The following is a 115,343-nucleotide window of genomic DNA, read 5'->3' as shown; positions in this document are numbered from 1 at the left end:
TCTATTGTCTTGATTTACGGTTACTTGTGCAGTTTGCGCTTTCGCGAAAGCGAAAAAAGTAAGGGTAACTGCTATGGCAATTACGATATGTTGAAACGGTTGTGCGCTCATAATTTGCTGATTTTGAACAAAGGTAAAAGATAAAAACTTAAACAAATTAATATTATTATTTAGAACTATTATAAATTAGTAAGAACCCCTGTAAGGTGCCCCAAAAAATGCAGTTTGTGTAGTATTTTTGCATACCATTTTGTGCGCGGGTTTAACAGGTTCTTAACGAGCTTAACAGTATAAAAACCGTGCCATCTTTTTGAAGCTAATTCAATATTAATATGATACAGGTTAAACGCCAAAATTCATTCTCGAGAATACTTACCCTAGCTGCGGTAGTGCTTCTCACTTTATCTAGTTCTCTTTTTGCACAAGATGCACCTGCGGCAGATGCTAAGGCTGGTGAGGCTTTATTTAAAGCAAATTGTGCAGCTTGTCACAAATTATATAAGCCTATGACTGGGCCGTTACTTCATCAGGTTTCTGAGAAGTACGACCGTGAGTGGTTATATAAATGGATCAAGAATAGTCAAGGACTTATTAAGTCTGGAGACCCTCTTGCTGTAAAAGTATATGAGGAGAATGGTAATAAAGTGATGAACTCTTTTCCTGCATTGTCTAATGCGGATATAGATAATATTCTTGCCTACACGGATACGCCAAAACCAGAAGCGCCAGCAGTAACAGCTGTTGTTGGAGGTGCAGATGGAAATCAAGGAGGTGGAGTTTCAAATAACCTTATCCTTGCTATTCTTGGATTTGTGTTGTTGCTTCTTGTTGCTGTATTGTTTTTGGTAAATAACACGCTTAATAAGTTTGCTTCTGCTCAAGGAATTGAAATGCCGGTAGCGGAGAAGCGTAAGCCTATCTGGAAAGCATTTGTTGAAAATCAATTCTTAGTATTAGTTTCAGTAATCTTTTTATTATTAGGAAGTGCATACTTTGCTTACGGGTGGATGTCACAAGTAGGGGTTGATCAAGGGTATATGCCTGTACAGCCTATACACTACTCGCACAGAATTCACGCGGGAGAGAATGCAATAGAGTGTAAATACTGTCACTCTTCTGCAAGAGTGTCTAAGCATTCTGGTATTCCATCTCTTAATGTGTGTATGAACTGTCACAAGTCTATCGCAGAAGTTGCTGGACCTGAGTCTGAGTTTAGCTCTGTTACTGAAGATTACTCTAAAGAGTTTTATGATAAAGAAATCCAAAAGCTTTACAAAGCTGTAGGTTGGGATGAGGCAACACAATCATATACTGGGGAAACGCAGGCTGTAGAGTGGGTGCGTATTCATAATCTTCCGGACTTTGCATACTTTAATCACTCACAACACGTAAGTGTAGCTGGTATAGAGTGTCAGAAATGTCACGGTCCTGTAGAGGAGATGGAGATTATGTATCAACACGCGCCTCTTACTATGGGATGGTGTATAAACTGTCACCGTGAGACTAATGTGAAGATTGAAGGTAATGCATATTACGAAGAGATTCACGAGCAACTTGCAAAGAAGTATGGTGTTGAGAAAGTGACAGCTGCTCAAATGGGCGGTCTAGAATGTGGTAAATGTCACTACTAATAAAGAGAATTTAAGTTTCGAAAGAAACTCTTAATAAAGGTTGCTGAGCGTAGTCGAGGCACAAATTAATAAATCAATTATATGTCATCAAACAAGAAATACTGGAAAAGTGTCGATGAGCTCCACGGAGATGCATCTATCGAGGCACTAAGACAGAATGAGTTTGTACAAGAAATTCCGACAGATGAATTTTTAGGTGATAAGGAAACACTTGAAAATACAGAAACTACACGTCGTGACTTCTTGAAGTACGTAGGTTTCTCTACAGCGGCAGCATCGCTAGCAGCTTGTGAAGGTCCTGTTGTAAAGTCTGTGCCTTATGTGGTGCAGCCAGAGCAAATAATACCGGGAGTTGCAGATTATTATGCGACTACTATTGCAGATGGTTTTGACTTTGCAAGTGTACTTGTAAAGACTCGTGAGGGTCGCCCTATTAAAATAGAAAACAATGACCTTGCAAAAGCAGGTTTTGGGGCAAACGCTCGTGTACACGCATCTGTTCTTGGAATGTACGATACAAAGCGTGCGCAATTTCCAACGGCAGGAGGAGAAGAAGTTTCTTGGACAGATATAGATAAGGGTGTTGTTGCTGCGCTTGAGAGTGGTAAGAAAGCAGTATTGCTTACTCAGACATTTGCGAGTCCATCTACAGATAAACTTATAGGAGAATTTATAGCAAAATATCCAAATGTTTCTCACGTAGCTTATGACGCTGCTGGAGAGCAATTTGCTTTAGATGCTTTTGAAATAAAATATGGTTTCCGTGCATTACCAGATTATAATTTTGGTGACGCAGAAGTGATTGTCTCTGTAGGGGCAGACTTTTTAGGAGATTGGAATGGTGGTGGATACGACTCTGCTTATGGTAAGTCTCGTGTACCTAAAAATGGAAAGATGTCTAAGCACTTCCAGTTTGAGGCAAATATGTCACTTTCTGGTGCAAATGCAGATGTACGTGTTCCAGCTACACCATCACAACAAAAATTAATAGTGCAAGCACTAGCAGGTGGATCTGCTTCTGGTCTTCCAGAAGGGGTTAAGGCTAAAGTTGCTCAAGCACGTAAGGCACTTCTTGCTGCTGGTAGTAAAGGATTACTTGTAACAGGTGTGCAAGATGTTTCTACGCAGAGAATCGCGCTTGACTTTAACGAAGGTAAAGTGGTAATGGATACTGCTAAGCCTAAGCTTACAAGATCTGGAGATGCTCGTAAAGTGATGCAGCTTGTAGAAGAGATGAACGCTGGTCAAGTTGGAACACTTATTATGGCTGGAGTAAATCCTGCTTATAGTCTTCCTAATGCAGATGAGTTTGTTGCTGGTCTTGCAAAGGTTGATGTTTCTGTAGCTTGTTCATTAAGAGCAGATGAGACAGCAGCACTTTCTACTCATATTGCACCAGTACCACACTACCTTGAGTCTTGGGGGGATGTGCAGATTAAAATGGGTGAAGTAAGTTTACAGCAGCCTACAATAAAAGAGATATTTAATACACGTCAGTTCCAGCAAAGTTTACTTAACTGGATGGGTGTAGATAAAACATATTACAGCTACCTTAAAGAGACTATGTCTTCGGCAGGTATCGCATTTAACAAGTCTGTTCAGGCAGGAGTTATTGAGACTAGCGCTTTCGCGAAAGCGGTAACTGCATCAAACACTTCTATAGCATCTGACGCTGGTCTTGCGAGTACATTGCAAGAGGGTAATGGAGGCTTTGAGCTTACGTTGTATACAAAAACATCAATGGGTGATGGTACTCAGGCAAACAATCCTTGGTTACAAGAGATGCCTGATCCATTAACACGTTGTACTTGGGATAACTACTTGACAATGTCTGAGGCAGATGCCAAAGAACTTGGTTTATGGTTTGATAGAAGTTCATTCTTTACAGAAGCACGTCACGATGCAAATGGAGGTCTTAATGGTCACTATGCTAATGTTACTGTAAACGGTGTAACTATCGAGAAAGTGCCAGTAATGATACAGCCAGGTCAAGCTAAAGGATCTGTAGGTCTTGCGCTAGGGTATGGTCGTAAAGAAAGTATTCAAGAAGAGATGCAAACGGGTGTTAACGCATTCCCTTTAATGCAAAACTTCCAGACTACTCAAAGTGTTACTATTGAAAAAGTAGGTGGTGTACACGAGTTTGCTTCTGTACAGCAGCACAACACGCTTATGGGTCGTGGTGATATCGTAAAGGAGACAACTCTTGAGATATTTAACACAAAAGATAAGCACTTCTGGAACGCGGTTCCTGAGGTAAGTAAAGCGCACATAGAGTATGAAGTGACTTCACCAGAAGTTGATCTTTGGGAAGAGTTTGATCGCTCAGTAGGGCATCACTTTAACCTTGCTATTGATCTTAATGCTTGTACTGGGTGTGGAGCTTGTGTAATTGCTTGTCACGCTGAGAATAATGTTCCTGTAGTAGGAAAGTCTGAAATACGTCGTAGCCGTGATATGCACTGGTTACGTATAGATAGATATTATTCATCTGAGGATACATTTGCTCAAGATGATACTAAGAAGGAAGAGTTTGATGGATTAGGTGGTGATAAAGGTTCTCTTGGAGGATTTGGTGAGCTAGAAGATCCAGCTGCAAATCCACAAGTTGCTTTCCAGCCTATAATGTGCCAGCACTGTAATCACGCTCCTTGTGAGACTGTGTGTCCAGTAGCAGCAACATCACACGGTCGTCAAGGTCAAAACCATATGGCTTACAACCGTTGTGTAGGTACTCGTTACTGTGCAAACAACTGTCCTTATAAAGTACGTCGTTTCAACTGGTTCCTTTATAATGGTAATGACGAGTTTGATTATCATATGAACAATGATCTTGGGCGTATGGTTATCAACCCAGATGTAACTGTTCGTTCTCGTGGGGTTATGGAGAAGTGTTCTATGTGTATCCAAATGACACAAAAGACTATTCTTGATGCTAAGCGCGATGGGCGTAAGGTTAAAGACGGAGAGTTTGCAACGGCTTGTTCTAATGCTTGTACAACAGGAGCGCTTGCCTTCGGAGATATAAACGACAAGGATAGTAAGATTGCAGAGCTTAAAGAAGATGATCGTATGTATCACTTACTTGAGCACGTAGGAACAAAACCAAATGTATTCTACCAGACAATGGTACGTAATACAGAAGAAGTATAAAACAACTAATCTAAAGACTAATTATATAGGATTATGGCGCATTACGAAGCACCTATACGAAGACCACTAGTTACCGGAGATAAGACCTATCACGATGTAACATTAGATATCGTTGCTCCAGTGGAGGGACGTGCAAATAAATCTTGGTGGCTCGTATTCTCTATCGCACTAGTAGCTTTCTTATGGGGAATAGGCTGTATTATCTATACTGTAACAAACGGTATCGGTAGTTGGGGTCTTAATAAAACCGTAGGTTGGGCTTGGGATATTACCAACTTTGTATGGTGGGTAGGTATTGGACACGCAGGAACACTAATTTCTGCAGTACTATTATTATTCCGTCAGAAGTGGCGTATGGCAATTAACCGTTCTGCAGAGGCAATGACTATTTTCTCTGTAGTTCAAGCAGGATTGTTCCCTATTATACATATGGGTCGTCCTTGGTTAGCTTACTGGGTATTACCTATACCTAACCAGTTTGGTTCTTTATGGGTAAACTTTAACTCTCCACTACTTTGGGATGTATTTGCAATATCAACGTACCTTTCTGTATCATTAGTTTTCTGGTGGACTGGATTATTACCTGACTTTGCAATGATACGTGATAGAGCTGTTAAGCCATTCCAGAAGAAAATTTATAGTTTACTTTCATTTGGTTGGTCTGGTAGAGCAAAAGATTGGCAGCGTTTTGAAGAGGTGTCACTTGTTCTTGCAGGACTAGCAACGCCACTTGTACTTTCTGTACACACAATTGTATCTTTTGACTTTGCTACGTCGGTTATACCAGGATGGCACACCACGATTTTCCCTCCTTACTTTGTTGCTGGAGCGGTATTCTCAGGGTTTGCAATGGTAAACACGCTTCTTATTATAATGCGTAAAGTTGTAAGTCTTGAAGCTTACATCACAATACAGCACATTGAACTTATGAATATTGTAATTATGATTACAGGTTCTATAGTAGGTGTAGCTTATATTACGGAGTTATTTATGGCTTGGTATTCTGGAGTGGAATATGAGCAGTATGCATTCTTAAACAGAGCAACAGGACCTTATGCTTGGTCTTATTGGGCAATGATGACGTGTAACGTTTTCTCTCCGCAGTTTATGTGGTTCCCAAAATTAAGAAGATCTATAATGTTCTCTTTTATCATATCAATTGTTGTAAACATCGGGATGTGGTTTGAGCGTTTTGTAATTATCGTGACTTCACTTCACCGTGATTACCTTCCATCTTCTTGGACGATGTTCTCACCTACATTTGTAGATATAGGTATTTTCATAGGTACTATTGGTTTCTTCTTTGTATTGTTCTTATTATATGCACGTACATTCCCAGTGATTGCACAAGCAGAGGTAAAGACTATTATGAAATCATCTGGTGAGCGTTACAAAAAATTACGTGAGTCTGGACAATCATTAGTAGGTACAGGAGCAGATCCTCGTACATCTGGTGGGCCAGTAAAGATTAACCTTGATGGTGCATACATTGCAAAACCTCAAGAGGTTGCCGAAGGTGAAACAGTTATTCCAGAAGATAACCACGGTAGTGATTCATTAGTGAGCCGTTTAGGAATCTTTGATGCTGCTACTCAAAAAGCAGATGACCTTAAGGTAATTAATGGTATAGGACCAAAAATGGAAGAGAAGCTTAATGAGCTAGGAATTTATACGTACGAGCAAGTAGGTAAAATGACTTCTGTTGAGTACAACTTATTAGATAATCTAACTGGATCATTTCCTGGTCGCGCAGAGCGTGATGATTGGGCGGGTCAAGCTAACAATCTTAAATAATTAAGTATGGCATCTACAGTTATACACGCAATATACTCTGATGACGACGTTCTAATGAACGCTGTTAAGGAGGTTAGAAAAAAACATCTTCATATTAATGAAGTGTATACACCATTCCCTGTACACGGGCTTGATAAGGCTATGGGGCTTGCACCTACTCGTCTTGCTATTACTGCCTTTTTATATGGATGTGTGGGAATTACAGTAGCAACATTAATGATGAATTTCATTATGATCGAAGACTGGCCACAAAACATTGGTGGTAAGCCATCTTTCAGCTATATTGAGAATATGCCAGCTTTTGTGCCTATTATGTTTGAGCTTACGGTATTTTTTGCAGCTCACTTAATGGTTATTACTTTCTATATGAGAAGTAAATTATGGCCTTTTAAGAAAGCTGAAAATCCAGATCTACGCACGACAGATGATCACTTCCTTATGGAGATTGATGCAACTGGAAAAGATGGAAAGGAACTTGCAGACTTTTTAGTAACAACTGGAGCTGTAGAGATTAATTTAATTGCAAACGAAGCATAAGTCAACGCAATGAAGAATATATTTAAAATAGCTGTTTTGTTTATCGCTTTTGGCAGTATGATTTCTTGTCAAGATGATAATAAACCTAACTATCAGTATATGCCTAATATGTACGAATCTGTAGGTTATGAAACTTACGGTAAGTATGAGGTATTTCCTGAAGGGTATGAAGCTTTAAAACCGGCAGAAGGTTCGGTGATGAGAGGGTGGTTACCATATGATTATGAAAATACTATTGAAGGAAAAGCTTCCGCGAAAGCGAACCTGAAAAACCCATTACCTTATACAGAGGAGAATTATGTCAAGGGTAATGAGTTGTATAATATTTACTGCGGTATCTGTCACGGTGTAAAAGGTGACGGAAAAGGAACATTAGCAAAAAGAGAGAAAATACTAGGTGTCCCTGCATATAATGATGCTGGTAGAGCTATTACAGAAGGTAGTGTATACCACGTGATGTATTACGGTATTAACTCTATGGGATCTTATGCATCGCAGATGACAGAAGACGAACTTTGGATGGTTGATCATTACGTAATGGGTCTTAAAGATGCATTAGATGGAAAACCTGAGAGAGCGTTTACAGCAGCAGAAATTATTGAGGAAATGACAGAGGGTAAGATTGATACAGATCTTAACGAAGGTGCAGTAGATGCTATACCAGGTCCTGAGTCTGAGCCAATGAATGCAGCAGGTAACGAACACTAATAACTAACGGAACAACCGATATTTAAGATATGTACACATTATCTAAAAACTTAAAATTATCAGCGATTATCTTTATGGTAGTAGGATTTGTCCTATTTGCTGTAGATTACGTTTTCTTACCAAAGACAATAGCAGATATTGAAGCTTTGCACGCAGGTGATGCCCACGGAGGTGGTCACGGAGATGCAACAGTTGCAGATGCTCACGAAGCAGATACACACCACGTAGCAACCGATGATGCACACGCAGAAGACGGTCACGTAATGACCGAAGAAGAGCATAATGAGCACTTACTAGCAGGTTACCAAAATAAACCTTGGTCTGCTGTTTATATCGCTGCTTTTTTCTTCTTTATGATTTCTCTAGGGTGTCTTGCATTCTACGCAGTACAATATGCTGCTCAGGCTGGATGGTCGCCTTTATTACTTAGAGTAATGGAGGGTATAACAGGATATCTTTTACCTGGAAGTATTATAATGTTTGTTTTGCTAGCATTATCTGGATTCCATTTTAACCATATGTTCCACTGGATGGCAGATGGAATTACTGATCCAGCAAGTGATAACTATGATAAGCTTATTGCTGGTAAATCAGGATGGTTAAATGTGCCTTGGTTACTGATTAGAGCTGCAATTTTTATTGCTGGATGGAACATCTACAGATTCTTTGCCGTAAAGTTCTCAAAAGAGCAGGATGAAGCATCTGATAACAAATCACACAAAAAGTCATTTAAAATCGCAGCTGCATTTTTAGTGTTCTTCTTGTATACGGAATCTATGATGTCTTGGGACTGGATTATGTCTATTGACCCACACTGGTTTAGTACCCTATTTGGTTGGTATGTACTCGCAGGTATGATGGTTTGTGGTATTACAACCATCGCTCTTATAACTATGATACTTAAGGGTGCAGGTTACTTACAGAGTGTAAATGATAGCCACATACACGATCTTGCTAAATTTATGTTTGGTTTCAGTATTTTCTGGACGTACTTATGGTTCTCACAGTTTATGCTTATATGGTACTCAAACATACCAGAAGAGGTAACGTATTACATACAACGTATAGAAGATTATAACTTACCATTCTTTGGTATGTTAGTAATGAATTTCCTTTTCCCATTATTAATATTAATGAATAGCGATTTCAAACGAGTTAACTGGTTTGTAGTAATGGCTGGTATAGTAATCTTATTAGGTCACTATGTAGACATCTTCAATATGGTTATGCCAGGTACAGTAGGACGGGCTTGGTCGTTTGGATTTGTAGAAATAGGATCACTTATGTTCTTCTTCGGATTGTTTGTACTGATTGTTTTCAGTTCACTTACAAAACGTCCATTAGAGCCTAAGCGTAATCCGCTTATTGAAGAAAGTAAACACTTTCACTATTAGAATATAGATTAAAGAAGTTAGAAAGCAATGACAGGTTTATTAGCACTCATCGTAGTAATTCTATTTGTAGTCACACTTTGGCAAATGTCAAAGATTTTTAAACTATCTCAGTTTAATAAGAAGACCAATAGTGAAAATACTCAAGTAGCAGACGATAAAGACAACAGAATCAATGGTAAATTGATGTTGATGTTTATCACATTTTTATATGCCATAACTATTTACTGTTTCTGGAATTACAGTAAGTTTTATTTGCCAGAACCATCTTCTGAGCACGGAGCAGATTATGACACCTTGTTATTTATCTCTCTTGCACTTATAATGTTCGTACAAGTAATCACACAGGCATTACTTCATTACTTTGCATATAAGTACTCAGGAAAGAAAGGTCAAAAAGCATTATTCTATGCAGATAATGATAAGCTAGAGTTTATCTGGACTATTATTCCAGTAATAGTTCTTGCAGGTCTTATTATCTATGGTCTCTTTACTTGGTCAGATATAATGAACTTTGAAGAGGACGAGGATGCTATAGTTGTAGAGTTATATGCAAAGCGTTTCGGTTGGCAAGCACGTTATGCCGGAGAGGATAATATCTTAGGTAACGCAAATGTTCGTTTCATTGAAGGAGCAAACACAGTGGGTGTTGATGAAAGTGATGCTGATGCAATGGATGATAAAATTACAACAGAGCTTCACCTTCCAGTAGGACGCCAGGTAATCTTTAAGTTACGTTCTCAAGATGTATTACACTCTGCTTATATGCCTCATTTTAGAGCGCAAATGAACGTTGTGCCAGGTATGATTACCCAATTCTCTTTTACTCCATCTAAAACTACTGCAGAGATTCGTGATACGGATTATATGAAAGATAAGATGGCGACTATCAAAGAGATTAGAAAAGAAAAAAATAAAGCTTCTATAGCGGCAGGAGATGGTCCAATAGACGCTTATGATGAATTTGACTATTACTTGCTATGTAATAAGATTTGTGGAGCATCGCACTATAATATGCAGATGAAGATTGTTGTTGAAACTCAAGAAGAATATGACGCTTGGATTGCAACTCAAAAAACATTTGGCAGCTCTATAGCAGCAGCTCAAGAATAAAAAAAGAAAAAGAAAAATTAACTAAAGAATCTAGGTATGGCAGCACACGCAGCAACAGCAGATCACGGTCACGATGATCACGAGCACCACCACGAGCAAACGTTTATAACGAAATATATCTTTAGTACTGATCACAAGATGATCTCAAAGCAGTATTTAATTACTGGTTTGATAATGGGTATTATAGGTATTGGGATGTCATTGATATTCCGTTTACAGCTGGCTTGGCCAGATCACCAATTTACTATCTATGAAGTGCTCTTAGGAGACTGGGGTAAAGACGGTGTGATGGATCCAAACATTTATCTTGCACTTATTACCATACACGGTACCATAATGGTATTTTTTGTGCTTACAGCAGGTCTGAGTGGTACTTTTAGTAACTTATTGATTCCACTTCAGATTGGAGCGAGAGATATGGCTTCTGGATTCCTTAATATGGTATCTTATTGGCTGTTCTTCCTTTCTTCTGTAATAATGGTATTATCATTATTTGTCGAGTCGGGACCAGCAGCAGCAGGTTGGACTATCTATCCACCACTATCTGCTCTACCTAGCAGTATACCTGCTTCAGGAATGGGTATGACATTGTGGTTAGTAGCGATGGCAATATTCATTGCATCATCACTATTAGGTTCACTTAACTATGTAGTTACAGTACTTAACCTTCGTACAAAGGGGATGACTATGACAAGATTACCACTTACAATATGGGCTTTCTTTGTGACTGCTATTATCGGTGTGGTTTCTTTCCCAGTTCTTTTATCTGCAGCTTTAATGCTTATTATGGATAGAAGCTTTGGTACATCATTCTTCTTATCGGATATTTATATTGGAGGAGAGGTATTACATAACTCTGGTGGTTCGCCAGTATTATTTGAGCACCTTTTCTGGTTCTTAGGTCACCCTGAGGTATACATTGTATTATTACCAGCACTAGGTATCTCATCAGAGATAATATCTACAAACGCACGTAAACCTATATTTGGTTACCGAGCGATGATTGCTTCTATTTTAGCAATAGCGTTCTTATCAACTATTGTATGGGGTCACCATATGTTTATTTCAGGTATGAACCCATTCTTGGGATCTGTATTTACATTTACAACCCTATTAATTGCAATACCATCTGCAGTAAAAGCTTTTAACTATATCACAACCTTGTGGAAGGGTAACCTTCAGTTCAACCCTGGTATGCTTTTCTCAGTAGGATTAGTTTCTACCTTTATTTCTGGTGGACTTACGGGCATCATACTTGGAGATTCAACGTTAGATATAAACGTACACGATACGTATTTTGTAGTAGCTCACTTCCACTTAGTAATGGGTATCTCTGCATTATATGGACTTTTTGCAGGTGTGTATCACTGGTTCCCAAAAATGTTTGAAGGTAAAATGATGAACAAGAACCTAGGTTACGTTCACTTCTGGATTACAGTTATTGGAGCTTATGGTATTTTCTTCCCAATGCACTTTATCGGTATGGCGGGATTACCTAGACGTTACTATACAAACTCAGCGTTCCCATATTTTGATGATCTTGTAGATGTAAACAAAGCGATATCTATTTTTGCTTTCATTACAGCAGCAGCGCAGTTAGTATTCTTATACAACTTCATACACTCAATGTTCTATGGAAAAGTAGGTTCTAAAAACCCTTGGAAATCCAACACTTTAGAGTGGACAACAGATCACAAGCATATACACGGTAACTGGGCAGGTGCAATTCCTGAAGTACACCGCTGGCCATATGATTATTCTAAGCTGAATAAAGATGAGTCAGATTATGTAATTGCTGGTCAAGATTATGTACCGCAAACAGTTCCGCTTCAAGACAATGAAGAAGAAATGCATCACTAGAGATGTCATAACATAAATCATACTTTTATGATTACTTAAAACCCATTCTTAACGAGTGGGTTTTTTAGTTTTACGCTTTCGCGAAAGCGTAACATTATCCTTTATTAGTCTTAAATGGAAGGGTGCTGTAAAGTTTCAAACAAGACAATTTCTTATCTTTGATAGAAATCACCTAGACGTATGAATGAGCACTTGGATCCTACAAACGAAGGTTACTCAAGAGAAGAAGTAGATATTGAGAAAGCGTTAAGACCTTTGTCGTTTGACGACTTTGCAGGACAAGATCAAGTGCTTGAAAATCTCAAGGTTTTTGTACAAGCAGCAAACCTTAGAGGAGAGGCATTAGATCACACCCTCTTTCACGGTCCTCCAGGTCTTGGTAAAACTACCCTTGCAAATATTCTAGCAAATGAACTTGGGGTAAATATTAAGATAACCTCTGGCCCTGTTCTAGACAAGCCTGGTGATCTCGCTGGATTACTTACTAATCTAGATGAGCGTGATGTGTTATTTATAGATGAGATACATAGACTTAGTCCTATAGTAGAAGAGTATTTATACTCGGCTATGGAGGATTATCGTATAGATATAATGATTGAGACGGGCCCAAATGCACGTACCGTTCAGATAGATCTAGCACCTTTTACACTTGTAGGAGCAACTACCCGTTCTGGACTTCTTACGGCGCCTATGCGCGCACGTTTTGGTATATCTAGTAGATTGCAATATTATACAACAGAACTTCTTACAACCATCGTACAGCGTAGCTCTAGTATACTTAGTGTACCTATCTCTATGGAAGCTGCTATAGAGATAGCTGGTAGAAGTCGTGGTACACCTCGTATAGCAAATGCCTTATTGCGTAGAGTGCGTGACTTTGCACAAATAAAAGGAAATGGTAGTATCGATATTAAGATTGCTAAGTATAGCCTTGAAGCACTTCACGTAGATGCTCACGGGTTGGATGAGATGGACAATAAAATACTAGCTACGATTATAGATAAGTTTAAAGGCGGGCCTGTGGGGCTCACTACACTGGCGACTGCCGTTTCTGAAAGCGCCGAAACTATTGAGGAGGTTTACGAACCTTTTTTAATACAGCAAGGTTTTATTATGCGCACTCCAAGAGGACGTGAAGTTACAGAGGATGCATACAAGCATCTAGGTAGAGTAAAAGGCCCTGTGCAGGGGGGTCTGTTTTAGAAACATTCTATTTAAAATATTATATAAAAGCACCCTATGTCTAATGATATTCCAGCAGTTTCGGTTTTAAAGTTTCTGGCAAACGCTGGGAGTATTTTAAAGAATCCGCTTCCTTTTCATCACGATAATTTTGAGAGTAAAGGTGATACTTTCAAGCTGCAATTGGGCTTTGGTAATGAAGTAGTCTTCTCTAGAGATCCGGGCTTTGCAAAGTATGCTTTGCAAAAAAACCAGCGCAACTATACAAAGTCACCCATTCAGACTAAAGATCTTGCAAAGTATGTAGGCGAGGGACTTTTAACCTCAGAAGGTTCTCTATGGAAAAAACAACGAAAACTCATACAGCCAGCCTTTCATAAAAAGCAGCTTGCACAGCTTATAGAAGCTATGCATACAGTAATAAAGGAGGAGCTACAAAACATAAAGACAGGAGAGGCGTTTGATGTATTTGAGATATTTAATGACCTTGCTTTTAATACGGTTGCAAAGTCACTCTTTCAGACCGAGGTAGATCGTAAAAAGATAAACCGCCTGCAATACATTACAGAGCAAGCTCAAAAGATGCTCGTAAAAGAGTTGAGACAACCTTATAAAACTTGGTATTTTAAGTATGCTGGACCTATAGACAAGCACCTGGCTCTTACTCAAGAGGCGCGTGATATACTTATGGAACTCGTAGAAGAACGTCGAGCATCACAACAAAAGGTAGGAGATTTACTAGATATGCTTCTGGAGTCTACTTATGAGGATGGCACAGGTATGGATGATGAGCAGCTCATAGATGAGATTCTCATACTCTTTACAGCGGGTCACGAGACAACTTCAAATGCGCTTACATTTGCCGCCTCATTACTTGCAAGACATCCAGAGTGGCAAGATAAAATTTATGAGGAATACGCTTTCGCGAAAGCGAACTCAACATCATTAAACGAGTTTTTAAGACATTGTACAGTCACTAAGCAAGTGCTAGAGGAAACAATGCGACTTTACCCACCAGCTTACTTCATAGACAGAGTAAATATCGAAGAAGACGAATATAATGGGATGAAGATACCTGCAGGTTCTAATTTATTGTTTTCGTGTATTGAGATTCACAAGCACAACGATTTTTGGGAAGATCCATTACAATTTAATCCTACTCGATTTGATGAAAATGCGGGGATGTACCACGATGCCTATTTCCCATTTGGCGCGGGACCTAGAATGTGTATAGGTAATAACTTTGCAATGTATGAGATGATTCTTGCGGTTACCGAAATGGTATCCCGTTTTAAAATCACTCCTATAAACACACCTATAGAAATATTACCGCTCATTACCCTCAAGCCAAAAAATGCAGTCTTAGAGTTTACTACAAGATAGGGTGATAGAGAATAAATCAAAACATACAGCATTTATTAAAGCAGAAGCACAACGCTTAGGTTTTATGTCTTGCGGTATAAGTAAAGCTGGTTTTCTTGAAGAAGAAGCGCCTCGTCTTGAGTCTTGGCTCAATAAAAATATGCACGGCGAGATGCAGTATATGGAAAACTACTTTGACAAGCGCCTTGACCCTACAAAACTTGTAGAAGGGTCTAAGAGTGTAATATCACTCCTACTTAATTATTACCCTCAAGAGTTGCAGAATGAGGAGTCTTATAAAATCTCTAAGTATGCTTATGGGCGTGATTATCATTTTGTAATAAAAGATAAACTCAAAGAGTTTATGCACGTTATACAAGAACAGATAGGAGAGGTGAACGGCCGTGCTTTTGTAGATAGCGCTCCTATACTTGATAAAGCTTGGGCAGCAAAGAGTGGTCTGGGGTGGATAGGTAAGCACAGTAATCTACTTTCAAAAAAGACAGGGTCATTTTATTTCATTGCAGAGCTTGTAGTAGATCTAGACCTTGAGTATGATACACCTGTTACAGATCACTGTGGGAGCTGCACTGCTTGTATAGATGCTTGTCCCACACAGGCTATTGTGGAGCCGTATAAGGTAGACGGGAGTAAATGTATAAGCTACTTTACGATAGAGCTTAAAAATGAAATACCTGAGTATGCAAAGAGTCAACTAGATGACTGGATGTTTGGTTGTGATGTATGTCAAGATGTATGCCCTTGGAATCGATTTTCAAAAGCACATAGTGAGCCGTTATTTAACCCAAATCCTAAGCTGCTCAATTATGATAAAAAACAATGGGATGAAATAACCCAAGAGGTGTTCTCAGAAATATTTAGAAAATCTGCTGTAAAGCGAACCAAATTTTCTGGCTTGAAGCGAAATATCGATGCGTTAAAAAAACAACCGTAATTGACGCCTCAATTGCGAAATCCTTAAAATTACAGACACTTAACGTTATCTTAATATTTTTACGGATATTACTGTCTTGAATCATAATTAAAATCCAGCATATTTATGAATAAAATACTCAGTAGTATCAAAAAGCCCAACCTGTCCTTCTGGCAAATATTTAATATGAATGTTGGCTTTTTAGGAATTCAATTTTCTTTTGGGCTACAACAAACAGCCATCAACCCTATCTTTTTATACCTAGGCGCAGCCGAAGATTTGCTACCTATTTTAAATATAGCAGGACCTATTACAGGTCTTATTGTACAGCCTATAATTGGGGCTATAAGTGATAAAACGTGGTCTCCTAAATTTGGTAGAAGAAAACCATTCTTTCTTATAGGAGCTCTACTGGGTAGTCTTTGCTTGTTTGCATTTCCTTTTAGCCCAGCCCTGTGGGTTGCGGTTTCTTTATTGTGGATACTCGATATAGGGAATAATATGGCAATGGAGCCATATAGAGCACTTGTAGGAGACAAACTTCCAAAGACTCAATTAAGTCTTGGGTACCAGATGCAAAGCTTATTTGTAGGTGCAGGGACAGTAATAGCAATGATCTCAATTATTTATTTTCAAGATATACTAGGTCTCGCAGAAGAAGTTGCGGGAAGTATTCCACTATGGTTGTATTACTCTTTCTTTATAGGGGCTGTGCTTTCTATCACTACTATATTATGGTCTGTGTCTAAGACTAGAGAGATACCGCCTTCGCCAGAAGAAATGGAAGAAATAGAGGGCTTTAGAAAGCTCACTTTTGCAGAAAAATTTAAAGAGCCATTTATAGAGATTGCTAGTACGGTAAAAACTATGCCTAAGTTTATGTGGAAGGTTGCTGGAGTATACCTTTTTCAATGGTATGCATTATTTGTATACTGGCAGTTTAATGTGCCTATGTTTAGAGATACTCTTAACTTTAGTATAGGTGAGGCTGCTTCACAATCTGCTAAGATGAGTTTGACATATAACTCTGCAACCATACTAGTTGCACTTGTATTAGTGCCACTAACGTTGAAATATGGAGGAAGAAAGATATATGCAGCTAGTCTCTTTGGGACTGCGCTGGCTATGTTTTTAATACCGTATATAGCAGATGCAAATCTCGTACTGGCACCTATGATTTTATTTGGAATAGGGTGGGCAGCTATGATGGGAATCCCATATACAATGGTTTCAAAAATAGTACCGCAGCGTAAACGTGGTATCTATATGGGTATTCTTAATATGATGATTGTAATACCTATGGCAATAGAGACGGTAACATTTGGTCCTATCTATAAATATTTGTTAGGTGATAACGCCATTAATGCCATTCTTTTTGCAGGTGTATTCTTTTTAATCTCAGCATTTTTGGCTTTACGATTAACACCAAAACAAGCACAAGAAGTGTATGATGTAGAAAATGAGGGTGTTGTTGAATAAGCACTTTGTTTTCATTAAACCGTCTAGTACTAATAACTTATTAGTATATTAGTAGAACAATAGAAGTTCTTTTTTCTTAAGCCACTATAAAAGAACTACCTGACAGCTATAAACTGTCTCAATTATTGCTAAAATTTACAGCATCTTGTTCATAAGATTAAATCCAATAATCATATGACGTTTGAGGCTGATAAGTGGTTAATACCCAACTGAAAGCACTGGCTCACGCTGGTGCTTTCATACTTTACAATGTAAATGAAAATACAGATTATTTTTTTAGAATTTAAAGACTACTTAAGTGAAAAGAGACTTAGATATTTTATGTGTAGGTGAGGTGCTTATAGATTTTATAGGCCATCAAAAAGAAGTGCGTATAGATAAAACACGTGATTACCACAGGTACTTAGGTGGTAGTCCTACTAATGTAGCGATGAATCTCGCGCGACTAGGTATGAAAGTAAAACTTGCTGCCACCATAGGAGATGATGGGCTAGGCGTTTACATTAAAGATAAACTTACCGAAAATGGCGTGCAGACAGATCTCATTGCGACAGATCCTGAAAACCCTACAAGTGTGATTTTTGTGTCAAAAACTACGGGCACACCAGATTTTATACCTTATCGATATGCAGACACTAAGATCTCAGAAACCCAAGTGTCTGATGCTTTATTAGCACAAACTACTATTTTTCATACCACAGCATTTGCCCTCAGTAAGAAGCCTGCAAGAACTACAATTTTAGCCAAAGCAAAAAAAGCTTATGAAGCTGGTTGTACACTTAGTATAGATCTTAATTACTCGCCTCGTATTTATCCTAATAGGGAGAAGGCGATAAAAACTTTTAGAGAGTATTGCTCATATAACCCGCTAGTGAAGATAAGTGAGGATGATATGGAGCGCCTTTTTGGTGAGAAAAGAAGCCACGAGGCTATTTTTGATTTCTTTCACAATGATTTCGGGGTAGAGCTTGTTTGCCTCACCTTGGGATCAGAAGGGGTTAAGCTTTCGCGAAAGCGTAAAAATCACCCTCCAGAAATGATTGTTGAGCCAGCGGCAAGAGTAGAGCAAATACTTGATGCTACGGGTGCAGGAGATGCTTTTTGGAGTGGATTCTTATTTGCTTACATAAGAGAGTATGACATCAAAAAATGTCTCAAAGTGGCGCTGTCACTGGCTGCTATAAAATTACAGCACGTGGGTAGATTACCTCAAAATGTTGACATACTCACCCAGTTGCTAGATTTTAAATAATAACCTCCATTAGGTAGATGTTAACAAGACTGAGTTTATAACCGAGAGGGAATTCAGTACTTTTGCAAGTCAATAGATAACCAACTTTATGAGTCAGCAGAACAAAAGACGGAGGGAAGCCCTCGTATATCACGCAAAGCCAAAACCTGGTAAAATTGCGGTAGTTCCTACAAAAAAGTACTCAAGCCAGCGTGATCTTGCGCTCGCTTATTCTCCAGGTGTGGCAGAGCCGTGTCTAGAGATAGAAAAAGATATAAATAACGTTTATAAATATACAGCAAAGGGTAACCTTGTGGCTGTAATCTCAAATGGTACTGCAGTGCTGGGTCTGGGAGATATAGGTCCAGAGGCATCAAAACCTGTTATGGAGGGTAAAGGTTTGCTCTTTAAAATTTTTGCAGGGATCGATGTTTTTGATATAGAAGTAGGTACAAAAGATGTAGATGCTTTTATAGAAACTGTAAAAAATATCGCTCCTACCTTTGGAGGGATTAACCTTGAAGATATTAAGGCGCCAGAAGCTTTTGAAATTGAGCGTAGGCTCAAAGAAGAGCTAGATATACCAGTAATGCACGATGACCAGCACGGTACGGCAATCATATCTGCCGCAGCGATGCTCAATGCATTAGAAATAGCAGGTAAGTGCATAGAAGATGTGCGTATCGTAGTGTCTGGCGCAGGTAGTGCAGCTATCTCGTGTATGAACTTATATCATTTACTTGGTGCTAAGCTAGAAAATATTGCAATGTTTGATATAAATGGTCTTCTTAAAGAAGATCGTACAGACTTATCTCCAGAGCAGTTTAAGTTTAAGAGTAAAGAGAGTTTTAACACACTAGCGGAAGCAATGGTTAATGCAGATGTGTTTTTAGGTCTTTCAGTGGGTAACATTGTAACACCTACAATGGTACAGTCTATGGCAAATGATCCTATTGTATTTGCAATGGCAAACCCAACTCCAGAGATAGATTATGATGTTGCGATAGCATCAAGACCAGACTTAATAATGGCAACGGGAAGGTCTGACCATCCTAACCAAGTAAATAATGTGCTAGGTTTTCCATTTATTTTTAGAGGTGCGCTAGATGTGCGTGCAACTGCTATAAATGAAGCGATGAAGATGGCAGCGGTAAAAGCACTAGCTCAACTAGCAAAGGAGCCCGTTCCAGAACAGGTAAATATCGCATATGGAGAGACTAGATTTACCTTTGGCCGTGATTATATTATCCCAAAACCATTTGACCCAAGATTAATAACTACAATACCGCCGGCGGTTGCAAAAGCAGCGATGGAGTCTGGAGTAGCAAAAGAACCTATAAAAGATTGGGCAGTTTATCAGGATGAGTTGTTAGAGCGACTGGGTGAAGATAACAAGATTGTAAGATTACTAATGGATCGCGCACGCCGCAACCCAAAACGTATAGTCTTTGCAGAGTCAGATCAACTAGATGTGCTTAAAGCTGCGCAAATCGCTCACGAAGAGGGTATCGCAATACCCGTTTTATTAGGGAACCGTGATGTGATATTAGAACTTAAAGAAGAGATAGGTTTTGATGCAGATGTAGAAATTATAGATCCAAAATCTGACGAAGAGAAAGCTCACGTGGCAAAGTATGGTGAGATATACTGGGAGTCAAGAAAGCGCAAGGGTATCACGCTCTATGCAGCACAAAAACTACTTAGACAGCGAGATTACTTCGCCTCTATGATGGTGAGTCAAGGTGATGCAGATGGGATGCTCTCTGGTTTTAGCCGTAGTTATCCATCTGTGATAAAACCGGTTCTTGAAGTAATAGGTACTGCGCCAGGTGTACAAAAAGTAGCCGCGTGTAACCTGATGGTTACCTCAAAAGGACCACTCTTTCTTGCAGATACCTCTATAAACATAGATCCTAATGCAAAGGAACTGGCAAAAATTGCCCAGATGACTTCGACGGCTGTAAGGATGTTTGGACTAGAGCCAGTGGTGGCGATGATGTCTTACTCAAACTTTGGGTCATCTACACACGAGAAGGCAAAAACGGTAAGCGACGCTGTATCTTACTTACACCGCAACTTCCCAGAGCTCATTGTAGATGGAGAGGTGCAGGCAGATTTTGCACTTAACAGAGATATGTTGCAAAGTAAGTTTCCGTTCTCAAAACTTGCCGGTAAAAAAGTAAACACGCTCGTGTTTTCAAACATAGACAGTGCAAACATCACCTATAAGATGATAAAAGAGCTAGAAAATGCAGATAATATAGGTCCTATAATGCTTGGTATGCGCAAACCTGTGCATATTTTGCAACTGGGAGCAAGCGTAGATGAGATGGTGCATATGACTGCTATCACAGTGATTGATGCTCAAAAGAAGGAAAATTTTTTTAACAAGCAGCAGGAGTAAGCGGTTTTACGCTTTCGCGAAAGCGTAATAATACCTCATAATTTAAAGGTTCAGAATTATTTCTGAACCTTTTTTTGTTTTGAAAATAGAATAGAAATGACGGTGTAAGTGCCTAATTTTTCGGTGTGGTGGGGTTGTGCGCTTTCGCGAAAGCGTAAGGATATAAATAACATTTCTCCTAGACATATATTTCTTACATTTACGCACCTTAAAATACTGTTAAATGATTACGCACCTAAGCGGTAGACTTATTGAGAAGAATCCTACACACGTTGTATTAGACTGTAATGGAGTGGGATATTTTATAAACATCTCCTTGCACACTTTTGGGCAACTAGGTGATGGTGAGGCGCTCAAGCTGTATACCCATCTCCAGGTTAAGGAAGATAGTCATACACTATATGGTTTTATGGAGGTGATGGAGCGTGAGATATTTAGATTATTACTCTCTGTTTCTGGAATAGGAGCGAGTACCGCAAGAACAATGTTATCTTCACTTGAGCCTAATCAAATAAAGCAGGCTATCGCTTCAAATGATGTGGCGACCATACAAAGCATAAAGGGAATAGGGGCAAAAACGGCGCAGCGTGTGATTTTAGATCTTAAGGATAAAATACTTAAAGTATACGATATCAGTACCGAAAGTGCTGTGCAAAGCAATACTAATAAAGAAGAGGCGTTATCTGCTTTAGAGACTTTAGGATTTGCGCGTAAGCAGGCAGAGAAAGTATGTCTAGCTATCACAAAAGAAAAGCCAGACGCGAGCGTAGAGACTATTATTAAAGAGGCATTAAAAAAACTGTAGGTCTATTTTGAAGCGAAATTATTACTTGAATTTACGTGTAGCGATATTGTTTATTGCGGTTATTTTTATAGGTAACCTAAGTGCTATAGCACAAGAAGAGGAGCCTAGTGAAAGTGAAGAGAGCACCGCACCTGCGACTTTTTCTTTAGGAAGCCTTGTGTTACCTAATCCAAATAGCATTGTAGCAAAGTACACCTATGACCCTGTACTAGATAGATACATTTATACCGAAGAACTAGGTGCTTTTAATGTAACCTACCCACTTATACTTACTCCAGAAGAGTATGAAAAACGCGTGCGTGATGAACAAATGCGTCAATATTTTAGAGAAAAAATCACAGCAATAGATGGCCGTGCAGATGAGGATGACTCTAGAAATAGTCTTGTAAAATCTCTGTATGTAAAAAATGATCTTTTTGAATCTATTTTTGGAGGAGATGAGATTACGTTTACACCACAAGGTTCTGTAGAGATGGATCTCGGACTGTTATTTACAAAGCAAGATAACCCTGCTTTTTCTCCTCGTAATAGAAGAAATTTTACATTTGACTTTGACCAGCGTATAAGTCTTAGTTTATTAGGGCAAGTAGGTGAACGCCTCCAGATCACAGCAAACTATGATACGGAGTCTACCTTTAATTTTCAGAATCAAATAAAACTAGAATACACGCCTACTGAGGATGACATCATCCAGAAGATAGAAGTGGGTAACGTGTCTATGCCTCTTAATAGTGCATTGATACAGGGGTCGCAAAGCCTTTTTGGTGTTAAGACTGAGTTGCAGTTTGGTAAAACTAGGGTGACCGCAGTATTCTCAGAAAATCAGTCACAACCCAAAACTGTTACTGCAGAGGGTGGTGCGACGGTGCAAGAGTTTGAAGTTCCAGCGCTTAACTATGATGAGAATCGTCACTTCTTCTTAGCACATTATTTTAGAGACAGTTATAACGACGCGCTTAAAAATTATCCCTTTATAGATAACAGTGGGGTGCAAGTAACTCGAGTAGAAGTATGGATTACAAATAGACAAAATCAAACTACAAATGCACGTAACATTGTTGCAATTCAAGATATAGGTGAGTCTAACCCAGATAATATAGGTATTAACGCTGGAGCAAACCCTGGTTTTATAAACAGTAGTTTTAATGCTTTTCCAGATAACGCAAATAATGATTTCAACCCGAGAGGTATTAATGATGCTTCTGTGCAGTCGCAGTTATCTCCAGCTATACGAGATGTTGCAACAGTAGGGCAAGGTTTTGGGAATATAACTGTACAAGATGGGACAGATTATGTGCTTTTAGAAAATGCTCGTAAACTAGATAACTCACAATTTACTTTGTATCCAGGTCTTGGTTATATCTCATTAAACCAGCGCCTTAATAATGATGAGGTGCTGGGAGTCGCTTTCCAGTATACCGTAGGAGGACAAGTGTATCAAGTAGGAGAATTTGCAAATGATGGTGTAAATGCTACCGAGGGTAATAGACCAGATGCAGATATGGACGGAATACCAGATATCGCAGATGCTGATAGCCCGGTAACCCGCCCAGATGATGATAACGACGGCATTGCAAATGATGCAGATGCAGATAGTAATGGGGATGGTATTTTAAACGGACAAGATGCAGATGGTGACGGTATACTAGATACTGTTATACCTGCAGGTCAAGCAGGAAGCCCTGTAAATCTTGTCGTAAAAATGCTTAAGAGTAACCTCACAAATGTTGAGGAGCCTATTTGGGACTTGATGATGAAGAATATTTACCCACTAGGTGCTTTTCAATTAGAGCAAGATGGGTTTAGACTTAATATAGTTTATGCAGATCCTTCGCCTATTAACTTTATCTCACCAGTCGCGGGTGAGCCATTACCTACACTCTTTGATGGTGTAAATAATGACAATACGATGGATGAAGGTCAAGATCGTGGTGCACTTGAGAGTAATACGTTATTGCGACTTTTTAATCTTGATAGACTCACCACTTTTGGTGATCCACAAGTAGGAGGAGATGGGTTTTTTGATTTTGTGCCCGGAGTAACCGTACACGTACAAAATGGGAGTATTATATTTACTACTGTAGAGCCTTTTGGAGAAAATCTATTTGAGTTACTTAGTGTTAACGATGGTGTGGAAAATTATGAAAATGAAGACACCTATAATGCACACCAAGATAAGTATGTTTATAGCTCACTCTATCAGTCTACAAAAACAATAGCACGTGATAATGCAGAAAAAAATAAGTTCTTACTAAAGGGGCGTTATAAATCTGCACAAGAGCAAGGTATTCCATTAGGGGCTTTTAATATTCCTCAGGGTTCTGTTAGGGTAACGGCTGGTGGTCGTGTACTTGTAGAAGGTCTTGATTATACTGTAAATTATCAATTAGGGCGTGTTATTATTTTAGACAAATCACTTGAGGCATCTGGAATTCCTATTTCTGCATCTGTTGAGAATAACACCATTTTTGGACAGCAAAATAAGCGCTTTACAGGAATTAATGTAGAACACCAGTTTAGTGAAAACTTCATAGTAGGAGGTACTTTTTTAAATTTAAATGAAAGACCGCTTACGCAAAAAGCCACATATAACTTTGAGCCTATAAATAATACTATTGTAGGTCTTAATGCAAGCTACTCAACTGAGCTCCCTTTCTTAACGAGATGGGTGAATAAGTTGCCTAACATTGATACAGATGTACCTTCTAACTTATCTGTGCGAGGAGAAGTTGCTTACTTGCTCCCAGGTCAACCTAAAGGAACAGATTTTAATGGTGAGGCTACTTCTTACATAGATGACTTTGAAGGAGCGCAGACATCAATAGACGTAGGAGGCCCATTGCAGTGGAGTTTGTCATCACCTCCAGTAGGTTTTGGTGGTGAATTTGCAAATGGTGACCTTGCAACAGGATATCGTCGTGCAAAATTTGCTTGGTATACTATTGATCCTATTTTCTATAATAACCAGAGACCTGATGGAATCTCTGATGATGACTTGTCGTTACCAGAAACACGTCGTGTGTTCAGAGATGAAATTTTCCCACAACAAGATATCATATCTGGTCAAACGCAAGCTCTTTTCACACTTGATTTAGCTTATTTTCCAGATCAAAGGGGGCCTTATAACTTTAGTCCAGATGCTGTAGACGGAACATTATCTAACCCTCAAGAGAATTTTGGGGGTATAACAAGACAATTAACCTCTACAGATTTTGAACAAGCAAATGTTGAGTTTGTTGAGTTCTGGTTATTAGATCCATTTTATGCAGATGGAGATACCACAAGCCCAGGAGGAAATCTAACTTTAAACCTAGGTAGTATTTCTGAAGATATCCTTAAGGACGGTCGTAAGCAATATGAAAATGGATTACCTAATGATGGTGGAGAGGTAGGAACCTCAGAAACGGTATGGGGAAAAGTGCCAACTAACCAGTCATTAGTATATGCTTTTGATACAGAAGGTCAGGAGCGTACCAATCAAGATATAGGGTATGATGGTCTTAGTGATGCAGAAGAAATGGTAGAGTTTCCAAACTTTGCAAACTTACCTGACCCAGCTGGTGATAACTATAATTACTTCCTCAATACAGAGGGGGGAGTTGTAGAGCGTTATAGAGATTATAATAATAATCAAGGGAACTCACCTGTAGAGGTGACACAAACCAATCGTGGTTCTACAACCTTTCCAGATGTAGAAGATGTAAACCGCGATAATACAATGAACACGGTAGATGCATATTTTGAGTATGAATTACCTATTAATCCTTCCTCACTTAGTGTAGAAAACAATCCCTTTGTTACAGATGTAAGAGAGCTTACAGTAACAACTCAAAATGGATCACAATTACCTACGAGATGGGTGCAGTTTAGAGTGCCAATTAATCAGGCGACTAATGTGGTAGGAGGTATTAATGACTTTAGAGCAATCCGTTTTATGCGTATGTATATGAGTGGGTGGCAAGAAGACGTTGTGCTTCGTTTTGGAACACTAGATTTAGTGCGTGGAGATTTTAGAAGATATTTACTTTCTTTAGATCCTAATGAAAATACAGAGATAAATGATGGTGACAACACACTTTTTGAAGTTGCTGCCGTAAATATTGAGGCAAACGAAACTAGAGAGCCTGTTCCTTATGCATTACCTCCAGGTGTAATAAGAGAGCGCCTTAACAACAACAATAATAATATAAGACAAAACGAGCAGTCTCTTTCTTTAAGAGTTGAAAACCTTGAAGAGCAAGATGCGCGAGGAGTATATAAGTATTATTCGCTTGATATGCGACAGTATAAAAATCTTAAGATGTTTATGCACGCAGAGCCTATTATTGAAAATGGGCTAGATAATCAAAATGTTGTAGGGTTTATTAGAATGGGAACCGACCTTAATTCTAATTTCTATCAAATAGAGCTACCACTTGCACCTACACCATTTAATGTTTCAAATCAAGATAGAGAGGCGATTTGGCCAGCGGCAAATGAATTAGATCTGTCCTTAGAATTACTGCAAACCATAAAATCTAAAGTAATTGCAGGAGATGTAGAATCAGACCCAGATGATATAACTTATTTTGATCAAAATGGAGATCGTATTCTTAATCCAGAAGAAACTTGTTATGAGGAAGGACAACTTCGTATAGGTATACAGGGTCTTCCTAGTTTTGGAGATGTAAGAACATTAATGCTAGGGGTTAAAAATGGTAACCCTACCAGTAATCAGGCAATGGGATGCTCGCCTGGAGAAATTGGCGCCGAGGTTTGGTTTAATGAACTTCGTTTGTCTGACCTTACTAATGATGGAGGATATGCAGGTATTGTAAGTCTTGATGGTAACATTGCAGACTTTGCAAATGTATCTGCTACCGGTAGAGTAAGCACAGTTGGTTTTGGAAGTGTTGAGCAAAATGCTGGAGAACGTAGTCTTGAAGATGTAATGCAGTATGATGTAGTTACAAACCTAAACGCTGGACAGCTATTACCTAAAAAATGGGGTGTACAATTACCACTTAACTATTCTATAGGAGAGCAGAGTATCACACCTAAGTTTGATCCCCTTTATGAAGATGTTGAGCTAGATACCTCGCTTGATAATGCGGCAGATCAAGAGCAGAGAGATCAGATAGAAGACTATGCTGTAGACTATACAAAGCGTCAAAGCTTTAATGCAATAGGTGTGCGTAAGGAGCGCACAAATACAGACCGTAAACCTATGCCATATGATATAGAAAACCTTACTTTCTCATATTCATATAGCCAGACAGATCATAAGGATTTTGAGATTGAAGAATCTTTAGATCAAAATGTGAGATTGGGAGGGACGTACAATTTTAATTTTAACTCAAAGCCTATCGAACCATTTGCAAAGAACGATAGCCTTTTTACAGGGAAGTACTATAAATTCTTAAAGGATTTTAATTTCAACTACCTACCTTCTAGTGTGGCAGTGCAATCTAACATTGTGCGCCAGCGTAACGAGCAAAAATTTAGAGATGTATTTGCAAATGATGGTGATATAGCTTTACCACGTTTATTTCAACGTAATTATTTATTTGACTGGGGGTATGCCATTGACTTTCCTATCACAAAAAGTCTAAGATTTAACTACAATATGAATCATAATCGTGTGGTGAGAAACTATCTCGATAGTGATGGTTCTCCATCATTTCTAGATGATGAAGGTCAAGAGGTAGCTGGTTTTGGTATATATGATGGATTCTTAGATGTAGGTACGCCAGACACACATTTTGGAGTTTTACAGCTTAACTATGATTTACCATTTGATAAGTTTCCGTTCACAGAGTGGATAACTGCTACATATGCATATACAGCAAACTATAGATGGCAACGTGGCTCACAGCAATTTCAAGTTTTAGATAATATACCAGAGATTGGGAATAGTGTAGAAAACACAAATACCCACGCCATAAATGGTACATTAGATATGGAAAAGCTCTATAAATATGTAGGACTTAATAAGAAGAAAAAGAAGCGAGCAACAGCCTCTAGGCCTAGAGGGCTACCATCACCAGAAGATACCCGCAAAACATCAGATAGAGAACGTAAAATCGCCGAGGACCAAGGTTCGAATAGTAGCGGTTTGAGCGGTTCAGATAAGGCCCTCAACACAGGTGTAAGTTTACTTACAGCAATAAAGCGAGTGCAATTCAACTACGAAGAAAATAATGGAATTTACTTGCCAGGGTATTTACCATCTGTAGGATTTACAGGAAGTTTAAAGCCTACACCAGGATTTATTTTTGGTAGCCAGGCAGAGGTGCGAGAACTAGCAGCTAGTAATGGATGGCTTACATTATTTCAAGATTTTAATGAGCAGTATCGTGAGGTCGAGAGTAGAAACTTAGGTATCCAGGCAAGAATAGGACTCTTAAAAGATCTTGATATTGATCTTAATATGAATAGAGTGTATCAAGAAAATTATCAAGAAAATTACCGTGTAGATCCAGAGACATTGCAGTATGAGTCTCTTACGGGTAATAGCTTCGGTAGATTTAATATTTCAACGTTACTCATTGCAACAGCCTTTAATGAGAGCACATCAGATTTTTCTGAAACATTTAATACGTTTAGAGAAAACAGGTTAGCAGTTGCAGACAGGCTCGCCACAGATTTTTATGGAGGAGCAGGTTTTGAAAGAGATGAAAACGGTTTTCCAGAAGGTTTTGGAAGAACAAACCAGCGTGTATTATTACCAGCATTTTTATCTGCTTATACAGGTAAAGATGTAAACAAGACAGATTCTGGTTTCTTAAGAAATGTGCCACTTCCTAACTGGAATATTAAGTACACGGGACTAATGAACTTAGACTGGTTTAGAAGCAAGTTTAAAAGGTTCTCAATACAACACGGTTATACAGCAGGGTATTCTGTAAATAATTTCCAGACTAACCTAGCTTATGATAGAAGTACAGATGGAGATCCAGAAACAGCCCAGAGAGATCAAGCGGGTAACTTCTTAAATCAAACACTACTAGGCAACGTTACACTCACAGAGCAATTTACACCACTAGTACGTATAGACTTTGAAATGAAAAACTCAGTCAAAATACTTGCAGAGGTTAAGCGCGATAGAGCACTTGGCTTAAGCTTTGATAATAACCTGCTCACAGAGATTAAAGGTAATGAGTACATACTAGGACTAGGGTATCGTATCAAAGACCTTCGTTTTGTGACAAACTTTGGAGGTTCACGTAGAGTGCTTAAAAGTGATTTAAACTTTAAGGCAGATTTATCCCTTAGGCAAAACGAGACTATTATAAGATACCTTGATATAGATAATAGTCAGACTACGCAGGGCCAAGACATATACGGCTTGCGTTTTTCAGCAGACTACGCACTCACTAAAAACTTAACAGCACTTTTCTATTACGATCATACATTTTCGACATTTGCCATATCAACGGCATTTCCGCAAACAACGATTCGTTCAGGATTTACCTTGAGATATAACTTTGGAAACTAAAATAATTACGCTTTCGCGAAAGCTAGATGCTATATAATTTATATTTAATAAAAGATTATAATTATTTTCGCGTAAGCATACTTTAAACACATAATTAATACCACCAAGAAATGAATATACCAGCAGAGTTGAAATATACAAAGGACCACGAGTGGGTACGTATAGAAGGAGATGTAGCCGTAGTAGGAATCACAGATTTTGCTCAAGGAGAGTTAGGTGACATCGTATACGTTGAGGTAGAAACTCTTGACGAGACCTTAGATAAAGATGAAGTTTTTGGAACAGTAGAAGCTGTAAAAACAGTTTCTGACCTTTTCTTGCCACTTTCTGGAGAGATAGTCGCTTTTAATGAAGGTCTTGAAGATGAACCAGAGACAGTAAACAGTGATGCATATGGAGCTGGCTGGATGATAAAAATTAAGTTTTCTGATGCTTCTGAAATAGAAGAGCTTTTAAGTGCAGAAGCTTATGGAGAGCTCATCGGTGGGTAAAATTATAGGAGTTGTTGCTACTCTTTATACAATACTATTAACTATAGGCTCACTTATTAAGCCTGTTGACGTAGTTCCTAAAGTAACTAACTTTGATAAGCTCCTGCACGCAGGAGCTTATTTTGGTCTTGCCGTACTCTGGTTGTTGTTTTACTTTATGTATAAGAAAATAACAGTAAAAAAGAGTACACAGCTTAAGACCTATCTCATTATCGCTTTAATTTTAATAGGTTACGGCATAGTGATTGAGGTGATGCAAGGGAGCTTAACCATTTATAGACAACCAGATGGCTGGGATGTGCTTGCAAATACCATAGGTGTCCTTTCTGGATGTTTGTGCTTTGCTTTGTTTTTTAAGAAATTTAAAGCGTTAAATACGCGATATTAATTTCTATAGTGATAATAATTTTGCTATTTTAGCTATCTACTTAATACATTAATTATGGAACCCAAGAAAAATCCAAAAGCAGATCTTCGTAAAAGGAGTGTGCTCTTTTTTCAGTTAGGACTCATCGCAGTTCTAGCACTTACGTATATCACTATAGAGTGGAAAACGTATGACAACGCTGCTGTTGATATAGGGCAGTTAGATCTTGATGATCTTGATGACGAAGAAATTCCAATCACGGAGTTAAATACGCCTCCACCACCACCTCCACCACCGCCGCCACCAGCGCCGGAAATTATCGAGGTTGTAGAAGATGAAGAAGAAATAGAGGAAACCGTAATTGAGTCTACAGAGACAGATGCCGAAGAGGAAATCGTTGAAGTAGAAGAAGTAGAGGTAGTAGAAGAAGAAGAAGAAATTGCAGATGTACCATTTGCAGTTATTGAAAACGTGCCTATCTTCCCTGGTTGTGAGTCTATGAAGAACAACGACCAGCGTAAAAAGTGTATGTCTGAAAAGGTAAGTAAACTTGTAAATAAGAAGTTTAATACTGAGTTAGGAAGTGACCTTGGTCTTTCTGGAATAAACAGAATCTTTGTGAGTTTCAAGATTGATAAAAAAGGAAACATTACAAACATACGTTCACGTGCACCGCACCCTAGACTTCAAACAGAAGCAGAGCGTGTAATTAGATTGTTGCCTAAAATGACACCAGGTAAGCAACGTGGTAAGCCAGTAGGAGTATTATACTCTCTACCTATTACATTTAAAGTAGAAGACTAGTCCATACGACTTAATTTATATAAAAACTGCCTCAGCAATGAGGCAGTTTTTTTTGTGTCAAAAAAAAGAGACCACCGCTAGGTGATCTCTTAGTTTGGCTTACTTCTTGATTCGTTTTAAGAATTGTTCAACATTTTTAAAACCATATCTTATGGAAAATTCCAAAGAAGGTACGACTGTTCGCCAAAACAGCACGTACACATCAAGCCGTAAACACGAGGCAAATTTACGAAGAAATCCCACGCTTCATTTTCAAATTGGGTTAATCTTAGCACTTCTCGCATCCATCTTCTTTATAGAAATGCGCACTGTAGAAAAGGATTTTGCAGTAGTTGAGCCTACCGAAAGTTATGACGAAGTCTATACGATAGGTGAAGTCCGGGTAGAGAAGAAGGAGGTAAAAGTCAAGAAAAAGGTACAGCCTAAAAAGCAGCAAGAACCGAAAGTGCTTGACAATATCAAAAAGCAAGAAGATGATGTAAATGACTTAGTAGAAGATCTTACATCAGACTCAGAGCCAGACGATACAGAAATGGTAGAACCGGGTAGTGTTAAAGAGGTAGAGGAGCCTGTTGAGCCGGAGACGGTTCCCTTTGTTGCTATTGAGACCGTTCCGCTTTTTCCAGGTTGTGAAGGTCTTAGTGATAATGACGAGCGCCGTGACTGTATGAGTGCAAACATCTCAAAATTTGTCACTAAAAAGTTTAGAGCCGAAAGAGGAGAGGGCTTAGGTCTAGAGGGTGTAAACCGTATTTACGTAAACTTTAAGATAGATAAGTTTGGTAAAGTGGTAGATGTAATGGCAAAGGCCCCGCACCCTAAACTAGAGAAGGAAGCGTTGCGAGTAGCAAGATTATTACCAGATATGACTCCTGGTAAGCAGGGAGGGAAAGATGTAGCTGTCTTATTCTCATTACCTATAATCTTTGAAATCAGAGACTAAATGAATTAATTTACGTTAAGAATCCCGTTACCTAAGGTGACGGGATTTTTTGTGCAATAAACCCTATCTTTCGGCTGCAAACATCACGGCTTATTATGCATAAATACCTCCTTCTTTTTGTCTCTTTTATAGCAACTACTATAACAGCTCAAGTTACGACTAGTGATTTTGAAAAATATCCTGTTTTTCCAGGCTGTAAGACCGTAGGTGTTGCACAACTGCAAGATTGTTTCAATGAGAAGTTTATACAGCATATACTTGACAATTTTGAGGTGCCAGCTGTGGTGAGTCAAGATAACTTTCAAGGTAAAATGGTAATCCTTTTTGAGGTTACTAAAACTGGTGATTTTAAGTTGCTCTATACAGATGCGATGTATCCAGAGCTTAAAACCGCTGCTCAGGATGTTTTTGAGACGCTGCCTCAAGTTGCTCCGGCTACCTATAATGGAGAGCCTACGTACCTGCAGTTTACAATGCCTGTTTTATTACCACTAGATAGAAATGTTGTGGATACGATGATAGTGGAGGATGGTGGTAATTCCGCTTTCGCGAAAGCGGAAAAAGAAACCGTAAATCCTATGCAGCAAGAGTATGACCGCATTAAAAACCTCAAGTTTGATGATCAAAATGAATATACGAGTGGGCTAAACATACCTTTCTCACATCAAGTATATAGTAGGTTTGACCAAGAGCTTAATCTTGTGGGGACAAATGCACATACGGCAAGCAAGCCTTTTTTATATAACACGGTAAACCCATATTATAATTTTAAAGAGAAGAAAGATGCACTGCTTAAGGAGAAGTCTACGTGGTTTGGGAGAAAGTGGTCTAACGAGCATATGGTTCAAATACAAGGTGAAGATTACTGGATCACTCTAGACCCTGCAGCAGATTTACAACTAGGTTATGAAACTGACGATGCAAAAATTAATGACTTTACTTATAACAACACCAGGGCTGTTTACGTGCAAGGAGGGCTTGGTAAGAAGATAAATTTCTTTGCAGCCGTGTATGAGAGTCAAGGGCGGTTCCCAAGATATTTTGACGCCATAGCTAGGTCATTAAGACCAGATGGAGGAAACCCAGCAGTTATACCGGGAAGAGGTATTGCAAAGGAGGGCACAAATGGCGATCTTGATTACCCGGTTGCAGAGGGGTATGTGTCATACACACCGTCTAAGTATTTTAATATACAGCTAGGGCACGGTAAGCAATTTATAGGAGATGGGTATAGATCATTGTTACTTAGTGATAATGCCAGTTATTTTCCTTACTTAAAACTCAATACTACATTCTGGAAGTTTAAGTATACAAATACGTGGACCTCGCTGCGTGATGTGCGACCAGAGGTAACTGCAGATGGTGCTTTCCGCACAAAGTATATGAGTAATCACTATCTAAGCTGGAATGTCTCAAAACGATTAAACGTAGGTCTCTTTGAGTCTGTAATATGGGAAAATGAAAATGGTAGAGGTTTTGATTTTAATTTCTTAAACCCAGTAATTTTTTACAGAGCCATTGAGTTTTCTACAGGATCAAGAGGAGGAAATGCACTTATAGGGCTCACAGGTAAATACAAGGTAAATGACCGAGTAAACGTGTACGGGCAGATTGTAATTGACGAATTTTCGGCGGGAGATGTTTTTAATGGTAGCCAGAGTTATAAAAATAAGCAAGGTTTTCAGCTAGGAGCAAAGTATTATGATGCCTTTGGAATTAAAAATCTTACACTACAGGGTGAGTATAATCAAGTGAGACCATATGTGTACTCTAATAATGAGATACAGCTCAATTATGGTCACACTAACCAGTCACTAGCACACCAATGGGGCGCAAACTTTAAGGAGCTCATAGGTGTCGCTAGATATGAGCGTGATCGCTGGTATGGAACTGCAAAGCTTATTGTAGGTGCTCGTGGAGTTGAGATAGGTGATATAAACGAGGTGTATTATGGAGGTAGCATTTATGGTAATGATGAGAATAGACCTTCAGATAACGGGATTGCATTTTTTCAAGGAAATAAGGTAACTAGTGTGTATGGCGATCTGGAGCTAGGGTATCTCATAAACCCTGCAACAAATTTAAAAGTATATGTAAACCCAATATATCGCTCTCAAACGGCAGATGTTCAAGAAGCGCCACTTGGAATTGATACTAAAACACTATGGTTTAATGTAGGTTTTAGAACAGATCTCTTTAACTGGTATTACGATTACTAGATAAATAGATAGTACATACTATTTGAATAAGAGTGCTCGTTATTTGTAAAGGCGAGAAACTACTTTATCAATCCATTGTGCTATGTTATCCAAAACCAACCTTCTCTGGGTGGTTGTCGCTGTGCTTCTTGTCTCTTGTGCTCAAAAAAAGGAGTGTCATAATACACAACGCAACCCAATACTTGCCTCAAATATTTACTCTAGCAAAGCGTATCAAGCAGAGCTGTATAGACTTATAAAAGAAAGCCCAGATGTAGATTACTACTATGAGATGAGGGAAGAGATTTTTGGTCAAGTGTATCTTGTCGTGAGTGCATATGGAGATGCTTTTTGTGGTAAGCTCTGCCTAGTCATCTCAGAAGAGGATGCTTCTCGCATAGCCATAGACGCTAGCAAAGGTTATCAAGGCGCTCAGCTTATAGGTCTAAAGTATAAAAAGAAAGAAACTGCTTATGCCTTATCGAGTCTCGTGTATGACTCTATGGAGTATCTAGTAGATTGATCTTACTTAAAATTACCTATGTGCCATAGTATACCTGAGGGGTCGTGTAAAAAGAACTCGCGTCCCCAGTCATTATTTACAATACTAGAGAGCTTTATATTTTTAAATCGCTCACTAAGTTGTAAAGATTGTAGGTGTGAGAGATACTCATCAAGCTGTATTACTTCTAAAAAGAGCATTGTGTTATCTACCCAGTCTTTTACATAGGCATCTTGTAAATAAAAGCCAAAGTCTTCTCTTGTAAACAGTGTCATATCTGGAGAGATCATACGTTCTTCAAATCCAATGGTTTTGTAAAAGGCACTTGAGGTTTTAAAGTCTTTTGAGCCTATAAAAGGCCTTATGGATTTGATGTGTATTTCTGAGCTCATATGCGTTTAGTTTTCATTCGTTTCTAACTCTTGCAAAATGCTTTTGTAAACTGTGCTTCTAAATTTTGGTCCAGAGATAAAATCTTTTGCTGTTTCTGTATCTGTAAAAAATGAGCTTGTTATAGACTCCATTGCAGTAACTTCTTCTAAAGATACATTGTTTTGAGCAGCTTTTTTAACTTCAGTATATACAGTAACGAGCATATCGTGATATTTCTGGTAGTCTGCCTTTGTTGCGAGTGCCCCGTGACCAGGGATGATTTTTGTGTCATCATTTATGAGCATTAATCCTTTTTTTGCAGCGGCAATATCACCTGCTATGCTCCCGCCTCTGTTTATATCTATAAAGGGGAATCGCCCGTTAAAGAATGTGTCGCCTGTGTGAAGTACGTTGCTCTGTGCAAAATAAACTAAAGCATCACCATCTGTATGTGCATTGTGCACGTGTGTTAAAAACACATCTTCTCCATTTTGATAGAAGGTTGCATCTTCACTAAAGGTGATTACGGGTAGTCCTGCATTTGCAGTATTTTCATTTTCTGATAGTCTTTTACGCACATTATCGTGTGCAACAATCATTGCGCCGGCTGCCTCAAAATTTGCATTACCACCACTGTGATCACCGTGAAAGTGTGTGTTTACAAGAAATTTTACAGGATGTGTTGAGATGGTTTTTATAGCTGCGGTAATTTTATCACTAAGCGGGGCAAACTGGTCATCTATCATAAATACACCATCTACTCCGGTAGATATGCCTATGTTTCCGCCAGCACCTTGTAGCATATAGATGTGGTCTGACACTTCTTGTACGGTAATTTCTACATTATCAAAGCGCCCTTGAGCGGCACTTATCGTTGTGAGTAAAAGGGCAAGCGAGAGCGTAAGATATTTCATAATTGTGAGTCTATTTTTGTTTGTAGTCGCAAGTTATTAATTACGCTTTCGCGAAAGCGCAATTTTAACAATCCCTTGTGTAAAGCTTTCATTTTTTATGAGTTGTACAGATTGCTTTTGTGAGGTATCTTTGCACGACAAAAAATAAAGCAAAAACTACAGCCTTTGAGCGACGTTGCAGTACATACAAATACCTATTCGGCTTGGTACGATTTTAAGGAAATCACAAAGATGCGCTTATCTATAAGTGTTGTCTTTTCTAGTGTTGCTGGTTACTTTCTTGCGGCAGATACTATAGACTGGCTTGTAGTGGCACTCTTATCTGTAGGTGGTTATTTTATGGTAGGCGCGTCTAATGCTTATAACCAAGTGCTAGAACGAGATCTTGATGCACTTATGGATCGTACTAAAAACAGACCCGTAGCCTCTGGGCGTATGTCTGTAAGTACGGCGCTTGCTATAGCAATTGTATTTACCATATTAGGTCTTGGTACGTTATGGTACATAAACCCACAGACAGCAATGTTTGGTGGGATTTCTATTTTTATGTATGTACTATTATACACGCCACTTAAGACTAAAACACCATTATCTGTTTTTGTAGGAGCCTTTCCAGGTGCGATACCGTATATGCTGGGATGGGTAGCTGCGACAAATGATTTTGGTATTGAGCCAGGTACACTGTTTATGATACAGTTTTTCTGGCAATTTCCTCACTTTTGGGCAATAGGGTGGTTTCTTTTTGATGACTATAAAAAAGGAGGCTTTGCTATGTTACCTACGGGAAAACGTGATAAGGGTACGGCCTTACAGATTGTACTATACACAGTCTGGACGGTGCTTATCTCACTTGTCCCTGCCTTTGGGGTAACGGGAGATTTATTTTTATCACCTATATCTGCTATTGTAGTGGGTGCTCTGGGATTATTTATGCTGTACTGGGCAATAAAATTGTACCAGAACAGAGATGCAAAAACAGCCAAACGACTAATGCTTTCAAGTGTAACGTATATTACACTACTTCAAATTGTTTTTGTTGTAGATAAATTTTTAAGATAGATGGATTATACCCAAGGAGGAGAACGATTAAAAGAAGAGCGTGCAAAAAAGCAAATGCTCTGGTTTGGAATAATAAGTTTATGTATGACCTTTGGAGGGCTTACAAGTGCTTACATTGTAAGTATGGAACGTCGCGACTGGCTAGAAACTTATGATTTTCCGCAAGCACTTATCATATCTACAGTGCTTATTGTGATAAGTAGTGTGACCATACATTTAGCAAAAAATGCGATAATTAATAATAAGAAGAGTCAGGGTACGGCGCTCTTATTAATTACTTTTTTACTAGGCTTAGGTTTTGTGGCTTCACAATTTGCTGGTTTTGCATCATTTCAAGAGCAAGGCTTTTATTTTACAGGAGCTTCTAGTAATATTACCACGACATTTTTATTTTTAATTATAGCGGTTCACATCGCACACGTAGTAGCTGGGTTTATTGCTCTTTTGGTTGTAATTATCAATCATTTAAGAGGTAAGTATTCGGCAGAGAGCCATTTAGGATTGTCGCTGGGAGTCACGTTTTGGCACTTTTTAGACATTTTATGGGTCTTTTTATTTGTATTACTCTTTGTGACAAAATAGAGATTGTGAGAACGCTTTCGCGAAAGCGTATCTAAAACCATTATAAATCGGAGTCTGAGTGTTGAATTCCGAATAGAAAATACTTATTTTTGCAACCATTAAATTAACCAATTCTTACGAATGGACACGACTGTGACACATAATAACTCTGAGGAAGGAACTTGGAGTGGTGGAAATCAACCACTAAGAGCAAGCTACGGAAAACTAATGATGTGGTTTTTTATCGTATCTGATGCATTAACCTTTTCTGGGTTTCTTGCGGCTTACGGTTTTTCAAGATTTAAATTTATTGATGCTTGGCCTATAGCAGATGAGGTTTTTACCCACGTACCTTTTGTACACGGTAACTTCCCTATGATCTATGTTGCCTTTATGACATTTGTTTTAATTATGTCTTCTGTAACTATGGTACTTGCTGTAGATGCAGGTCATCACTTAAAGCATAAGAGTGTAGCATTCTATATGTTCTTAACGATTATAGGAGGTATTATCTTCGTGGGATCACAAGGATGGGAGTGGGCAACTTTTATAAAAGGAGATTATGGTGCCGTAGAAACTAAGGGTGGTAAAATCCTTCAGTTTGTAGATACAGAAGGTAACCGCCTTGCCCTTGCAGATTTTGCTATTGAGCAGGCTAGCGAGCGTGAGCAGCACTTAGGTAAAAACGGTATCTGGTATGATCAAGAGGCTACACCTACAACGTACTCTATAGAGGAGGTAAAAGCAGGATTTGCTGCTACGCCTAATGCACTTATACGTATACAAACACTTACAGAAGATGGTGAGAAAACAGTACTCTCTAGAGAAGCGTCACTTGCTAAGCTTAGCAAAGACGGTAAGCAAGTAGTAGAAGGAGCAAACCTTATACACAATGAGTATGGAGCGCCACTATTTGCAGATTTCTTTTTCTTTATTACAGGTTTTCACGGTTTCCACGTATTTTCTGGGGTACTAATTAATATCATTATTTTCTTTAATGTGGTGTTAGGTACTTACGAGAGAAGAGGACACTATGAGATGGTTGAAAAGGTTGGGTTATACTGGCACTTTGTAGACCTTGTATGGGTATTTGTATTTACATTCTTCTACCTAGTTTAATTTACCACGCAGACAGTTATATATTATGGCACACGAACATAAACTTGCAATATTTAGAGGAACTTTAAAGTTCAAAAATAACATTCAGAAAATCTGGGGTGTACTTATATTTTTAACCTTAGTAACAGCTGTAGAAGTTGTACTAGGTATCTATAAGCCAGAATTCTTAATAGAAACTACATTTATAAGAATGAAGCTTCTTAACTGGATCTTCATTATACTTACTATAGTTAAGGCTTACTATATCACTTGGGACTTTATGCATATGCGTGATGAGGTTAAGGGATTAAGAAGAGCTGTAGTTTGGACAGGTATATTCCTTATTTGCTACTTAGTATTTATACTACTTACAGAAGGAGATTACATCTTTGAGGTTTACAACAACGGTTTCCAGAGTTGGGATTTTTAAGAATTAAACAGTATTTATAAAGCGACTTTCGGGTCGCTTTTTTTATGCGTTTTAATTCCGCTTTCGCGAAAGCGTTATTTCACAAAAATTGAAAAGAATACCTCGCTCGATTCCCGTCTGGGATTTATCTTTGTAATTATGAAAAAGAAACTCGTTCTGGTATCGCTTTTTGTCTTACCTATAGTTGCTTACCTCTTCTTTGCATCTGGAGTGTATAACTTTGCAAACTTGCCACTTGTTACAGAAAAGGTGGAAGATGTAAGCCGTTATGCAAGTCAAGAATATAAAGTTGTGCAAACGGCAGAGGTACCACTCACATTAAATAACCATATCACACTGGTAGGTTATCTAGGTGATGGTTTAATGCAAAATGAAGGATATACCGCAAACCTTAATTTGATGATCTTTAAATACTTTGAGAGGTATGATGATTTTCAAATGGTACTCTTTGTAAATAAAGGCAGTGAGGAGGTGGTAGAGGCTCTTAAAACAGAGCTTGCTCGTATTTTTGACACCTCAAAAATGCGTTTTGTAGTGGCAACAAAGGAGCAAACGGCAGCACATTTTAAATCACTTGACACAGGTTTATCTATGATGAGTGATGGTGGTCACCCTAATGTGTTCTTGATTGATAAAGCATTATCACTACGCTCTGGTCACGAAGACAAAAAAGCAAATGCTTATGGCTATGATTTTACGCAAGCTGTAGAGATGGGATACCTTAAGGATGATATTAAAATATTACTAGCCGAGTATAGACTAGCGCTTAAGAAAAATAACAATGCGAGTCCTAAGATAGAACAACGCAGAGATTAACAGTCGTTTATAGATTTTTAAAACCAATGAGAAAAAACACCTACATAGGCATTGCGGCCATCGTATTAATTTTTGGAATTATTGTAATCCCAAAAATATACAAGCGCCTCGCAAATGATGATGTATCTCGCGGCGGAAGAATGCACCAACAAGGTGGTGTGCCTATAGAAGAAGCACCAGATGGTCTTGTGTATATTACTCAAAATGGTGTAGATCGTAAAGTGCCTCCTTTTAAGTTTGTAAATCAAGATAACGATACCATAAGCAATGCAGATTATAAGGGTAAAGTATATCTAGTGGAGTTTTTCTTTACAAGGTGTACAGATATCTGTATCCCTATGAGTCATAACCTGCAAGCTATAGCAAAGAAGTTTGAAGGTCGTGATGATTTCGGAATTGCCTCATTCTCTATAGATCCAGAGCACGACCAGCCAGAGGTGCTTAAACAATATCAACAAGATTACGGGGTAACTAACCCTAACTGGCATTTTATGACAGGTGATAGATCTGTGATACGCAAGCTGTCTAATGAAGGGTTTTACCTAGCAACAAATGAAGAAGGAGATGAGACAGATTTATATCACTCAGGACTTTTTGCACTTGTAGATCAAAACGGTTTTATAAGATCTAGACTGGATCCTTATGGAAACCCAAAGCCATATTACCGTGGTTTTGTGCCTATGGACAAAGTTGTTCCAGAAGGAGGCGAAACATCAGAAGTAGATATCTTAATAGAAGACATAAATAAATTATTAAAATAGTATGAGTACCCAAAACCCCACCGAAAAGAAATACAGAAACTGGATTATTATACTCTCTGTAGTGATACCCGTAGCTGTCGCTGTGCTTTTTACCATCAAGCTCAAAGATTTTGGACTAGATGTAGAGCCACTTACCTTCTTACCACCTATCTACGCTGGTATTAACGGGCTTACGGCACTTGTACTTATTCTTGCAGTAAGAGCTATAAAAAATGGTAACAGAGCAACACACGAGCGATTAATGAAGACTGCCATAGGTCTGTCTGTACTTTTTCTTTTAATGTATGTGGCATACCATATGACGTCAGACTCTACATCATACGGTGGTGAAGGTTTTATAAGATATGTATACTTCTTTATACTTATCACACACATCGCACTATCTATCATTATCATTCCGCTTGTGCTATTTACGTATGTTCGTGCGCTTGCAGAGCGATTTGATAAGCATAAAAAACTTGCTCGCATCACTTACCCTATATGGTTATATGTTGCCATAACCGGCGTGATCGTTTACCTTATGATATCTCCATACTACGTGCACTAGATGAAATATATTAAGTACATCACTATTGTAATTGTTTTTTGTTGCGCTTTCGCGAAAGCGGACTTACAAGCAACCACCACTGCCTCAACCACACAGTGTGCAATGTGTCGCGCCGTTCTTGAGTCTGAAGAAGATAATAGTACTGCAAAGGGAATAAACAACGGTATCAAGTATCTAATGGTAATACCGTACATCTTAGTAGGAGGCGTATTTTACTTTATTTATAAGTCAAAAAAGAAGGTCCCTTCTCAGAATGAGGTAGAGGAATAATCACTAGTTCTCTCCTTATATTTTCATCTTTTGTGATAAGGTTTTATTCTTTAACAAAACCTTAGTATAACTGGACTAAACCCAGCCGTAATTTGCGTGTCTCATAACAGAACCAAATTATCAAAGAGATGAAATATTTATTTACCCTCACTTTACTTGCATTTACTACGCTAGTGTTTGCACAGAGACCAGAGGGAGGAAGACCAGATGTAACTATCACTGGTAAAGTACTAGAGGCAGATACTAACGTGCCACTAGAGTATGCAACTGTATCATTTACAAATAGTGAAGGCAAAGTTGTTACTGGAGGAATCACAGACCCAAACGGAAATTATAGCATTGAAGTAGCTGCTGGAGTATATGATGTAAAATTTGAGTTTATCTCTTTTGAGACCAAAGTTCTACTTGGTCAAAAACTATTTAAAAGTACAACGCTACCTACACAAGCACTAGCAATAGATTCACAATCACTAGATGAAGTAATTGTACGTGCCGAAACTACAGAGGTGCAGGTAAGACTAGATAAAAAAATATATAATATAGGTAAAGATCTTACTACAAGTGGTGCCACGGTAAGTGACGCTTTGAGTAATGTGCCTTCTGTGACGGTAGATGTAGATGGGGCAATCGCGCTACGTGGTAATGAAAACGTGCGTATCCTTATTAATGGTCGCCCATCTGCTATTGCAGGTTTTGGCTCTGTAGATGCATTGAGCCAGCTTCCGGCAGATGCTATTGAGCGTGTAGAAGTAATCACATCACCATCTGCACGTTATGATGCAGAGGGTACGGCAGGTATACTTAATATCATACTAAGAAAAGAGAAAACACTAGGTCTTAATGGATCTATACAAACTAACGTGGGTGATCCAGAACGTTATGGCATCACGGGTAATATAAACCTACGTACAGATAAGTTTAATATCTTTAATACAACGGGCTATAGTAAACGTACATCGCCGGGTAATGCATTTTTTGAAAACAGATTCCTTTCTGATGATGTGACAAATCCTCTTATAGAAGAAACAAGAGAATTTGATAGAAACCGTGGTGGTTTCAACACTAACCTAGGGATAGAATACTTCTTGACAGAAAAGACTTCTGTTACCGCTAGCGGATTTTTAAGACTAAGTGATAACTCCTCTGGAACAGATAACTTTACAGATGAGTTTGATACAAACGGTGACCTTGCTATCTCTAGAACACGTCTAGAGCGCGAGGTAGAAGATGATAAGACATACCAGTTATCTTTAAACTCTATTACAAAGTTTGATGAGAGCGGTCACGAGCTTACCTCTGCATTTCAATATGCAGTAAATGAAGAAACAGAACTTTCTACCATTACGGAGTTTAATACCTTCCCAATGGATGTAACCCTTCCTGCAGAAGATATTACTCAAATAGAAGATCAAACAGAGTACCTTGCACAAGTAGACTATGTAAGACCTATAGGTGAGAATGCTCAGTTTGAGTTTGGTTACAGAGGTAATTTTGAAGAAACAGTTACAGATTATACACTACTAGAACAAGAAGAAGCCGGCGGCGCTTTTATACGTGATGATGGTCTTTCTAATATCTTTACCTATAAAGAAGATGTACACGCTATATACACACAGTATGGTAATAAATTTGGAGACTTTTCATTTTTAGCTGGTCTGCGTTATGAGAACACAAGACAGCAAGGAGCTGTAGATGCTGTTGTAGAAGATAGCGATCTGGGTACTAATCTTGATTTTGATAATAAAACAGATGGTTTATTTCCTACACTTAACTTAACCTATGAGTTTAACGATCGTGAGAACCTTACACTAGGTTATAATAGAAGGATAAATAGACCTAGAGGGCGTTTTATAAACCCTTTCCCATCACGTTCTAGTGAGGCAAACATTTTTCAAGGTAATCCAGATCTCGTACCATCATTTGCAAGTGCATATGACATAGGATATTTAAAAAGATGGGATAAAGTGACACTTACTTCATCTATCTATTATCAGTATGAGACAGACTCTTTTGAGCGTATACAAGAAGATACAGGACTAGTCACGGCAAACGGAATTCCTATTATTAGAACCCTGCCTATTAACTTGAGCACAAACCAGCGATATGGAGCGGAGATGGGCGTTCTTTATAACCCAAAAAAATGGTTACGTCTTAACTTTAGTGCAAACGCATTTTTATTTGAAACAGAGGGTGAGTTTAATGGTGTAGATTATGGGGCAAGTAACTTTAGTTTCTTTACAAGGGGTAGTGCAAAAGTGACATTACCGTATAAAATAGACTGGCAAACTAATGTGTTTTATAGAGGGCCACGAAACAATGCTCAAACAGAAACTGAAGGATTCTTATTTACCAATCTAGCTTTTAGTAAAGATATTCTTAATGATAATGCTACTATAGCTTTTAATGTAAATGACGTTTTTAACTCAAGTAAAAGACAGTCACTTACTCAAACAGATTCCTTTGTAAGTGATAGTGAGTTTCAGTTTAGAGTGCGTTCGTTTAACCTAGCATTTACATACCGTTTTAATCAGAAAAAACAACGATCAAGAGGTAACCGCGGTGGTGGTGATGATGACGGTGATTTTGAAGGATAATTGTTATTTGTAGATTAAGATATTAGAAAAATCTCCCGTGTTTATCGGGAGATTTTTTTTGTTACGCTTTCGCGAAAGCGTATATAAAACCCATAAAAAAGGGCGATTATATAAATCGCCCTTAAAAAAATGTGTTTTAGTGATTCTAAAAAGTCACAGCTATTTTTCCTCTTATAAAGAAAGGAGTACCTGGTGTAAAATGAATCTCTTCTACAGGATCTGGCTCGTTAAAAAGTCTACTTTCTGTTGCAAATTGTGTTTCATTCCACTCTGTGTCAAATAGGTTTTCTATAATGATTCCATAAGTCCAGTTGTTTACTTTATAATTAAGGTTCATATCTGTAATAAAGTAACCCTCTGCAATAATAGAGTTGTCTTCATTTGCAGCCCTGTCATCTATATATCTATACGCAAGAGAACCCGAAAAGGCTCCTAGGTTATCTACATTAATACCACCTACAGCTGTAAAATCTGGTGCGAGAGGAATTAAATCTGCTCCGTCTGGCTCATCTGTACTCCTAGCATAGGTGTAATTTACATCTGAGTAAGCATATAGCCAGTCGTTAAACTGGTAGCGAGCCCCAAGCTCAACACCCACTCTACGAGAGCGACCGCTAGGTTCTACAATACCTGCATCACCTACATACACAAATTCTTGATCTAGAAAAAGACTCCATAGCGCTGCATTTACCACTAGCCTGCTCGCAGGTTTTATGATTGTACCTATGTCAATACCATAAGCAGCGGGTAATATATCTTCCCCTTCATTTGCCACAACGACACGTGTGTCATTAGAGTGAAAACCTACACCTGTCTTTAAGAAATATTGAAAGGTAGTAGAGGGTGTATAAATTACATTAAGCTTAGGACTTACAGCAACTTTGTTTTCGCTACGGTTGTCATAAACGGGGCTAAGCTTGTTATTGTAATCAAATTTAAAATAATCAAGACGTAGTGAAGGGTTAATATTCCAGTTACCTTTTTTAAACTCGGCATTAAAAAATGCAAACGCATTAAGCTCATCTACATCGCCATAAGAAAGTCTTTCAAGCGTCTCACGACGATTTTTTGTGCGCGACAATTCAACATCATTTACGTCATCATACCTAAAGCCAGCGCCAGCTTGATAATCTAGATCAAAACTAGCAAGTTCTTTCCCTTTTCTCTCAAAGGTGCTATTTACTCCCATTAGTAAACGATCTTCATATTGCTTTATCTGATCTCCGTTTATAGGGTCTTCTAAAAAGAAGGTGAAATTTGAGAACAACTCAAAGTCATATTTAGATAAAAAAGCATTTGTGGTAAACGAGTCGTTTTCATTTAGGTTCTTGGTGTAGCTTAGTGACACATTACTACGGCTTGTGTTGCCACCCTCTGTGTCATCTATAGCTCCAAAACGGTCTATTAACCCTGCATCTACAGCGCGCTGTGGTATTTGTCCAGAAGCGTCCCATTTACTTTGGAAGTGCGATACAGTGAGGTCTAGCTTTTCTTCACCAGGGCGGTCATAAACGTACTTACTCATAAGGTTAATACGGTTGAAGTTTTGAGGTGAGTTTACAGGTCCATCTGTAAGATAAACTTCAGAGGCTAGGTATAGAGAATTATAATCACTATTGATAACAGGAAATAAACCAGTAAAGCGTTGCGTATTAAACTGGCCAACTTCTAGCGTGACTTGGTTTTTTTCTAAAACATCTTTTAGCTTCAAATCAATATATCCAGCTGTTGCAAAATTACCTTGACTTGCAGTAAAAGGTCCTTTGCCAAATTCTATATTATTTATAGTTTCTGGTATGACAAAGTGTAGATCTGAGTACCCTTGGCCGTGAGCGTGAGATACCATATTTACGGGCAGTCCATCTACGCTAAGCGCGAGATCTGTACCGTGATCTATATCAAAACCTCGTAAAAATATCTGTTCTGCCTTACCACCACCGGCGTGTTGACCTATAATGAGGCCAGGCACTTTCCTTAAAATCTCTTGTGAGGACTTAACAGGGTTGTTTTTTACATCTATATCAACAATGCGACTTAGTTGATCTACTTCAGAAACTATCACAATTTGATCTAAAGAGACCGATGAGGGTGTTAGTATTACTTGCAACGACGTTTGTTGATCTTTTATTACTTCAAGCAGGGTCTCGTGACCTATGCGTGAGAAGTATAACGAGTCGCCTTTTTTTGTATTAGGTATGGCAAAATAACCTGTAGTGTTAGTATGACTATGTTGTCCAGAGGTTTTATTAAATATGTTTACATCTTCTAGAGGAGACGAGTTAGTGTCTAACACGACACCTGTTATAGATTGCCCGTATAACGGGATAATAAAGAGCATAGCAAATGCTCCAATAAGGAATTTCATATAATATAATTTGATAATTGAATTTTGAGAATGGCATATAGCTTCCCTAGTCCCGAGTGGGTTTAGAGATAAGCTTGATAAAAGGTAATTTATGCTTGTGGAGGCTCAAAAGGCAACCATCGTATAGAAGTATATGGTTTTAAAAGATAGTAGTAATTGTCTTTTTTAGTATGAGCTTGTAGATTTGAAGGTGTTGTATATCCAGAGATAGATAATCTCTTATCTGTATTATAATTTTCTTTTTTTTGAGGAGCCTCCTTGTCTAAATCTGTGTCAAATAGCTTGACGAGTAAGTCGATGCTTTGATGGTTGTGTTGAGTATTATTTACTTTCAGATTAGAGTGCTCGTTATGATGGTGAGCACCGTGGTGTGCGCTTTGTGCTATAGCGTGCTCAATAGTGTGGGTGAGTTGTATGAAAGCATCTTTTGTTGAAGAGACAAAACATATCACTGCAATGCACAATGTTAATGCGGTTAATGATTTTGATATGTGTTGCTTTTGTTTCAGAATGTTTGGTTGTTAATTATTGAATCTACGTTTATATCTTAGGTAGGGTTTCATTTTAACAAAACCCTAACAATTTCAACTGTAACACATAATCACCTTAATAGTCTATAATGCTATACACTACCGACGACTAACCAAAACAACCCGAAGTAGTCTTAACAAGAATTTCACAATTAGTGACAGATTATCTGTCTATATTGTCATAAAGTGCTGACTATGATAGAAATAAAAGATCTTCATAAATCATATCAAATGGGGAGCAACTCGCTTCACGTTCTAAAGGGAATAAATTTTTCTGTAAAAGAGGGTGAGTTAGTTTCTATTATGGGTTCTTCAGGATCTGGTAAATCAACTTTGCTTAATATTCTAGGTATGCTAGATGAGGCAGATGAGGGAACATATAACCTGGATAATGTTCCTATAAAAAATCTTAATGAAAAGGTTGCCGCACAGTATAGAAACAAATTTCTAGGTTTCATTTTTCAGTCATTTAATCTTATCAATTATAAAAATGCGTTAGATAATGTCTCTATGCCGCTTTATTACCAAGGTATGAAGCGCGCAGAGCGCACAGATAGAGCTATGCATTACCTAGAAAAGGTAGGTCTTGCACAATGGGCAACACACCTGCCTAGTGAGATGTCTGGAGGTCAAAAACAAAGAGTTGCCATCGCGAGAGCACTAGCAAGTGACCCAAAAGTACTACTGGCAGATGAGCCTACGGGAGCACTCGATACAAAAACTTCTTACGAAGTAATGGACCTCATACAAGGTATAAATGATGAGGGTAAGACCATACTTGTGGTAACACACGAACCAGATATTGCAGAGATGACTAAGCGCATTGTAAATCTAAAAGACGGTCGTATCATAGATGACTCTGTTGTAAATCAAGTAAAAGCAAGTTTACATGTTTGATGTAGAGCGCTGGCAAGAAATATTTGAAACTATAGGTAAGAACAAGCTTCGCACCTTTCTCACTGGGCTATCTGTAGCTTCGGGTATTTTTATATTAGTCATTCTTCTAGGTTTTAGTACGGGTATTCAGAAAGGAGTAAAAACACAATTTGCTCAAGATGCAGAGAGCCGAGTAAATGTATGGACAGGTGTTACTACAAAAGAGTACGCAGGTCTCAATCCTGGCCGTCGTATCCAGATGCACAATAGTGATTTAGAAAATGTAGATCAAAAATTTGGCGAAGCAATAGAACATCAAACTGGTTTATACAATATCTGGGGAGGACTTGTTAACTATGGCAACGAAACTGGTAATTATAGAATAGAAGGCGCAAACTACGGACAGCAGTTTATTGAGAATGCTGGACTATCTGCAGGGAGGTTCTTGACTCAGAAGGATGAAGAAGAAGGTGTTAAAGTTGCCATTATAGGCCAAAAGGTAAAAAATGACCTTTTTAAAACAGAACAAGCAGTAGGAGCAACAATAAAAATTATGGGTATAAACTTTCTCGTAGCAGGAGTCTTTACAGACCCTGGAGGAGAGCGTGAGGAGTCTCGTATTTTTATACCACTCAGCACGGCACAACGCGTTTTTAATGCAGGAGACAAGTTAAGGTCTATGGCATTTACAGTAAAGATGTCTGATAATTTTGACGAAGCCGTAGCACTTTCGGCAGCAGTGAGTCAAGGTATAGAAGATGAGATTAAGTCTAGATATCAAATCTCACCAGATGATCGTAGCGCCGTGCGTGTGCGTTATAATCTGGAAGAAGCACAAAAAATTTATAGCCTCATAGACACCATACGTATGGTGTTCTGGTTTGTGGGTATAGGCACAATTATAGCAGGCGTGGTAGGTGTAAGTAACATAATGCTCATCATTGTAAAAGAACGTACTAAGGAGATAGGTGTGCGCAAAGCACTAGGAGCATTACCAAGCTCTATAATCGGGATGATATTGCAAGAGTCTATTTTTATAACCGCAATAGCTGGCTTCTTAGGGCTGTTTTTAGGTGTTGGGTTATTAGAGTTAATCGGCCCACAGATAGATAGTGATTTCATCAAGTTTCCTCAGGTAGATTTTGTGACTGCAATGTCAACAGTAATTATTCTTATTGTAGCAGGAGCCCTTGCAGGTTATATACCAGCAAGAAGAGCGGCAAATATTAGACCTATAGAAGCATTAAGAGATGAGTAGTATGGAGAGCTATACCGCTTTCGCGAAAGCAAAAAAAGAATATAATGTTTAGTAAAGATCGTTGGAACGAAATACTAGAAGCACTTAACGCAAACAGGTTTAGAACCCTGCTTACGGCATTTGGTGTGTTTTGGGGTATACTTATTTTAGTATTATTACTTGCACTTACTAATGGGTTGAAGAATGGCGTTTCGGCAGATTTTGGTGACTTTGCCACAAACTCAATGTTTATGTGGTCACAAGGAACCTCGATGTCATATAAGGGTTTGCCTAAGGGACGTTATTTCAATTTCAAATTAGAAGATGTAGATGTTTTACGGGAAAAGTACCCACAGTTAAAATACATCTCACCTAGAAATCAGCTAGGAGGTTATAATGGTGCAAATAATGTTACCTACAAGGAAAAAACAGGTGCTTATAGCGTTTACGGTGATTATCCAGAATTTATAAAACAGCAACCACAAGATATTACTTCTGGTCGCTACATCTCTTATTCTGATATAGAAGAGAAAAGAAAAATATGTGTCATAGGTGAAGACGTGGTTAAGGGGTTGTATGACAAAGGTGAAGAACCGCTTAATACCTACATTAAAATAAATGGTGTCAACTTCTTGGTAGTAGGGACATTTAAAGACCCAAAAAGTAGTGGAGATGCAGAGGAGTCTGCAAATACAATTTTTGTTCCTTTTACTACATTTTCGCAGGCTTTTAATCGTGCAGATAATGTAGGGTGGATGGCTATCACGGCTCACGACGGTACAAGTATCACCAGTATAAAAGAACAAGTTTTTACGACAATGAGGGAACAGCGCTCTATTCACCCAGATGATAAAAGAGCCATAGGCCATTTTGACCTTGCCGAAGAGTTTGGGAGAGTGATGGGGCTATTCTCAATACTCACTTTTGTAGGATACTTCGTGGGGTCTCTTGTACTGCTTTCTGGAGTGATAGGTATAAGTAACATTATGCTCATAGTAGTAAAAGAACGTACCAAAGAGATAGGAGTACGTCGCGCTCTAGGTGCAACACCTTGGGAGATTAAATCTCAAATATTACAAGAATCACTAGTACTCACTATAATTTCTGGTATGGCTGGTATTGCAGTTGCTGCTGGATTTATATGGGTGATGAATAGTATACTAGACCAAGTAGGTAAGGTAGATAACTTTGCAAATCCTTCTGTAAATATTACAGTAATTTTTATCGCCCTAGCCATACTCATTATCTCTGGTTTGCTCGCTGGTTTTATACCTGCGACAAGAGCTATACAAATGAAACCAATAGACGCATTAAGAATAGAATAATACAATCCAATCATATAATAGAATGAAACGCACAGGAACCATAATCACGCTCGTACTAATCGCAGTATTTTTCACCATAGGTATCTGGTATATCTATACAAAAGATAAACAAGACCCGGTGGTATACACCACAGAGCAAGCGACTAATCGTACAATTGTAAAGAAAACAGTTGCGACGGGAAGTATTGTCCCAAAAGAAGAAGTGCTCATAAAACCTAACATTTCTGGTATTATCAAAGAGGTGTATGTAGAAGCGGGTGATAATATTAAAGCTGGTGACCTTATTGCCCAGATAGATGTAGTGCCTAACGTATCATCACTTACTAATGCAAAAAATAATATTGCAGGAGCAAGAACTACCGTAGAGACAGCGAGACTAGCACTTGCAAACCAAAAGAGCATTTATGACAGACAGAAAGCGCTTTTTGATAAAGGTGTTATCTCTGCAAATGATTTTGATAATATTAGAAACACCTATAACGCTGCAGAGCAAAGGCTCAAGCAAGAGCAGGTTAACCTTCGTAGCGCTTCTCAAAATTATGACATTATAAAAACGGGAACCACCAGTGGCTTAGGTAACGCAGCAACTACTCAAATACGATCTACTATTACAGGTATGATTCTGGACGTGCCAGTAAAAGCTGGTAACCAGGTGATAGAGGCAAATAACTTTAATGATGGTACTACAGTTGCTACGCTAGCAGATGTTGAAAAGATGATCTTTGAAGGTAAGGTAGACGAGAGTGAAGTGGGTAAAATAAAAGAAGATTTGCCACTTGAGATTACTGTAGGAGCTATAGAAAATAAAGTTTTTGATGCTACGCTAGATTACATCGCGCCAAAAGGCGTTGCCGAAAATGGTGCCATACAATTTGAAATAAAAGGAACCCTAGCAAAGAAGGATGACGATACCTTTATACGCGCAGGCCTTAGTGCAAATGCAAGTATTATTTTAGAAAAGGCAGAAGATGTACTCTCTATAAAAGAAGCGCTTGTACAATACGACCCAAAAACAAAAACACCTTATGTTGAGGTGGCTACGGGAGATCAAGAGTTTGAGCGTCGTGATATAGAAGTAGGAGTAAGCGATGGCATCTTTGTAGAGGTAAAGAGCGGTATCACAGCAGATGATAATATCAAAGTTTGGAATCAACTTAAAGCACCAGCAGGATTTGGTGGAAGGGGATAAACCCCTTGATTAAGAGTGGATAGGAGTTTCTTTTTTACGCTTTCGCGAAAGCGTACACCTATACCAAAAAAAAATAATTAACAGTTTTTGTAACATATAACCGTTTCAATAGTCATATTGGACATCAATCTAGATTATGAAAAAAGCCATTTTATTTAGTATCACAGCCTTACTAGCTCTTACCACCTTCGGGCAGGAGAGAAAGTGGACTCTTCAAGAATGTGTGCAGTATGCGATAGAGAATAATATCAACATACAGCAAACTACGCTAGACCTTGAATCAGCAGCTATAGATAAATCTGATGCCGTAGGAGCATTTTTACCTACACTTAATGGTACTGCTAGTAACAGCTGGCAGACAGGTCTTACGCAAAACGTTCTTACCGGGGTACTAGAGTCACAACAAACACGTAACTCGTCTTTTGGAGTAAGCTCAGGAGTACGATTAATTAATGGTTTTAGAAATCATAAAGTACTAGATAGAGCAGAGCTTAGTAAAATAGCGGCAGACTATAATATTGCAAAGCTCAAAGATGATGTAGCACTTAATGTTGCTGTAGCTTACCTACAAGTACTACTTGCAAAGGAAAGTGCAAAGGTGATAATTACACAAAACGCGGTTACACAAGAGCAAATAGATCGTACTCAAGAGCTGGTAGACGGAGGTGTATTACCTAGAGGTGACTTACTTGAGATAAGAGCTACAAATGCAAGCGAAAGACAACGTATCGTTGCTGCCGAGAATTCAATAGCGATAGGACTTGTAAATCTTGCACAGCTACTTAATATATCAGATTTTGAAAATTTTGATATCGCAGATGGTAATTATACTGTTCAAGGCGAGAGTATACTTGAGACACAACCAGAAGTACTTATAAGTTCTGCAAAAGACAATAGATACGACGTAAAAATTGCCGAACAAAATGAGGCGATTGCACAAAAAGATCTTGAGATAAGCAAGACTGGGCTATACCCTACACTAGATGCATTTTTTAATTATAATACTAGAGAGTCTAACAGAGCAAGTGGTTTCAATACGATTCTTGATCCAGATGATCCAGTTATAGATTCTGGTAACCCTATAGGAGTAGTAGGTGCTACAGGAGATGTGGTAACCAGCTTAACGCCTAATATTATAGGAGGCAATGAGATAGGCCCTCTACCATTTATAGAGCAGTTATATCTTAATGATGGTATCTCTTATGGTTTATCTTTGCGAGTGCCTGTTTTTAATGGATGGAGTACAAAAAATCAAATAAAGCGTAGCAAGGTAAACGTGATGCGTGCAGAGTATCAAAAAGAGCTTGCAGAGCAAAACTTAAGAACAGCAGTTTACCAAGCGTATACAGATGCAAAAGCTGCAAAAGAAAGTTATGAAGCAGCAAAACTTGCTGTAGAGTCGCAAGAGCTAGCTTATCAATATGCAAAAGACAGGTATGATGTAGGGCTTACTAACGCTTTTGATTTTAGCCAGAGTAAATTACGCTATGATAACGCACAGATAGAACTTGCACGTTCTAAGTATGATTATATTTTCCGCATAAAGGTATTGGAGCTCTATTTTGGAGTGCCAGTTACCGAACTAAAATTCTAACCAAAATGAGTAAAAAAACACTTTTCATCTTACTAGGTATTGTTGCCATTGTAATTGTAGCATTAATAGCCGGCAAGAAATCTGGGGCGTTCGGTAAAACCGGAAACTTTAAGGCTGTCGAGACTCAAAAAATTGAGAGAGCAACTATTATTGAAACAGTTGCAGCCACAGGTAAAATACAACCAGAAATAGAAGTAAAGCTCTCTTCTGAAGTATCTGGAGAGATAATAGATTTACCTATTAAAGAGGGGCAAGATGTTAAGAAGGGTGACCTGCTGGTTAAAATCAACCCAGACTTAGTACAAGCACAAGTGAGCCAGTCTCAAGCAGCTTTGCAAAATAGCCGTGCTGGTTTATCACAAGCAGAGGCCACGCTCAACCAAGCAAAACTTACTTTTGAACGTAACAAACCACTTTTTGATAAAGGTGTTATTTCAAAAGCAGATTTTGAGCGCGCAGAGTCTGACTACCAGATAGCACAGGCTAATCGCCAGAGTGCCTTTTATAATGTACAGAGTGTAGCTGCACAAGTGAAGCAAGCTACAGATAACTTAGGCCGTACCTCTATCTTTGCACCGCGAGATGGTACCATCTCTATGCTTAATGTTGAGCTAGGTGAGCGAGTAGTGGGTACAGCACAAATGGCAGGTACAGAAATTGTGCGCGTTGCAAACCTTCAAAATATGGAGGTAGAGGTAGATGTAAACGAAAATGATATCGTAAAAATACAAGTAGGTGACTCTACCATTGTTGAGGTAGATGCATATCTTAAAAAGAAATTTGCAGGAGTAGTTACAGAGATTGCAAACTCTGCTCAAGCAACCCTCACAGCAGACCAGGTTACAAATTTTAAAGTAAAAGTACGTATCCTTGAGGAGTCGTATAAAGATCTTCTAGAGGGTAAAAAAGATACTTACTCACCGTTTAGACCAGGGATGACGGCAACGGTAGATATTATAACAAAAAAACGTAATGATATTCTAGCTGCTCCTATAAGCGCTATAGTTGTAAAAAGTGATACTAGTGCGACTAAGAGATCTAGTGCAAGAGCAAGTGATGTTACCTCAGATGAGAAGTTTGAGTGTGTATTTATAAAAGATGGCGACACCGCAAAGCTCAAAGTTGTAACTACAGGTATACAAGATGATTCAAAAATTGAAATTCTCTCGGGTCTTGAAGAAGGAGATGAGATTATTACAGGGCCTTATAGTTTAGTAGCAAAATCACTCAAAACAGGCGATAAGGTAGAGCTAGAAAATCAAGAAGAAAAGAATACAGAAGAATAAAAGAATGACACACATATTATGTCTAGAGACAGCCACCACAAATTGTTCGGTGGCTTTGTCTATTAATGGAGAAGTCGTGATGATGCAGGAGGATAATGCAAAGAAGTATTCTCACGCAGAGCGGCTGCACACTTTTATTAAAGAAGTTTTAGATAAAGCAGGTGTTGCTCAAGAAAAACTAAACGCCATAGCGGTAAGTAAAGGCCCAGGGAGTTATACGGGGCTGCGCATAGGAGTTTCGGCGGCAAAAGGTCTCTGTGCTGCACTAGATATACCTTTAATAGCTGTAGAGACGCTTAGATCGCTTTCGCGAAAGCAAAACCTTACTCATAATGAGCTTGTAGTACCTATGCTAGATGCCAGGCGTATGGAAGTGTATAGCGCTATTTATGATAGTGAGGGGAATGTTATAAGAGGTACAGAAGCACAAATACTAGATGAAACCTCTTTTACCGAATATTTAGATAAGAGCATTGTGCACTTTATAGGTAATGGAGTTGAAAAATTTCAAGAAGTGTGTACACACCATAATGCTAGATTTGTAACTAATGAATTGCCTAGCGCTGCGCAAATGGCAGCTATTTCAAACCAAAAGTTTCAAGAAGGATTATTTGAAGATGTAGCTTATTTTGAACCTTATTATCTCAAAGATTTTATTGCTGGCAAGCCTAAGAAAAAATAAGCACAGCTTTATAAATGACAAACGCCCTTAATGTAAATATTAAGGGCGTTGTCATTATGAGGGACTTGATATTATGCCTCTTTCTGTATCTCGACAGCGTGAGGGTAAGGTATTTCAATTCCAGCTTTGTCAAGCTCAATTTTACAGTTTTCAATAGTTTGGAAGTACACATCCCAGTAGTTTTCTGGTGTTGCCCACGGGCGTACCTCATAGTTTACAGAGCTCTCTGCAAGTTCACCCATATTTACAGATGGAGCAGGTACTTTAAGTACATTTTCTTGTGACTCCATAGCGCGCATTAGGGCTTCTTTGGTAGCTTTAATATCTGCATCGTATGATACACCTATTGTAAGGTCTACACGTAGTTCTCCTAGCTCTGTATAGTTCTTTATATTACCATTAGATAGTGCACCGTTAGGTAAGATTACTAGCTTATTACCTGGTGTTGATATTTTTGTCGTAAAGATTTGAATCTCTGTTACAACACCTATTTCGCCTTGAGCTTCTATAAGATCTCCCACTTTAAAAGGTTTAAAAAGTATTAAAAGTACACCTCCAGCAAAGTTAGATAATGATCCTTGTAGAGCAAGACCTACAGCAAGACCAGCAGCAGCAAGTATCGCTGCAAAAGAAGCGGTGTCTATACCTAACTGACCTAAAATAGCAATGATAAGAAGTACTAGTAATATGGTTCTTACTAGGTTAGACAAGAACTTTTCTAGGGTCTTGTCCATATTTTTGTTCTTGTCGAGCATTTTTTTGAAAACTTTCATAAGTTTCCCAATAACCCATTTACCTACAATCCATATGACAACGGCCATAAGTATTTTAAGCCCGTATTCTGATCCTTTTTCGATAGCTAGATCAATCCATTTTTGATAGTCTTCCATTACAATGTTTTTAGTTTAAGTTGTTTTGATACATTAAAACTAAAAAAAACGCTCATAATTAAAATTATGAGCGCGTTATATTCTTGTAATTATTTAATAGTAAGCATAGGTCTATACTTATGTGTCTTTCATCTATAACTATTCTTGTTTGTACAGATGCACATCACGCTGCGGGTAAGGTATTGTGATACCTTGAGCCTCTAGTCTTTCTTTTCCTTCTTCAAGTACGGTCCATCGTAAGTTCCAAAAATCATCTATATGTGCCCAATATCTTAATGAGAGGTTAACGCTGCTATCACCTAGTTCTGCGAGCACTATCATAGGTTCTTTTCCTTCTACTTGTAACACAGTTTCTTGCTCATTTACTAAATCTAGTAGAATGTTTTTTGCAAGCTTCACATCGTCGTCATAACCTATTCCAAAAGTTAGGGCTTCTCTACGTATTCCCTCTTCTGTAAAGTTTACAATGGTTTCATTAGATAATTGTCCATTAGGGATGATAGCAAGTTGGTTTCCAAAAGTATTGAGCTTGGTTTGGAAAATAGAAATTTCCTTAACAGTTCCTTCTTGTCCTTGGGCTTTTATAAAATCTCCTACTTTAAATGGTCTAAGTAATAGTATGAGCACACCACCAGCAAAGTTTGCAAGTGACCCTTGTAGCGCAAGACCTATAGCAAGACCAGCGGCACCTATAATCGCAACAAGCGATGTAGTTTTTACTCCTAGTTGAGTGATTACAGTAACAAAAAGTATAATTTTAAGCGTCCAGTTTATAAGGTCTTGTGCAAACTTTTCTAGGGTAGGGTCATAATCCTTTCTTTGGAAAAATTTACGAGTAAAACGTTTAATAAGACGTATGATCCAGAGACCTACAAATAGAAGTATAATAGCACTTATAAACCCTGGGATAAATGCCCATATCCAGTTTGCAGCGCGTTTTATATATTCTTCGTACTGACTTAACGTACTTAGGGGGTCTTTCATAACAATGTATTTTTTACAAAGTTGAAAATAACCCCTAAGGTTCTATAAAATGTGGGGATAAACTTCTGTTAAAGTTCTATGAGTTTTAAGGCTTCCTTAACTGTTTTTACTGGTAGTTTACACGCATTGTTAACGCATACATAAATTAATGTTTCACCTTCTAGGTATCTACCTTCAAAAATTTCTTGTTTGCTTGCGGTAGTAGTGGCAGCAATTAATTTATTTGGCAAGTATTCTTGCTCTAATTCTGCAAGAATGTTTTGAGCATCTGGGCCAACTACTACAAGCTCATAATAAGGTTTTGTATAGTTGAGCATAAGGTCCATCCAGTTAGAAAAACTCGTAGGGCTTTGTGTAAAATTAGTTTGCATATTATTGAGCATTGCAGCTGCGGTATCTGTATACTCTTTATCTAAGTAGTAGTGCGATAGGGTAAAAATATTTTTCGCCATTATGGAGTTTGATGACGGGATCACGTTATCATAAAACTCAGTGTTTCTAGAAGACAGTGTAGGATCTTCGTTTGAGGTAAAATAGAAGAGTTTATTTTCTGCGTTTTGAAAGTGAGTAAACGTATAGTCTGTTAGACTTTTTGCCTTCTCTAGCCATTGCTCATCCATAGTGACCTCAAAAAGGGCAATAAAAGCATCTATAGTCGCAGCATAATCTTCAAGGTATGCATTTATAGTGCTCTTGCCATCTTTATAGGTTCTATTAAGACCTCCATCTTTACGAAGCAGATTGTCTACCACAAAATTTGCATTCTTGAGAGCTGCGTCGAGAAATTCCTTTTCGTCAAACACGCGGTAAGCATCTACATATCCTTTGGTCATTAAGCCATTCCAAGAGGTGAGAATTTTGTCATCTAGGCGCGGTTTTTCTTTTTTGCTTTCGCGAAAGCGTAATAAATCCTCACGCCACTTACTCTTTTTAGTGGTAAGCTCTTCTAGCGAAATTTCGTACTCCTTTATAAAATCTGTATCTAGATCTTGTCTTATAAGCACATAGTGATCATTCTCCCACTTACCGTAATCATTGATATTGTAGTAAGCGCTAAAGAGTTCAAAATCATCTCCTACAAGGTTCTTAAGCTCCTCTTCTGTCCATACATAATACGCACCTTCTTCTAGTTCACCGTCTGGGGTAAGGCTATCTGCATCTAGCGCGCTGTAAAAACCTCCCTGAGCAGTGGTCATCTCTCGTTTTATAAACTCGAGTGTCTCATACACGGTTTCTTTATATAGCGGATTTTTAGTCTTTAAGTAAGCGTTTGAGTATAGACTTACGAGCTGAGCGTTATCATATAGCATTTTTTCAAAATGGGGGATATGCCATTTTGTATCAACACTATACCTCGCAAAGCCACCACCCACTTGATCATTTACCCCGCCAAAGGCGATTTGCTCTAGTGTGGTATTTACATACTCAAGTATCTCGTCATCATTATTTTGATGTGCGTAGCGCAGTAAGAATTCATAATTATTAGGCATCATAAACTTTGGCGCTCTGTTGAGACCACCTTGACGTGTGTCCCATTGTCGTGACCACTTCTCAATAGATGTTTGGAGTGTGTCTATAACAAAGCTGGGTTTATTAGGGTTAGGTGTTACAAGGTCCATTTGTGCAAGCCCCGTACCTAGCTTATCTGCATACTCCACCAGCTTGTTAGGGTCTGATGTGTAGATGTCTGCAACTTGACCTAGCGCGTTGAGCCAGTCTTCTTTTGAAAAATAAGTGCCACCCCAAACTGGTCTTCCATCTGGCAATGCTACAGCATTAAGAGGCCAGCCACCGCGACCTGTCATAAGCTGTACAGCATTCATATATACATTATCTACATCTGGTCTCTCCTCGCGGTCAACTTTTATATTTATAAAATTTTCATTCATAAACTGAGCGACCAGAGTATCTTCAAAACTCTCGTGCTCCATCACGTGACACCAGTGACACGATGAGTATCCTATACTTACGAGTATGAGCTTGTTTTCTTTTTTTGCTTGAGCGAGCGTTTCGTCGTTCCAGGCTTTCCAGTCTACAGGGTTGTGGGCGTGTTGTAATAGGTAAGGACTTGTTTCTTTTATAAGGTCGTTTGTATAATCGTGTTGCATAGTAGTGTCGGTTTTCCCCTCACAGCTTGTAATGAGAATCGCAGTAATAAAGGCAAGTACAGGGATATGTAATTTCATAAGGTAAAAATACAAACAAAAAAAGTCCCACTTTAGAGCGGGACCTTATATAGCTATTTAAAAAGCCTCTTATTATTTTACTTCAAAAGTAATCTTACAGTTCATACGGTATTCTTTAATTTTTCCGTCTTCACCTACTACACAGTTTTGCTCATTTACATATAAAGAGCGTATGTTTTTAAGAGACTTACTTGCGTGCTCGAGCGCATTTTCTGCTGCGTTTTCCCAGCTTTTTTCTGAACTTGCTAATACTTCTATTACTTTTAATACTGCCATTTTATTGGTTTTAAGAATTAATAAATTGTTGTTTTTCTTAAAGTTAAGCAATATGTTAGTAATAAGAGTGCGAGGTGTTTAGAATATTAAGATTAGTCTAATTGTGAGTTACAACGTGAGTTTATGCAGCTTATCGATACTCAGTTCATTTTCTAAATAAAAGATGCAATAGGCCTTTGTAGATAAAATAAGAACTTACCAACCTCCAGAAGCACCACCACCGCCAAAGCCGCCACCGCCAAAACCTCCCCCGAAGCCACCGCCGCCTCCAAAGCTGCCGCCACCTCCAAAGGAACCACCACCGCCGCCAAAACCGCCGCGCCCCATATTACTGAGTATAATAACATCTAGTAGTGAGCCAGTTCTTCTAGTACCGTTACCACCGTCACGACCACCACCACGGTGATTGTTACGACTTATGATAATCAATATGATGACAAAGAAGATAAACATTAAGATAGGTTGTATGGGGAAACCACTATCATCTGGTCGAGAGCCTGTAAAATTACCCTGCAACCCTTGAAAGATAGCATCTGTACCTTGGTCAAGGCCTGCATAAAAATTACCCTGTTTAAATTGCGGAATCATTATGCGATTTATGATTTGCTCTGCGTCACGATCTGAGATAATACTCTCAATACCATAGCCAGTATTGATATCAATCTTTCGGTCGTCTTTTGCTAGGAGTATAAGAATCCCATTGTCTTCATCTGCCTGACCTATTCCCCATTTTTGTCCCCATTTTGCACCTAACATATCGAGACCTTCACCATTTGATGATGAGATTACAGCAACTACAATTTGTGTTGAGGTGGTATCACTATACTTAATAAGTTTACGTTCTAAAGCGTTTTTTTGACCTTCAGAGAGTAAACCTATGTAGTCATAAACAGCATCTGGATTTGCCTTTGTGGGTTTATCTGGTATTGTGTATTGTGCAACTGCCGTCATACTCACAATACAGAGAAGAAGTGTGAGTGCGCTTTCGCGAAAGCGGAATCCCATAAAAAAATCTTTTTCTAGCATTAAGAAGTCGTTATTTCGTCTGGAAGTTCATTTACATCTCCGTGCTCCCACGGAAAGTATTGTGCAAGCTTTTCACCAGCACAGCGCACCCCATCTATAAGTCCATCACGGAAGTTGTCTTGCTTAAACTGAGCAATTATTTTGTCTTTTGTAGACTCCCAGAAGTCTGCAGGGACCTTGTTATTAATCCCCCTGTCGCCACAAATGGCAAGTTTATGATCATCTACAGCTACATAAATGAGCACGCCGTTTTCATCTTTAGTATTGTCCATTTTAAGTAGGTGAAATAACTCTTGAGCACGCACTAGAGCATCCTTTTTAGAATGATGCTCTAGGTGCACTCTTATCTCTCCAGAGGTCTGTTGCTCAGACTCGCGTATGGCTGTAATGATAGCCTGCTCATCTTCTTTACTTAAAAAGTCTTCTACCGTAGATGCCATCTAGCTTCCAAAATCAAATTCTACATTTGGAGCATCTTCAGATCCAGCGTCTGCCTCAAAGTAATCCATCTCTGCAAAGTTTCCTATAAATGAGTTTATCACGTTATTAGGAAACGTTTTAAGGTGTTTGTTATATGGTTTTACCGTCTCGTTAAATCTGTTGCGCTCCACGTTTATGCGGTTTTCTGTGCGCTCAAGTTCGTTTATGAGTTCTTTAAAGTTTTCATTTGCCTTGAGGTCTGGGTAACGCTCAAAAACGGCAAGTAATCTAGATAGGGCAGAGGTAAGTCCTTGCTGCGCTTGTTGAAACTGCTTGAGTTGTGCTGGTGTAATGTTAGAAGGATCTATTTGTATAGAGGTAGCTTTAGATCTTGCTTCTGTCACTTTTATAAGTGTAGACTGCTCAAACTCTGCATAACCCTTTGCGGTGTTTACAATGTTAGGTATCAGGTCTGCTCTACGTTGGTATGAGCTCTCAACATTTGCCCACTGTGAAGTTGCATTTTCTTGTAAGTCAATTGCGGTGTTGTAAAATTTAGGCCCTACCATAAATCCTACGATGGCTATAAGAGCGATAATGGCAATGATAGCAATAAGTCCTTTTTTCATAATATAATACTGGTTTTGATTGTTAGTTGTCTTATAGTAGTATTTGTTACACACTACCATTCTAGAAGCAAGGTACTAATTTATGTAACTATTAAGGATAAGGTTTTGTTAAGAGCACCTAGTCATAACATTTTATGTATGATTTTTGCACTCTTATCGACTTAATGAATAAATTGTTTATGACCTTAAAACTAATACACATACTCGGCTCTATGGGATTGCTCGGTGTTTTTACCGGACTATACCATCTCGTATATGGAGATTATGCTGTGATGAGTTTTTGCGCTGTGTTAGTAAGTACACTATTTATCATACTCGCTATAATAGATATAGCAAGGCAGTCTAGAGGTCACCTTTAATCTCTAGTAACTGCGCCTTTACGCCTTCTAGCTTGCGTATAATGTCAAAGTTGCTCAAGATCTCCTTTTTTCCTTCCTTAAGATGGATTTTTGCGCCTTCTAGTGTAAAGCCACGCTCTTTTACTAGGTGGTAGATAAGCTCTAAATTCTTAATGTCACTTGGAGTAAACTTACGAGTACCACGCGCATTCTTTTTAGGTTGAAGCACGTCAAACTCTTTCTCCCAGAAGCGCAGGAGCGATGCGTTTACATCAAAGGCCTTTGCAACCTCACCTATACTATAATATCTCTTTTCTGGAAGATCTATGTGCATTAGTCAAGCGATTGATTTTCTAACGAGGCAGCAGCTAGCATAATATCATACTCTTCTGGAGTAAGGTCATTGTGATAAAAATTTACTGGGTTTACCACCTTACCGTTTTTCCAAACTTCGTAATGTAGGTGTGGTCCAGATGAGAGGCCTGTGTTACCTACATAACCTATGATCTCTCCACGTTTTACCTTGCGTCCTACTTTTGTGTTGTACTTGCTCATATGAGCATAGTAGGTTTTGTACCCAAAACCGTGTTCTATAATTACCATCTTACCATACCCGCTACCTAAACCTACTTTTGTTACAGTACCATCACCGGTTGCATAAATAGGTGTACCTGGAGGGGCCGTAAAATCCATCCCATTGTGCATTTTTCTATACTTTAAAATAGGGTGTACACGCATACCATAACCAGAGGCAACTCTAGAGAGGTCCTTGTTTTGTACCGGTTGTATGGCTGGTATAGTTTTGAGAAGAGCTTCTTTTTCTTCGGCGAGTTTTGCAATCTCGTCTAGTGATTTAGATTGTATAACAAGTCGTTTTGTAATCTGGTCTATACGCTTAGCGCTATTTGTAATTAGAGCAGAGTTGTCATAACCCTCAAGGTTTTTATAACGGTTTACTCCTCCAAAACCGGCTAGACGCACATCATTAGGTATAGGACTAGCTTCAAAGAGTACGCGGTATACATTGTTATCACGCTCCTCTACATTTGCAAGCACGCGTTCTATCTGATCGAGTTTCTTTTCTTGCATCTCAAACTGCAGAGACATATTTGCAAGTTCCCGCTCTAACTTACGTTCTTTAGGCGTATCTACACCAGAGTTAAATACAGCAATTGTTATAAGAAGACCCATAAGAGCAGAAGAAGCAATAAATATAAGTGCAGCTCCAAAGGTGCGTCCCTTTTTCCGCTCTACTTTTCGGTAAGATAGTGTCTCACTATCATAGTAATATTTTACCTTAGACATAAGTTAAAATGCTTATTTTTGAGGTTTATTTATGGAGCTGTGCGCTTTCGCGAAAGCGTGATTTCTCAACTTCATAACAGTCAAATATAAAATAAATTATCCACACCTTCTATCGTATGAAATCTCAAGAGGTACGTAAACAGTTTTTAGAATTTTTCAAGTCCAAAAATCATTCCATAGTCGCCTCTGCGCCAATGGTTTTAAAGGATGACCCGACCCTGATGTTTACAAACGCTGGAATGGTTCCTTTTAAAGAATACTTTTTAGGAAACGCTACGCCAAAAAATTCACGACTTACTGACACCCAAAAGTGTTTACGTGTATCTGGTAAGCATAATGATCTTGAGGAGGTAGGAAAAGATACGTATCACCACACGATGTTTGAGATGCTGGGTAACTGGTCTTTTGGAGATTACTTTAAGGAAGAAGCGATTGCTTGGGCTTGGGAGTTTCTTACAGAGGTAGTAAAGGTAGATAAGGACAGTATATATGTTTCGATTTTTGAAGGTGACGCGTCTGAAGGACTTGAGCGCGATCAAGAGGCATATGATATATGGACAAAACATATAGACGAGAGCCGTATTATAAACGGAAACAAGAAAGATAACTTCTGGGAGATGGGTGCTCAAGGCCCTTGTGGACCTTGCTCTGAGATACACGTAGATATACGCTCTGCCGAAGAAAAAGCAGCCGTAGATGGTAAGTCACTTGTAAATATGGATCACCCGCTCGTAATCGAGATCTGGAATCTGGTATTTATGCAATACAACCGTCTGGCAAACGGGTCGCTCACAAAGCTTCCTAACCAGCACGTAGATACGGGAATGGGCTTTGAGAGATTGTGTATGGTCCTGCAAGGTGTACAATCTAACTATGATACAGATGTGTTTACACCACTTATGCGTGAGGTAGAAACCATTACTTCATCAAAATGTGGCGAGACAGAAGAAACAGATATCGCTGTACGTGTGATTGCAGATCACGTGAGAGCTGTCTCATTTTCTATAGCAGATGGACAGTTACCGTCTAACACAGGTGCTGGGTATGTGATAAGACGTATACTGCGACGTGCCATTCGTTATGGGTTTACGTTTCTTGACACTAAGGAACCATTTATATATAAACTGGTTTCTACACTTGTAAACCAGATGGGAGATGCCTTTCCAGAGCTGGAAGCACAAAAAAATCTTATTACAAATGTGATACGAGAAGAAGAGGCTTCGTTCTTGCGCACACTTGATAAAGGACTCATCTTATTAGATAATGTAATTGCAAATACCTCTGGAGATACGGTTTCTGGAGATAAGGCTTTTGAGCTTTATGACACCTATGGCTTCCCAATAGATCTTACAGCACTTATACTTAGTGAGAAAAATCTAAAACTAGACGAAGCTGGCTTTGAAGCTGCTCTTAAAGAGCAAAAGGACCGTTCTCGTGCAGCAACCAAGGTTGAGACAGACGACTGGAATATCTTGCAAGAAGATAGCGAAGAGGAATTCATAGGCTACGATACACTAGAAGCATCTGTAAAAATCACTCGCTACCGTAAGACAGAGAGTAAAAAAGACGGGGAGTTATATCAACTAGTATTTAATCTTACGCCATTCTATCCAGAAGGAGGAGGACAAGTAGGTGATAAAGGATACCTAGAAACTCCAAGCGGAGAGGTGGTTTATATCATAGATACAAAGAAAGAAAACAACCTTATTATACATCTTGCCAAAAACCTCCCAAGATCTACCGAGGGAACGTTTAAGGCAGTGGTAGATGTGAAGCAACGTAGCCGTACGGCTGCAAACCATACTGCAACGCACTTATTGCACCAAGGGCTTCGTAAGATACTAGGAACACACGTGGAGCAAAAGGGAAGTATGGTACATAGCAGAAACCTACGTTTTGACTTCTCTCACTTTTCTAAAGTGACAAGCGAGGAGTTAAAAGAGGTAGAAGATTTTGTAAATGCACGCATACGCGAAAACTTATCTCTAGAAGAGCAACGTGGTATTCCTTATGATCAAGCTATACAAGAAGGAGCGATAGCATTATTTGGAGAGAAGTATGGTGACGCTGTAAGGACCATACGCTTCGGGAAATCTATGGAGCTTTGTGGTGGTACACACGTGAAAAATACAGGAGACATCTGGCATTTTAAAATCACTTCAGAAGGTGCAGTGGCATCTGGTATACGCCGTATAGAAGCAATTACTAGCGATGCTGCCAAAGATTACTTTACATCAGAAACCGAAGCCTATAATCAAGTAAAAGCAACCCTTAAAGGGAATCAAGATCCAGTAAAGGCGATTACTAACCTACTGGATGAGAATGCTGCTTTAAAAAAGCAAGTAGAAGCACTTATAAAAGAGAAGGCTCAAAACCTAAGTGGTGATCTTGCAAAAGAATTTGTAGACATAGATGGTGTAGATTTCTTAGCAAAAAAGGTAGACCTAGATGCGGGAGCTATTAAAGATCTAGCTTTTAAATTAGGAGAGAATAAAGACAACGTATTCTTGCTATTTGGAACAGAGCAAAACGGTAAAGCATTGCTAAGTTGCTACATCTCAAAAGAGCTTGTCGCTTCAAAAAATCTGAACGCAGGTACTGTCGTGCGTGAATTAGGAAAGCACATCCAAGGTGGAGGTGGAGGACAACCTTTCTTTGCAACTGCAGGAGGTAAAAATCCAGCAGGTATAGACGCTGCCATTGCAGAGGTTAAGAACTATCTTGTATAATGAAACTACAGACCCAAATACCGCTAGAGCCTGCTGCTCATCAATTTGGGTATGATCATAAATTATTGTTATTAGGTTCTTGCTTTGCGCAGAACATAGGTGACAAGCTATCATATTATAAATTCCAAGCGGTTACAAATCCGTTTGGAATTATTTTTAATCCCGTCGCACTAGAACGGTTAGTGGCAGATGCTGTTGCAAATAAAACCTATACAGAAGCAGATGTTTTTGAACTAGACGGCGTCTGGAAATCTTTTTATGCACACAGTGACAAAAATGCCCTTACGAGACTAGGAGCTGTGATACACTTACAAGAGGCGCAGCAATTGCTCAGGCAACAGCTCATAGACGCTTCTCATTTATTTATCACATTAGGTACTGCTTGGGTTTATAAACATCTTGAACGTGATGAGGTGGTGGCCAACTGTCACAAGGTTCCTCAACAAGCTTTTACTAAAAAACTACTATCTGTCACCGAAATTCAACAGAGTCTGTCTCGTATTTGTGAGCTGGCAAAAACTCTTAATCCAAAAATTGAGATTGCCATTACGGTGTCGCCAGTGCGTCATATTAAAGATGGTATAGTAGAAAATACCCGTAGCAAATCACATTTACTTACAGCAGTTCATCAACTTGTAGATAGTCGTGAGGCGAGTTATTTTCCGGCTTATGAGATTGTGATGGATGAGTTACGTGACTATCGCTTTTATGCAAGTGATATGGTACACCCATCTGAGCAAGCTGTTACCTATGTATGGGAGCGTTTTGTAGAAGTGTACGCTTTCGCGAAAGCGCAACAAACAATGAAAAAAGTAGCTCAAGTCCAACAGGGGTTAGCTCACAGACCTTTTAATGAAGACAGCGCTGCTCACCAAAAATTTATTACAGATCTTGCAAAAAAACAGCAAGCTCTAACAGAAGTGTATCCTTTTATGAACTTCTAGATAATCAAAGTAAAAAAGGGTTATTCATTCATTGTCTTATAAGCACTCATCCAGGCACCTCCATTCATAGCTTCAACACCTTTTGACCTAAGGACGGCTGCGGCTGTAGCACTGCGGCCACCGCTGGCACAAACGCATATTACAGGTTTGTTCCATTTTTTAATCGTTGCGGCTTGGACGGCTATGTTTTGCACAGGTATGTGCTTTGAGCCTGGTATGGCGCCGCTATCATACTCGGCTTTTGAGCGCACGTCTATAATAATACCATCGCGAGAGATGTACTCATTAAGCTTATCCTTTTTATTACCAAAAAGCTTACTTAAAAATCCCATAGTTTACTGTATTAATTCTAGGCCATTTGTGATGAGGTGTGCTACCTTCTCTTTGTGTTTTTGCACCTCTTTAAGATGTGCGAGTACGGTGGTGTCTTTTGTGAGTTCATAAATTTCTAAGGCACATAACCAGTCTTGTGGGTAGTCTTTTTGTAAGCTTGTAAATACCTCAAGAAGTGCTTCTTTGTCTATTTGATTGCTTTCTCTTTGTAATCGTACTTGCTGGTAAAGTCTGTTAAGCGTGTCTTCTTTTTCTGAGAGCGTAGGTTTTACCGTATTAGTCTCTGCTACGTGTGTAATGAGATTAAAAGATAAGAAGTCTGCCGCTCCGGCAAAGGCAGAGACGATTTGTGAGCCTATCACTAGGTCAAAGTCTCCCATAGATGGGTCGTGTAAAATTTTGTCACCATAAGTTACCGTACAATCTGTAAACTGTATAAGCATTAACTGCCCACCTAGGTTGCGCATCCCAGTAACATTTAACCCGCTTACGGTAATACCACTTTCATATTCAAAAGAGATAGGCTTACCATCATAAAAGTCATAAGCTTTTAAGTCTCTTGGCCCCATATTTTCTATAGAGAGATTTATGCCCTTAAGCTTACCTAAAGGAGAGCTAAAACCGTTCTTGTAACGGTTTACTCCGTGGCCTATAAGTTCTTTCTCTCTATAAGAAAGTGCTGTTTCACCTTGAGTAGCAAAGTAAACGACCTCATTATCGTCATTTTGAATCATCTCTGTAAATATGCCACTTACTTGCAAACCTGTGTTGAGTTCTAGTGTACCTATTTGCTTTGATTCTATGAGTTTTTTCAGTCCACGCCAGCCACCTTTACGTACTGCCATTGTACCTGCAAATTCTTCTAAGACTTGCATTAGGTATGCAAAGTCTGGTGTGACAAAGAGTTGAGGTTGCGGTTTTGTAATGTCAAATTCTTGGTATGCAGCATCTATCGAGTAAGGTATTTTCTTTACCTCGTCTGTCATACACCAGGTGCTCTCTCCTATAGAAGATAGTAATCCTGCTCCGTATATTTTTGGGTTTTCTACAGTACCTACCATTCCATACTCTACCGTCCACCAGTGTAGGTTGCGTATAAGTGCAATTTCAGAAGGCTGTACCTCTTTGTTTTGTAACTGTTCTACACTTCTTTGGGCGGCATCTATCGCTTCTTGAGTGATGCCATCTGCCTCTTTAAGAATAGATAGTGTACGTACAGCTTCATACATTTCCATATCGTGGGCACTAGAGATGGCTTTTGCACCTATCTCTCCAAATCTTCTTAAGTACTCTGCATAGTCTGGACTTGCAATAATAGGCGCGTGCCCGGCTCCCTCGTGTATGATGTCTGGCGCAGGGGTGTACTCTATGTTTTCTAGCTGACGTATATCACTTGCAATGACAAGCACTTTGTATGCTTGAAACTCCATAAAGGCATTTGGTGGTATAAAACCATCTACCGCTACGGCTGCCCATCCTATTTCTTTAAGGATACGATTCATCCCGTACATAGAAGGGATGTTATCTATAGAGATACCGGTTTTTTCTAACCCCATTACATAGCTCTCGTGGGCTACTTTACTTAGATAGTCTACGTTTTTGCGCATCACATATCGCCATACGGCTTGATTTATGGGCGTGTACTGCTCATAATCTTGTGCTTTGATATATTGTTTTAAGTGCGGCGGAAGCCTGTCTAATAGAGGATTACTCTCAACGTTTGTATGCATAGTGTAAAATTAATTCATAAGTCGTGGTTGTCCTCATATAATTTCAAGATTTGTTTCATAATTGTAGGTAGTGTTGTTGCACTTTATCGCTTTGCTCTCCCTTAGGTTGTGAATCTCATAAGTTCGCTTTCGCGAAAGCGTTATAAAGCCCATTAGCCCCGTTTTTAGAATAAGTAGTATCATAAGTACTCGTTAATATTTGGAAAAATTATGCTAATGCTCAAGCGTTTGTTAAGAGACGGTAGGGTTATGTTAAGGATGTCTCCAGACTTTAGCATAGGCTTATAACTATATATTTTATGTAGCCTCGATGTCCTTATACATTTGTATCAAACAAAAAATATAAGACTATGAAGAAGACAATAATCACATCGTTATTTGCAATTGCAATAGCAACAGGAATACAAGCACAAACCGAAACAATGGCAGTAAATAATACGCCAGTTGAGATGAACGGTACCCAAGATGATATAAATGAGACAGGCGTGGTAGGGATAAGCGGCTGGACAAGTTTTAATGAGTTGAGCTCACAGATGTATAAACTTAAAGGAGCAAATTACTTTAATACTATTAAAATGATACGCGCTATGGAGCCTACAGTGATGTCTTTAGAAGCTACAAAGCCTATGTGGATGGACACAGAAGAGATTAATGAAGATGTAGCAGATTTTAAGAAAGAGTATATGGAACTCACTACAGAGATGAGTGTAGACAATGATGAGTTCAGAGAAAATCTTGAGGAAATCTCAGAGCAGTATGAAGATTTAAGAGAAGAAGCAATGGAAACTTTTATTAACTACCGTAAGACCGTGATGGATGGTAATAAAGAGTATAAAGAAGAAATCGAAAAAAACCGTTCTAAAATGATGAACGGCAAAGATGGTCAAGAAGAATATAAAGAGGAGACTAAGAACCTCAAGAAGATACGTGATGGTAAAACAAAGCAATAGTATTGAATTGATATAAGAGTAAAGCCACCCGTTAAGGGTGGCTTTTTTTATGTTGAGTGGGTAATAATCTGGCTGTAATAGGTAAGATGTTTTTACAGTAAGTCGTTGTGCATTATCTTGCACATAATGAAATCTACTACGCTTACGCGAAAACAAGAAATCTGTATCACAGCCGCTAGACTTTTTAAACAGAAAGGGTATAGCGCTGTAACAATGCGTGATCTCGCTGCAGAGGTAGGTGTAAAAGCGGCAAGTTTATACAATCACATTGCCTCAAAAGAAGAAATACTTAACGAGGTAATAGTAAACATAGCCGAAAGCTTTACCGAAGGCATACAAGACATACGCCTTGCAGATACAAAAGTGGCAGAAAAACTTGAAGCCGTTATAGCTCAGCACGTGCATCTCACGGCAGATAACCCTTATGGAATGGCATCGCTCAATAATGACTGGATGCACCTAGGAGAGGGCAAAGAAAAATATCTTGCCTTACGTAGTAGCTATGAGCAGCACTTTAGAGAAATTATAAAAGAGGGTAAAGCACAAAATGTACTTAAGGATATAGATGAGGAAGTGATTCTCTTTTCAACCTTAGGAACTTTAAGAAATCTCTATCTGTGGATTCCTAAAAAAGCAGATTTACAGCGATCAAAGCTCATCGATTCTCTCTGTGAGACCCTACTTAAAGGGGTGAAAACTGCATAACTCACTCTTTACTTTTATTGAAATACATATCATAAGCCACTATTTTTTAGGGTTAACTTGTTGTGTTTTGGTGGTTTATGTTAAATAGTTGTAATATTAACTAACAATCGTTAGTTTTACATAGTTCTAAACTATACTATGGCACTTTTTCATTCTCTAAGAGTAAAAGATATTTATAAAGAAACCACAGACTGTTCTGTTGTAACCTTTGACGTACCTGTAGATTTCTATCAGGATTTTAGTTTTAATGCAGGGCAGCATTTAACTCTTAAAGCCATCATAAATGGTGAAGATGTAAGACGTTCATATAGTCTCTGTTCTAGTCCGCTAGAGCAGCAGTGGAAGGTAGCTGTAAAGCAAATACCAGGAGGACTCTTTTCTACCTATGTAAATGAAGAGTTGCAAGCCGGAGACACACTAGAGGTAATGGCGCCTAGTGGAAAATTTGGGGTACCTGTAGATACACAAAAGAAAAAAAACTATGTAGCCTTTGCAGCAGGAAGTGGTATAACACCTATGCTGTCTATCATAAAGACACATCTAGCAGCAGAGCCAGACGCGACCTTCAAGCTGTTTTATTTGAACCGCACGGTTAAATCTATTATCTTTAAAGAAGAGGTAGAACAGCTTCGTAATCAATATTTTGGGAGGTTTGAGATATTTTATTTTCTCACAAAAGAGCAACGAGATATCGAGCTTTTTAACGGTAGATTTAATTCAGAAAAATTACAGACGCTTACTAAAACGCTTATCGATGTAAGTAGTACAGATGAGGTTTTTATTTGTGGTCCAGAGGAGATGATTTTCTTAATACGTGATGAGCTAGTAGCGGCAGGTTTAGAAAAAGAAAAAGTACACTACGAACTCTTTGTAACAGGACTCTCAGAAGAAGATAAGAAACGCGCAGCAAGACTGGCAGAGCAAAAGGTAGAAGGTGTTGAGGTTACCATTATAGATGGTGGTAAAGAGTTTCACTTTACTATGACAGATGAGTATGATAATATACTCGACGCGGCACTAGGTGCTGGGGCAGATCTTCCATTTGCTTGTAAAGGTGGGGTGTGTTCTACCTGTAAGTGTAAGGTAGAAGGAGGAAATGTAGAGATGAAAATAAATTATGCGCTAGAAGAAGATGAGGTAGCACAAAACCTAGTATTAAGTTGCCAGGCAGTACCTACAACAGAGCGTGTAAAAGTAAATTTTGATGTTTAAGCTTTCGCGAAAGCGGAAATCTAATACAAATTGCTATGAGTGATAAAGAAGTAAAAAACCTAGAAGATCTTTTTGAGGCCCGCATTGCGCGTGACGAAAAGATAGAGCCAAAAGACTGGATGCCTGAGAAGTATCGTAAAACTCACATACGCCAGATAAGTCAGCACGCACATTCTGAAATTGTAGGAATGCTGCCAGAGGGCAACTGGATCTCACGTGCCCCATCGTTACGTCGTAAAGTGGCGTTACTTGCAAAGGTGCAAGATGAGGCAGGTCACGGTTTATACTTATACTCGGCTTGTGAGACTCTAGGTGTATCGCGTGAGGAGTTATATGAGCAACTACACTCTGGTAAGGCAAAGTACTCTTCTATATTTAATTACCCTACGGTTACCTGGGCAGATATGGGAGCGATAGGCTGGCTAGTAGATGGTGCGGCCATTATAAATCAAGTACCGCTTTGTAGTACTTCTTATGGTCCTTATGCACGAGCGATGATAAGAGTGTGTAAAGAAGAGAGTTTTCACCAGCGTCAAGGGTTTGAGATTATGCTTAAACTCTCAAACGGGTCACAGGAGCAAAAAGATATGGCGCAAGATGCGCTTAATAGATGGTGGTGGCCGTCACTTATGATGTTAGGCCCTACAGATGCAGAGTCTGTGCACACAGCACAGTCTATGAAATGGAAATTAAAGCGTAAGACTAATGACGAGCTACGCCAGCAATTTATAGATCAAACTGTACCGCAAGCAGAGTTGCTAGGACTTACCATACCTGATCCAGATTTAAAATGGAATGAGGAGACGGGACACTACGATTTTGGAGAAATAGACTGGGATGAGTTCTGGCAAGTAGTAAAAGGTCACGGGCCAAGTAATAAAAAGCGTATGAAAGATAGAGTAGGCGCTTGGGAACGTGGTGAGTGGGTACGTGATGCAGCAATGGCACACGCCAAAAAGAAAGAAGAAAGAAAAAATCAAACTAAGAAAGCAGTCTAGTATGAGCAAGAATTGGCCCCTTTGGGAAGTCTTCGTAAGAAGCAAGAACGGATTGGAGCATAGACACTTTGGAAGTCTACGCGCTGCAGATGCTGAAATGGCAATGGAGAACGCGCGCGATGTATACACACGTCGCAGTGAGGGAGTGAGTATATGGGTAGTAGAAAGCAATAATATCACAGCAAGCAATCCAGAAAATAATGGAGAGCTATTTGAACCAGCTGCAGATAAGGTATACCGTCACCCTACATTTTACGATTTGCCAGATGAGGTAAAACATATGTAATAGTGAAATCGAAATTGAAACTCAAAAAATGAAGACATAGACCTAAGATGGTCGATTATAGTTTCAATTTCAGTTTTATTTTTAAAAGTTTATTATGAACAAAGATTTATATAACTACATCATAGGTATTGCAGATAATAGCTTGATACTTGGGCAGCGTCTGGGAGAATTATGTGGTCACGGCCCTAGCCTAGAGACAGATATTGCAGGTACAAACATCTCTTTAGATTTATTTGGACAAGTGCGCAGTTATTTTCAGTATGCGGCACAAGTCTCGGGTGATGATAATGCTACAGAAGATACCCTTGCGTTTTTACGTATAGAGAGAGAGTATAAAAACGTGTTACTCGTAGAGCAACCTAATACAGATTTTGCATACACAATCGTACGTCAGTTTTATTTTGATGCCTTTCATCTCTTATTTCTTAAAGCGTTAGAAACTAGCAAAGATGAGACGCTGGCAGCCATTGCAAAAAAATCTATTAAAGAAGTAAGCTATCACTGGCGTTTCTCATCAGACTGGGTGCGCAGGCTAGGTGACGGTACAGAAGAGAGTCACACTCGTGTTCTTGAGGCTGTAAATGAATTGTGGATGTATACAGATGAGCTTTTTCACCAGACAGAGGCAGATAAGGCTATGATAGCCCAAGGCATAGGAGTAGATACCTTAGCACTTAAAGAGACCTATTATAAAATGATAGGAGACGTGCTTGAAGAAGCTACATTACCTATTCCAGAAAGTAAGTACTGGCACAAGGGAGGTAAGCAAGGAATACATACAGAGCATATGGGATATATACTTTCAGATATGCAATATATGCAACGCACCTACCCAAATATGGAATGGTAGAGAATTATGAACACAGAATATCGAATTTTGAACATCGAAGTATTACTTCGGCGTTTCATATTTGTTATTCTTTATTCAATATTTAAAAATTGATATTAGAAACGCAAAACATACAACCGCATTTGATCTCAGTACTTGAAGGAGTAAGCGATCCAGAGATTCCTGTGTTGTCTATTATGGATATGGGTGTGGTACGTGAGGCAATAGAGCAAGACGGTATTGTACGTGTAAAAATAACACCTACTTACTCCGGTTGCCCTGCAATGGATGTTATAGGAGATGATATTGTTTCCGCTTTCGCGAAAGCGGGAAAAACCGCAAAAATCCAGCTCGTACTCGCTCCGGCCTGGACCACAGACTGGATAACTCCACGTGGTCGAGAGGCACTTGAAAAATACGGTATTGCAGCACCATTATCTCCAGAAGCAGATAAAGAAGCCCTGCTGGGAAATAAGAAGATAGTAAAATGTACCAACTGTGGCTCTACAGAGACACATCTGGTCAGTCAGTTTGGGTCTACCGCCTGTAAAGCATTGTTTAAATGTGATACGTGTCAAGAACCTTTTGACTATTTTAAATGTTTAAAATAATTCCCGCAGCAGCGGGATTCTTTGTTATATGAGTAGTATACAGAAATCAATAGAGAATGGTGTAGCAACGCTCACCTTTAATCGCCCAGAAGTATTTAATAGTTTTAACCGTGAGATGGCATTCTTACTGCAAGATGAGTTAGATGCTTGTAGTAAGGATGCACAAGTAAGAGCCATTGTTCTCACCGGTAGTGGTAAGGCATTTTGTGCTGGTCAAGATTTAAAAGAAATTACAGACCCTGAATTAAATCCAGGGTTTAAGAAAATACTAGAAGAGCATTACAACCCGATTATAGAAAAAATACGAGCGATTGAAAAACCTATCATTGCTGCTGTAAATGGTGTTGCCGCTGGAGCTGGGGCAAATATTGCACTAGCCTGTGATATTGTTATTGCTCACGAGAAGGTAAGTTTTATACAAGCCTTTAGCAAGATAGGCCTTGTGCCAGATAGTGCAGGTACGTTTTTCTTGCCTAGGCTCATAGGTTTTGGTAATGCAAGCGCATTGATGATGCTGGGTGATAAAATATCTGCAACAGAGGCAGAGAAGATGGGTATGATTTATAAGGTGACTACGCTAGACGAGTTTAATAATACTGTAACCACGACTGCAGTGACACTAGCGCAAATGCCTACAAAGGCAATAGGTCTCACCAAGAGATTACTTAATGTATCTATGACTAATAATCTTGAAGATCAACTTGCGCTAGAAGGTAAATTACAAATAGAAGCATCAGAGAGTGAAGATTTTAAAGAAGGTGTAGACGCTTTTGTAAATAAAAGGCGTCCGGTTTTTAAAGGGAAGTAAAGACTGATGAACCGCAGAATATCGAACAAGGAATATAGAAGTATAAATTTGTAGATTGTGTAAATGAAGAGGTTTGATTTAGAACAGAGGCTTATCCAGTTTTCGGTTGAGGTTATAAAAATTTGTAACAAGCTAGATGGTAGCTATGCTTCTCAACATCTGTCAAAACAGCTCATTCGTTCTTCAACTTCTACAGCGTTAAATTATGGTGAAGCACAAGGAGCAGAGTCGCCCAAAGATTTTATTCACAAGATGAAGGTTTGTCTTAAGGAACTCAGGGAGTCATTAGTTAATCTAAAAATACAAAAGGGTGCAGACTTGAGTAAGGATAATAATCCAGTGGATAACTTGATAAAAGAGAATAATGAGCTTGTGTCAATTTTTGTTGCTAGTATTAGAACTTCTCAGGCAAAGAATAGATGATAGGATTTGATTTTTATACGAGTGAGAAAAACTTCTACATTCGATATTCATTAATCGATATTCGGTGTACAAAAAATAAGCATTGTTTATGATAAAAAACATAGGAATTATAGGCGCTGGTACAATGGGTTCTGGCATTGCTCAAGTAGCTGCAACTGCTGGTTGTGCTGTAAAACTCTTTGATGTAAATCAAGAGGCGCTTGATAAAGCAAAGGAAGCACTAGAAAAAGTACTCAAACGTCTTATAGAGAAGGGACGCATAGAGGCCTCAGAAAAAGATAGAATACAAGCTAATATTACATATGTTAACACGCTTAAAGAGTTAGCAAACGCAGATCTTACCATTGAAGCTATTGTAGAAAATCTGGAGGTCAAGAAAAAAGTATTTCAAGAGTTAGAAACCTACGTTTCTGATACAGCGATAATAGCCTCAAACACTTCAAGTCTTTCTATCGCTTCTATTGCAGCATCATTGCAAAATCCAGAGCGTTGCATTGGGATTCACTTTTTTAATCCTGCGCCATTAATGAAGCTTGTTGAGGTGATACCTGCGGTACAAACCTCGCAAAACGTTTTAGACACTTGCGTTGCCGAAATTACACGTTGGAAAAAAGTTGTAGCCATCGCAAAAGATACTCCAGGGTTTATTGTAAACCGCGTTGCACGACCATTTTATGGGGAGGCGTTACGTATGTATGAAGAAGGTGTGGCAAATTTTGCAACCATAGACGCAGCTATGAAAAGTGTGGGAGGTTTCCGTATGGGACCTTTTGAGTTGATGGATTTTATAGGTAACGATGTAAATTATACGGTTACAGAAACCGTGTTTAATGCCTTTTATCAAGATCCAAGGTACAAGCCATCTTTTACCCAACAGCGATATAGCCAGGCGGGATATCTAGGTCGTAAATCGGGACGCGGTTATTATGATTATAAAAATGTGGAGGCAGATAACGCTTTCGCGAAAGCGCCATCACAAGCAGCAACAGCTACTCAAGATAAAGAAGCAATTTTTGAGCGTATTCTTATAATGCTTATTAACGAAGCAGCAGATGCCTTGTTCTGGAATGTAGCAAGTGCCGAAGATATAGACAATGCGATGACCAAAGGGGTAAACTATCCAAAAGGATTACTAGCCTGGGCAGATGAGAAAGGAATAAGCTGGTGTGTACAAAAAATGGATGCTCTGTATGATGAGTATAGAGAAGATAGATACAGATGCAGCCCACTTTTAAGAAGGATGGAAAAAGAGGGAAAACAATTTTTTGCCTAATCTAGATGCTATTATGACTGGAGCGCAAATACCTTATAAAATGTTATCTCAAGACGCATACAGCAGTTGGCTAGGTATTGAGATTATAGAGGCACAAGTAGGTTTTGTAAAAGTGGGGATGACTATACGTAAGGAGATGCTTAACAGTATGGGTAAGGCTCACGGTGGGATAAGTTACTCACTGGCAGATACGGCTTTTGGATTTACTGCAAACACACACGGAAAATATGCCGTGTCTATTGAGACAAGTATAAATCATATAGAAGCTTTAGAAGAAGGAGATTACATCACTGCAGAGGCAACGGTAAACCTCCAGAAAACTAAAGTAGGTTTTAATATTGTTGAAATTAAAAGAGGTGACGAGCTTGTTGCACTTTTTAAAGGGGTAGTATATCGTACTTCAAAAGATTGGGAAATAGATTAAATAATAAAAAAAGAACTTCGATTTCGACTTCGATTTCGACTTCAATTTCAAAATATGGAAGCATATATCATAGACGGAGTTCGTACTCCTATAGGAAATTATAAAGGAACATTAAGTGCTGTGCGCACAGACGATTTGGGAGCGCAAGTGATACGCGAGGTCGTAAGACGTAACCCAAATATCCCAAAAGAAGCATATGACGATGTGATTATGGGGTGTGCAAACCAGGCTGGAGAAGATAACCGTAATGTAGCGCGTATGAGTTTGCTGCTTGCTGGACTACCTTTTACCGTGCCTGGAGAGACGGTAAACCGCTTATGTAGCTCTGGACTTTCGGCCATTTTACACGCAAACCGAGCTATAAAAGCTGGTGACGGAGACCTATTTATCTCTGGTGGTGTAGAAAATATGACACGTGGCCCGTATGTGATGGCAAAGCCTTCTACGGCTTTTGGTGGTGATAGTAAGATGTATGACTCGACTTTTGGGTGGCGTTTTATCAACCCTAAAATGAAAGAGCTATACGGAGTAGATGGAATGGGAACCACTGCCGAAAATCTTGTAGAAAAATATAACATCTCACGTGAAGATCAAGATGCCTTTGCATATCACAGCCAGATGAAAGCTGCAGCTGCTCAAAAAAGTGGCCGTCTAGCAAAGGAAATTGTACCTGTAGAAATCCCACAGCGTAAAAAAGATCCCATCATCTTTAAGGATGACGAATTTATAAAGCCTAATAGTTCAAAGGAAGTGCTTGCAAAGCTTCGTCCAGCTTTTAAAAAGGAGGGCGGAAGCGTAACCGCAGGTAATAGCTCAGGGCTTAATGATGGTGCAGCTGCAACCATTATAGCAAGTGAAGCTGCTGTAAAAAAATATAGCCTTAGACCACTTGCAAGAATTGTAAGTTCTGCTGTGGTGGGGGTCGAGCCACGCATTATGGGAATAGGGCCAGTACAAGCTTCAAACAAGGCGCTTCAAAAAGCCGGTCTTACACTAGAAGATATGGATGTTATAGAACTTAATGAAGCATTTGCCTCACAAGCCCTGGCTTGTATACGTGAGTGGGGACTGGCAGATGATGATGCGAGAATAAACCCTAATGGAGGCTCTATCGCAATAGGGCACCCACTAGGTGTAACAGGGGCGCGTATTGCATATTCGGCGGCTGTAGAGCTTAAAGAACAAGGAAAACGCTATGCACTTGTGACAATGTGTATAGGTGTAGGTCAAGGGTATGCTGCAGTGATAGAAAATATGGCTGTTTCATAATCTAATAATTGAATCATATGAAAATTTTGATAATAGGTGGCAATGGAACTATAGGTAAAACTATAACAGCACACTTTTCTAAAGAAGATGAAGTGATTGTAGCTGGCCGAAGTTCTGGTGATGTCACTGTAGATATAGCATCTGCAGATTCTATCATAAAAATGTTTGAAACTGTAGGTACAGTAGATGCAATTATAAACGTAGCTGGAGATGCAAAGTGGGATACATTTGATAACCTAAGTGAAGAGGATTTTTACATAGGTATTAAAAGTAAAATGATGGGCCAGGTTAATCTTGTGAGATTAGGGAGAAAATATCTTAACGATGGTGGATCCATAACCTTAACAACAGGAATTCTTGCAGATGAGCCTGTGTATATGACTACAAGTGCCGCAATGGTTAATGGAGCAATCCAAAGTTTTGTTATGGCGGTGGCATTAGAGTTAGATCGTGGTTTAAGAGTAAATGTTGTTTCTGCAGACCTGGTAGAAGATGCGTTTGAGAAGTATAAAGATTTCTTCCCAGGTAATACGCCAGTACCTATGGATAAGGTAGTTGGGGGTTACATAAAATCTGTAAAAGGAAAAATTAATGGAGCTGTCATTCGTATACGAGGGTAGACCGCTTTCGCGAAAGCAAAAAAAAGAATAACATCGGCGCTGATATCGATTTCAGTTTCCGATTTCAAAAACGAGCGTTTTATGATTTTAGAATCTTATATAAATGGCCATTGGGTAAAAGGCGATGACAGCAATACACGTAATATGTATGACGCCATCACTGGAGATGTAATAGGTCTCACAAGTACCGAAGGTCTAGATATTGCCAGTGCATTACAATTTGGACGTGATAATGGAAAGGCGTTACGAGATATGACCTTTCAGCAGCGTGGTAATATGATTAAAAAACTGGCGCTTTACCTTAACAAGCGCAAGGAGCAGTTTTATGAGATTAGTTACAAAACCGGAGCAACAAGAGCAGATAGCTGGGTAGATATAGAAGGAGGTTTTGGAAACCTCTTTGCAAATGCTAGCTTGCGTAAGCTCTTTCCAGATCAAAGCTATGCTGTAGAAGGTGATGCAATAGATTTATCAAGAGGAGGGCGTTTTATGGCGCACCATATTTTGGTTCCAAAAAAAGGTGTTGCGGTTCATATTAACGCTTTTAACTTCCCTGTTTGGGGTATGTTAGAAAAATGTGCTGTAAACTGGATGGCAGGTATGCCAGCAGTTGTGTTACCAGCCCCACAAACCGCTTTCTTAACAGAGGCTGTTGTGAGAGAGATTATAAACAGCGGTATATTACCTAAGGGAGCTTTACAATTACTCTCAGGCCTTACAACATCTATACTAGATACCGTAAATAGTCAAGACGTGGTAACCTTTACTGGAAGCGCGCATACTGGTAGAAAGTTAAAAGTACATCCTAGACTTACAGAAGAGAGTGTGCCTTTTACAATGGAGGCAGATAGTCTTAACGCATCAATACTTGGTCCAGACGCTGTACCGGGTACACCAGAGTTTGCTATTTTTATTAAGGAGGTACGTAAAGAGATTACGTCTAAGTGTGGTCAAAAATGTACGGCAATACGCCGTGTGATTGTACCAGAAAACTTGATGGAAGATGTGCAGATTGCTCTAGGCAAACAGCTAGAACGCACGGTTATAGGAGATCCAAAATTGCGTGAGGTAAGAATGGGAGCCCTCATTAATAATGACCAGCGTGATGCTATAAAAACGCAAATTGCCAAAATAGCCCAAACAGCAGATATGGTGTATGGATCTACAGATACCATAGAGGCGATGGGTGCAGACGGAGCAAAGGGTGCTTTTATGAGCCCTATTGTGATGCGTGAAAATAATCCGTTTAAAAATACGCAGGTGCACGAGATTGAAGCCTTTGGCCCTGTAACGACACTTATGCCATATAACGGTGTAGAAGAAGCAATAGAACTCGCCCAGATGGGTAAGGGGTCTCTTGTGAGTAGTGTGGTTACTGCAGATGACGCTTTCGCGAAAGCGTACACCATAGAAGCAGCATCACACCACGGAAGAATATTAACACTTAACCGCGACAGTGCGCCACAAAGTACGGGTCACGGCTCACCATTACCGTTACTGGTACACGGAGGTCCAGGTCGTGCCGGTGGAGGTGAAGAGATGGGAGGAATACGCGGCATAAAACATTATATGCAGCGTTGTGCCGTGCAGGGAAGCCCTACAAGCCTTACTGAAATTACAGGTATCTACCAGCCTAATGGAGATTACAAGGAGGCAGAACAGCATCCTTTTGCATACCATTATGAAGATATTAAACCAGGGATGAGTTTAAAAACTCATAAGCGTACGATTACTGATAATGATATACAGAATTTTGCAAATCTTACCTGGGATCACTTTTATGCACATACTGATATTACCAGTCTAGACGGGAGTATATTTGAGAAAAGAACGGCACACGGTTACTTTATTATTTCGGCTGCTGCAGGATTATTTGTGTACCCTAACAAAGGTCCGGTGAGTGCAAACTATGGACTTGAAGATATTCGTTTCTTGAGACCGTTATATCACAATGATACCATATATGTGCGCCTTACCTGTAAGGAAAAGCGTGAGAGAGATGTGAGCGGTAGGGAACACCCTAGCGGTATTGTAAAATGGTATGTTGAGGTGTTTGACGCAGAGCCAGTAGACTATGAAAATGGAAAGACAGATGAAGAGGCTGAAGCGCTAGTAGCAGTGGCGACCATCCTTACAATGGTAGAAAAGAAACAAACTACCTTTGTTGAGATGACAGAGAGTCGCATTGATACTTGTCTCTCAAAACTTAATGAAGATACAAAGCCAGCCTGGGGAACAATGACGCCACGACAAATGGTAGAGCACCTTGAGTTAACCTACCGTATAGCCGCTGGTGAAATACAAGATTTTGAAGTGGCCACACCAGAAAAAGTAATTGATAAGGTAGCGGCAACACTCTGGGATTATAATAAAATGCCTAGAGATTACAACTTCCCGCTATATGAAGCAGGAATTCAACCGGCTTTACAACACAAAGACCTAGATGAAGCAAAAAAAGCGATGCTAGAAGCAAGAAAGACATATCTAGATTTTTACAAGAAGAATAAAAAGGCAACGACTAACAATGCAGTCTTTGGCAAGCTTAACAAATATGAGTGGTACTTAATGGAGCGCAAGCATCTTAATCACCACTTTGAACAATTTAACCTTATAGATTAATAAACGTATTGCCTGTAATTTTTACAAGCATCGATAATAGTAATTTTACAATATGAGTGATCCACACGTAAAAGAACATATAGAAAACGGAATTTCAACCATTGAGTTTTTTCACCCAGCGCATAATAGTTTGCCAGGTGATATACTTGCAAAACTAGCCTTGACTATAAAAGAAGCTGGTGAGAATGATGCCGTAAAAGTAATTGTACTTAAATCTGGAGGTGACCGTACTTTTTGTGCAGGAGCAAGTTTTAAGGAGCTTATAAGTATTAATGATAAAGAGACGGGACGTGTGTTTTTCTCGGGCTTTGCAAATGTGATTAATGCAATGCGTAAGTGTCCTAAGTTTATTATAGGGCGCGTGCAAGGTAAAACTGTAGGTGGCGGCGTAGGTGTTGCCAGTGCTACAGACTACTGTATGGCTAGCAAATTTGCCAGTATAAAACTGAGCGAACTAAACATAGGGATAGGCCCTTTTGTGGTAGGTCCAGCTGTAGAGCGTAAATTAGGGCTTACAGGGATGTCTCAAATCGCTATCGATGCAAATACATTTTACGATGCAGAGTGGGCAAGGCAAAAAGGGTTATATGCACACGTTTATGATAGTACAGAAGAGCTAGATGCTGCCGTACAAGCCACTGCCGAAAATCTTTGCAAGTATAATCCAGAGGCAATGCGTGAGATGAAAAAGATGATGTGGGCTGGTACTGAGCACTGGGATGAGCTACTTGCAGAGCGTGCAGCTATATCCGGAAAGCTTGTGTTATCAGATTTTACAAAAGAGACCCTCAAGCGCTTTAAATAAGTGCTCGAGAGCTTTTTTTTAATCTATGCGCTCTATACTGTGTATAGGGATCAATGTACCTTTTTTAAGTATAACATCCCTCTGAGTAACACCCCAAATTGTGGTGTGTACTCTTATAAGACGGTTTAAAGAATCTCTAAAATAAATTGAGACTTTATTTTTAAAGAGGTTTCCCAGTCGCATTGCTCGTATGAGCGCAAGTGACCTCCTACGTTTATCAGTTTCGTTGTTGATTACCTCGTCTTCTGCAAATTGGTGTAAATGTAGTCGCTCTTTTGTAGTGTGGTATATTTCTGTATCTCCTTTCATAATCCTTCTCTTTTTATATACGTCGTATATTTATAATAAAACTAATAAGTCCTAGTGAGTGCCATTCACACTTTAAAACAACTTTAGCATAATGATATATTCTTTTAACAGACATATACCGATAGTTCACGAGAGTAGTTTTGTACATCCGCTGGCGGCGGTTACTGGTAATGTCATTATTGGTAAAAATTGCTACATAGGCCCAGGTGCCGCAATACGTGGTGATTGGGGTGAGATCATTCTTGAAGATGGTGTAAACGTACAAGAAAACTGTACCGTACATATGTTTCCAGGTAAAAGTATACGCTTTCGCGAAAGCGCACATATAGGTCACGGAGCCGTCATACACGGGGCAAACTTAGGGCGTAACTGCTTGATAGGGATGAATAGCGTGATTATGGATGATGCTGTTATAGGTGATGAATGTATAGTAGGTGCAATGGCATTTGTAAAAGCCGAAAGTGTTTTTGAACCTCGCCAGCTCATCGTAGGAAATCCTGCAAAGGTTATTAAGGAGGTTACAGATCAAATGATAGCTTGGAAAACTGCAGGAACAAGGTTATACCAGCAGTTACCAGCAGATTGTCACGAGAGTTTAAGAGAGGTTGAGCCACTACGAGAGATACCTCTAGACAGACCAGAGCAAGAAGATTTTTATAAAACGCTGCAAGATTTTAGAAAAGAAAACTAAAACAAGGAGCTCAAGTCTAGTCTATTAGTTTCCTTACTACTTGATAGTACAATGTGACTTTGTAAATTACCTATGTATGGGAGCAGGGTAAGCTTTGTGATGATAAAGCGCTCATAGGCTTCTATATCTTCAACCACAAGTTTAAGTAGGTAGTCAAAACCTCCACTCACACGGTGACACTCTATTACTTCTGGAAAGCTGTTTATCTCATTTACAAACTTCTCTAGGTAGCTACGGGTGTGTCCTTGCAGCGATATAGCGATAAAGACGGTTTGTTTAAGCCCAACTTTTTTTGCATTTATACGAGCAGAGTAGCCATCTATTAATCCTTCTTTTTCTAACTTTTTAATACGTTCAAAAATGGGCGTTGTAGACTTACCTAGCTTTTCTGCCAAGGCTTTTACCGTTTGGTTAGAATCCTCTTGTAGTAATATGAGTAATTGCTGGTCTGTAGCATCTAGTCGCATAATAAATCACTTTATTTAGACTGTAAAGATGAGCTATTTAGAATAAAAAAACAATAAATAAGATAAGATAGTGGTTTATTCTATTATGAAAGTATAAAGTAGATTTTATAAATAAAATTAGCTTATTCTGTAGTAATTTGTATGGATATAGAAATACCTATACTTATGAGCACAACATCTTTATTAATGCCCAAAATGGGAGAGTCTATCACTGAGGGAACCATCATAAACTGGCTTGTTGCCGAGGGTGAATCTTTTGAAGAAGGTGATATCCTTGTAGAGATTGCTACAGATAAAGTAGATAACGAGGTACCTGCTACCAGCGCAGGAGTGATGCAAAAGCACCTTTATGATGCAAATGCCGTTGTTGCCGTAGGCGAGCCTATCGCAACCTACCTAGCACAAGGAGGAGATGCAGAAAAAGCAATCAACCCTTCAGAAAAGAAAGAATCCCAGCCTACTAAAGCGCAAACACCAAAAAAACAACCTAAACAAAAAGTAGCACCAGCTACAAGAGCAATTGTCTCAAACGAGAATGTTTTTGTGAGTCCGCTTATTGATAGTATTGCGCGCAAGCATCATATATCTTATGAAGAAATCGCTAGAATACCCGGTACGGGTACTAAGGGCAGATTAAGAAAGAAAGATATAATGCAATATATAGATGATGGTAGACCATTTCAATTTGCACAGCCAGTAGCTCAACCAGATCCAGATGCTTATAAAATACCAAATCTTAAACTCGATAAGGGTAAAGGTAAAATAGTAGAGATGGACCGTATGCGCCAGATGATTGCAGATCATATGGTCTACAGTAAGCATACCAGCCCGCACGTGACCGCATATGTAGAGGCAGACTTAACAGAGATAGTACAATGGCGTAATGATAATAAGGTTGCCTTTCAAGAAAAACACGGTGAGCGTCTTACGTTTACACCTCTTTTTGTGGAAGCCGTTGCAAAAGCCGTCGAAGAGTTCCCAATGATCAATGTTTCTGTAGATGGTAAAAATATCATTGTCAAAGAAGATATAAATATTGGGATGGCGACTGCATTACCCTCTGGAAACTTAATTGTACCAGTAGTAAAAAATGCAAATCAAAAAAACCTTGTAGAAATTGCAGGAGAGGTAAACAGACTTGCGTCACTAGCTAGAGAAAATAAACTAGGAGGTGATGATGTAAAAGGGAGCACCTTTACCATAAGTAACGTAGGGACCTTTGGGAGTGTGATGGGAACACCTATTATAAACCAACCAGAGGCGGCGATTCTTGCCACAGGGATTATTAAGAAAAGAGCCGAGGTAATGGAACGCCCAGAAGGCGACACCATAGAGATACGCCAGATGATGTATCTGTCTCTAAGTTTTGACCACCGCATAGTAGATGGTTATCTGGGCGGGAGCTTCTTGCGTAAAATAGCAGACCATCTCGAGCAGTTTGATACCACTAGAGCATTATAAAAACCAACCACCACGCCACTGCATAACGCGGTGGTAAACACCTATTGCTATGAAAATAGAAGTCACAAAAACAACACATTCTAAACTAGCGAGTATAGATTTTGATAACATCCCACTAGGAAGAACCTTTACAGATCATATGTTTATCTGTGATTATGAAGATGGTATGTGGCAAAACCCCCGCGTAGAGCCTTTAGCAATGATACCTACACACCCAGCGGCAATGGCGCTTCACTATGGTCAAGCAATTTTTGAAGGGATGAAGAGTACGCTTTCGCGAAAGCGAGAACCCCTACTTTTTAGACCATATGAAAATGCTGCCCGTCTTAACGCGAGTGCAGAGCGTATGGGAATGCCGGCATTTCCAGAAGATCTTTTTGTAGACGGTTTAAAAGCGCTAGTTAGTATGGAGCAAGACTGGATTCCGCCGGTAGATGGTAGTGCATTATACTTAAGGCCATTTATGTATGCAGACGAGCCTTTTATAGGGATGCGTGCAGCTACCAGTTATAAGTTTATCATCATAGGCTCACCAGCCGGACCATTTTTTACAAAGCCTGTGAAGCTTTGGGCAGAAAAGCATTATATACGTGCTGCCAGTGGAGGAACTGGAGAGGCAAAAGCTGCAGGAAATTATGCTGCCGCCATACGCCCTACAGAGATTGCAAAGTCTAAAGGATATGATCAAGTGCTATGGCTAGATGCACAAGAGCACGCCTATATACAAGAGGTAGGTACAATGAACATTTTCTTTAAAGTAGATGGCAACTTTATAACGCCTACGCTAGACGGGTCTGTGCTGCACGGTATCACTCGTAAAAGTGTGATAGATGTTTTAAAGCACAAAGGCTATACAGTTACAGAGCGTAAAATATCTATACAAGAAATAAAAGAAGCTGCAGCACAAGGAACGCTTGAAGAAGCTTTTGGTACAGGTACTGCAGTAGGTATTGCTCATATACAAGAAATAGGATGGGGTGATGATGTAATACCTGTTTCTACAGAGTTCCCTGTAGGTAAGGCGGTAAATGATATGCTTAACGATATCAAAACAGGGGGCGAAGACCCATTTAACTGGATGACACCGGTACTTTAATAATAGTTTACTACAGCACATTAATACATTGTAAGATGAATAAAGAGGTATTAAAAAAAGCATTTCATAACGTAAGTACAGCAAAAGCACTCACAGAGTTATATGAAGAAAATTTTAAGGTGGTATCAAAGTATGTACACGCTACAAGCCGTGGTCACGAGGTGATACAAACCGCTATAGGGATGCAGTTGCAACCACAAGATTATGCTTTTCCTTACTACAGAGATGATAGTATGCTTCTTGCCATAGGGATGAAGCCTTATGAGTTAATGCTGCAAGTGCTAGCAAAAAAGGATGATCCATTTTCGGCGGGGCGTACGTATTACTCTCACCCAAGTTTACGAGATGATGATAAGCCTAAAATACCACACCAGAGTAGTGCTACAGGTATGCAAGCCATACCTGCAACGGGTGTTGCAATGGGTTTTTATTATAAAGAAGGACTTTCTGAAAAGCTGTCGACTAGGCTGAATGAGGCTGAAAATGTAAGTTCCAGCACAGAGGCACCTTTTGTAGTTTGCTCACTAGGAGATGCATCTGTGACTGAGGGTGAAATCGCCGAAGCCTTCCAGATGGCAGCGCTCAAGCAGTTGCCTATCTTATATTTAGTACAAGATAACGGCTGGGATATCTCTGCAAATGCTGCCGAGACCCGTGCTCAAAATGCATTTGAGTACGCACAAGGTTTTCACGGTCTTGAAGCAGTAACTATAGACGGGACAGATTTTGAAGAGAGTTACACAACCCTCGAGAATGTCATTAAGACCATCAGGACAGAGCGCAGACCATTTTTAGTACACGCAAAAGTTCCCCTGCTTAATCACCATACTTCTGGTGTGCGTATGGAGTGGTACAGAGATGATTTAGAAGAGGCACAAAGCCGCGACCCGTATCCAAAAATGATTGAGCTACTACTCAATAATGGATTTGATAAAAAAGAGATTGAGGATATGACCGCTTTCGCGAAAGCGGAAGTCCAAAAAGATTTTGACAAAGCACAACAAGCCGAAGACCCAGTTCCAGCAGATTTATTTACACACGACTTTGCTCCCACACCAATCACCGAAGAGCGTGGCGAGCGCTCTCCAAAGGATGGGGAAAAGGTAGTGATGGTAGACTGTGCATTGTTTGCCGTAGAGGAGCTTATGCGTAAACATCCAGAATGCTTGATGTATGGTCAAGATGTAGGAGGTAGACTGGGAGGCGTTTTTAGAGAAGCGGCGACACTTGCTCAAAAATTTGGTGATAACCGTGTTTTTAATACACCTATACAAGAAGCTTTTATCGTAGGGTCTACAGTAGGAATGAGCGCCGTAGGGCTCAAGCCTATTGTAGAAGTTCAATTTGCAGATTATATATGGCCAGGCCTCAATCAACTATTTACAGAGGTATCTCGATCGTGTTACTTGAGTAATGGTAAATGGCCAGTCTCAATGATTTTGAGAGTACCTATAGGAGCTTATGGTTCTGGAGGGCCGTATCACTCATCTTCTGTTGAGAGTGTGGTGACTAACATACGCGGTCTTAAAATTGCATATCCTTCTAATGGAGCAGACCTTAAGGGACTTCTTAAGGCGGCTTATTATGATCCTAACCCAGTTGTGATTTTTGAGCACAAGGGGCTATACTGGTCTAAGGTAAAAGGAACACAAGGCGCTACATCTGTAATGCCAGATGAAGATTATGTACTTCCTTTTGGGAAAGCAAATGTGCTACAAGAAATCTGGAAGCAAGAAGATGAAGAAACAATTTCTATCATCACTTACGGTATGGGTGTGCACTGGGCTATGAATGCTAGTGCAGAGCTAGGGCTGCAAGATAGCGTTGAGGTGGTAGATTTAAGAACATTACATCCACTAGATTATGAGACGGTATTTAAGTCTGTAAAGAAATGTGGTAAATGTCTTGTTATAACAGAAGAGCCTTCTAATAATGGCTTTAGTAGAGGACTGCAAGGAAGTATACAAGAAGAATGTTTTCAACATCTAGATGCGCCAGTAATGCTCATAGGATCTGAAAATATGCCAGCAATACCGCTCAATAATGTGTTAGAACAAACGATGATACCTAGTACTGAGAAGGTAAAGAAAAAGATAGAAGAGTTAATTGCTTACTAGTATGGCTAGCTTAAGTAATAAAAAAAGCACCCAGATGGGTGCTTTTTTTATTGTTACTATTAAAGTATGGATTAGTTACCTGCAACTTGTGGTGGGTATACTTCCATAATTTCTTGTACGATAAGGTTAATGCGCTCCTCACGTTTGTTTACATCTCCAGATACGAGTGGTGCTGTACCTTGCCCTTGCCATATAAGTTGTTTCTTATTTGCATCTATAAGGTCTATGTACAATGTTCCTTGTGTAGTTCTTGAGACGGTATTGTTGTAAAAGCCATTATTCCATCCCCAAGGGCCGCCCCAGAAGCCGCCTCCCCAGCCCCAACCACCGTTGAAGCCAAAGTTGTTTTGATATACATCCACACGCTCTTTTGCTTTTGTAAAGATGCTTACAAGCACAGCTGGGTTGCTAGATTTTGTAAAACCTTTTGCGAGCATTTGCGCCTCAACGGCGCGTAGGACACGTTTTTTATCAAGGTCAGATATCTCTGCTTTATCTATACCTGGCTTGTAGAAGGCAAATGTTTTGTAATCACTAAAGTTTGTGTCTTTGTCGTAGTCTGATGCTACGCGCACAGTGCTACAAGAAGCGAGTAATAATACGGCTCCTAGTAAGGGTAAAAGTCTTAATGCTTTCATAGTAGTTTTTTTTAAATGTTATTAAATAAATCTTCTTCTACAATATTTGGTACGGTGACCTTAAGATTTGGTTCGATTTCCATTGCTCTTTTTATGGCAAAAACAGCACCTTCATTACGAGCCCAACTTCTTCTTGCAATTCCGTTGTTTACATCCCAGAAAAGCATTGATTGTAAGCGTCTTTCGGCTTCCTTACTACCATCAATTACCATACCAAAACCACCATTTACAACTTCGCCCCAGCCTACACCACCACCATTGTGAATACTCACCCAGGTAGCTCCTCTAAAGCTATCACCTATTACATTGTGAATTGCCATATCTGCCGTAAAGCGACTGCCGTCATAAATATTACTCGTCTCGCGGTAAGGAGAGTCTGTACCAGATACATCGTGATGATCACGACCTAATATAACTAATCCTATCTCGTTGCGAGCAATAGCATCGTTAAAGGCTTGTGCGATTTTTGCACGTCCCTCTGCATCTGCATAGAGTATACGTGCTTGTGAGCCTACTACGAGCTTGTTTTGTTGCGCACCTTGTATCCAGGTGATGTTATCTTGTAATTGCTGTTGTATTTCTGCTGGAGCATTTACTGCTAGTTCTTCCAGTACAGTGCAGGCTATCGCATCAGTTTTTGCAAGGTCTTCTTCCTTTCCTGAAGCGCAAACCCACCTAAAGGGTCCAAAACCGTAATCAAAACACATAGGTCCCATTATGTCTTGTACATAGCTGGGGTATTTAAAGTCAATGCCATTTTCGGCGAGTACATCTGCTCCTGCACGGCTTGATTCTAGTAGAAAAGCATTTCCGTAATCAAAAAAGTAGGTGCCCTTTTCGGTGTGTGCATTTACTGCTGCGGCGTGACGACAAAGGGTGGTTTTTACGCTTTCGCGAAAGTGCTCTACATCATTTGCCATCATATCATTTGCCTCCTCAACAGTGTATCCCATAGGGTAGTAACCACCAGCCCAAGGATTATGTAAAGAGGTCTGATCGCTACCTATATCAATTTTTATATTGTGCTCATTAAAGGCCTCCCATACTTCTACCACATTACCGTGATATGCGATGGAGACCGTCTCCTTATCAAGTTGTGCCTGCTGTACACGGGTAACGAGAGCTGTTGTGTTATCAATTATTTCATCTACCCATCCTTGTGAGTGCCTTGTGTGTACCGCTTTTTTATTTACTTCTGCACATATGGTGATACAGCCTGCAATATTACCAGCCTTAGGTTGTGCCCCAGACATACCGCCTAGTCCAGAAGTGACAAAAATCCCTCCCTTGGGTGATTTGCCTATTTTTCTAAAAGCGTTAAGAACGGTAATTGTGGTGCCGTGTACAATGCCTTGAGGACCTATGTACATATAACTGCCAGCCGTCATCTGCCCGTACTGGGTGACGCCTAGGGCGTTGTATTTTTCCCAGTCGTCAGGCTTACTATAGTTAGGAATCATCATTCCGTTTGTGACAACTACTCTAGGTGCTTCTTTGTGAGATGGGAACAAGCCCATAGGATGACCAGAGTACATAACTAGCGTTTGCTCATCTGTCATCTGAGCGAGATATTGCATTGTGAGGCGATACTGAGCCCAGTTTGAAAAAACTGCTCCATTACCACCATAAGTGATAAGCTCTAGCGGGTGCTGTGCGACAGCGTGATCTAGATTGTTCTGAATCATAAGCATAATAGCTGCTGCTTGCTTAGATTGAGCCGGATATTCTTCTATAGGTCTCGCATATATCTTATATTCTGGCGCAAAGCGATACATATAAATGCGGCCATAGGTATCTAGTTCATTTTTGAATTCAGGTAATAGTGTTGCGTGATGCTGGGGTTCAAAATAGCGCAGGGCGTTTTGAAGTGCTAGTTTCTCTTCACTAGGAGAGAGTATCTTTTTTCTTTTTGGGGCGTGGTTTATAGCTGGATCATATTCCTTTTGTGCAGGAAGTACTGCAGGAATCCCTTCAAGTAGTTGTTGTTGAAATGTCATAAGTAGTGATATTAAGTAAGTACTAGTTTAAAAACTCTTACTCACACACTATGGATAACGTATATCTACTCTATGGTAGCTTCTATAGACACACTTACGATATAAGAGTAGCAGTCTATCCATTTTGAGTATTTGTCTTTTTACTATAGCCATAAGGGCAATGACGGCAGCCACTCTCACAACAGTATCCTCTTTTGAGATGATACTGTTCTGTAAAACATCTATAGCCTTCTGGCGTTAAGTAATAGTCGCCGTCTTCTATAGGGATATGTTTTTTTAAGTAAGACATATACAAAGATAAGGATACGGCACAAACTTTGAATACTACTTAACCTGTTAACAATGCGGTAGATAAATATATGGCTAGCGTTGTTTTTTAAAAAAGATATTAAAGTACTTTTGACCTATGTTTTTTGTTGTAAATAAATACTTGTTGCGCAGGCGTTTTGTGGGAGTTACACTCTGGCCATTTATTGTGATGCGCACACCAGATCTCAAAAAGGATGAGGTATTTATTAATCACGAAAAAATACACATAAGACAACAAGCCGAGATGCTGGTAATTCCTTTCTTTATATGGTACGCAATAGAGTACCTATATAGGCTTATACAGTATAGAGATAATTATGTGGCATATCTCAATATAAGTTTTGAGCGAGAGGCTTATGCTCGTGAGTGTGAAATTAATTATCTTCAAGAACGTCCCTTCTGGAGCTTTATAGCCTATTTATAAACTTGTGAGTTTTACTTCAAAAAATCAATTTGTCTTTGAGCAAAATGGCTGTACACTTTACATAAAGCGTGAGGACGAGTTACACCCCACCGTTTCTGGTAATAAGTTTAGAAAACTTAAGTATAACCTACTTCAAGCCAGAGCACTTGGTCACGATACATTACTCACCTTTGGTGGTGCATATTCAAATCATATTGCTGCTACTGCGGCGGCGGGTAAACTAGAAGGTTTTAAAACCGTAGGGGTTATAAGAGGCGAGGAGTTGGGCCGTGATCTTAAAAAAACACTAGCTCAAAATCCTACGCTAGCATTTGCTCACTCTTGTGGGATGGAATTTCATTTTGTTACTAGGACTGACTATAAGGAGAAGGATGAATTACGCTTTCGCGAAAGCGTAAAAAAAACCTTTAATAACCCATTTATTATACCCGAAGGAGGTACAAATGCGCTTGCAATAAAAGGATGTGAAGAGATTCTAACTATAGAGGATAGTCAGTTTGATTATATAAGTTGCCCTATAGGAACGGCGGGTACGATATCCGGTATCATAAATAGTGCTGGTAAACATCAAAAGGTGCTGGGCTTTCCCGCCCTAAAAGGAGATTGGGTACGTGATGAGGTAGCACAATATGTGGATAGTGAGCAATGGGAAATCATAGCCGACTATCATTGTGGAGGATATGCAAAAGTAAATAGAGAATTAATCACTTTTATAAATGACTTTAAGGATGCATACGGCATTCCGCTTGATCCGGTGTATACGGGTAAGATGCTTTTTGGGCTTTCAGACTTGATGAATCGTGGGTATTTCCCAGAGAATTCTCGTATTTTAGCCATTCATACGGGAGGTTTACAAGGCATCTCGGGTATGAATACTCGACTTGCAAAAAAGGGACTCCCACTCATACAATAGATTTATGTTAAAAAGATTAACTGTACTTCTGGTAATAGCAATAATTACAGTGGGTTGCGGTGGTTCAAAAAAGGCGACACGCAGCACAAAACGCACAAAAAAAATTCGCACGGTTGAGAGGACTAACTCAGAGCTAGATGTAGAAGAAGCTGCCACACCAGATGATAATCTTGATAATGGTGTAAATCCTGTTCCAAAGGGTGGTGTAGACGGTTATATAGAACAATATGCTGCCATTGCAAAAGAAGAGATGGAGCTTTACGGCATCCCGGCATCTATTACGCTAGCACAAGGAATTCTAGAATCTGGTGCTGGAAAAGGGGAGCTTGTAAAAAAGGCAAATAACCACTTTGGGATTAAATGTCACGACTGGAAAGGTCAAAAAGTATATCACGATGATGATACGCAAGGCGAGTGTTTTAGAAAATATAGCTTACCAAAATTCTCATATAGAGATCATTCTTTATTCTTAACTGGGCGTAAGCGATATACCGACCTCTTTAAACTCCCAAAAGACGATTATAAAGGCTGGGCAAAAGGACTACGTAGAGCAGGGTATGCAACAGATAAAAAATATCCTCAAAAGTTAATAAGTCTTATAGAGCGTTATAAGTTATATACGTACGACGGCGAGGTGCTAGGTAAGCCTGTAGAAGATTATAAGAAAGTGACAGATAATAATAACCAGCACACTGTAAGGAAGGGTGAAACGCTGTATCGTCTAGCAAAAAAGTATGACGTAACTGTAGACCAACTTAAAGAATGGAATGGTATCGATGGCGATAATATCTTTGAAGGGCAGGTGTTATACATCAAGCCGTTTGATAGAGGGTATTAAATTTGTAGTAAGGCATAAAGGAAAAAAGCACTCTAGCAGAGTGAAATATATAGCATATGATTTATAAGAGAAGTAGTGAGTTATTTGTAGCGGCTCAAAAAGTAATACCAGGTGGAGTAAACAGCCCAGTAAGAGCTTTTAAATCTGTAGGTGGTGATCCTATTTTTGTAAAAGAAGCAAAAGGAGCTTATTTATATGACGAGGATGGTCGCAAGCTTATAGACTACATAGCATCTTGGGGGCCTATGATATTAGGTCACGCACATAAGCCTGTGGTAGATGCTGTAGTGCAAAAAGCACAAAAAGGAACCTCTTTTGGAATGCCTACAGAGATAGAGACAAAAATTGCAGAGCTTGCCATCTCAATGGTACCAGGTATAGATAAAATACGTTTTGTAAATAGTGGTACAGAAGCTTGTATGAGTGCGATACGTCTAGCAAGAGGTTTTTCTGGAAGAGAGAAAATTATAAAATTTGCAGGTTGTTACCACGGTCACTCGGACTCATTTTTAATACAAGCCGGGAGTGGTGCAGTGACTTTTGGCTCTCCTAATAGTCCGGGAGTAACTACCGGAACAGCAAAAGATACTTTACTAGCAGACTATAACAATCTTGATCAAGTAAAAGCGCTTTTTGCCGCAAACCCTGGAGAGATTGCAGCCATTATCATAGAGCCTGTTGCAGGTAATATGGGGTGCATACTCCCAGCCGAAGGTTTCTTACAAGGACTTCGTGAGCTGTGTGATGAAAATGGTGCTCTGCTTATATTTGATGAGGTGATGACCGGCTTCCGCCTTGCAAAGGGAGGCGTTCAAGAACTTATGGATGTACAAGCAGATATTGTAACCTTTGGAAAAGTAATAGGAGGTGGTCTGCCTGTAGGAGCATTTGCAGCTCGAGCAGAGATTATGAGTCACCTCGCACCAGAAGGGCCAGTTTACCAGGCTGGTACACTTAGTGGTAACCCGCTAGCGATGGCTGCAGGTCTTGCAATGCTTACAGAACTTAATGAGAACCCAGAAGTATTTACAAGCCTTAAAGACAAGACCGAATATCTACATAAAGGTATAGAACAGGTACTTACAGAAAGCGGTGTAACATTTACAATAAATAGACTAGGCTCTATGATCTCTGTGCACTTTGCAAAAGAGGCTGTGGTAGATTTTAAAACAGCGGCAGCTGGAGATAATGATACCTTTAAGAAATTCTTTCACGGTTTACTCGCAGAGGGTATTTATATAGCACCTAGTGCTTATGAGAGCTGGTTTTTAAACGATGCACTGTCGTATCAAGATCTTGATGATACAATTGCTGCTGTAGCAAAGGTGAGTAAAACCTTATAAGTTTACATAAAAAAGAAAACGGCATCCTAACTAAAGGATGCCGTTCTCAAACCAAATTAATCAATCAATAAAAACATTATTTACCACGCTGGCCTCTACCACGTTTGCCACCGCGTCTTCCTTCACCTTTGCGCTTTGCGCTCATCTTCTTAAACTGCTTAAATTGGTCTTCAGATAAGATACTTTGCATCTCTTGTTGCATAGCTATTTGTTTATCTAGACGTTCATTTGCCTTAGCAAATTTTTGCTCTTTTGTAAGCTCAGGTTTTTCTGTTTGAGCCTTGCGGGCTTCCATCGCTTGCTTGCGGTCTTTTGCTTGAGCAAGTAGTACGTTATACACTTTTTTAGACTGGTTATTGTCTAGAGCAAGTGCTAGTGTCATTTTCTTAGTTTTAAGCGTAGCCATTTGTTCTACAGTAAGGTCTTTTCCTCTTCTGTCTTCTCCGCCTCTTGGTCCTCTTTGTGCAGACATTGATATAGTAGCTAGTACTAAAAATGCCATTATTAACTTTTTCATATTCTTTATTTTTTTAATTACTGAACACTTATATGACTGTGTAAAATGCACAAAGTTTAATCCATTTTTATTTTTAGGATTTATTTGTGATTTGTTGCGCTTTCGCGAAAGCGTATATATCCTCAGTAATTTATGAACTCTAGAGTAGTCTGGTAACGAGAATTTTTTACATACAAAAGCCGACTGTCAACGACAGCCGGCTTATATCGGAAGGGGAAATCTTAGGGGTAAATTATCCCTTATTTAGGGTCAAGTATTAAATTGATACGCTCTACAAGATCTTCTGTGTGTATACGACTCATACGATCACGCAGTCTGCTGTTTTGTAAATCACGTTTAAGATCTTTAAGTTCTGCACGCACCACGGCTCTAATGTCACTCTGGCTTACATCAATAGAAGTTCTAGTGCTAAAACGGCTAGAAGCTCCTTGCTCATTTGTCATTAAATACTCCAGACGCTCTACATATGCACGCTGTAGGTTACGACGATAAATATCTATAGTACTTCTTGTCTTTAACTCACTAAAGATACCATCGCGAGTATCTTCCATCATATCCATAAAGGTATATGCACTGTTGCCATTAAGAGTTTCGTTCTCCAGCATACGTCCCATTCTTCCAAAATCTAGAAGGTTGTTAAGCGTTCTAGTCTGGAAACGTCTTATACGTTCTACACTACCTGCATTTTCTATTTTATCAAAAATGTTAGTGTCTAGTAACCACTCTGGCGTCTCAAAAAGGTTTTCTTGTAAGAAGGTAAGTGCTTCTTTTTGTTTCTCCTTTGGTACGTGCGTGTATACAGCTCCATCTTGATCATAGGTTTTATACATCTCATATACACCACCTACATTTGCGGCAACGTGCCCCATATAGCGGTTATACTGAGAGAGTACTTGACCATACATTTTATCTAGCTCATCATAATTCTGTCCCTCTTCTGCAGTCCAAGTGATAAGGTTAGGTACTATGAGTTTAAGGTTTGCAATACCGTAAGCACTAGCTTTCATAGCATCGTCGCCTAGATCTTCTGTTTGAGAGCTAGGGTCTATAACGCCTCTTTGCTGTCTCCCAAAACGGTACATAGGGTCTCCAGCGTGCTCAAGTATCCAGCTGTCTAGGGTTTTCTTTTCGTCTTCGGCACTTTTTGCCTCAAGTATAGGGCGGTATCCCCACTTAATAGCATACTTGTCGTAGATACCTATGTTAGGCATCAAGGCTACATCACCATCACCTGGTTGTGCGATATAGTTAAAACGAGCATAATCCATAATAGAAGGTGCTGTTCCATACTTTTTTGTAAACTCAGGATCACGTAAATCGTCTACAGCATATGCGACACTACTTCCCATATTGTGAGGAAGACCTAGTGTGTGACCTACCTCGTGAGAACTCACAAAACGAATTAATCGTCCCATAATCTCATCTTTAAACTCGTTAGATCTTGCTTCTGGATTAATCGCTGCTGTCTGTACAAAGTACCAGTTATGTAATAAGGTCATAACATTATGGTACCAGTTGATATCACTTTCTAAAATTTCTCCAGATCTAGGATCACTCACGTGAGGTCCATTTGCATTAGGAATAGGAGACGCAAGGTAGCGCACTACACTATAACGTACATCTTCTGGGCTCCAGTCTGGATCTTCTTCTACAGAAGGAGGATCTGCCGCGATAATGGCATTTTTAAATCCAGCAGCTTCAAAAGCTACTTGCCAGTCTTCTATACCTTGTTTGATATATGGCACCCATTTTTTTGGTGTTGCTCTATCTATATAATAAACGATTTGCTTTTTAGGCTCAACAAGCTCACCTCTTTTAAAGGCTGCCATATCTTCGTCCTTAACTTCTAGTCTCCACCTGTCTAAGTAACGTATGGTTTTACTTTTTTGTAAATCTAGACCGTAATCTGTTTGCCCGCGGCCAAACCACCCTACACGCTCATCAAACATACGGCGTTGCATAGGTACTTCTGGTAATAAAATCATAGAGTTACTCATCATAAGTGAGAGTGTACCCGTAGCATTATTAGACGGTAATGCACTACCGCTGTATGTTTTTACGGTACGTACTTCTATGTTTTGCGGGTAACTTCTTATCGTATCTATGTAAGAGCGCTTTGCATCTAGCTTAGAAACCTTAAGACTTTTGCGACGTCTCTGTGGTAAACCTAGCGGTTTAACATCTGTTTCAAATAAAGGGCTCGCGTCTATCACAATATTCTTATTGCCAGAAACAGAATCCTTCTTATATGCCTTTACATCAAAAGCATACAGAACTGGCTCAAAATTACTGTTCTTTACAGCCTCAGAAATAGGAAGTGAGTCTGCGGCATAAATTTGATGTGACACCACACGTAGTAATACCTTTTTATCTTTTACTTCCCAGCGTAGTACAGAGGTGTTTTGTTTTCCTCCCCCAAAGCCAAGTCCTGTGGCAGTCTTTGCAATACGAGTGACCATAAGCATCTCGCGACCCATCAATGTGTCTGGAATCTCATAAAAGTACTTGCCGTCTAGTTTATGTACGGTAAAGAGACCTTCGTCTGTTTTTGCTTCTTTTGTGATTAATTTGCCATAAGGTTTTATGGCATCTTTTTTGTCTTTTTTTGCAGATTTTGAGGCACTTGCCTTGCTGGCAACTTTAGATTGTGATGCGCCACAACTCGCAATTGTAATAGCTAGTAGTGTAGCAATTACGTAGGATAATTTTCTATTCATTCAATTGGATGTTTTACAAGGGTAAAAGGTACTGCCCAGAACCCGCCTATCTTGTTAAGAAAATCATAACAAGTGAAGGGTAGTGTCATAAAGTGGTGTATTGTCAAGCTTAGATTTTATCCAAGCAAAAAAGCTCACCATAAAGATGTCTTCTTCTTTAAGGGTGGAGGTGGTAAAGTTATTTTTTACGCTTTCGCGAAAGCGGGATTCCCATTTTCTTCTATCTGCACCTATTTGTTCGTCCATAAGCTTGAGATATCACTGAGCCTGTGCAAAATCACGCACTCTCCGTCAAAAATTATAAGGCTCTTAGTAACTGGATTCTTCATAGTAAATCAATTTTGTAAGTTACCATTGAGTCTAAAAAAATAGTGAACTTTTTAAAAACAGTTTTTTAAGAGTAGGTTTCTATTTTTTAATGAGTAGCTTGGTCTTATGATTTTTGAGCCACATATACCAGAGGTAAAAAAGCACATAGACCATTACTGGATTGTAAAAGATGCTGTGCTCTTGTCTATGGGAAGCCCTACAATGTATGCATACCCTGGCATCACTCCAGATATGATTATTGTGCTAGATGGTCATTACACAATGAGCTATATGGGGAAAACTTATACATCTAATAGAAGTAAGTTGTATAGCTTTATTCATAAGGAAGTGGTTGTAGATCTCTCGCATCTCAAAAGCTGTATCATCATTAAATTTAAAAGCAGGGGACTGTCTTCGCTCAAACCATTTTTAGACCTTAATACAGAAGCCATTATGAAAGACAGCGTCGCCTTTGCAGATGATGTTTTTGGGATGGATGTCGAGCTACTTAAAATTCATCTACTTACATTATCACCTTCAGAAATTGCGAGCGAATTAGATCAATGGTTTGCAGAGAGGTATAAAAAGGAGCGAGAAGGTTTTGTAGTAGCAATGGCGCAAGAAGTGAGCGCTAGTTGTGATATACAAACTATTATTAAGGCTACAAATTACTCCTATTCTACACTAGAGCGTCACTTCAAGAGAGATACAGGTCTCACTCCAAAAAAGTTTCAGTCACTTCAGCGATATAAAAAAGCCATACGTGAGTTATATGTTACTCGTAATAGCGACTGGCAGCATTATGTAGTAAAGTATGGATATTACGATCAGAGTCATTTTATTAAAGAGATAAAAAGATATACAAATCATACACCGTCACAACTCTTAAAGACACCATCTTTTATAGAAGTAAGACCTAACTACTTTTGACGAAAATTTACAATGACCGCTTTCGCGAAAGCGTAATCTTTGTAAAAAATAACACGAATGAAATATATCCCATACCTAATTGCACTTTGTTTTATAACCCTAAGCTGTAGCAGTACACAAGAGGTAAACTATACTCAAGATACTGATAAGCAGCTGCAATTTTTTCTAGATGACACTTTTACTGATACAAAGCAAGATGTAACCGGTGTCTCATTATCTGTAATTGCCCCTTTTGCCGAAATAGATTTTTCTGGAGCGGCTGGATATGATAGTATAGATAAGGATGCGTTGTTAAAAGCAAACCAGCCCTTTAGAATAGCGAGTGTGACTAAGGTATTTGTAGCCGTGGCGATATTACGTCTGTATGAGCAAGGAGAAGTATCGCTAGAAGATGCTATCTCAAAATATATCTCTGAGGAGCATATCGCATTACTTAAAAAGGGCGGTTATGACCCAGATAAAATAACTATACGCCACTGTCTAGGTCATACAAGTGGTTTATATGATTATGCAGAGGGAGGGCCAGAATATATCGAAGCCACTTCAAAAACTCCAAACAAAATATGGAGCCGTACAGAGCAAATACAATTTGCAATAGATAATGGGAGTCCTTATGCTGCTCCCGGAGAAGAAAATAATTATAGCGATACAGGTTATATCTTACTTGGCGAAATCATAGAACGCACAACTAAGCTCGATCTTGCGGCTGCACTTAGGTCATTACTTAAGTTTGACGAACTAGGTATGACGTCTACCTATTTACAAAGTCTAGAAGAACCTACGCAAGAGTTACCACAAGAAGTGCATCGCTATGTAGGTAATCTTGATGCTACAAAGTGGCATAACTCTGTAGATTTATATGGAGGTGGTGGTCTGGTTTCTACTACGAGAGATTTAAGTGTATTTCTTCAAGCGGTTTTTAATAATCGTGTTTTTGAAAATAAAAATACCTTAGACACAATGCTATTACTAGATGGCAGGTATGATGAAGGAAATGTCCCTAAGCAGCGTCTAGGTTTTGATAGCTATTACAGTAAAAAACTTGACGTAGAGACCTATTTACATTCTGGTTTTTGGGGAACGCTGTTTATTTATATTCCCACTTATAATGCTAGTATAGCAATAAACAATACACAAGATGGGGATGTAGATGGTGATGTGTTAACAAACGTAATTTATTACCTGCAGTGGCTAGATAAACAGCCCAGTGGTAAAATGTAATATCATTATTGCATTACAAGTAAGTCGTTCCATTGTTCATTAGTAGCGTGGTGCTTTTTTAAAAACTCCTCTGGTTCCATTAAAAAGTAGCTAGGGTCAAAGTCGTAAATAAAAAGCTGGCTTTTAACATCAGTATATCCGCTAGACCAGGTAGCATCGCATACATACCATTTCCCGTTAAGTTGTACGCTATTCCACGCGTGATTTGCAATAAGTTTCCCATTTGATCTAAATGTGCTTGTAGGGTCATATCCATTTATGACTTCACAAGTAATTCCAGATAATAGGGCAAGCTTTTTAATTAGATAGGCATATCCCGTACACAGTGTTTCCTTTTCATTAACTAATGTTGTAAGAACTTCTTGCTTAAACACAGAACGTTTGGCATCTGAGTAACTTTTATCCAGATACATCTTCTTGCTCTTGCGTGTAAGTGCATCATTACCTTTTATATTATGAGTAACCCAGTAATAGATTGCTCTAAATTTTTCAACATCTGTAGTAAGCGTTGAGGTGAGTTTGTGGCTTAATAGTGGGAGATTGTATAATTCTTCACCTTCAAGAAGTGATGCCTTATAATCGGCAGTTGTAAAATCAATGTGTGCAAAGTCTGAGCGCTGTGCACTTGTCACAGTTGTGAAGATGAAGAATATAAAGAGCGTAAGCTTGTACATATAGTTACATAGATTTAGGTATAGCTTTCTTTTGGGCAGGTGCAGTTCTCAAAGCTCCTACTATAACAATGGCTGTACCTTCTAAAAATGGTTCGATGTACGTAGTGCCACGTTCGATTTTTACCTCCATATCTTCAAAAGCCATTGAGCTTACAATAAGAACATCATTTTCCTTAAGCGGTTGCGGAAAAGTAAAAGCACCATCGTCATCTGCCATAATACCTATGTTTGTTCCTTTAAGAACGATGGCTGCTCCCGGCACAACGCTATTATGCGTTTTTACTACGCCAGATACCGTGCGCTCTACGGCTTGTGCTTGTGCCGTTTGAGATGTAAACACGAAGGCTAGAACCATACAAATACTCGCAATGGCGCCTGTTACCTTCTTCTTTGTTGTGATGTGCTTTGTTTTCATAATAAATGTGTTTTTGTTTATATCAAAACTATGGGGAGATGCCCTTTCTTAAAATTATAAATGCGCAAATGCCAGTTATATGACTGTAAACTGTCCTTTTCACTTAGGGAAGTATAATGCCGCTAGGTGTAAGTACGCTTTCGCGAAAGCGTAATAAATACCCATAAACTCATATAATGAAGATGTATTTATCAACTATAACATTGAGCACATCACTAAAAATAAGAAAACCCCTGCCGATAGACAGAGGTTTTATATAGTAAGAAAGGCGATTGCCTTAGTCTGCGATGGTTACAAATAGACCATCATCTGTTTTTGAAACTTTTGCGGCGCCCATTTTTGTAAGCCCTTTTATGCCTTTATCCCAAGCCTTGTTACTTAATCCGGCAGCTGTCTTTAAAGCACTAAGCTCCTGCGGACTTTCCTTTTTGAGTAGTTCATAAATAGCTTTTTCATTTTCATTAAGGTCAAGTGCTTTCTTCTCTGGTTTCATCTGTGGGAAGAAAAGTACTTCTTGTATAGACTGGTTATTTGTTAAGAACATTATTAAACGATCCATCCCTATCCCCATACCAGAAGTAGGAGGCATTCCGTACTCTAATGATCTTAAGAAATCATAATCTATAGAGGCTGTTGCCTCATCATCACCTCTCTTTGCAAGTTCTAGCTGTGCTTCAAAACGCTCTCTTTGATCTATAGGGTCGTTAAGCTCTGAGTATGCATTTGCAATTTCTTTACCACATACCATAAGTTCAAAACGTTCTGTAAGCTCTGGGTTATCGCGGTGCTCTTTACAAAGCGGACTCATCTCTTTAGGGTAATCTGTAATAAAGGTAGGCTGTATGTAGTTACCCTCACACTTCTCTCCAAAAATCTCATCTATGAGTTTTCCTTTACCCATTGTATCATCTACCTCGATACCCATACCCTCTGCAGCGGCGCGTATCTCATCTTCGGTCTTACCGTTAATGTCAAAACCTGTGAAGTGCTTGATACTATCTGCCATAGTAACGCGGGCATATGGAGCTTTAAAGTCTACCTTGTGCTCTCCAAAGGTAGCCTCTGTTGTACCATTTACTGCAATGGCACAAGTCTCTAGTAATTGCTCACAGAAGTCCATCATCCAGTTGTAATCCTTATAGGCTACATAAATTTCCATTGCGGTAAATTCTGGATTGTGCGTACGGTCCATTCCTTCATTTCTGAAGTTTTTTGAGAACTCGTATACTCCTTCAAAACCACCTACAATAAGACGTTTTAAGTATAACTCATTTGCAATACGCATATATAATGGCATATCTAGTGAGTTATGGTGCGTTATAAATGGTCTTGCAGCTGCACCACCTGCGATAGGTTGTAATACTGGTGTCTCAACCTCAAAGTATCCTGCGTCGTTAAAGAAATTACGCATTGCGTTAAAGAGCTTTGTACGTTTTACAAAAACTTCTTTTACGTGCGGGTTTACAGTAAGGTCTACATATCGCTGTCTGTAACGCATCTCTGGATCTGTAAATGCATCGTGCACTTTACCTTCATCATCTGTGCGTGGTTGTGGTAATGGCTTGAGTGCTTTACTTAATAGAGTGAAGTCTTTTACTAGCACAGTGATCTCTCCTACCTTAGTGGTAAACATCTCACCTTCTATACCTATAAAGTCTCCTATGTCAAGAAGCTTTTTATAAACCTCGTTATACTTAGATTTATCTTCTCCTGTGCAGATTTCATCACGGTTAAAGTATACTTGTATGCGACCTTCACCGTCTTGTATTTCGGCAAAAGAGGCATTTCCTTGTATACGTCTTGACATTAGCCTTCCAGCCATTACTACTTTTTCACCTTCTGTGTAGTCATTTTTCGCTTTCGCGGAAGCGTGAGTCACGTGGTATTGTGCTGCGGGATAGGGGTTGATTCCTATTTCGCGCAAGCGAGATAATTTCTGGCGGCGTACTTGTTCTTGTTCTGACAGTTGCATACGGTAATTTTTAAGCTTGCAAAGATAGTCATAGCAGGGTCAGAAACGAAATGCTTGTAACAATTCTAATAATATGTAGACATATTAAGTACATCAATCAAGTGTTACCTTTGTGGTAACCTATCAAAATCAAATTATATGAGTATCTGGCGTGTCTTACTAGCCATCTTTTTTCCGCCCCTTTCTGTTATAGGTAAAGGGTGTGGGTCTGTATTAATAGTTTTCTTACTTTGGCTCTGTGGCTGGGTGCCCGGCGTGATTGCAGCACTCGTTATTTTAAACAATCCCAAAAATTAAAAATGAATAAAAAAAATTACCTATCACTAGTAGTGCTACTTGTATTGCTGGTGAGTTGTAGTATGCAAGAGCGTATTGTCTTTAATGAAGATATGGGTGGTCGATATGAGTCTGTAGTAGACTTGTCTCAACTTATGGCGCTGGGAGCCCAAGGAAGACCAGTATCTGTAGACAAGAAAAAGGAAAAGATGGACACACTTGTTGTGTTTAATGATTTTCTGGAGACTTATAAAGATAGTATTGCAACCTTACCAGCGGCTAAACAAGAGGATATAAAAGCGCTAAGAGATTTCTCTATGCAAATGAATATAGATGAGGATAATGGTGTTATGGTACTTACCATCATAAAGAACTTCAAGCAGTTTAATGAGATAGAGCGTATCGCTTATGATATAGAGAAGGTATTTGATACAGCAAAGAAAACAACACCAGGAAGTGAGAAAGCTACTAGCAGCCCTGCAAGTAGTATGCTTAGTACAGATAAGGTGATATATACATTTATAGATAATACCTTTAGAAGAACAGACCCAAAAGCACTTACAGAACATCTAGGTGAAGAGGTTGTCTTGTCACAAAAGACGCAAGAAACTATAGGGCAAAGCTCAAGCGGAGAAGTAGGAGATGAAAATGATATGATGTCTGGTATGCTCGCCCAGATGGATAAGGAGCTTAGTAAGTCTACAATGACACTTGAGTATGTGTTTCCTAGAAAGGTTATTTCTGTAACGCCAGATGGAGCGAGTATAGGAGCAGATGGTAAGACGGTTACTTTTGAAATAGACTATCACAGCTTGCTTAATAATAAGAGCAAGGTATTAGAAAATTTTGAGGTGGTTCTTGAAGAGCAGTAAGAGCTGTTTTTAACGATATTTTATAACCTCCTACCATCTGGTAGGAGGTTTTTTAATGTGAAGTAATTCTTACCTTTGCGGCGTGAATAAAAATATCATTTTTCAGGATTTAGGACATCGCGATTACAAGGAAACTTGGGATTATCAAGATGAGCTTTTTAAGAAAACTGTTGCAATGAAAATTGCAAACAGAAGAGAAGATGCAGGATTAGTAACTCCTAACCATTTTCTCTTTGTAGAGCATCCACACGTTTTTACGTTAGGTAAGAGTGGTGATATGTCTAACCTGCTTGTGAGTGAAAAAGAGCTAGCCGAAAAGAATGCTACATTCTATAAAATAAATAGAGGTGGTGATATTACCTACCACGGGCCGGGTCAGATAGTGGGATATCCTATATTAGATCTTGATAACTTCTTTAGAGATATACATAAATATTTACGTCTACTTGAAGAGATGGTTATTCTCACTCTAGCCGAATACGGACTCAAAGCCGAGCGTTCTCCAGGGGAGACAGGAGTTTGGTTTGACGTAGGGACGCCATTTGCTAGAAAGATATGTGCTATGGGTGTGAGAGCGAGCCGCTGGGTTACTATGCACGGCTTTGCCCTTAATGTAAATGCAGATCTAGGTTATTTTGACCTTATGATACCTTGCGGTATAAAAGATAAGGCCGTTACCTCACTTAATGTAGAGCTAGGTAAAGCTACACTAGATCAAGAGGAGGTGAAGGCTAAGCTTAAAAAGCATTTTACAGCCCTTTTTGAAGCGGAGTTTGTTACTCCAGAAGATGCAGAGTAATCTCCATATCTCTCAATTACTTAAAATCTATTTTACTTGTTTATTTTATAAATAAGGATAGACTTGTCACCACCTTGTGTTACAAAACCTAGTGACTTGTTTTTTTCTAGTAAACCTACAGAGGCTTTTGATGTACCGTAAATAGGGAAGTTAGGAAGTAGATTTCCTTTGCTGTCATATAGATACACCTCACTAGATTCTGTATTAGTAAGTGTGATGTATTGCTTTTTTGCGGCTTCAAAAACTTGTGGAGCACTATAAGAACCATAAGCTATTTCTTTTTTCTTACCGTTTATTAATAGTACATTTTCTCGCTGCCCTACCGCAAGAGACTTGCCTAGCGCTATGCGTGAGTCTGAGTCAAAATCTGAGATGGTCTGTACGACTTCTCCCTTTGTAGTGACTCTTACCTTCTCTCCGTTTACAGTATATGTTTCAAACGTATTTCTGTTTCTATAAACTGGCACATCACCAAAGTTTATATTTTTCTTTACCTCTATACGAGAAGTACCAGTACGACTCAAGATGTTGAGTTTTCCATTGTTTTCGGCAATTACGATATAATCCTTATTTGCAATACGTATGTGTGCTGGCGGAAATATAACTGTACTCGTAGCTTCCTTAAAAGTAAATCCAGAAACAGGGCTTGCCTTTTTATCATACATAAGTACCTTTTCACCCTGCACAATTACAAAACGATAGTTGCTATTGTTATCATAGTCAAATATCGCAAGTGGTTGTGTGATGGTGTCTTTAAAAGACAGTGGGTATGGTCCCACATCATTACCATTACGATCTAGAATATAGAAAGACTTCTCTGTGGTGAAGGCTAGCTGTAATCTCCCGTTACGGTAGATGTCAACCTGCTGCATATCACCTAGTATTTGACCATCCAGATCCTTTTGCCATAATACCTTACCGGCATTACTTATAAGGTATAGAGTGTTATTTATGTCTTGCACAACAATATCTTGTCCATCTGTACGATGATTTTTTACCAGCTGTGGAGACATTGTAATAGGTGCACTGAGCTTCACATTTGCAATTTGTGCAATGCTAGCATCTGTAGTGTTGTCTTCATTCTTAAGTATTGTCGTGTTGAGCAGCAGGTAATCTTTCTCTTGCACAAGTTGTAGAGCGGCATAATGATAGCCTTCTAGCGTAGTTTCTTTTAGGTTTTTTTGTCCCTGTTCTGATACAAGTTGCTTATAGTTTTTGCTATCAAGGTTTGTGATGTGCAAGTAACTCGAGGCACGACTCAATGCGTTTTTTGTAGGAGCAAATGCCGCACTGGTAGCTAATATTGCTTGGTTTTGATAATTTGCAATAACAGTTTCTAGTGCTTCTTGATTTTCGGCAAAGAGATAAAAGTCATCTATTGTGGCATACATCTTTGGAGAAGAGAGGTTGAGTAGAGGTGAGTACGCTTTCGCGAAAGCGGAAGCATTCTCAACTTCATATATCTTAACTTTTCTAAAGGTCGCTAGCTCTGATCCGCTTGCAAGCAAATTATCTGTAACACTCACATCTGCCGAAACACCCACAATCACCGAACTCTTTGCAAGATGAATAACACCTATCTCTGTAAAACTAGCAAAGAGGTCTTCTTGCGGGATGTTATATTGAGCAAGGTCTACCTTGAGCAAGTCTGCTTTATTAGATTTAAGTTGTTCCCAGCTATCATAGCTTATAGCTTCTACAGCTACGGCAGCGGTGGGAGTGATGCTAGTGATTCTGTTTACTACAGGGTTTGTGTTCTTGAGTAGGGAGAGACGCAAGTTTGTAGAGTCTTGTACGAGTACCACCCCATTGAGACGTACATCATTTTGGTCAAGGTCAATATCTGCCGTGGCCCAAGTAAAGGAGTCTTTAAGCGCATTTACGCCAGCTGCAGGAAAGAGTGTTTTGTATAAATCTCCTCCTTCAGATCCTTTTATAAAAATAGAAGCAGTCGCACTGTTACTAGAAGAATTATAGGCACGGTCAAACATAGGGTCTGTGTACGTTTCTCTATTTTTCTCTCTCAGCACATTCTCAAGTAAAATTTTTGAGGTGCTTGCTATAAAAACATCGTTATATATAAGGTAATGAGCATTTGCTCCTAGTGACTTAATTTTTTTGTCATTGAGTGAGGCTTCTCTTATAAGCGTTGAGTCATTTTTAAAAAGGCCTAGGTGGTTTTTTGTGATAATGCTCAAGTCGTAGGCTTTGCGTCCTAGCCTAGTATAGCAAAACAGTGTCTCTCCATCTGGTTGTACAGCTGCAAATGCGGCTTGGTTATCTACTAGTGTTTTGTATAGACTAGTGGTGCCCAGCTCTTGTATGAAATCATTATTGACTAGCGCACTTTTAAAATCTTTAAGATCTGTAGTTTTTACAACAACAGATGCCTTACGAGGAATGTATTTTGTGAGTGAGGACGAGTTCTTTGTTGAGGTTGTGCAGCTAGCTAGCAATACAACAACGGCAGAGAGGTATAATAGAATTTTCATAAATAGTAAAGACTGGTTGTTCAAAAATACAGTCTTGTGTGAGACCTACGGCCTTTGTGGTCATAATATTATTGACCACCTTTTCAACAGTATATTACTTATGGTCTTTAAAAGTAAAGTCTAGCGAGTATTGTTCGGGTAATAGTTTAAAGCTTTTGCGGTGGTATTTTGTAATACCATAGGTGCGTATCGCTTCTCGATGTTCTTTTGTAGGGTACCCTTTGTTTTTTTTCCAGTTATACATAGGGTACTCTTCGTGTATGCGGTCCATAAATAGGTCGCGCTCTGTTTTGGCAATGATAGATGCCGCGGCTATGGGGAGGTATTTTCCATCACCTTTAATAACAGTTGTGTGGTCTATGCCAGTAAATGGTTTAAAGCGATTACCGTCTACAAGTATGTGTTGCGGTTTTTTTTGCTTTCGCGAAAGCGTACCTATCATACCTTCAATACTACGATGCATAGCAGTGATAGAGGCGTTAAGGATATTAATCTCGTCTATTTCCTCCATCATCACGTGAGAAAAAGAGTAGGCAATTGCTTGCTGCTCTATAATAGGTTTGAGTAAATCACGTTTCTTCTCTGTGAGTTGTTTTGAATCTGTAAGAATCTCGTTTATAAAACTATCGGGCAGCATCACAGCAGCTGCCGTAACGGGTCCTGCAAGACAGCCACGACCAGCCTCGTCTGTGCCACATTCTATAAGATGAGTATGATATTTAAGTTTAAGCATATATTGAACGGGTCAAAATACTAGAATCGGTGCAAATAATGTAATTTTGACACATCAAATTGTTTATATGAATAAGATTTTTGGGTTTATTTTTTGTCTAGCGCAAGTAGCAGTCTTTGGGCAAACATCACCTATACAGCAAACACCTACATTGCAAAGAAGTGAAGGTCTTGGTGATAATAACGACCCGCTTAATGCTAGAGATGCAAAATCTACAAATATTAAAGAGTTTGAAAGACCACCTGTAGAGGATTATAAGATTATCTCTGTAAAAAGAGATACCTTATATGTAGATACGACCCTTACTATAGAAAAGGATTATAAATTTAATTACCTGCGTAAAGACCGCTATGGTTTATTGCCGTTTGCAAATACCGGGCAAACTAACAATACACTTATACATCATTTTAATAACAGGCGCACCACGCCTGGCTATATTGCAAATGCTAGACACTTTGCTTATCAAGAGGTAGAAGATATAAAGTATCACTACCTACCTACACCGCTCACAGAGTTGTTTTATAAGAGCGCTTTTGAGCAAGGACAACAACTAGATGCTTTCTTTACCCTTAATATACACCCTAGACTTAATATGTCTATAGCTTATAAAGGAGTGCGTAGCTTAGGTAAATATCAAAATGCATTAACCAGTTCGGGTAATTTTAGATTTGCGGGTAGCTATAACACAAAAAATAAGCGATACTATATAAAGGCACACTGGGTTGCTCAAGATTTAAGTAATCAAGAAAACGGAGGATTAACCACTTTAGGTATAGAGCAGTTTAATAGTGGTGACGAAGATTTTGATGATAGATCAAGATTGCCAGTAAACTTTGAAGATGCCGAGAATATACTAGATGGTACAAGAGTGTATGTAAACCATCACTATAATATTATTCAAAAACAAGATAGCCTTAAGGACTATAGTTTGAGAGTAGGTCACATTTTTAATAGCGAGAATAAATTTTATAGATATAGCCAAGATGCAGCAAATGATCTTTTTGGAGAGGCATTTAGACAAACCGACTTTTCTGATAGAACAGATCACGAAGAAACCTTTAACGAACTAAACCTTGTTTATGAAGATAAAAAATTAGGGCAACTCAAGTTTCAAGCAAATGCTACGTATTTTAATTATGGCTATGATGCAGTACTTATACAAGGTATAGATCAAGATGGTGATGGTATAGACGAGCAAACGGTAAGAGTACCTAATAGAATACAAACCACCACAATTGCAGTAGGAGGAGGGTATAAAAATAAAATAGGTGGTTTTGATATACTGGGAGATGCTCAAGTAAATGTCTCAGGAGATTTTGATGGATACAATATATATGGAGAGGCTGGATATGCTATAGATAAAGACAAGCGCTTTTCGGCAAGTATATTGAGCAATGCAAGACCAGCAGGATTTAACCATCTACTTTTTCAGAGCAACTATATAAACTATAACTGGTCTAATCAAGAAGCTTATGCAACTGTAAAGACTAATACACTCACGGCTCAGTTAGATTCAAAAAAGTGGGTAAACCTCAAAGCCTCTGCCGCTACTATAAAAGACTATGCATATTTTGCATTAGATCCTGTAGACTCGCTTGTAAACTCTTTTCAAACCAGTGAGTCCATAAATCATCTTCAGGTCACAGCTAGTAAAAATATCAAGTATAAGAAGTTTAATCTAGATCTCACCGCCACATATCAAAACGTGAGTGGGGCAGAGGGTGTACTCAATGTTCCAGACTTCGTGGGTAGAGGAAGCTTATATTTCACAGACCGTCTGTTTAAAAAAGCACTCTTTTTACAAACAGGGTTTACTGCAAACTACTTTACAAAGTATAATCTCAATGCATATGACCCCATACTCGCAGAATTTTATGTGCAAAACTCTCAAGAGTTTGGGAACTTTCCCCTGCTAGACTTCTTTATTAATATGAAAGTTCGCCAGACCAGAATCTTTCTCAAGGCCGAACACTTTAATAGTAGTTTTACAGGTAACGACTTTTATAGTGCACCAGGGTATCCATATAGAGACTTTAATATACGCTTTGGTATCGTTTGGAACTTCTTTCTTTAAATAATTACGCTTTCGCGAAAGCTTAAGTAGATCCACAAAAAGCTCTATAATAAGACACCTTTACTATTTGTAGGAAGAAAACAGTCTTTGTGGTCTATTTACGGGTATTTTTTTTAGCAGTAATTGAGTGGTGAAAATGCTTCAATAAAGAAATAATAAAGCTAGACTAAACAAGGTCAAAGGATTAGATTTTTATTTGAATTAAATATCAAAAAATACTTGTCAGGCTTGAACTTCTGTGTATCTTTGCCACCCGTTTGACTGCAAGCGGTAGTTCTTATAAATGTTTGTTTAATTGGCTTTAAAATTTATTTTAAATTATTTTCAAAAGATAGTTTGTAAAGTCAAAAAAGGTTGTAGTTTTGCAGCCGCTAACAAATGGAGGTTTATTTGTAAGAGTTGTTCTTAAAGATTGTTGTTTTTATTGCTTCAGAAAAAAATAATTTTTTTTTCAAAATAAAGTTGTCAGTATTAAAAACAGTTGTATATTTGCACCCGCTTAGAGAAACAGTAACACATCTAGCGAAGTTCAAGTAATTTTTTTGAATGTTTTGGAAGGATAAAAAGGGGTTCGATTCCTCTTGCATTAACATTGATTTTCTAGTTTTTAGGAATTAGGAAAAGTTCATTGACTTATTGAATTGACAGCGCGTATTAATACTTTCGGGTATTATTACAAAGAATTTGAAAACTAGAAGTTTATTATTGACCGGATATTTCGAGTTGTGAGGAGTTAATATTATTAACAACACACGATGAAGAGTTTGATCCTGGCTCAGGATGAACGCTAGCGGCAGGCTTAACACATGCAAGTCGAGGGGTAACAGGAGTAGCTTGCTATTTGCTGACGACCGGCGCACGGGTGCGTAACGCGTATAGAATCTACCTTATACTGGGGGATAGCCTTTGGAAACGAAGATTAATACCCCATAGTATTATTTTTTGGCATCATTAAATAATTAAAGTTTCGGCGGTATAAGATGACTATGCGTTCTATTAGTTAGTTGGTAAGGTAACGGCTTACCAAGACTTCGATAGATAGGGGTCCTGAGAGGGAGATCCCCCACACTGGTACTGAGACACGGACCAGACTCCTACGGGAGGCAGCAGTGAGGAATATTGGACAATGGAGGCAACTCTGATCCAGCCATGCCGCGTGTAGGAAGACTGCCCTATGGGTTGTAAACTACTTTTATATGGGAAGAATAAGATCTACGTGTAGATTGATGACGGTACCATAAGAATAAGCACCGGCTAACTCCGTGCCAGCAGCCGCGGTAATACGGAGGGTGCAAGCGTTATCCGGAATCATTGGGTTTAAAGGGTCCGTAGGCGGGCATATAAGTCAGTGGTGAAAGTCTGTGGCTTAACCATAGAATTGCCATTGATACTGTATGTCTTGAATTATTGTGAAGTGGTTAGAATATGTAGTGTAGCGGTGAAATGCTTAGAGATTACATAGAATACCGATTGCGAAGGCAGATCACTAACAATATATTGACGCTGATGGACGAAAGCGTAGGTAGCGAACAGGATTAGATACCCTGGTAGTCTACGCCGTAAACGATGGATACTAGTTGTTTGGTTTTCGGACTGAGTGACTAAGCGAAAGTGATAAGTATCCCACCTGGGGAGTACGTTCGCAAGAATGAAACTCAAAGGAATTGACGGGGGCCCGCACAAGCGGTGGAGCATGTGGTTTAATTCGATGATACGCGAGGAACCTTACCAGGGCTTAAATGTAGTCTGACAGCTTTAGAGATAGAGTTTTCTTCGGACAGATTACAAGGTGCTGCATGGTTGTCGTCAGCTCGTGCCGTGAGGTGTCAGGTTAAGTCCTATAACGAGCGCAACCCCTGTGGTTAGTTGCCAGCGAGTAATGTCGGGAACTCTAGCCAGACTGCCGGTGCAAACCGTGAGGAAGGTGGGGATGACGTCAAATCATCACGGCCCTTACGTCCTGGGCCACACACGTGCTACAATGGTAGGGACAGAGAGCAGCCACTTAGCGATAAGGAGCGAATCTATAAACCCTATCTCAGTTCGGATTGGAGTCTGCAACTCGACTCCATGAAGCTGGAATCGCTAGTAATCGGATATCAGCCATGATCCGGTGAATACGTTCCCGGGCCTTGTACACACCGCCCGTCAAGCCATGGAAGCTGGGGGTACCTGAAGTCCGTCACCGTAAGGAGCGGCCTAGGGTAAAACTGGTAACTGGGGCTAAGTCGTAACAAGGTAGCCGTACCGGAAGGTGCGGCTGGAACACCTCCTTTCTAGAGCTTGTCCCTGTTATTGTGAGTTATGTAATTTATTATGTAGCGATATCATTAACAAACAGCAAACGACTTACAACCGAATGGTTAGTAATAGGTTTTAGTTTTCAATAGCTGTCGATTTAATTATTAATAAGGAAGTAGGAATTGAGTAAGTAAGAATTAGTTTTTACTAACAATTACACTTGATTGCTATAGACTATTAAGACAGTCTCATAGCTCAGCTGGTTAGAGCGCTACACTGATAATGTAGAGGTCGGCAGTTCGAGTCTGCCTGAGACTACTTTTATGCTTTCGCGAAAGCTTTATAAATCGTGACGTTCATACGTATTACATTTTGAAGGAAATTTTAGAAGTTGAGAATCATTACTTCGTCATTCGAAATCTGATGTCATCATCTTGATTTCATAGAAATGGGGGATTAGCTCAGCTGGCTAGAGCGCCTGCCTTGCACGCAGGAGGTCATCGGTTCGACTCCGATATTCTCCACATAAGCTATCAATTTTAAATTGTTGGCGATTAGTTACGAGTTTACTTGTAGTTGATACCGTTCATTGACATATTGGGAAATAATTAAAGAATACGAGAAGTCGTGTATAGCCTAGCCGCTATATACGCAAATTAATAATAATATGAATAACTCATTATAATATAAAGGTTTATGTATTTTATACATAAGCCCTTAAAAGAGCAATTAAGTACAATAAGCTAATTAAGGGCGTATGGGGAATGCCTAGGCTCTCAGAGGCGATGAAGGACGTGATAAGCTGCGAAAAGTTGCGGGGATCTGCACACAAGAATTGATCCGCAAATATCCGAATGGGGCAACCCGGTATATTGAAGATATATCACCAGAAATGGGGCAAACCCGGAGAACTGAAACATCTAAGTACCCGGAGGAGAAGAAAACAATAGTGATTCCGCTAGTAGTGGCGAGCGAACGCGGATTAGCCCAAACCAGTAATGTTACGGCATTGCTGGGGTTGTAGGACCACGTTATTTTGTGCTTTATGAACTAGAATGCTTTGGAAAGAGCAACGATACAAGGTGATAGTCCTGTATAGGTAAAGACAGTTACAGATAGTGGTATCCTGAGTAGTGCGGGGCACGTGAAACCCTGTATGAATTTGTGGGGACCATCCCATAAGGCTAAATACTCCTGAGAGACCGATAGTGAACCAGTACCGTGAGGGAAAGGTGAAAAGAACCCTGAATAAGGGAGTGAAATAGAACCTGAAACCATACGCTTACAAGCGGTCGGAGGTCTTCGGACTGACGGCGTGCCTTTTGCATAATGAGCCTACGAGTTACTTTAACTAGCAAGGTTAAGATTTTTAGGATCGGAGCCGTAGCGAAAGCGAGTCTGAATAGGGCGTTTTAGTTAGTTTGAGTAGACGCGAAACCGTGTGATCTACCCTTGGGCAGGTTGAAGCTTTGTTAACCCAAAGTGGAGGACCGAACCCGTTGACGTTGAAAAGTCTTGGGATGACCTGAGGGTAGGGGTGAAAGGCCAATCAAACTCGGAAATAGCTCGTACTCCCCGAAATGCATTTAGGTGCAGCGTTGATTTATAGTTTTATAGAGGTAGAGCTACTGATTGGATGCGGGGGCTTCACCGCCTACCAATTCCTGACAAACTCCGAATGCTATAAAATGTTAATCAGCAGTGAGGGCATGGGTGCTAAGGTCCATGTCCGAGAGGGAAAGAACCCAGACCATCAGCTAAGGTCCCCAAATGATAGTTAAGTTGAAAAAACGCGGTTGGACTGCTTTGACAGCTAGGATGTTGGCTTGGAAGCAGCCATTCATTTAAAGAGTGCGTAACAGCTCACTAGTCGAGCGGTCCGGCATGGATAATAATCGGGCATAAACTATCTACCGAAGCTATGGGATCCTGCAAGAGCAGTGATCGGTAGGGGAGCATTCTGTTTGCGTTGAAGGTGTACTGTGAGGTATGCTGGAGCGTACA

Annotated in this window: 99 protein-coding genes, 2 tRNA genes and 2 rRNA genes (2 of these 103 cut by a window edge); 74 read left to right on the top strand and 29 right to left on the bottom strand. The window is 39.2% G+C overall.

Annotated elements, in window-relative coordinates:
- Nucleotides 1-111, bottom strand: the beginning of a protein-coding gene (locus ABVM49_RS02545) for an SPOR domain-containing protein (protein ID WP_405202891.1). It extends 279 nt beyond the left edge of the window; only the first 111 of its 390 coding nucleotides appear in the window; it begins with the start codon at nucleotides 109-111; its stop codon lies beyond the left edge, outside the window.
- A 221-nt stretch (nucleotides 112-332) separates the two neighbouring features.
- Between ABVM49_RS02545 and ABVM49_RS02540 the strand changes: the two genes are divergently transcribed.
- From ABVM49_RS02540 to ABVM49_RS02435, 22 genes are all read left to right on the top strand, one after another.
- Nucleotides 333-1,631 (top strand): c-type cytochrome, encoded by a 1,299-nt coding sequence (locus ABVM49_RS02540; protein WP_405202890.1) that lies wholly within the window; start codon nucleotides 333-335, stop codon nucleotides 1,629-1,631.
- An 81-nt stretch (nucleotides 1,632-1,712) separates the two neighbouring features.
- Nucleotides 1,713-4,784 carry a TAT-variant-translocated molybdopterin oxidoreductase gene (locus ABVM49_RS02535; RefSeq protein WP_405202889.1) on the top strand — a complete coding sequence of 1,024 codons (3,072 nt, stop codon included), beginning with the start codon at nucleotides 1,713-1,715 and terminating at the stop codon, nucleotides 4,782-4,784.
- A 30-nt stretch (nucleotides 4,785-4,814) separates the two neighbouring features.
- Nucleotides 4,815-6,578: an NrfD/PsrC family molybdoenzyme membrane anchor subunit gene (nrfD, locus tag ABVM49_RS02530; protein WP_405203649.1), complete on the top strand. Its 1,764-nt coding sequence runs from the start codon at nucleotides 4,815-4,817 to the stop codon at nucleotides 6,576-6,578.
- 6 nt (nucleotides 6,579-6,584) lie between these two features.
- The gene (locus ABVM49_RS02525) at nucleotides 6,585-7,115 is read left to right on the top strand and encodes a DUF3341 domain-containing protein (RefSeq protein WP_405202888.1); all 531 of its coding nucleotides are present in this window, start codon (nucleotides 6,585-6,587) and stop codon (nucleotides 7,113-7,115) included.
- A gap of 9 nt (nucleotides 7,116-7,124) precedes the next feature.
- A complete protein-coding gene (locus ABVM49_RS02520) occupies nucleotides 7,125-7,823 on the top strand; it encodes a c-type cytochrome (RefSeq protein ID WP_405202887.1) in 699 nt (232 codons plus the stop codon).
- 29 nt (nucleotides 7,824-7,852) lie between these two features.
- On the top strand, nucleotides 7,853-9,217 hold the full coding sequence (locus ABVM49_RS02515; RefSeq protein WP_405202886.1) for a quinol:cytochrome C oxidoreductase: 1,365 nt from the start codon (nucleotides 7,853-7,855) through the stop codon (nucleotides 9,215-9,217).
- A gap of 27 nt (nucleotides 9,218-9,244) precedes the next feature.
- Nucleotides 9,245-10,327, top strand: a complete 1,083-nt coding sequence (locus ABVM49_RS02510; RefSeq protein ID WP_405202885.1) for a cytochrome c oxidase subunit II — start codon at nucleotides 9,245-9,247, stop codon at nucleotides 10,325-10,327.
- 36 nt (nucleotides 10,328-10,363) lie between these two features.
- Complete coding sequence (locus ABVM49_RS02505; RefSeq protein WP_405202884.1) at nucleotides 10,364-12,187, top strand: cbb3-type cytochrome c oxidase subunit I; 1,824 nt, start codon at nucleotides 10,364-10,366, stop codon at nucleotides 12,185-12,187.
- A 180-nt stretch (nucleotides 12,188-12,367) separates the two neighbouring features.
- Complete coding sequence (ruvB, locus tag ABVM49_RS02500; protein WP_405202882.1) at nucleotides 12,368-13,390, top strand: Holliday junction branch migration DNA helicase RuvB; 1,023 nt, start codon at nucleotides 12,368-12,370, stop codon at nucleotides 13,388-13,390.
- Between the two features lie 36 nt (nucleotides 13,391-13,426).
- Complete coding sequence (locus ABVM49_RS02495) at nucleotides 13,427-14,752, top strand: cytochrome P450 (protein ID WP_405202881.1); 1,326 nt, start codon at nucleotides 13,427-13,429, stop codon at nucleotides 14,750-14,752.
- 4 nt (nucleotides 14,753-14,756) lie between these two features.
- Nucleotides 14,757-15,686, top strand: a complete 930-nt coding sequence (queG, locus tag ABVM49_RS02490) for a tRNA epoxyqueuosine(34) reductase QueG (RefSeq protein WP_405203648.1) — start codon at nucleotides 14,757-14,759, stop codon at nucleotides 15,684-15,686.
- A 105-nt stretch (nucleotides 15,687-15,791) separates the two neighbouring features.
- Nucleotides 15,792-17,144 carry an MFS transporter gene (locus ABVM49_RS02485; RefSeq protein ID WP_405202880.1) on the top strand — a complete coding sequence of 451 codons (1,353 nt, stop codon included), beginning with the start codon at nucleotides 15,792-15,794 and terminating at the stop codon, nucleotides 17,142-17,144.
- 298 nt (nucleotides 17,145-17,442) lie between these two features.
- Nucleotides 17,443-18,396 carry a carbohydrate kinase family protein gene (locus ABVM49_RS02480; protein ID WP_405202879.1) on the top strand — a complete coding sequence of 318 codons (954 nt, stop codon included), beginning with the start codon at nucleotides 17,443-17,445 and terminating at the stop codon, nucleotides 18,394-18,396.
- 88 nt (nucleotides 18,397-18,484) lie between these two features.
- Complete coding sequence (locus ABVM49_RS02475; protein WP_405202878.1) at nucleotides 18,485-20,779, top strand: NADP-dependent malic enzyme; 2,295 nt, start codon at nucleotides 18,485-18,487, stop codon at nucleotides 20,777-20,779.
- 223 nt (nucleotides 20,780-21,002) lie between these two features.
- The gene (ruvA, locus tag ABVM49_RS02470; protein WP_405202877.1) at nucleotides 21,003-21,584 is read left to right on the top strand and encodes a Holliday junction branch migration protein RuvA; all 582 of its coding nucleotides are present in this window, start codon (nucleotides 21,003-21,005) and stop codon (nucleotides 21,582-21,584) included.
- A 7-nt stretch (nucleotides 21,585-21,591) separates the two neighbouring features.
- Nucleotides 21,592-29,061, top strand: coding sequence for a cell surface protein SprA (sprA, locus tag ABVM49_RS02465; protein ID WP_405202876.1), 7,470 nt, complete (start codon nucleotides 21,592-21,594; stop codon nucleotides 29,059-29,061).
- A 110-nt stretch (nucleotides 29,062-29,171) separates the two neighbouring features.
- The gene (gcvH, locus tag ABVM49_RS02460) at nucleotides 29,172-29,552 is read left to right on the top strand and encodes a glycine cleavage system protein GcvH (protein ID WP_038599116.1); all 381 of its coding nucleotides are present in this window, start codon (nucleotides 29,172-29,174) and stop codon (nucleotides 29,550-29,552) included.
- Nucleotides 29,530-29,940: a VanZ family protein gene (locus tag ABVM49_RS02455; protein WP_405202875.1), complete on the top strand. Its 411-nt coding sequence runs from the start codon at nucleotides 29,530-29,532 to the stop codon at nucleotides 29,938-29,940. The genes gcvH and ABVM49_RS02455 overlap by 23 nt, the downstream gene beginning before the upstream one ends.
- 54 nt (nucleotides 29,941-29,994) lie before the next feature.
- On the top strand, nucleotides 29,995-30,723 hold the full coding sequence (locus ABVM49_RS02450) for an energy transducer TonB (RefSeq protein ID WP_035327197.1): 729 nt from the start codon (nucleotides 29,995-29,997) through the stop codon (nucleotides 30,721-30,723).
- 151 nt (nucleotides 30,724-30,874) lie between these two features.
- A complete protein-coding gene (locus ABVM49_RS02445; protein WP_405202874.1) occupies nucleotides 30,875-31,666 on the top strand; it encodes an energy transducer TonB in 792 nt (263 codons plus the stop codon).
- Between the two features lie 95 nt (nucleotides 31,667-31,761).
- Nucleotides 31,762-33,885: a gliding motility protein RemB gene (locus tag ABVM49_RS02440; protein WP_405202873.1), complete on the top strand. Its 2,124-nt coding sequence runs from the start codon at nucleotides 31,762-31,764 to the stop codon at nucleotides 33,883-33,885.
- An 82-nt stretch (nucleotides 33,886-33,967) separates the two neighbouring features.
- Nucleotides 33,968-34,387 (top strand): hypothetical protein, encoded by a 420-nt coding sequence (locus tag ABVM49_RS02435; RefSeq protein ID WP_405202872.1) that lies wholly within the window; start codon nucleotides 33,968-33,970, stop codon nucleotides 34,385-34,387.
- Between the two features lie 2 nt (nucleotides 34,388-34,389).
- On the opposite strand, the gene ABVM49_RS02430 is transcribed toward ABVM49_RS02435, so the two are convergent.
- Both ABVM49_RS02430 and ABVM49_RS02425 read right to left on the bottom strand, forming a co-directional pair.
- The gene (locus ABVM49_RS02430; protein WP_405202871.1) at nucleotides 34,390-34,758 is read right to left on the bottom strand and encodes a glyoxalase; all 369 of its coding nucleotides are present in this window, start codon (nucleotides 34,756-34,758) and stop codon (nucleotides 34,390-34,392) included.
- Nucleotides 34,759-34,764: 6 nt separating this feature from the next.
- On the bottom strand, nucleotides 34,765-35,652 hold the full coding sequence (locus ABVM49_RS02425) for an MBL fold metallo-hydrolase (protein ID WP_405202870.1): 888 nt from the start codon (nucleotides 35,650-35,652) through the stop codon (nucleotides 34,765-34,767).
- Nucleotides 35,653-35,817: 165 nt separating this feature from the next.
- Here ABVM49_RS02425 and cyoE point away from each other — a divergent pair, with 165 nt between their 5' ends.
- The 9 genes from cyoE (at nucleotide 35,818) to ABVM49_RS02380 (ending at nucleotide 43,788) form a co-directional block, all read left to right on the top strand.
- Nucleotides 35,818-36,711, top strand: a complete 894-nt coding sequence (gene cyoE, locus ABVM49_RS02420; RefSeq protein ID WP_380033818.1) for a heme o synthase — start codon at nucleotides 35,818-35,820, stop codon at nucleotides 36,709-36,711.
- Complete coding sequence (locus ABVM49_RS02415) at nucleotides 36,712-37,293, top strand: heme-copper oxidase subunit III (RefSeq protein ID WP_405202869.1); 582 nt, start codon at nucleotides 36,712-36,714, stop codon at nucleotides 37,291-37,293.
- Nucleotides 37,294-37,413: 120 nt separating this feature from the next.
- Nucleotides 37,414-38,391 (top strand): cytochrome c oxidase subunit 3, encoded by a 978-nt coding sequence (locus ABVM49_RS02410; protein ID WP_405202868.1) that lies wholly within the window; start codon nucleotides 37,414-37,416, stop codon nucleotides 38,389-38,391.
- A 25-nt stretch (nucleotides 38,392-38,416) separates the two neighbouring features.
- Nucleotides 38,417-38,800, top strand: a complete 384-nt coding sequence (locus ABVM49_RS02405; protein WP_035327215.1) for a cytochrome C oxidase subunit IV family protein — start codon at nucleotides 38,417-38,419, stop codon at nucleotides 38,798-38,800.
- Between the two features lie 138 nt (nucleotides 38,801-38,938).
- Nucleotides 38,939-39,616: a hypothetical protein gene (locus tag ABVM49_RS02400; RefSeq protein WP_380033821.1), complete on the top strand. Its 678-nt coding sequence runs from the start codon at nucleotides 38,939-38,941 to the stop codon at nucleotides 39,614-39,616.
- A 26-nt stretch (nucleotides 39,617-39,642) separates the two neighbouring features.
- Nucleotides 39,643-40,377 (top strand): SCO family protein, encoded by a 735-nt coding sequence (locus ABVM49_RS02395; protein WP_405202867.1) that lies wholly within the window; start codon nucleotides 39,643-39,645, stop codon nucleotides 40,375-40,377.
- A 1-nt stretch (nucleotide 40,378) separates the two neighbouring features.
- Entirely contained in the window at nucleotides 40,379-40,924 is a 546-nt protein-coding gene (locus ABVM49_RS02390; RefSeq protein WP_035327222.1) for a DUF420 domain-containing protein, read from the top strand.
- Nucleotides 40,925-41,194, top strand: coding sequence for a hypothetical protein (locus ABVM49_RS02385; protein ID WP_405202866.1), 270 nt, complete (start codon nucleotides 40,925-40,927; stop codon nucleotides 41,192-41,194).
- Between the two features lie 128 nt (nucleotides 41,195-41,322).
- The gene (locus tag ABVM49_RS02380; protein WP_405202865.1) at nucleotides 41,323-43,788 is read left to right on the top strand and encodes an outer membrane beta-barrel protein; all 2,466 of its coding nucleotides are present in this window, start codon (nucleotides 41,323-41,325) and stop codon (nucleotides 43,786-43,788) included.
- A 145-nt stretch (nucleotides 43,789-43,933) separates the two neighbouring features.
- On the opposite strand, the gene ABVM49_RS02375 is transcribed toward ABVM49_RS02380, so the two are convergent.
- Together ABVM49_RS02375 and ABVM49_RS02370 are read right to left on the bottom strand one after the other, a co-directional pair.
- Entirely contained in the window at nucleotides 43,934-46,153 is a 2,220-nt protein-coding gene (locus ABVM49_RS02375) for a TonB-dependent receptor (protein ID WP_405202864.1), read from the bottom strand.
- 89 nt (nucleotides 46,154-46,242) lie between these two features.
- Nucleotides 46,243-46,617 carry a hypothetical protein gene (locus ABVM49_RS02370; protein WP_405202863.1) on the bottom strand — a complete coding sequence of 125 codons (375 nt, stop codon included), beginning with the start codon at nucleotides 46,615-46,617 and terminating at the stop codon, nucleotides 46,243-46,245.
- 261 nt (nucleotides 46,618-46,878) lie between these two features.
- Between ABVM49_RS02370 and ABVM49_RS02365 the strand changes: the two genes are divergently transcribed.
- The 7 genes from ABVM49_RS02365 (at nucleotide 46,879) to tsaB (ending at nucleotide 54,872) form a co-directional block, all read left to right on the top strand.
- The gene (locus ABVM49_RS02365) at nucleotides 46,879-47,580 is read left to right on the top strand and encodes an ABC transporter ATP-binding protein (RefSeq protein ID WP_405202862.1); all 702 of its coding nucleotides are present in this window, start codon (nucleotides 46,879-46,881) and stop codon (nucleotides 47,578-47,580) included.
- Entirely contained in the window at nucleotides 47,573-48,817 is a 1,245-nt protein-coding gene (locus tag ABVM49_RS02360; protein WP_035327234.1) for an ABC transporter permease, read from the top strand. The genes ABVM49_RS02365 and ABVM49_RS02360 overlap by 8 nt, the downstream gene beginning before the upstream one ends.
- Nucleotides 48,818-48,861: 44 nt before the next feature.
- The gene (locus ABVM49_RS02355; RefSeq protein WP_035327236.1) at nucleotides 48,862-50,121 is read left to right on the top strand and encodes an ABC transporter permease; all 1,260 of its coding nucleotides are present in this window, start codon (nucleotides 48,862-48,864) and stop codon (nucleotides 50,119-50,121) included.
- 22 nt (nucleotides 50,122-50,143) lie between these two features.
- On the top strand, nucleotides 50,144-51,310 hold the full coding sequence (locus ABVM49_RS02350; RefSeq protein ID WP_405202861.1) for an efflux RND transporter periplasmic adaptor subunit: 1,167 nt from the start codon (nucleotides 50,144-50,146) through the stop codon (nucleotides 51,308-51,310).
- A 136-nt stretch (nucleotides 51,311-51,446) separates the two neighbouring features.
- Nucleotides 51,447-52,904 carry a TolC family protein gene (locus ABVM49_RS02345; protein WP_405202860.1) on the top strand — a complete coding sequence of 486 codons (1,458 nt, stop codon included), beginning with the start codon at nucleotides 51,447-51,449 and terminating at the stop codon, nucleotides 52,902-52,904.
- 5 nt (nucleotides 52,905-52,909) lie between these two features.
- The gene (locus ABVM49_RS02340) at nucleotides 52,910-54,190 is read left to right on the top strand and encodes an efflux RND transporter periplasmic adaptor subunit (protein WP_035327240.1); all 1,281 of its coding nucleotides are present in this window, start codon (nucleotides 52,910-52,912) and stop codon (nucleotides 54,188-54,190) included.
- Between the two features lie 4 nt (nucleotides 54,191-54,194).
- Nucleotides 54,195-54,872, top strand: a complete 678-nt coding sequence (tsaB, locus tag ABVM49_RS02335; protein WP_405202859.1) for a tRNA (adenosine(37)-N6)-threonylcarbamoyltransferase complex dimerization subunit type 1 TsaB — start codon at nucleotides 54,195-54,197, stop codon at nucleotides 54,870-54,872.
- Nucleotides 54,873-54,943: 71 nt separating this feature from the next.
- Here tsaB and ABVM49_RS02330 read toward each other — a convergent pair whose 3' ends face one another.
- From ABVM49_RS02330 to ABVM49_RS02300, 7 genes are all read right to left on the bottom strand, one after another.
- Complete coding sequence (locus ABVM49_RS02330; RefSeq protein WP_405202858.1) at nucleotides 54,944-55,762, bottom strand: mechanosensitive ion channel family protein; 819 nt, start codon at nucleotides 55,760-55,762, stop codon at nucleotides 54,944-54,946.
- A 138-nt stretch (nucleotides 55,763-55,900) separates the two neighbouring features.
- Complete coding sequence (locus ABVM49_RS02325) at nucleotides 55,901-56,746, bottom strand: mechanosensitive ion channel family protein (RefSeq protein WP_405202857.1); 846 nt, start codon at nucleotides 56,744-56,746, stop codon at nucleotides 55,901-55,903.
- 68 nt (nucleotides 56,747-56,814) lie between these two features.
- Nucleotides 56,815-58,854 (bottom strand): thioredoxin domain-containing protein, encoded by a 2,040-nt coding sequence (locus ABVM49_RS02320; RefSeq protein ID WP_405203647.1) that lies wholly within the window; start codon nucleotides 58,852-58,854, stop codon nucleotides 56,815-56,817.
- 150 nt (nucleotides 58,855-59,004) lie between these two features.
- The gene (locus ABVM49_RS02315) at nucleotides 59,005-59,208 is read right to left on the bottom strand and encodes a dodecin family protein (protein WP_380033851.1); all 204 of its coding nucleotides are present in this window, start codon (nucleotides 59,206-59,208) and stop codon (nucleotides 59,005-59,007) included.
- 195 nt (nucleotides 59,209-59,403) lie between these two features.
- Nucleotides 59,404-60,234: a TPM domain-containing protein gene (locus ABVM49_RS02310; RefSeq protein WP_405202856.1), complete on the bottom strand. Its 831-nt coding sequence runs from the start codon at nucleotides 60,232-60,234 to the stop codon at nucleotides 59,404-59,406.
- A complete protein-coding gene (locus tag ABVM49_RS02305) occupies nucleotides 60,234-60,674 on the bottom strand; it encodes a TPM domain-containing protein (RefSeq protein ID WP_375252893.1) in 441 nt (146 codons plus the stop codon). Before ABVM49_RS02305 ends, ABVM49_RS02310 begins: the two co-directional genes overlap by 1 nt.
- Nucleotides 60,675-61,283: a LemA family protein gene (locus tag ABVM49_RS02300; RefSeq protein ID WP_405202855.1), complete on the bottom strand. Its 609-nt coding sequence runs from the start codon at nucleotides 61,281-61,283 to the stop codon at nucleotides 60,675-60,677. It lies immediately after the preceding gene.
- A gap of 179 nt (nucleotides 61,284-61,462) precedes the next feature.
- Here ABVM49_RS02300 and ABVM49_RS02295 point away from each other — a divergent pair, with 179 nt between their 5' ends.
- A complete protein-coding gene (locus tag ABVM49_RS02295) occupies nucleotides 61,463-61,642 on the top strand; it encodes a hypothetical protein (RefSeq protein WP_148305664.1) in 180 nt (59 codons plus the stop codon).
- Here ABVM49_RS02295 and ABVM49_RS02290 read toward each other — a convergent pair.
- Complete coding sequence (locus tag ABVM49_RS02290; RefSeq protein WP_035327266.1) at nucleotides 61,626-61,955, bottom strand: MerR family transcriptional regulator; 330 nt, start codon at nucleotides 61,953-61,955, stop codon at nucleotides 61,626-61,628. The two genes, ABVM49_RS02295 and ABVM49_RS02290, sit on opposite strands and share 17 nt — an antisense overlap.
- On the bottom strand, nucleotides 61,955-62,926 hold the full coding sequence (locus ABVM49_RS02285; protein ID WP_405202853.1) for a M23 family metallopeptidase: 972 nt from the start codon (nucleotides 62,924-62,926) through the stop codon (nucleotides 61,955-61,957). The genes ABVM49_RS02290 and ABVM49_RS02285 overlap by 1 nt, the downstream gene beginning before the upstream one ends.
- 116 nt (nucleotides 62,927-63,042) lie before the next feature.
- On the opposite strand from ABVM49_RS02285, the gene alaS reads away from it, so the two are divergent.
- Entirely contained in the window at nucleotides 63,043-65,655 is a 2,613-nt protein-coding gene (alaS, locus tag ABVM49_RS02280; protein ID WP_405202852.1) for an alanine--tRNA ligase, read from the top strand.
- Nucleotides 65,655-66,599 (top strand): GSCFA domain-containing protein, encoded by a 945-nt coding sequence (locus ABVM49_RS02275; protein WP_405202851.1) that lies wholly within the window; start codon nucleotides 65,655-65,657, stop codon nucleotides 66,597-66,599. The genes alaS and ABVM49_RS02275 overlap by 1 nt, the downstream gene beginning before the upstream one ends.
- 20 nt (nucleotides 66,600-66,619) lie before the next feature.
- Here the strand turns inward: ABVM49_RS02275 and ABVM49_RS02270 are convergent, their stop codons facing one another.
- Complete coding sequence (locus ABVM49_RS02270; protein ID WP_405202850.1) at nucleotides 66,620-66,931, bottom strand: rhodanese-like domain-containing protein; 312 nt, start codon at nucleotides 66,929-66,931, stop codon at nucleotides 66,620-66,622.
- 3 nt (nucleotides 66,932-66,934) lie between these two features.
- The gene (locus ABVM49_RS02265; RefSeq protein ID WP_405202848.1) at nucleotides 66,935-68,662 is read right to left on the bottom strand and encodes an aromatic amino acid hydroxylase; all 1,728 of its coding nucleotides are present in this window, start codon (nucleotides 68,660-68,662) and stop codon (nucleotides 66,935-66,937) included.
- Between the two features lie 350 nt (nucleotides 68,663-69,012).
- Between ABVM49_RS02265 and ABVM49_RS02260 the strand changes: the two genes are divergently transcribed.
- From ABVM49_RS02260 to ABVM49_RS02190, 15 genes are all read left to right on the top strand, one after another.
- On the top strand, nucleotides 69,013-69,612 hold the full coding sequence (locus ABVM49_RS02260; RefSeq protein ID WP_405202846.1) for a hypothetical protein: 600 nt from the start codon (nucleotides 69,013-69,015) through the stop codon (nucleotides 69,610-69,612).
- 126 nt (nucleotides 69,613-69,738) lie between these two features.
- Nucleotides 69,739-70,317 carry a TetR/AcrR family transcriptional regulator gene (locus ABVM49_RS02255; RefSeq protein ID WP_405202845.1) on the top strand — a complete coding sequence of 193 codons (579 nt, stop codon included), beginning with the start codon at nucleotides 69,739-69,741 and terminating at the stop codon, nucleotides 70,315-70,317.
- Nucleotides 70,318-70,455: 138 nt separating this feature from the next.
- Nucleotides 70,456-71,529 (top strand): 1,2-phenylacetyl-CoA epoxidase subunit PaaE, encoded by a 1,074-nt coding sequence (paaE, locus tag ABVM49_RS02250; protein WP_405202844.1) that lies wholly within the window; start codon nucleotides 70,456-70,458, stop codon nucleotides 71,527-71,529.
- 35 nt (nucleotides 71,530-71,564) lie between these two features.
- Nucleotides 71,565-72,527 (top strand): 1,2-phenylacetyl-CoA epoxidase subunit PaaA, encoded by a 963-nt coding sequence (gene paaA, locus ABVM49_RS02245; RefSeq protein ID WP_038599233.1) that lies wholly within the window; start codon nucleotides 71,565-71,567, stop codon nucleotides 72,525-72,527.
- 1 nt (nucleotide 72,528) lies between these two features.
- Entirely contained in the window at nucleotides 72,529-72,813 is a 285-nt protein-coding gene (gene paaB, locus ABVM49_RS02240; protein ID WP_035327289.1) for a 1,2-phenylacetyl-CoA epoxidase subunit PaaB, read from the top strand.
- Between the two features lie 94 nt (nucleotides 72,814-72,907).
- Nucleotides 72,908-73,663: a 1,2-phenylacetyl-CoA epoxidase subunit PaaC gene (gene paaC, locus ABVM49_RS02235; protein WP_405202841.1), complete on the top strand. Its 756-nt coding sequence runs from the start codon at nucleotides 72,908-72,910 to the stop codon at nucleotides 73,661-73,663.
- 89 nt (nucleotides 73,664-73,752) lie between these two features.
- The gene (gene paaD, locus ABVM49_RS02230) at nucleotides 73,753-74,253 is read left to right on the top strand and encodes a 1,2-phenylacetyl-CoA epoxidase subunit PaaD (protein ID WP_405202840.1); all 501 of its coding nucleotides are present in this window, start codon (nucleotides 73,753-73,755) and stop codon (nucleotides 74,251-74,253) included.
- A gap of 28 nt (nucleotides 74,254-74,281) precedes the next feature.
- Complete coding sequence (locus tag ABVM49_RS02225; RefSeq protein ID WP_405202839.1) at nucleotides 74,282-75,061, top strand: enoyl-CoA hydratase-related protein; 780 nt, start codon at nucleotides 74,282-74,284, stop codon at nucleotides 75,059-75,061.
- Between the two features lie 63 nt (nucleotides 75,062-75,124).
- Nucleotides 75,125-75,484, top strand: coding sequence for a four helix bundle protein (locus ABVM49_RS02220; protein ID WP_405202837.1), 360 nt, complete (start codon nucleotides 75,125-75,127; stop codon nucleotides 75,482-75,484).
- A gap of 88 nt (nucleotides 75,485-75,572) precedes the next feature.
- The gene (locus ABVM49_RS02215; protein WP_405202836.1) at nucleotides 75,573-76,757 is read left to right on the top strand and encodes a 3-hydroxyacyl-CoA dehydrogenase NAD-binding domain-containing protein; all 1,185 of its coding nucleotides are present in this window, start codon (nucleotides 75,573-75,575) and stop codon (nucleotides 76,755-76,757) included.
- Nucleotides 76,758-76,770: 13 nt separating this feature from the next.
- On the top strand, nucleotides 76,771-77,181 hold the full coding sequence (locus tag ABVM49_RS02210) for a PaaI family thioesterase (protein ID WP_038599247.1): 411 nt from the start codon (nucleotides 76,771-76,773) through the stop codon (nucleotides 77,179-77,181).
- Between the two features lie 54 nt (nucleotides 77,182-77,235).
- On the top strand, nucleotides 77,236-78,450 hold the full coding sequence (gene pcaF / locus ABVM49_RS02205) for a 3-oxoadipyl-CoA thiolase (protein ID WP_405202835.1): 1,215 nt from the start codon (nucleotides 77,236-77,238) through the stop codon (nucleotides 78,448-78,450).
- A 17-nt stretch (nucleotides 78,451-78,467) separates the two neighbouring features.
- A complete protein-coding gene (locus ABVM49_RS02200) occupies nucleotides 78,468-79,070 on the top strand; it encodes a short chain dehydrogenase (protein WP_405202834.1) in 603 nt (200 codons plus the stop codon).
- Nucleotides 79,071-79,151: 81 nt separating this feature from the next.
- The gene (gene paaZ / locus ABVM49_RS02195) at nucleotides 79,152-81,689 is read left to right on the top strand and encodes a phenylacetic acid degradation bifunctional protein PaaZ (protein ID WP_405202833.1); all 2,538 of its coding nucleotides are present in this window, start codon (nucleotides 79,152-79,154) and stop codon (nucleotides 81,687-81,689) included.
- A gap of 52 nt (nucleotides 81,690-81,741) precedes the next feature.
- On the top strand, nucleotides 81,742-82,494 hold the full coding sequence (locus tag ABVM49_RS02190) for an enoyl-CoA hydratase/isomerase family protein (protein WP_405202832.1): 753 nt from the start codon (nucleotides 81,742-81,744) through the stop codon (nucleotides 82,492-82,494).
- Between the two features lie 18 nt (nucleotides 82,495-82,512).
- On the opposite strand, the gene ABVM49_RS02185 is transcribed toward ABVM49_RS02190, so the two are convergent.
- Nucleotides 82,513-82,803 carry a hypothetical protein gene (locus ABVM49_RS02185; RefSeq protein ID WP_038599261.1) on the bottom strand — a complete coding sequence of 97 codons (291 nt, stop codon included), beginning with the start codon at nucleotides 82,801-82,803 and terminating at the stop codon, nucleotides 82,513-82,515.
- A gap of 91 nt (nucleotides 82,804-82,894) precedes the next feature.
- On the opposite strand from ABVM49_RS02185, the gene ABVM49_RS02180 reads away from it, so the two are divergent.
- Nucleotides 82,895-83,494, top strand: a complete 600-nt coding sequence (locus ABVM49_RS02180) for a transferase hexapeptide repeat family protein (protein WP_375252245.1) — start codon at nucleotides 82,895-82,897, stop codon at nucleotides 83,492-83,494.
- On the opposite strand, the gene ABVM49_RS02175 is transcribed toward ABVM49_RS02180, so the two are convergent.
- A complete protein-coding gene (locus ABVM49_RS02175) occupies nucleotides 83,491-83,961 on the bottom strand; it encodes an Lrp/AsnC family transcriptional regulator (protein WP_038599266.1) in 471 nt (156 codons plus the stop codon). The genes ABVM49_RS02180 and ABVM49_RS02175 overlap by 4 nt on opposite strands.
- Before the next feature lie 165 nt (nucleotides 83,962-84,126).
- Between ABVM49_RS02175 and ABVM49_RS02170 the strand changes: the two genes are divergently transcribed.
- Genes ABVM49_RS02170 through ABVM49_RS02160 form a run of 3 tightly spaced genes read left to right on the top strand, consistent with a single transcriptional unit; the run spans nucleotide 84,127 to nucleotide 88,635 of the window.
- Nucleotides 84,127-85,422 carry a dihydrolipoamide acetyltransferase family protein gene (locus tag ABVM49_RS02170; protein WP_405202831.1) on the top strand — a complete coding sequence of 432 codons (1,296 nt, stop codon included), beginning with the start codon at nucleotides 84,127-84,129 and terminating at the stop codon, nucleotides 85,420-85,422.
- Between the two features lie 49 nt (nucleotides 85,423-85,471).
- Nucleotides 85,472-86,518 carry a branched-chain amino acid aminotransferase gene (locus ABVM49_RS02165; RefSeq protein WP_405202830.1) on the top strand — a complete coding sequence of 349 codons (1,047 nt, stop codon included), beginning with the start codon at nucleotides 85,472-85,474 and terminating at the stop codon, nucleotides 86,516-86,518.
- Nucleotides 86,519-86,553: 35 nt separating this feature from the next.
- Nucleotides 86,554-88,635, top strand: a complete 2,082-nt coding sequence (locus ABVM49_RS02160) for a thiamine pyrophosphate-dependent enzyme (protein WP_405202829.1) — start codon at nucleotides 86,554-86,556, stop codon at nucleotides 88,633-88,635.
- Nucleotides 88,636-88,706: 71 nt separating this feature from the next.
- Here ABVM49_RS02160 and ABVM49_RS02155 read toward each other — a convergent pair whose 3' ends face one another.
- The 3 genes from ABVM49_RS02155 to ABVM49_RS02145 form a co-directional block, all read right to left on the bottom strand.
- Complete coding sequence (locus ABVM49_RS02155; RefSeq protein ID WP_405202828.1) at nucleotides 88,707-89,273, bottom strand: DUF4136 domain-containing protein; 567 nt, start codon at nucleotides 89,271-89,273, stop codon at nucleotides 88,707-88,709.
- Between the two features lie 11 nt (nucleotides 89,274-89,284).
- Nucleotides 89,285-91,270, bottom strand: a complete 1,986-nt coding sequence (locus ABVM49_RS02150) for a urocanate hydratase (protein ID WP_405202827.1) — start codon at nucleotides 91,268-91,270, stop codon at nucleotides 89,285-89,287.
- A 115-nt stretch (nucleotides 91,271-91,385) separates the two neighbouring features.
- Entirely contained in the window at nucleotides 91,386-91,559 is a 174-nt protein-coding gene (locus ABVM49_RS02145; protein ID WP_298353301.1) for a DUF5522 domain-containing protein, read from the bottom strand.
- A gap of 117 nt (nucleotides 91,560-91,676) precedes the next feature.
- Here ABVM49_RS02145 and ABVM49_RS02140 point away from each other — a divergent pair, with 117 nt between their 5' ends.
- From ABVM49_RS02140 to hemL, 4 genes are read left to right on the top strand one after another with little or no spacing between them, the layout of a single operon-like run.
- Nucleotides 91,677-92,003 (top strand): hypothetical protein, encoded by a 327-nt coding sequence (locus tag ABVM49_RS02140; protein ID WP_405202826.1) that lies wholly within the window; start codon nucleotides 91,677-91,679, stop codon nucleotides 92,001-92,003.
- A 4-nt stretch (nucleotides 92,004-92,007) separates the two neighbouring features.
- Nucleotides 92,008-92,916 (top strand): 1-aminocyclopropane-1-carboxylate deaminase/D-cysteine desulfhydrase, encoded by a 909-nt coding sequence (locus ABVM49_RS02135; protein WP_405202825.1) that lies wholly within the window; start codon nucleotides 92,008-92,010, stop codon nucleotides 92,914-92,916.
- Nucleotides 92,917-92,920: 4 nt separating this feature from the next.
- Nucleotides 92,921-93,754 (top strand): glucosaminidase domain-containing protein, encoded by an 834-nt coding sequence (locus tag ABVM49_RS02130; protein WP_035327328.1) that lies wholly within the window; start codon nucleotides 92,921-92,923, stop codon nucleotides 93,752-93,754.
- Nucleotides 93,755-93,810: 56 nt separating this feature from the next.
- Nucleotides 93,811-95,097, top strand: coding sequence for a glutamate-1-semialdehyde 2,1-aminomutase (gene hemL, locus ABVM49_RS02125; protein ID WP_405202824.1), 1,287 nt, complete (start codon nucleotides 93,811-93,813; stop codon nucleotides 95,095-95,097).
- Nucleotides 95,098-95,173: 76 nt separating this feature from the next.
- Here hemL and ABVM49_RS02120 read toward each other — a convergent pair whose 3' ends face one another.
- The 3 genes from ABVM49_RS02120 to ABVM49_RS02110 form a co-directional block, all read right to left on the bottom strand.
- Complete coding sequence (locus tag ABVM49_RS02120) at nucleotides 95,174-95,614, bottom strand: hypothetical protein (protein ID WP_405202823.1); 441 nt, start codon at nucleotides 95,612-95,614, stop codon at nucleotides 95,174-95,176.
- Between the two features lie 239 nt (nucleotides 95,615-95,853).
- Nucleotides 95,854-98,331: a zinc-dependent metalloprotease gene (locus ABVM49_RS02115; protein ID WP_405202822.1), complete on the bottom strand. Its 2,478-nt coding sequence runs from the start codon at nucleotides 98,329-98,331 to the stop codon at nucleotides 95,854-95,856.
- Between the two features lie 63 nt (nucleotides 98,332-98,394).
- Complete coding sequence (locus ABVM49_RS02110; protein WP_405202821.1) at nucleotides 98,395-98,577, bottom strand: hypothetical protein; 183 nt, start codon at nucleotides 98,575-98,577, stop codon at nucleotides 98,395-98,397.
- A 189-nt stretch (nucleotides 98,578-98,766) separates the two neighbouring features.
- Between ABVM49_RS02110 and ABVM49_RS02105 the strand changes: the two genes are divergently transcribed.
- Together ABVM49_RS02105 and ABVM49_RS02100 are read left to right on the top strand one after the other, a co-directional pair.
- A complete protein-coding gene (locus ABVM49_RS02105; RefSeq protein WP_405202820.1) occupies nucleotides 98,767-99,570 on the top strand; it encodes a helix-turn-helix domain-containing protein in 804 nt (267 codons plus the stop codon).
- Between the two features lie 57 nt (nucleotides 99,571-99,627).
- Nucleotides 99,628-100,791, top strand: a complete 1,164-nt coding sequence (locus tag ABVM49_RS02100; RefSeq protein WP_405202819.1) for a serine hydrolase domain-containing protein — start codon at nucleotides 99,628-99,630, stop codon at nucleotides 100,789-100,791.
- A gap of 5 nt (nucleotides 100,792-100,796) precedes the next feature.
- Here the strand turns inward: ABVM49_RS02100 and ABVM49_RS02095 are convergent, their stop codons facing one another.
- The 3 genes from ABVM49_RS02095 to lysS form a co-directional block, all read right to left on the bottom strand.
- The gene (locus ABVM49_RS02095) at nucleotides 100,797-101,465 is read right to left on the bottom strand and encodes a transglutaminase domain-containing protein (protein WP_405202817.1); all 669 of its coding nucleotides are present in this window, start codon (nucleotides 101,463-101,465) and stop codon (nucleotides 100,797-100,799) included.
- A 4-nt stretch (nucleotides 101,466-101,469) separates the two neighbouring features.
- Entirely contained in the window at nucleotides 101,470-101,880 is a 411-nt protein-coding gene (locus tag ABVM49_RS02090) for a carboxypeptidase-like regulatory domain-containing protein (RefSeq protein ID WP_405202816.1), read from the bottom strand.
- Between the two features lie 277 nt (nucleotides 101,881-102,157).
- Nucleotides 102,158-103,852 (bottom strand): lysine--tRNA ligase, encoded by a 1,695-nt coding sequence (gene lysS / locus ABVM49_RS02085; protein ID WP_299147518.1) that lies wholly within the window; start codon nucleotides 103,850-103,852, stop codon nucleotides 102,158-102,160.
- Between the two features lie 138 nt (nucleotides 103,853-103,990).
- On the opposite strand from lysS, the gene ABVM49_RS02080 reads away from it, so the two are divergent.
- The 3 genes from ABVM49_RS02080 (at nucleotide 103,991) to lipB (ending at nucleotide 105,799) form a co-directional block, all read left to right on the top strand.
- Nucleotides 103,991-104,149 carry a YqaE/Pmp3 family membrane protein gene (locus tag ABVM49_RS02080; RefSeq protein ID WP_081965011.1) on the top strand — a complete coding sequence of 53 codons (159 nt, stop codon included), beginning with the start codon at nucleotides 103,991-103,993 and terminating at the stop codon, nucleotides 104,147-104,149.
- A gap of 2 nt (nucleotides 104,150-104,151) precedes the next feature.
- Entirely contained in the window at nucleotides 104,152-105,000 is an 849-nt protein-coding gene (locus tag ABVM49_RS02075; protein WP_405202815.1) for a hypothetical protein, read from the top strand.
- 82 nt (nucleotides 105,001-105,082) lie between these two features.
- The gene (lipB, locus tag ABVM49_RS02070; protein WP_405202814.1) at nucleotides 105,083-105,799 is read left to right on the top strand and encodes a lipoyl(octanoyl) transferase LipB; all 717 of its coding nucleotides are present in this window, start codon (nucleotides 105,083-105,085) and stop codon (nucleotides 105,797-105,799) included.
- Nucleotides 105,800-105,831: 32 nt separating this feature from the next.
- On the opposite strand, the gene ABVM49_RS02065 is transcribed toward lipB, so the two are convergent.
- The gene (locus ABVM49_RS02065) at nucleotides 105,832-108,291 is read right to left on the bottom strand and encodes a hypothetical protein (protein WP_405202813.1); all 2,460 of its coding nucleotides are present in this window, start codon (nucleotides 108,289-108,291) and stop codon (nucleotides 105,832-105,834) included.
- 94 nt (nucleotides 108,292-108,385) lie between these two features.
- Nucleotides 108,386-109,024 carry a ribonuclease HII gene (locus tag ABVM49_RS02060; protein WP_405202812.1) on the bottom strand — a complete coding sequence of 213 codons (639 nt, stop codon included), beginning with the start codon at nucleotides 109,022-109,024 and terminating at the stop codon, nucleotides 108,386-108,388.
- Between the two features lie 67 nt (nucleotides 109,025-109,091).
- Between ABVM49_RS02060 and ABVM49_RS02055 the strand changes: the two genes are divergently transcribed.
- The 5 genes from ABVM49_RS02055 to ABVM49_RS02035 all read left to right on the top strand — a co-directional run.
- Nucleotides 109,092-111,098, top strand: coding sequence for a putative porin (locus ABVM49_RS02055; protein ID WP_405202811.1), 2,007 nt, complete (start codon nucleotides 109,092-109,094; stop codon nucleotides 111,096-111,098).
- Between the two features lie 752 nt (nucleotides 111,099-111,850).
- Nucleotides 111,851-113,374: ribosomal RNA gene (locus ABVM49_RS02050) — 16S ribosomal RNA — on the top strand.
- 209 nt (nucleotides 113,375-113,583) lie between these two features.
- A tRNA-Ile gene (locus tag ABVM49_RS02045) sits at nucleotides 113,584-113,657 on the top strand.
- A 132-nt stretch (nucleotides 113,658-113,789) separates the two neighbouring features.
- A tRNA-Ala gene (locus ABVM49_RS02040) sits at nucleotides 113,790-113,863 on the top strand.
- Nucleotides 113,864-114,076: 213 nt separating this feature from the next.
- Nucleotides 114,077-115,343: ribosomal RNA gene (locus ABVM49_RS02035) — 23S ribosomal RNA — on the top strand (it continues 1,560 nt past the right edge of the window).
- Together the 16S and 23S rRNA genes with 2 tRNA genes alongside form the textbook arrangement of a ribosomal RNA operon.

This window comes from Dokdonia sp. LLG6352-1 (genome assembly GCF_045055815.1).
In the GTDB taxonomy this organism is placed as follows: domain Bacteria; phylum Bacteroidota; class Bacteroidia; order Flavobacteriales; family Flavobacteriaceae; genus Dokdonia; species Dokdonia donghaensis.
The sequence above is the reverse complement of the archived record's forward strand: the minus strand, read 5'-3'. Positions and strand labels throughout refer to the sequence as shown.

Bases quoted from the DNA above. Each gene is read 5' to 3' on its own strand.
- ABVM49_RS02540 (WP_405202890.1), top strand. From the start codon at position 333: ATGATACAGGTTAAACGCCAAAATTCATTCTCGAGAATACTTACCCTA.
- ABVM49_RS02535 (WP_405202889.1), top strand. From the start codon at position 1,713: ATGTCATCAAACAAGAAATACTGGAAAAGTGTCGATGAGCTCCACGGA.
- ABVM49_RS02525 (WP_405202888.1), top strand. From the start codon at position 6,585: ATGGCATCTACAGTTATACACGCAATATACTCTGATGACGACGTTCTA.
- ABVM49_RS02520 (WP_405202887.1), top strand. From the start codon at position 7,125: ATGAAGAATATATTTAAAATAGCTGTTTTGTTTATCGCTTTTGGCAGT.
- ABVM49_RS02515 (WP_405202886.1), top strand. From the start codon at position 7,853: ATGTACACATTATCTAAAAACTTAAAATTATCAGCGATTATCTTTATG.
- ABVM49_RS02510 (WP_405202885.1), top strand. From the start codon at position 9,245: ATGACAGGTTTATTAGCACTCATCGTAGTAATTCTATTTGTAGTCACA.
- ABVM49_RS02505 (WP_405202884.1), top strand. From the start codon at position 10,364: ATGGCAGCACACGCAGCAACAGCAGATCACGGTCACGATGATCACGAG.
- ruvB (WP_405202882.1), top strand. From the start codon at position 12,368: ATGAATGAGCACTTGGATCCTACAAACGAAGGTTACTCAAGAGAAGAA.
- ABVM49_RS02495 (WP_405202881.1), top strand. From the start codon at position 13,427: ATGTCTAATGATATTCCAGCAGTTTCGGTTTTAAAGTTTCTGGCAAAC.
- ABVM49_RS02485 (WP_405202880.1), top strand. From the start codon at position 15,792: ATGAATAAAATACTCAGTAGTATCAAAAAGCCCAACCTGTCCTTCTGG.
- ABVM49_RS02475 (WP_405202878.1), top strand. From the start codon at position 18,485: ATGAGTCAGCAGAACAAAAGACGGAGGGAAGCCCTCGTATATCACGCA.
- ruvA (WP_405202877.1), top strand. From the start codon at position 21,003: ATGATTACGCACCTAAGCGGTAGACTTATTGAGAAGAATCCTACACAC.
- gcvH (WP_038599116.1), top strand. From the start codon at position 29,172: ATGAATATACCAGCAGAGTTGAAATATACAAAGGACCACGAGTGGGTA.
- ABVM49_RS02455 (WP_405202875.1), top strand. From the start codon at position 29,530: ATGGAGAGCTCATCGGTGGGTAAAATTATAGGAGTTGTTGCTACTCTT.
- ABVM49_RS02450 (WP_035327197.1), top strand. From the start codon at position 29,995: ATGGAACCCAAGAAAAATCCAAAAGCAGATCTTCGTAAAAGGAGTGTG.
- ABVM49_RS02445 (WP_405202874.1), top strand. From the start codon at position 30,875: ATGGAAAATTCCAAAGAAGGTACGACTGTTCGCCAAAACAGCACGTAC.
- ABVM49_RS02440 (WP_405202873.1), top strand. From the start codon at position 31,762: ATGCATAAATACCTCCTTCTTTTTGTCTCTTTTATAGCAACTACTATA.
- ABVM49_RS02435 (WP_405202872.1), top strand. From the start codon at position 33,968: ATGTTATCCAAAACCAACCTTCTCTGGGTGGTTGTCGCTGTGCTTCTT.
- ABVM49_RS02430 (WP_405202871.1), bottom strand. From the start codon at position 34,758: ATGAGCTCAGAAATACACATCAAATCCATAAGGCCTTTTATAGGCTCA.
- ABVM49_RS02425 (WP_405202870.1), bottom strand. From the start codon at position 35,652: ATGAAATATCTTACGCTCTCGCTTGCCCTTTTACTCACAACGATAAGT.
- ABVM49_RS02415 (WP_405202869.1), top strand. From the start codon at position 36,712: ATGGATTATACCCAAGGAGGAGAACGATTAAAAGAAGAGCGTGCAAAA.
- ABVM49_RS02410 (WP_405202868.1), top strand. From the start codon at position 37,414: ATGGACACGACTGTGACACATAATAACTCTGAGGAAGGAACTTGGAGT.
- ABVM49_RS02405 (WP_035327215.1), top strand. From the start codon at position 38,417: ATGGCACACGAACATAAACTTGCAATATTTAGAGGAACTTTAAAGTTC.
- ABVM49_RS02400 (WP_380033821.1), top strand. From the start codon at position 38,939: ATGAAAAAGAAACTCGTTCTGGTATCGCTTTTTGTCTTACCTATAGTT.
- ABVM49_RS02395 (WP_405202867.1), top strand. From the start codon at position 39,643: ATGAGAAAAAACACCTACATAGGCATTGCGGCCATCGTATTAATTTTT.
- ABVM49_RS02390 (WP_035327222.1), top strand. From the start codon at position 40,379: ATGAGTACCCAAAACCCCACCGAAAAGAAATACAGAAACTGGATTATT.
- ABVM49_RS02385 (WP_405202866.1), top strand. From the start codon at position 40,925: ATGAAATATATTAAGTACATCACTATTGTAATTGTTTTTTGTTGCGCT.
- ABVM49_RS02380 (WP_405202865.1), top strand. From the start codon at position 41,323: ATGAAATATTTATTTACCCTCACTTTACTTGCATTTACTACGCTAGTG.
- ABVM49_RS02375 (WP_405202864.1), bottom strand. From the start codon at position 46,153: ATGAAATTCCTTATTGGAGCATTTGCTATGCTCTTTATTATCCCGTTA.
- ABVM49_RS02365 (WP_405202862.1), top strand. From the start codon at position 46,879: ATGATAGAAATAAAAGATCTTCATAAATCATATCAAATGGGGAGCAAC.
- ABVM49_RS02360 (WP_035327234.1), top strand. From the start codon at position 47,573: ATGTTTGATGTAGAGCGCTGGCAAGAAATATTTGAAACTATAGGTAAG.
- ABVM49_RS02355 (WP_035327236.1), top strand. From the start codon at position 48,862: ATGTTTAGTAAAGATCGTTGGAACGAAATACTAGAAGCACTTAACGCA.
- ABVM49_RS02350 (WP_405202861.1), top strand. From the start codon at position 50,144: ATGAAACGCACAGGAACCATAATCACGCTCGTACTAATCGCAGTATTT.
- ABVM49_RS02345 (WP_405202860.1), top strand. From the start codon at position 51,447: ATGAAAAAAGCCATTTTATTTAGTATCACAGCCTTACTAGCTCTTACC.
- ABVM49_RS02340 (WP_035327240.1), top strand. From the start codon at position 52,910: ATGAGTAAAAAAACACTTTTCATCTTACTAGGTATTGTTGCCATTGTA.
- tsaB (WP_405202859.1), top strand. From the start codon at position 54,195: ATGACACACATATTATGTCTAGAGACAGCCACCACAAATTGTTCGGTG.
- ABVM49_RS02330 (WP_405202858.1), bottom strand. From the start codon at position 55,762: ATGGAAGACTATCAAAAATGGATTGATCTAGCTATCGAAAAAGGATCA.
- ABVM49_RS02325 (WP_405202857.1), bottom strand. From the start codon at position 56,746: ATGAAAGACCCCCTAAGTACGTTAAGTCAGTACGAAGAATATATAAAA.
- ABVM49_RS02320 (WP_405203647.1), bottom strand. From the start codon at position 58,854: ATGCAACACGATTATACAAACGACCTTATAAAAGAAACAAGTCCTTAC.
- ABVM49_RS02315 (WP_380033851.1), bottom strand. From the start codon at position 59,208: ATGGCAGTATTAAAAGTAATAGAAGTATTAGCAAGTTCAGAAAAAAGC.
- ABVM49_RS02310 (WP_405202856.1), bottom strand. From the start codon at position 60,234: ATGCTAGAAAAAGATTTTTTTATGGGATTCCGCTTTCGCGAAAGCGCA.
- ABVM49_RS02305 (WP_375252893.1), bottom strand. From the start codon at position 60,674: ATGGCATCTACGGTAGAAGACTTTTTAAGTAAAGAAGATGAGCAGGCT.
- ABVM49_RS02300 (WP_405202855.1), bottom strand. From the start codon at position 61,283: ATGAAAAAAGGACTTATTGCTATCATTGCCATTATCGCTCTTATAGCC.
- ABVM49_RS02295 (WP_148305664.1), top strand. From the start codon at position 61,463: ATGACCTTAAAACTAATACACATACTCGGCTCTATGGGATTGCTCGGT.
- ABVM49_RS02290 (WP_035327266.1), bottom strand. From the start codon at position 61,955: ATGCACATAGATCTTCCAGAAAAGAGATATTATAGTATAGGTGAGGTT.
- ABVM49_RS02285 (WP_405202853.1), bottom strand. From the start codon at position 62,926: ATGTCTAAGGTAAAATATTACTATGATAGTGAGACACTATCTTACCGA.
- alaS (WP_405202852.1), top strand. From the start codon at position 63,043: ATGAAATCTCAAGAGGTACGTAAACAGTTTTTAGAATTTTTCAAGTCC.
- ABVM49_RS02275 (WP_405202851.1), top strand. From the start codon at position 65,655: ATGAAACTACAGACCCAAATACCGCTAGAGCCTGCTGCTCATCAATTT.
- ABVM49_RS02270 (WP_405202850.1), bottom strand. From the start codon at position 66,931: ATGGGATTTTTAAGTAAGCTTTTTGGTAATAAAAAGGATAAGCTTAAT.
- ABVM49_RS02265 (WP_405202848.1), bottom strand. From the start codon at position 68,662: ATGCATACAAACGTTGAGAGTAATCCTCTATTAGACAGGCTTCCGCCG.
- ABVM49_RS02260 (WP_405202846.1), top strand. From the start codon at position 69,013: ATGAAGAAGACAATAATCACATCGTTATTTGCAATTGCAATAGCAACA.
- ABVM49_RS02255 (WP_405202845.1), top strand. From the start codon at position 69,739: ATGAAATCTACTACGCTTACGCGAAAACAAGAAATCTGTATCACAGCC.
- paaE (WP_405202844.1), top strand. From the start codon at position 70,456: ATGGCACTTTTTCATTCTCTAAGAGTAAAAGATATTTATAAAGAAACC.
- paaA (WP_038599233.1), top strand. From the start codon at position 71,565: ATGAGTGATAAAGAAGTAAAAAACCTAGAAGATCTTTTTGAGGCCCGC.
- paaB (WP_035327289.1), top strand. From the start codon at position 72,529: ATGAGCAAGAATTGGCCCCTTTGGGAAGTCTTCGTAAGAAGCAAGAAC.
- paaC (WP_405202841.1), top strand. From the start codon at position 72,908: ATGAACAAAGATTTATATAACTACATCATAGGTATTGCAGATAATAGC.
- ABVM49_RS02225 (WP_405202839.1), top strand. From the start codon at position 74,282: ATGAGTAGTATACAGAAATCAATAGAGAATGGTGTAGCAACGCTCACC.
- ABVM49_RS02220 (WP_405202837.1), top strand. From the start codon at position 75,125: ATGAAGAGGTTTGATTTAGAACAGAGGCTTATCCAGTTTTCGGTTGAG.
- ABVM49_RS02215 (WP_405202836.1), top strand. From the start codon at position 75,573: ATGATAAAAAACATAGGAATTATAGGCGCTGGTACAATGGGTTCTGGC.
- ABVM49_RS02210 (WP_038599247.1), top strand. From the start codon at position 76,771: ATGACTGGAGCGCAAATACCTTATAAAATGTTATCTCAAGACGCATAC.
- pcaF (WP_405202835.1), top strand. From the start codon at position 77,236: ATGGAAGCATATATCATAGACGGAGTTCGTACTCCTATAGGAAATTAT.
- ABVM49_RS02200 (WP_405202834.1), top strand. From the start codon at position 78,468: ATGAAAATTTTGATAATAGGTGGCAATGGAACTATAGGTAAAACTATA.
- paaZ (WP_405202833.1), top strand. From the start codon at position 79,152: ATGATTTTAGAATCTTATATAAATGGCCATTGGGTAAAAGGCGATGAC.
- ABVM49_RS02190 (WP_405202832.1), top strand. From the start codon at position 81,742: ATGAGTGATCCACACGTAAAAGAACATATAGAAAACGGAATTTCAACC.
- ABVM49_RS02185 (WP_038599261.1), bottom strand. From the start codon at position 82,803: ATGAAAGGAGATACAGAAATATACCACACTACAAAAGAGCGACTACAT.
- ABVM49_RS02180 (WP_375252245.1), top strand. From the start codon at position 82,895: ATGATATATTCTTTTAACAGACATATACCGATAGTTCACGAGAGTAGT.
- ABVM49_RS02175 (WP_038599266.1), bottom strand. From the start codon at position 83,961: ATGCGACTAGATGCTACAGACCAGCAATTACTCATATTACTACAAGAG.
- ABVM49_RS02170 (WP_405202831.1), top strand. From the start codon at position 84,127: ATGAGCACAACATCTTTATTAATGCCCAAAATGGGAGAGTCTATCACT.
- ABVM49_RS02165 (WP_405202830.1), top strand. From the start codon at position 85,472: ATGAAAATAGAAGTCACAAAAACAACACATTCTAAACTAGCGAGTATA.
- ABVM49_RS02160 (WP_405202829.1), top strand. From the start codon at position 86,554: ATGAATAAAGAGGTATTAAAAAAAGCATTTCATAACGTAAGTACAGCA.
- ABVM49_RS02155 (WP_405202828.1), bottom strand. From the start codon at position 89,273: ATGAAAGCATTAAGACTTTTACCCTTACTAGGAGCCGTATTATTACTC.
- ABVM49_RS02150 (WP_405202827.1), bottom strand. From the start codon at position 91,270: ATGACATTTCAACAACAACTACTTGAAGGGATTCCTGCAGTACTTCCT.
- ABVM49_RS02145 (WP_298353301.1), bottom strand. From the start codon at position 91,559: ATGTCTTACTTAAAAAAACATATCCCTATAGAAGACGGCGACTATTAC.
- ABVM49_RS02140 (WP_405202826.1), top strand. From the start codon at position 91,677: ATGTTTTTTGTTGTAAATAAATACTTGTTGCGCAGGCGTTTTGTGGGA.
- ABVM49_RS02130 (WP_035327328.1), top strand. From the start codon at position 92,921: ATGTTAAAAAGATTAACTGTACTTCTGGTAATAGCAATAATTACAGTG.
- hemL (WP_405202824.1), top strand. From the start codon at position 93,811: ATGATTTATAAGAGAAGTAGTGAGTTATTTGTAGCGGCTCAAAAAGTA.
- ABVM49_RS02120 (WP_405202823.1), bottom strand. From the start codon at position 95,614: ATGAAAAAGTTAATAATGGCATTTTTAGTACTAGCTACTATATCAATG.
- ABVM49_RS02115 (WP_405202822.1), bottom strand. From the start codon at position 98,331: ATGAATAGAAAATTATCCTACGTAATTGCTACACTACTAGCTATTACA.
- ABVM49_RS02110 (WP_405202821.1), bottom strand. From the start codon at position 98,577: ATGGACGAACAAATAGGTGCAGATAGAAGAAAATGGGAATCCCGCTTT.
- ABVM49_RS02105 (WP_405202820.1), top strand. From the start codon at position 98,767: ATGATTTTTGAGCCACATATACCAGAGGTAAAAAAGCACATAGACCAT.
- ABVM49_RS02100 (WP_405202819.1), top strand. From the start codon at position 99,628: ATGAAATATATCCCATACCTAATTGCACTTTGTTTTATAACCCTAAGC.
- ABVM49_RS02095 (WP_405202817.1), bottom strand. From the start codon at position 101,465: ATGTACAAGCTTACGCTCTTTATATTCTTCATCTTCACAACTGTGACA.
- ABVM49_RS02090 (WP_405202816.1), bottom strand. From the start codon at position 101,880: ATGAAAACAAAGCACATCACAACAAAGAAGAAGGTAACAGGCGCCATT.
- lysS (WP_299147518.1), bottom strand. From the start codon at position 103,852: ATGCAACTGTCAGAACAAGAACAAGTACGCCGCCAGAAATTATCTCGC.
- ABVM49_RS02080 (WP_081965011.1), top strand. From the start codon at position 103,991: ATGAGTATCTGGCGTGTCTTACTAGCCATCTTTTTTCCGCCCCTTTCT.
- ABVM49_RS02075 (WP_405202815.1), top strand. From the start codon at position 104,152: ATGAATAAAAAAAATTACCTATCACTAGTAGTGCTACTTGTATTGCTG.
- ABVM49_RS02065 (WP_405202813.1), bottom strand. From the start codon at position 108,291: ATGAAAATTCTATTATACCTCTCTGCCGTTGTTGTATTGCTAGCTAGC.
- ABVM49_RS02060 (WP_405202812.1), bottom strand. From the start codon at position 109,024: ATGCTTAAACTTAAATATCATACTCATCTTATAGAATGTGGCACAGAC.
- ABVM49_RS02055 (WP_405202811.1), top strand. From the start codon at position 109,092: ATGAATAAGATTTTTGGGTTTATTTTTTGTCTAGCGCAAGTAGCAGTC.